The organism is Quadrisphaera sp. KR29, from assembly GCF_052644995.1.
Genome location: NZ_JBQXXG010000001.1, coordinates 230,687 through 346,029, shown reverse-complemented (window position 1 = coordinate 346,029; position 115,343 = coordinate 230,687). Strand labels below are relative to the sequence as shown.

The following is a 115,343-nucleotide window of genomic DNA, read 5'->3' as shown; positions in this document are numbered from 1 at the left end:
TCGAGGGCCAGCGGCTCCCCGTCGGCCTCCTGCCCGACCGGCGCCGCGACGTCCGCGGGTGCCGGTGCCGGGGCGCCGACGGGCTCGGCGGCGCCCCGCACGTGGTGGTTGGCGTGCCCGTTCTTGTGGACCTTCTTGCGGTCGCTGGCCCTTCTGAGCCGCTCCATGAGCTTCGTGGTCGCCATGTCGAGCGCCGCGTAGGAGTCGGAGGCGCACGCCTCCGCGCGCACCACGGGCCCGGGGCCGCGCAGCGTCAGCTCGATGCGCTCGCAGCGCTCCGACTGCCGCTTGTTGGCCTCGTGGCTCACGGCGACCTCGATGCGCTGCACCTTGGGCGCGAGCTGCTCGACCTTGGCGAGCTTCTCGTCCAGGTGGCGGCGGAACCGCCCGGGCACCTCGGTGTGCCGAGCGATGACCACGATCTCCACGATGTCTCTCCTCCGATGCTGCAGGGGGACGGGGTGCGGTCCGGACCGCGCGCAGGCCCAGCGGAGCCGCGACAGGCGGTGGGGACCGGTGGGGCGCGCCGTGCAGGCGTCACGAGCACCAGGGCTCAGCACGGCGCTCAGGACGACGGCGACCACCCCCTCGCGACGGCGGCGGGGGCGCCCAGCGCTCGGCTCCACGGCGGGGTGGACGGCGAGCGGGCTGCCATGGACAGACGGTAGTCGGAGCGGTCCGGCCGGGCCAGCCCCGGACGTCACCCACCACCCGCCTCGCCGGCGCCGCGCCGCTGGGCCGCCGCCACGACGGCCGCCGCGACCACCAGCGCACCGGCCTCGCGCAGGGCCCGCGCGGCCTCCGCGAGGGTGGCGCCCGTGGTCACGACGTCGTCGACGAGCACGACGGCCTCCCCCTCCAGGCAGCGCCGGGGCGCGCCGCCGCCCACCACCAGGGCGCGCTCGAGGTTGCCGGCGCGGCCGGAGGCGTCGAGCCCCGACTGGTCGCGCAGCCGGCGCGCCGGGCGCAGCACCGGCGCCACCACCACGGGCACCCCCCGGCGGCGCAGCCCCCGGGCGGCGCGCACCGCCAGGTCGGCGACGACGTCGCGACCGCGGCGCCCCACGGCGCGGCGCCGCGAGGGCACCGGCACCAGCAGGACGGCGCGGCCGGCGCCGGCTGGGGCGCCGGAGCGCTGCGGGAGCGCGCCCGAGAGGTGCTCGGTCTGCTCCAGCGCGGCGAGCACCGCGGCCGCCACCGCCGGGGCCAGCCAGCGGTCCAGGTCGCTGCGGTCGCGGTCCTTCCAGGCGACCACCGCGCGCCTGACGGGTCCCTCGTAGGCGCCGGCCGCCCACGTCGGCGGCGCGCCCCGCACCGTGGTTCCTGCCAGGGCGGGTGGCGCTCCGCTCCCGCGGACGGCCCCGGCGCACCGGCGGCACAGCGGCTCGTCGGCGGCGCCGCACCCCGCGCAGCTCGCGGGCCACACCAGCTCCGCGAGGGCGCGCACCGGCCCCGGCGGGCGCCGCTGCCGTCCACCGGCGCTGGTGGCCGCGGCGCCGGGCGCACCGGTGCTGCTCGAGGCCACGCGGTGAGCCTGCCGGACCGCGGGCCGGCCACGCCGGTGGGTCCACAGGCCTGTGGACGGCGCTGTGGACGGCGCCTCAGCCGGGGTAGACGGGGTCGGCCACCGGCGGCAGGTCCAGCCGGAGCCAGCGGGAGCCCTCGCGCGGCCAGATCGACCCGTCGGCGCCGCCCACGACGAGGGACTGGCGCCCCTCCCCGCCGGCGAGGGTGACCGCCTGGACCTCCGCCGGCGGCGGCCCGCCGAGGTGGGTGGCGCGACCGCCGTCGACCAGCCACACCGCGGGCGCGCCGAGGTCGAGCGCGTCCCCGCCGGACTGGCTGACCGACAGGGCCTGGGCGCTGCCGGGCGCGACCGTGCCCAGCACGGCCACGCTGGTGGCCCCCACCCACACCGCCCCGGCGGCGGTGGCCAGCCAGGGCGTCGGGGGGTCCTGCGGCGCGCTCAGCGCCACCGGGGCCCCACCGCCGGCGCGCTGGACCCCGGCGACGTCGACGCGGACGGCGTCCGGCTGACCCGCCTGCCCGGTGGAGGTGACCAGCAGCCGGGCCCCGTCAGCCGCGGCGCGCAGCCCGACCACGCGGCGCCCCGCCAGCCAGGGGGCGCTGACCTCCGCCACCGCGCCGTCCGCGGCGACGGCGTGGACCACGCCGGTGCACACCGCCGGCGTGGTCCAGGTCCACCCGGCGCCGTCCAGCGACGGCGGTGTCAGGTCCGCCCCCAGCGGCACCGCGGCGGGCAGCTGCGCGGAGGCCCCGTCCAGCTCGGCGGCGTCCAGCCGCTGCAGCGCCGTCCGGCCCTCCACGAGGACGACGACGGCGTCGCCGAGGGTGGCCGGGGCCGACGCGCCGGGCACGGCGGGCAGGCCCTCCAGGGGCACCAGCTGCGTGCCGACCAGCTGGCAGACCCGGTCGGCGGACAGGACCAGCGGCCCCCGCCCGTCCGAGGTGGGGACGGGCAGCGGCAGGGGCGCCACGGCGGCGAGCTCGCCGCCGTCGAGGCTGGTGACCACCTGGGAGATGCCCAGCGCGGAGGAGAGCAGCGTGGCGCTGAGCTGCTGCTGCAGCTGGCGCAGCAGCGCCGAGCGCTGCCGCTGCAGCCCCGCCGGCAGGTCCACGGTGGCCACGCCGCCGGCGACGGAGACGCTGTTGGGCGGCAGGGCGGTGCCGCTCGGGGCACCGCTGCTGGTGGCGGCGGCCAGCTCCGGCGGCGGCCCCGCCAGGACCTGCTCGACCAGCGTCGTGGCCGTCGCGGCCCGGTCCAGCAGCCAGCGCGGGTCGGGGACGAGCACGTCACCGCCGAGCCGCGCCACGAACATCACCGACCGCTCGGTGAACGTCTGCTGGAAGCGCGCCTCGTCGAGCAGCAGCAGGTCGGGCGCGTCGTCGATGCGCCACTCCTCCCGCTCGCGGACCAGGGTCACGAGGAACTCGCTGCGCTGCCCGGCCGCGACCGGCCGGTAGCGGCCCGCCGGGTCGACCTCGGCCAGCACCGGCGCTCCCACGGCCACCACCACGAGGTCGCCGCCGGCGGGGCTGGCCACCGCCTGCCCGGCCTGGTCCGGCGGCACCGGCTCGGCGACGTCCTGCTGGACCACCGACAGGGTGCCCACGGGGTGGACGACCGTGCGGGCGGTGGGCCGCCAGCTGGACCGGCGCGAGCTGCTGAGGAAGGCGCGCGCGGCCCCGAAGTCGTCGTCGACACCGACCCCCGCCAGCAGGAAGCCCCGGACCACCTCCTCCGGGGTCGCCCCCGGCACCGGGCCGACGGGGTCCACGCGGTAGCCGGGCTCGGGGTCGGCCCGCACGGCGCCGCCCTGGCGCACCGGCCCGGCCACCGGGATCCGCGCGCAGCCGGCCGCGGCGGCGCCCAGGGCGCCGGTCAGCGCCAGGAGCACCGCGCGCCGGCTGGCGCCGCGCCGGCCGGGCACCGGGTCAGCCACGGGGGGCCGCGGTGATCTGCAGCATCGGGCGCAGGGGCAGCGGGGAGCCGGAGCCGAGCTCGGCGTCGCGGCTGCGCGGCAGCGTCAGCAGGAACGTCGCGCCGTCCCCCGGCCGGCCGGCCACCTCCAGGCGCCCGCGGTGCAGCAGGGCGTCCTCCCGGGAGATCGCCAGCCCCAGCCCGGTGCCCCCGGTGGTGCGGGCGCGGGCGGGGTCGGCCCGCCAGAACCTGTCGAAGACGCGCGCGGCGTCCGCGGGCGCCAGGCCCACCCCGTGGTCGCGCACCCGCACCGCGACGGCCACCTCGTCGGCGGCGACGTCGACCTCCACGGGACGCCCCTCGCCGTGCTCGACGGCGTTGGTCACGAGGTTGCGCAGCACCCGCTCCACGCGGCGCCTGTCGACCTCGGCGAAGCAGCCCTCCTCCTCGCCGGGCGCGGGGCGGACCACCACCCGCAGCTGGCTGCCGGTGCGGTCGGCCAGGGGCAGCGCCGCCTCGGCGGCGCGGCGGGCGAGGGCTCCCACGTCGACGCGCTCGAGGTCCAGCGCCGCGGCCCCGGCGTCGTAGCGGCTGATCTCCAGCAGGTCGGCCAGCAGGTCCTCGAACCGGTCCAGCTGGGTGGCCAGCAGCTCCGCGGAGCGCCGCACGGCCGGGGGGAAGCCGTCGCGGGCGTCGTGCAGGACCTCCCCGGCCATCCGGATGGTGGTCAGCGGGGTGCGCAGCTCGTGGGAGACGTCGGAGACGAAGCGCTGCTGCAGCGTGCCCAGCTGCTCCAGCTCGGTGATCTGGTGCTGCAGGCTGTCGGCCATCGCGTTGAAGGACGCCGCCAGGCGCGCGAGGTCGTCCTCGCCCTTGACCCGCATCCGCTCGCCGAGGTGCCCGTCGCCCATCCGCGAGGCCACGGCCGCGGCGGTGCGCACGGGCTCCACCACGCCGCGGACGACGACGGCGGTGACCACGCCGACGAGCAGCACCAGCACCGACGCGCCGACCAGCAGCGTGCGCTGCACCGCGTCCAGCGTGGCCTGCTCGCGCGAGAGGTCGAAGAGGAAGTACAGCTCGTAGTCCCCGGCGATCGGCACCCTGACCACCGAGCCGACGGCCAGCCACGGCCGCTGCCGGCCGTCCGCGCCCTCGACGCCGACCGACTGGTACTGCTGCGTGCTGCCCCCGGCGCGCACCGCCGCCCGCAGCGCGGCCGGCACCGTGCGGGGGCCGTCGGCGGCGCTGTACAGCGTCGTCCCGATGGAGGAGGAGGGGTCAGCACCCGGCGGCTGCAGCAGCAGCACCCGGCGGTCCCGGTCCGGGCCCACGCCCTCCAGCTGCCCCAGCAGGGTCTGCGCCTGCAGCTGCACCTCGTACGGGGTGGCCCCGGTGAACTGGTCGAAGCGGGTCTGGGCGTCCTGCGCGCCGCGCACCGCCTCGGCCAGCGCCTGGTCGCGGCGGCTGTCGAAGAGCTGGTCGCTGATCCGCCCGGCCAGGTAGGCGCCCGCCAGCGCCACCGCCAGCAGCGTCAGCAGGGTGGTGGTGGTGACGACCCGCAGCTGCAGGGAGCGGCGCCAGCGCTGGCGGGGGCTCGGACCGGAGCCCCGCAGGACCCCGGCCAGGAACCGCAGCACCGACGAGGGCGCCGCGGACAGGCGGGACGCCAGCGCCTCCCGGCGACGGCGCCAGCGCTCACGGGCGCTCGCGGGGGGCTGCAGCACCTGCAGCCCGGTCAGGGCGGGCCGGCCTTGTAGCCGACGCCGCGCACCGTCAGCACCACCTCGGGGTGCTCCGGGTCGGTCTCGACCTTGGAGCGCAGCCGCTGGACGTGGACGTTGACCAGGCGGGTGTCGGCGGCGTGCCGGTAGCCCCACACCTGCTCCAGGAGCACCTCGCGGCTGAAGACCTGCCAGGGCCGGCGCGCGAGCGCCAGCAGCAGGTCGAACTCCAGCGGCGTGAGGTTGACCGGCTCCTCGCCGCGGTGCACGGCGTGGCCGGCGACGTCGATGGTCACCGGCCCGATCCGCAGCACCTCCTGCTCGGGGGCGTCGTTGCGCCGCAGCCGGGCGCGCACGCGCGCGACGAGCTCCTTGGGCTTGAAGGGCTTGGGCACGTAGTCGTCGGCGCCGGACTCCAGGCCCGCGACCACGTCGATGCTGTCGGTGCGGGCCGTGAGCATGACGATCGGCACGCCGGACTCGGCGCGGATGCGCCGGCAGACCTCGATGCCGTCGATGCCCGGCAGCATGAGGTCGAGCAGCACCAGGTCGGGGCGGGCCTCGCGGAACGCCGTGACGGCTCCGCTGCCGGTGGAGCAGAAGGAGACCTCCAGCCCCTCCGCGCCGAGCACGATGCCGATCATCTCGGCGAGCGCGGTGTCGTCATCCACGACGAGGACGCGTCCCTTCACCCCGACAGTCTGCCTGACCTCGCTGTGGGCACCGCAGCGATCCACGGCTGGCTGCACCCGGTCGGCGGCCGCGGGGTGCCACGATGGGCGCCATGAGCGAGCCGCCGAGCTGGACCGCGCCCGGTGCCGGGGGCCAGCAGCCCCCGCCGGTCCCGCCGCAGCAGCCGGCCGGAGGCTGGGGGCAGCCGGCGCAGGTGCCCGGCGGCGGGTCGTGGGCCGCTCCGGCGCCGCGCCCGGGGATCATCCCGCTGCGCCCGCTCTCCCTGGGCGAGCTGTGGGACGGCGCGTTCCGCGCAGTGAGGTCCAACCCCGGGCCGCTGCTGGGCAGCGCCGCGGTCGTCGTCGTCGTCATCACGGTGCTGCAGTCCGTCCTGCAGGCGGTGTTCACCGGGGACCTGCTCACCTCCCTGCAGGACCCGGCGGCACCGCCGGAGCAGGTGCTGGACTCCTTCAGCTCGGCGGTGCCGGGCGTCGTGGGGGGCCTGCTGCTCACCTCGGTGCTCACCCTGGTGGCCACCGCCCTGCTGACCGGCGTGGTCACCGTGTCGGTGAGCACGGCGGTGCTGGGGCGCCGCACGCCGGGGGCCGAGCTGTGGCGGCGGGTGCGCGAGCGGCTGTGGGCGCTGGTCGGGGTGTCCCTGCTGGTGTCGCTGCTGCCGGGCCTGGCGGTCACCGCCCTGGTGGTGCCCGGCCTGGTCCTCCTGGTCGGCGGGGCGACCGGCGGCAGCGACGGTGCGGTGCTCGGCGGCGTCCTGCTCGTGCTGGTCGGCCTGCTGGGCGCCCTCGCGCTGGGCCTGTGGCTGTCCACGCGCCTGCTGCTCGCGCCCGCGGCGCTGGTGCTCGAGGGGCAGGGCGTCGGCGGTGCGGTGCGGCGCGCCTGGGGGCTCTCGCGGCGCGGGTTCTGGCGCCTGCTGGGCATCTGGCTGCTCACCGCGGTGTGCGTGGCGGTGGTCGGCGGGGTGGTGTCCACCCCGTTCACGATCATCGGCACCATCGCCGGCAGCGTCGTCGGCCTCGACAGCCCGCTGTACCTGCCGGTGACCCTGGCGGTCACGGGCGTCGGGACGGCGCTGGTCTACACCGTGCTCTACCCGCTGCAGTCCGCGGTGACGGCGCTGCAGTACGTCGACCAGCGCATGCGCCAGGAGGGCCTGGACGTCGAGCTGGCCCGCTCCGCGGCGCAGTGACGGCGCTGTCGCCGCTGCTGCTGGCCGGGGCCCCCCTCGCGCCGGGCGCTGACGAGGCGCGCCGCGCCGCGGAGCGGGAGCTGTCGCGCCGGGTGTACCGCGAGGCCGAGCCGGGGCTGCTGCAGCGCGCGTGGGACGCCGTCCTGGACGCGCTGTCGCGCCTGGAGGGGCCCTCGGGCGGCGGCGCGCTGCAGGTGGTGGTGGTCGTGCTGCTCGTGCTCGCGGTCGCCGTGGTGGTGGCCCTGCTCGTGCGCCGCACCGGAGGGGCGGCCCGGCGCGCCGCGGCGGGCGACGAGGCCGGGCTCGTCGGCGCCGCCGACGCCGCCGCGCTGCGCCGCGAGGCCCGCCTGGCGGCGCGCGAGGAGCGCTGGGACGACGCCGTGGTGGTCGGCTTCCGCGCACTGGTGCGCGGCCTGCAGGAGCGCGACCTGGTCGGCGCGGCACCGGGCCTGACCGCCGCCGAGGCCGCCCGCGAGGCGGCCGGTGCGCTGCCCGGGCTGGCGCCGCGGCTGCGCGCGGTGGCCGAGCTCTTCGACGGCGTCCTGTACGGCGGCCGGCGCGCCCGCCGCGAGGACGCCGCGGCCGTCGCCGCCCTCGACGAGCAGGCCGCCGCCACCCGGCCCGACCGCACCGGCACCCCCACGACAGGCGCCCCCACGGCCGGCGCCCCCACGACCGGCACCGCCACGACGGGCACCGCCGCGGCAGGGGCCGGGCGGTGACGACGACGGACGCCGCCGCGCCCGCCAGCTCCGCACCACCGGCCGGCGCGGGCGCGCACGCGGCGGCACCCCGGAGGAGGGGGCCGGGCGGGCCGGCCCGGCGCCGGCTGCTCGTGGCCCTCCTCGTCGTCGTCCTCGTGGCGGTCCCGGCGCTGGCGGCGCTGCTGGGGACGCGCTCGGGCGGACGCGACCTCGACCCCGACAACCCCGCGCCGGGTGGCGGACGGGCGCTGGCGGCCCTGCTCGAGCAGGGCGGGGTGCCCGTGGAGCGCGTCGCCACGGCGGCGGCCGCCGCCGAGGCGCTCGGCGGCGACGGCGGCGGCGACGACGGCGGCGACGACGGCGGCGGCGGTGGCGCGACGCTGGTGGTCACCGACCCCCAGCTGCTCGACCCCGAGCGGTTGCGGGGGCTCGTGGACGGCGCAGCGGCCGTGCTGCTCCTGGGCGCGTCCGCGTCGGTCCTGGAGGCGACCGGCACCGGTCTGCAGCTGGCGGGCGACGAGCGGGAGCGCTCGGCGCAGACCGTCCGGCGGTCGGCCGCAGCGACCGCCGCGGTGGTCAGCGCGCAGGACGCCCCACCCGGCGACGACCCCGTCCCCGCCCGGTGCGAGGACCCCGACGCGTCGGCCGCGGGCAGCGTGGCCAGCGAGGCCGACGTCGCCGCCGCCGACGCCTTCGACCCGGTGGCCGAGCCGCTGTTCGCCGGCGGTGCTGACGGCGACGGCGGCGGCGCCGGGCAGGCGCCCGTGACCTGCTTCGACGGCCTGTACGGCGTCGGCACCGCCCCGGGCGGCGCGGTGGTGCGCGTGCTCGCCCAGCCCGCCCTGGTGTCCAACGAGCTGCTCGACGAGGCGGGTGGCGCCGCGCTCGGCCTGCGGGCGGCGGGCTCGCAGCCGCGGGTGGTGTGGCTGGTCTCCTCCTTCCTCGACGCCGACCCCGACGCCGCGCCCTCCCCCGCGCAGCTGCTGCCGCCCTGGCTCGCGCCCCTGGCCGTGCAGCTGGCGCTCGTGGCGGTGGCCGCGGTGGTGTGGCGGGCGCGCCGCTTCGGGGCGCTCGTGGTCGAGCCGCTGCCGGTGGTGGTGCGCTCGGTGGAGACGGCGCGCGGGCGCGCGGCGCTGTACCGGGCGTCCCGCGACCCCGGCGGCGCCGGCGGGGCGCTGCGCGCCGCCCTGCGGTGGCGGCTGCAGCAGCGCCTGGGCCTGCCCCCCGGCACACCCGCGGAGGTGCTGGCCGCGGGCACCGCCCACGCCGTGCGCACCGGCGGTGCCGGGGGCCGGCCGGCCTCCGCGGCGGACCGCTGGACCGCGGCGGCCGTGGAGCGCCTGCTCAGCGGGCCGCCGCCTGCCGACGACGCGGAGCTGGCCGCCCTGCTGCGCGACGTCGACGCCCTCCAGGCGGCCCTCGCCCCCGCCGGGCGCGCTGACCCGAGCAGCCGGAGCGGCCGGAGCGACCAGAGCGGCCAGAGCGGCCGTGCCGACCTGACCAGCCGGTCCCGCACGACGACGACCCCGACGACCCCGACGACTCCTGAGGACCCCTCGTGACCGACTCCCCCACCGCGCCGCCGGAGCGCACCCCCGGCACCCCGTCCGACGCCGACGCCCGCGCGGCGCTCGCCGCCGTCCGCACCGAGGTCGCCAAGGCCGTCGTGGGGCAGGAGGGCGTGGTCACCGGCGTCGTCGTCGCCCTGCTGTGCGGCGGCCACGTGCTCCTGGAGGGCGTGCCCGGCACCGCCAAGACGCTGCTGGTGCGGGCGCTGTCGGCGTCGCTGTCGATGAGCAGCGGGCGGGTGCAGTTCACCCCCGACCTCATGCCCGGTGACATCACCGGCTCCCTGGTCTACGAGTCGCACAGCGGCGGGTTCGCCTTCCGCCCCGGCCCGGTCTTCACCCAGCTGCTGCTGGCCGACGAGATCAACAGGACACCGCCCAAGACCCAGGCCTCGCTGCTCGAGGCGATGGAGGAGCGGCAGGTGACCGTCGACGGCACCGCCCACCGCCTGCCCGAGCCGTTCCTGGTGGCCGCCACGCAGAACCCCGTGGAGCAGGAGGGCACCTACCCGCTGCCCGAGGCCCAGCTGGACCGGTTCCTGCTCAAGCTCGTGGTGCCGCTGCCCCCGCGCGAGACCGAGGTCGAGGTCCTGGCGCGCCACGCCGCCGGCTTCGACCCGCGGAACCTCGCGGCCGCGGGCGTGAGGGCCGTCGCCGGCCCGCAGGACCTCGCAGCCGCCCGCGCGGCCGTCGCGCGGGTGCACGTGGCTCGCGAGGTGGTCGAGTACGTCGTCGACGTCGCCCGCGCCACGCGCACCGCGCCGTCGCTGCGCCTGGGCGCCTCCCCGCGCGGTGCGACGGCGCTGCTGGCGGCGGCCCGGGCGTGGGCGTGGCTGACCGGACGCGACTACGTGGTGCCCGACGACGTCAAGGCGTTCAGCCTGCCCGTCCTGCGCCACCGGGTGCAGCTGCGCCCGGAGGCGGAGCTGGACGGCGCCAGCGTCGACGCCGTCCTGGAGAGCGTGCTGGCCGGCGTGCCGGTGCCCCGGTGAGCCCACGGTGACCTCCCGATGGCTCTCCCGGTGACCCCTGTGCGGGCCGGTGCCCCGTGGTGCTGACCGGCCGCTGGGTGCTGCTGGTGGCGCTCGGCGCGGTGCCCGCCGCCCTCGTGCCGGCGCTGCTCGGCGGCGGCGACGGCGCGGGGGGCGGCTGGCTGCGCTGGGCGGGCGTGCTGGGCTGGGCCGCGCTCGTCGTGGTGCTCACCGCGCTCGACCTCGCGCTGGCGGCCTCCCCGCGGACGCTGTCGGTGCGGCGCGAGGAGGCGCGGGCGGTGCGCCTGGGCGAGCGCACCGCCGTGCCGCTGGTGGTGGAGGGCGGCGGCGGGCGCCGCCTGCGCGGGGCGCTGCGGGACGCCTGGGGGCCGTCAGCGGGGGTCGTCGTCCCCCCGGCGGGCCGGCACCGCCTGGACGTGCCGCCCGGGGAGCGGCGCCGGCTGGTCACCGAGCTGGAGCCGCGGCGGCGCGGGGACCGCGAGGTGGCCGCCGTCGTGGTGCGGTCGCTGGGCCCGCTCGGGCTGGCGGCGCGGCAGCGCACGCTGCCCGCACCGGGGCGGGTGCGGGTGCTGCCGCCGTTCACCTCGCGCCGCCACCTGCCGGCGGCCCTGGAGCGGCTGCGCACCCTCGACGGGTCGGCCAGCGTGCAGGTGCGCGGGCAGGGCACCGAGTTCGACAGCCTGCGCGAGTGGGTGGACGGCGACGACGCCCGCTCGGTCGACTGGCGCGCGACCGCCCGCCGCGGCGCGCTGGTGGTGCGCACCTGGAGGCCCGAGCGCGACCGGCGGGTGCTGGTGGTGCTGGACACCTCGCGCACGTCGGCGGCGCGGATCGGGGACGCGCCGCGGCTGGACGCCGCGATGGACGCCGCCCTGCTGCTCGCGGCGGTGGCCGCGGCCGCCGGTGACCGGGTGGACCTGCTCGCGGCGGACCGCGCGGTGCGCGCGGCGGTGACGGGGCAGCGCCCGCCGGCGCTCATGCCGGCGCTGGTGCAGGCCATGGCGCCGCTGGAGCCGGCGCTGGTCGAGGCCGACTGGGCCGCGCTGGTGGCGCAGGTGCGCCGCCGGATGCCGCACCGGGGCCTGCTGGTGCTGCTCACCCCGCTGGAGCCCGCGGCCGAGGCCGGGTTGCTGCCCGTGCTGGCCACGCTCACCGGCCTGCACACCGTGGTGGTGGCCTCGGTGGCCGACCCGGCGCTGGACGCCATGGCCGCCGAGCGCGGGGACGGCGCGCGCCGTCGCAGCGGCCCGGACGCCGCCGACGCGTACACGGCGGCGGCCGCCGAGCGCACCCGGCTGGAGCGGGCGGCGATGACGGCGCTGGTGCGGCGCACCGGCGCGGTGGTGGTCGACGCCGACCCCGAGCACCTGCCGCCCCGGCTCGCGGACGCCTACCTGTCCCTCAAGGCCGCCGGCCGCCTGTAGCGCCCCCTGCCCGGGCGCTCCGCCCGCCGCGCACCACGGGGACGGGGACGGGTCAGCCGGCGACGGGCTGGACTGCCTCGCGCTGCTCCTCGCGCACGTCCCCGGTCTCCCCGCGCCGGTGCGCCCGGCGCCCCAGCACCCCGCCGTAGACGAGGAAGGCCGCCAGGGCGAGGGCACCGATGGCGATGCGCGCCCACGTCGGCAGACCGCTGGGGGTCACGAAGCCCTCGACCACCCCGGACAGCGCGAGCACCACCACCAGCCCGAGCGCCACCGTCACCAGGGCGCGCCCCTCCTCGGCCAGCGCCTGCGCGCGGGGCCGCGGGCCCGGGTCGACCAGCGCCCAGAACAGCTTCAGCCCCGCGCCGGCAGCCACGAAGACGCTGGTCAGCTCCAGGAGGCCGTGCGGGAGGATCAGCCCGAAGAAGAGCGGGCCCTGCCCGTAGCTGATCATCAGCCCCGCCGCCTGGCCGATGCCGACGGCGTTCTGGAAGAGCACCCACGGCACCCAGACCCCGCTGACGCCGAAGATGACGCACTGCGCCGCGATCCAGGCGTTGTTGGTCCACACCCGCGCGGAGAACGCCGCGGCGGGGTCGGCGGAGTAGTAGCCGGCGAAGTCGGACTCGACGTACTGCCGCAGCTGCTCGTCCGTGCCCAGGGACGCCAGGACGGCGGGGTCGCGCACGATCCAGGCAGCCGTGGCGGCGCTGACCAGCAGCGTGAAGGCCGCTGCCGCCGCCGTCCACCAGCGCACGCGCCACAGGGCGGCGGGGAAGGAGGTGGTGGTGAAGCGGGCCAGGTCGCGCCAGGCGGGCTCGCGGGCCCCGGCGATCCGGGTGCGGGCGCGGGCCACCAACCGCGACAGGTGCGCGGCGACCGCCGGGTCGCCGCCGGAGGAGCGCACCTGCGACAGGTGCGTGGCGGCGCGCTGGTAGAGCAGCACCAGGCGGTCGGCCTGCTCCCCGCTCAGCTGCCGGCGGCGCAGGAGGCGCTCCAGCTCCTCCCACTCGTCGGAGTGCACGGCCGCGAGGGCCTCGGCGTCCACCCGCCCAGTGTGCCCTGCGGGCCACCCGTCAGACTGCCCGTGGGCGCGGGCAGCACCGGCACGCAGCTGCCGGAGGACGCCGCGCCGGGAGGGAGCAGCTGTGGCCGAGCAGGCCGACGACGCGCTCGCGCTGCCGCCGGCGCTGGTCACCGGCGAGGCCGTGGAGCTGGAGGTGCGCCCGGCGGGGCTGCTCTCGCGGGTGCTGGCGCTGGCCCTCGACGTCGTCGTCCAGCTGGTGCTGCTGGTGGGGGGCTTCGTCGTCGTGGCGGTGGCCACCGACGGGGCCGACGACGCCACGCTGGCCGCCACCGGGCTGTCGCTGTCCGTGCTGGTGCTCGTCGTGCTGCCGGTGGCGTGGGAGACCCTCACCCGCGGCCGCTCCCCCGGCAAGGCGGCCGCCGGGCTGCGGGTGGTGCGCGACGACGGCGGCCCGGTGCGGGCGCGGCAGGCCCTGGTCAGGGCGCTGGCCGGGGTCGGGGAGCTGTGGCTCACGGGCGGGTCGGTGGCCGCCATCGCCTCGCTGGTGTCCGCCCGCGGCAAGCGCGTGGGCGACCAGCTGGCCGGCACCGTGGTGGTGCGCGACCGGCTGCCCAGGCCCCGGCCGCAGGCGCTGCCGCAGGCGCCGGAGCTGGCGGCCTGGGCGCGCAGCGCTGACGTCGGCATGGTGCCGGGCCGGCTGGCGGTGGCTGCGCGCACCGCGCTGGGACGCGCCGACCGGCTGCACCCGGCGTCGCGGGCGCGGCTGCTGGGGTCCCTGGCGGCGGAGGTCTCCGCGCTGGTGGCCCCACCCCCGCCGCCGGGGACGCCGCCGGAGCGGCTGCTGGCCGCCGTCCTGGCCGAGCGCCGCGAGCGCGACACGGCCCGCGCCCAGCGCGAGCGGGCGCGCCGCGACGCGCTGCACGAGCAGGCGCGCCGCCTCACCGGCCTCTGACGCCCACCCACCGCAGCCGAGCGCCCGGTTGCGCTTCGCGACCCCCTCTTCACCGCAGCCGAGCGCCCGGTTGCGCTTCCCCGGCCCCCGGAAGCGCAGCCGGGCGCCCGGTTGCGGTTCCGGCACGTGCGACGGGACGACGACGGCGGGCCGCCCCCCGACGTGGGGGACGGCCCGCCGGGCGCGTCAGCGGCTCAGTACTTGTAGTGGTCGGGCTTGTACGGCCCTGCGACGTCGACCCCGAGGTACTCGGCCTGGGCCTTGGTCAGCTCGGTGAGCTGGGCGCCCAGCGCCTCCAGGTGCAGGCGGGCGACCTCCTCGTCCAGGTGCTTGGGCAGCAGGTGGACGGCGGTGGGGTACTCCTCGGGCTTGGTGAACAGCTCGACCTGCGCGATCACCTGGTCGGAGAAGGAGTTGGACATCACGAACGACGGGTGCCCGGTGGCGTTGCCGAGGTTCAGCAGCCGGCCCTCGGACAGGATGATCACCGAGTGGCCGTCGGGGAAGGTCCACTCGTGCACCTGCGGCTTGATCTCCGTGCGCTGCACGCCGGGGATGCGGGCCAGGCCCGCCATGTCGATCTCGTTGTCGAAGTGGCCGACGTTGCCGACCACGGCCTTGTCGCGCAGCCCCGCCAGGTGCTCGGCCGTCACCACGTCCTTGCACCCGGTCGCGGTGATGACGAAGTGCGCCTGGTCCAGGACGTCCTCCAGGCGGACCACCTGGTAGCCGTCCATGGCCGCCTGGAGCGCGCAGATGGGGTCGGTCTCGGTGACGAGCACGCGGGCGCCCTGCCCGCGCAGGGACTCCGCGGAGCCCTTGCCGACGTCGCCGTAGCCGCACACCACGGCGGTCTTGCCGCCGATGAGGACGTCGGTGGCCCGGTTGATGCCGTCGACCAGGGAGTGGCGCACGCCGTAGGTGTTGTCGAACTTGCTCTTGGTGACGGCGTCGTTGACGTTCATCGCCGGGAAGAGCAGCGTGCCGGCGCGCTGCATCTCGTACAGCCGGTGCACGCCCGTGGTCGTCTCCTCGGTGACGCCCTTGATGCCGGGCGCCATGCGCGTGAAGCGCTGGCCGTCCTCGGCCAGCGAGCGGCGCAGGGTCTCGAGGATGACGCCGTACTCCTCGGGGTCGTCCTCGGTGGCGGTGGGGACGGCGCCGGCGGCCTCGAACTCGACGCCCTTGTGGACGAGGAGCGTGGCGTCGCCGCCGTCGTCGAGGATCATGTTGGGGCCGTCGTGGCCCTCCCACCGGAAGATCGCGTCGGTGCACTCCCAGTACTCCTCGAGGGTCTCGCCCTTCCAGGCGAAGACCGGCACGCCCGCGGGGGCCTCGGGGGTGCCGTCGACCCCGACGACGACGGCGGCGGCCGCGGCGTCGTCGGTGGAGAAGATGTTGCAGCTGGCCCAGCGGACCTCGGCGCCCAGCGCCACGAGGGTCTCGATGAGCACGGCGGTCTGCACGGTCATGTGGATGGAGCCGGCGATGCGGGCCCCGGCCAGCGGCTGGGAGGCGGCGTAGCGCTCCCGCAGGGCCATGAGGCCGGGCATCTCGTGCTCGGCGAGGCGGATCTGGTGGCGGCCGGACGGGGCCAGGGACAGGTCGCGCACGCGGTGCTGCACAGTCACGGGGGTTCTCCAGAGGGTGGGCGAGCGACGGCGGCCGCGGCCCCGGGGGCGGCGGCTGGCGTCGATGACCTGCCGGCGCGGCCCCTCTGGGCCTCGGTCAGCACCGACGCCGGACCACCCCACTGTACGCGCCGGGGCGTCTCGGCGCCCCGGGCAGGCTCCGGGCCGGCCCCCGGCGCCCTCCACGGCGCGCCCGCCCCCCGAACCCACCTGCCGCGCGGGCTCAAGCACCCCCCGCGCGCTGCCGATGCCCGGAGCGGGTCCACCAGCAGGGCCCTGCTTCGTGCACCACACCACCGGAGGTCCCGTGCCGACCACTGCCCCCGCCCGCCGCCTGGCCGACGCCCCGCTCGGCATCAAGCTCGGCGCCTCCCTCGCCGTGCTGGGGCTCGTGAGCACCGGCCTGACCGTCCTGGCCGTGGACCGCCTCGGCGCCCTGGAGGAGGGCCAGCAGCGCCTGTACGCCGAGGCCGTCGTCCCGATGAGCCGCCTCAACGACCTGCAGCGCTCCTACCAGGGAGACCGCGCCCGCTACGCCGCCTACGGGCTGCTGGACGCCGACGCCCGCGCCGAGGTCAGCGCCGAGCTGGTCGAGCGCAAGGCCACGCTGGACTCCCAGCTCGCCGACTACCGCGAGGTGGCCAACGACCCCGACAGCGCGCAGGAGCTCGCGGACGCCCTCGCCGACTACTACGCCGTCGCCACCGGTGAGCTGGTGCCCGCCGTCGACGCCGGCAGGACCGAGGCCGTCAGCGACATCGTCACCGGCCCGCTGCAGGACGCCGTCGACGCCGTCATGGACGACATCCAGGTCGAGTCCGACGGCAACCGCGACCGCGCCGCCGCCGTCAACGCCGAGGGCGCGGCCACGGCCGCCCGCGCGGAGCTGCTGATGTGGCTGGCGCTCGCGCTCGGCGTGCTGGCGGCCGGGGCCGTCGCCACCGTCGTCGTCCGCCGGACCACGGCGACCGTCCGCGCGGTGCGCGCCTCCGTGGAGGCCCTCGCCGGCGGCGACCTCACCGCGGCGCCGCCCGTCAGCGGCCGCGACGAGCTGGGCGCCACCGCGGAGGCCCTCGGCCGGGCGCTGACCTCCCTGCGCCAGGTGATGGGCTCGGTGGTGCGCTCGGCGGACGCCGTCGCGGCGGCCTCCGAGGAGCTGTCGGCCACCACCGTGCAGATCAGCGCCTCCGCCGACGAGACCAGCGCCCAGTCCGGCGTGGTCAGCGGCGCCGCCACCGAGGTGGCGGGCAGCGTGCAGACCGTGGCGGCCGGGGCGGAGCAGATGGGCGCGGCCATCCGCGAGATCGCCAGGTCCACCACCGAGGCGACCCAGGTGGCCACCACCGCCGTCACCGCGGCGACCGCCGCCAACGACACGGTGCTGCGCCTCGGCGCCTCCAGCCGGGAGATCGGCGACGTCGTCAAGGTCATCACCTCGATCGCCGAGCAGACCAACCTGCTGGCCCTGAACGCCACCATCGAGGCCGCCCGCGCCGGCGAGGCCGGCAAGGGCTTCGCCGTGGTCGCCACCGAGGTGAAGGAGCTGGCGCAGGGCACCGCGCGCGCCACGGAGGACATCGTCCGTCGCGTCGAGGCGATCCAGCACGACTCCGCGGGCGCCGCCGACGCCATCGCCGGCATCGCCGAGGTCATCGAGCGGATCTCGGGCTACCAGACCGCCATCGCCTCGGCGGTGGAGGAGCAGACCGCCACCACGCAGGAGATGTCGCGGGCGGTCGCCGAGGCCGCCGGCGGCACCGACCAGATCGCCGCCAACACCGCCGGCGTCACGCGCGCCGCGTCGGCGACCAGCTCGGCGCTCGCGCAGACGGGCACCGCGGTGGAGGAGCTGGCCCGCATGGCCGCGGCGCTGCGCTCGGACGTGTCGGTCTTCCGCTTCTGACCCGGCCAGGACCGCCGGAGGCGCCGTCGCGCGGGTGACCCGCGCGGCGGCGCCCCGGCGTGCCGGGCGCCGGCCCGGTCAGCCCGGTCAGCCCGGCAGGGCGGTGCGCAGCGCGTCCAGCAGACCCGGCAGCGCCGCCTGCGCCTCGGGGCCTGAGGGTTCCATCCAGCCGAGCATGGTGACCCGCTCGGCGGGGAAGGCGTAGGCGCCCCCGGAGGACAGGTGGTGGCCCAGCCCCGCCGCGCGCCGCGTGCCGTCGGGGTCGGTCCAGCAGGGGCACAGCGGCCACACCGACAGGCCGGTGTTCAGGGTGCCGAGGTCGGTGGCCACGGCGAGCTCCTCGGCGGTGAGGACCACCTGCCGCCCGAGGAGGGCGTCCACCCACCGCGCGGCGTCGCCCGGCGTCGCGCTGACCCCGCCGGAGCCCTGCCCCACCCAGCCGGGCCCGTCGGGCACGTCGGCGCGCAGGCCCTCCAGGCCGAGCGGCTCGACCAGGCCCGCCACCTGCTCGGCGTAGGGCTCCCCGGTCACCTGCTCGAGCAGCAGCGTCAGCCACAGGTACCCGCTGTTGGTGTAGACGACCTCGGTGCCGGGCTCCGCCCACCGCTGCGCGGAGGTCGACAGCGAGACCAGCTCGGCGGCCGTGGCCTCGGCCTGGGGGTCGTACCCCTCCACGGTGAAGTACTGCGGGATGCCGGAGGTGTGCTGCAGCAGCTGGCGCAGCGTGACCGGCTCCCCCGCCGGCGGCACCACGCCCTCGACGGGCGGGACGGGCTCGTCCAGCGCCAGGGCGCCGGCGCTCACCTGGCGCAGCACGAGGGCGGCCGTGACGGTCTTGGTCAGGCTCAGCAGGGGCACCGGCTGCGCCGGGTCCGGGGCGGGCCCGTCGGTGCTCGCGCTGCCGGCCCACACGACGTCGCCGGAGGCCACGGCGGCGGTGACCTGGCCGAACTGCGGGTTCTGCTCGGCCCAGCCGTCGAGCGCGGCCTGCAGCGCCCGCTCGTCGAGGGCCGTCAGCGGCGCGTCGCGCCCGGCCAGGTCCACGGGCTCGCGCTGGGAGAAGGCGGCGTCGCCCAGGGCCGTGCGGTCCGAGGGCGGCGGCAGCGCCGTGACCACCGAGGCCGGGGCGGTGAGGGCGAGGGCGAGCACCACCGAGGTCGCGCCCGCCGTCAGCGCGGCGGGGCCCCCCAGGCGCAGGGGGACGCCGACGGGCCGAGGTCCCGCGGGCCGGGCGCCGGCGGAGGGCCCGGGCAGCGGCAGGAGGCGCACGGGGCGGCGCGCGGCGAGGTCCTCCAGCCAGCCCAGGAGCAGCACGGCCAGGGCGGTCAGCACGGCCGTCCCCGCGAGCACCACCACCGCACCGGCCGCTCCCGCGCCGGGGCGCAGGAGCCACACCGTGACGACGACGGCCGCCGGGTGCCACAGGTAGACGGTCATGGCGCGGGCGCTGACGGCCGCGGTGGCGCGCGCCACCGCGGGACGGTCGGCGACCGCGCGCAGCGGGCCCTCCACCCCCGCCAGCAGCGCCAGCCAGGCGACGCCGGTGAGCAGCAGCAGCACGTAGGAGTCGTTGACCACCGGGCCGGCGGTGGGCGAGGCCAGCGCGAACGCCGCGGCCAGGCCCAGCAGCGCGGCCCCCACCAGGACCGGGAGCGGCCGCACCGGCGTGCCGGCCCCCACCCGGGGACGCCGCGCCCAGGCCGCCCCGAGCACCACGAAGAGCCCGTAGCAGAGCAGGTCGCCCGTGCCGAGCCGCACGGCGGGCGACAGGCCCGGCGCCGGCAGCAGGCTGCTCGCCTCGAGCAGCCCCACGCCGGCCGCGGCCGCGGCGAGGGTCCGCAGCGGCCAGCGCGCCAGGGCCAGGAGCAGCGGCGCCAGCAGCAGGAACCACAGGTGCGCGGTGATGTACCACAGGTGCCCCGACAGCCAGCCGCCCTGCCACGCCGCCCCCTGGGGCGCCACCAGCGGGACCACCCACGGCAGCGCCCGGGCCAGCGCCGCGGGCGTGAGCGCCGGGAGGGTCCCGGCTCCCACCAGCGGTGCCGCGAGCACCGTCCCCGCGACGACGACGCCGTACGCCCACACCGGGAGCAGCAGGCGGCGCAGCCGCGCCGGCAGCACCCGGCGCCAGGGGCGCCGTCCCCGGCCCTGAGCCAGGAGCGCGCCGGTGGCGAAGAAGAGGACGGGCACGGCCGGCAGCGCCCACGTCACCCACGCCGCCGCCAGGGCGTGCCAGACGACCACCCGCAGCAGCGCCACCGACCGCAGCAGGTCCACACCGGTGTCCCGCCCGCGCCCGTCCGGCACGGGCCGCGGCGCCGGGTGGGCGGGCGCGGCTCCTGGCGGCCGGACGGTCACGGCACGATGATCCCCGACCCGGTGCCCCCGCACAGGTCGGGACGAACCGCCCACCCCGGCGGGGCGGGCGGGGCAGACTCGCCTCCGTGCTGCAGCGCAGGGCCCGGAGCCGCCGGGGCGCGCGGGCCGCCGCCGTCCTGGCCGCTGCGGTGCTCGCCGGGTCGCCCGCCGCGAGCCCCCGCACCGGGTCGGGCCCGCTCGCGCCCGCCGCCGCAGCACCCGCCCCCGCCGCCGCAGCGCCGGCTCCCGCCCGAGCAGCGCCGACGGGCCCCCGGGAGGAGGCCGCGGTGGCGCTCGTGGTGGGTGACTCCCAGGCCCACGGCGCGCTGGCGACCCCTGCCGAGGACACCTGGGTGGTGGCGGGCGTGCGCGCCCGGGGCTACGACGTCGAGCTGCGCGGCGGCTACGGCACGGGCTACGTGACGGCCGCCGCGGGGCGCCCCGGCTACCTGGCCGCGCTGCGCAGCGGCGCCTGGGCCCTGCCCGACCCCGAGCGCGTGCGCCTGGTGGTGGTCGAGGGCGGCGGCAACGACGTCGCCGCCCGTCCCGCGGCCCTGGCCGCCGCGGCGCAGGAGGTGGTGGGGCGGCTGCACGCGGCCTACCCGCGGGCCCAGCTGGTGGTCGTGGGGCCGATGGACCAGACGCCCGACCCCCGCCGGACGGCGGTCAGTGAGGTCCTGCGCGGCGCCGCCACCAGCACCGGTGCCGGCTTCGTCGACGCGACGCCCTGGTTCCCCGCGCTGCTGCCGGCCACCTCCGTGGGCGCCGACGGGGTGCACCTGAGCCCCGAGGGGCACCGGGCCGCCGAGCCGCTGCTGGCCCGCGCCCTGGCCGGGCTGGGCGCGGCGGGCGGGCCCGCGGGCCCCGCCCGCCGCGCGCTCTGAGGATCAGCGCAGGGCGTCGCGCAGGTCGGCCACGTGGGGGCTGGAGCCAGGGTCCGTGCCCGAGCCCAGCGCCAGGTAGGTGGCGGCGAAGTCGGTCCGCGCGATGAGCAGCCCCAGCCGCTGCAGCGGGGTCTCCCCCTCCACCGACACCTGCGAGACGCGCACCCCCGCCCGCTCGGCGATGGCGACGACGGCGGAGCTGGCGGGCGCCTCCATCTCCCGCAGCAGCATGAGGCGCAGCTTGGGGCCGCCGGGCCCGTCCAGGAACGGGTCGGCGAACACGTCGTCCGGGGTGGTCGCGAAGGGGCCGCCGAAGGTCGCGACCACGTCGCCGGCGTCGTCGGGCAGCGTGCCCGCCAGCGCCGGCACCCGCGCGGAGCGGGCCAGCACCGTGGCGGCGCGGCGGGCGGCCACCGCCGAGACCGGGCCGTCGCCGAGCACCACGGGCACCGACCCGTCCAGCTCCACGGCCAGCGCCTTGGCGGGGTTGACGAAGGTGTCCGAGGAGGGGCGGTCCTCGCGGGCCTCCTCGTCCAGGGCGTCGGCCAGCGCGGCGAGCTCGGTGGGGCCGGCGGTGAGCAGCCCGAGCCTGTCGAAGGCGAGCAGCACGGGGGTCAGCAGCGACCACAGCGCGGTGCGGGTGGTGGGGACGGCGACGGCGTCGCGCCCCGGTGAGGGGGTCTCCACGTGCAGGCCGCGCACCTGCTGGCTGACGCGGGCCAGGGCGGAGCCCTCGCGGGAGACGGTGAGCACGCGGGCGCCCCGCCGTCCCGCCTCGGCGACCACGGGGATCGCCGGGCTCTGCGAGCCCGACAGCGAGACCGAGACCACCATGTCCAGCGGTCCGACCCAGCCGGGCAGCACGTCGCCGGTGCGGGCGATCACCGGCACCGGGGAGGCGGCACCGGCGAGCGCGGTGACGGCGTCGGCCACCACCTCCGAGCCGCCGCGGGCCGCCACCAGCACCGCCCGGGGACGGTCGGAGGGGTCCAGCCGGGCGATGCCGGACTCCAGGGCGTGGTCGGTGGCGCGGCGCACCTGCGCGCCGGCGCCGGCCAGCGCGCGCAGCACGCCGAGCGGGTCGCCGGCCTCCAGGCCGGCGGGGTCGTCGAGGAGGGCTTCGTCGATCATCGCGCCATCACGCCCCCATCATCCGACGCGGCCCCACCCGGACGCGCGAGCATCGCGGCACCGCCGGTCACGGGGCGCGGTGGCGCTGCTCGACGGCGACGACGACGCTGGCCCCCGTGGACCAGGCCGACCTGCCGGAGGTGGAGGTCCTGGTCGCCCACCGGGCCCGCGCGACGCTGCGGGTCGGTGACGTCTTCCTCAAGGTCGACCCCGACCGCGCCGGCACGGACGCCGAGGTCGCGGCCATGGCCGCGGTGGCGGTGCCCACCCCGCGCGTCCTGTGGCGCCGCCACCCGGTGCTCGCCCTCGAGCGGGTGCCCGGCACCGCCCTGGGGACCTTCGGCCGCCCCTCCCCCGTCGGGGCCGCCGCCTGGACGGCCGCCGGCGCCGCGGTGCGCGCCCTCCACGGGACCCCCGTGCCCGACGGCTTCCCGGGGGCCCCGGCGTCCCCGGACGCCGCGACGGCGGCCCTCGCCGCGCGCCTGGACCGGGCGTGCGCGTGGTTCGCTGCCCACGGCGTCGTCGGCGCCGACGTGCTGGAGCGCAACCGCCGGCTGGCCCTCGGGGTGCTGCGCCCCAGCGCGCCCGCCTTCACCCACGGCGACCTGCAGCCCGACCACGTCTTCGTCGAGGGCGGGCGCGTCACCGGCGTCATCGACTGGTCCGCCGCGGGGCCGGGCGACCCGGCGCTCGACGTCGCGGTCCTGACGCTGGGGCACCCCGAGCACCTCGCCGACGTGCTCGCCGGCTACGGCGAGGCCGTCGACACCAACCTGGTCCGGGCGTGGTGGGCCTACCGCTGCCTCACGGCTGTCCCGTGGCTGGCCGAGCACGGCTTCGGCCCGCCCGGGTCCTACCCGGAGACGGCGGTGCTCCTGCGCGCTGGTCGCTGAGCCGGGACCGGCCGGGGATCAGCGCAGCGGGACGGCGTCGTCGGCCAGCAGGACCGGCACCCCGTCGACCACGGGGTAGGCCACCGGGTGCTCGGGGTCGGCCTGCGGCTGCGGCGCGAGCCCGGCGCGCCCGTCGGGCAGGACGACGTCGACCAGCTCAGCCCCCGTGACCGGGTCGCGCAGCAGCGAGCGCACCCACTCCTCGCGCCACGGCTCGCCCGCGGCGCCGGCCGCGCCGGGCCCGGCCATCAGGCGGCTCCGCCGCGGACCTGGGCCAGCACCTCGTCGCGCACGCGCTCCATGGTGCCAGCGTCCGCCCCCTCGGCGTTGAGGCGCAGCAGGGGCTCGGTGTTGGAGGGCCGCAGGTTGAACCACCACGCCGGGCTCTCGCCCTCGGGCGAGGACACGGTGAGCCCGTCCATGGTGTCCACCACGCCGCCGCGCGCCTCCCAGCGCTCGCGCACGGCCGCGGTGGTGCCCGCCACGTCGGTGACGGTCGAGTTGATCTCCCCGCTGGCGGTGTACGGGTCGTAGTCGGCCACCAGCGCCGACAGCACCCCGTCCTGCTCCCCGAGCGCGGCCAGCACGTGCATCGCGGCGAGCATGCCGGTGTCGGCGCCCCAGAAGTCCTTGAAGTAGAAGTGCGCGGAGTGCTCCCCGCCGAAGACCGCGCCGGTGCGGGCCATCTCGGCCTTGATGTAGGAGTGGCCCACGCGGGTGCGCACCGGCACGCCGCCGGCGGCCGCGATCTGCTCGGGCACGGCGCGCGAGCAGATGAGGTTGTGCAGCACCGTGGCGCCGGGGGTCTTCGCCAGCTCCCGCAGCGCCACCATCGCGGTGACGGCGGAGGGGCTCACGGGCTCGCCGCGCTCGTCGACGACGAAGACGCGGTCGGCGTCGCCGTCGAAGGCCAGGCCGATGTCGGCGCCGTGCTCCACGACGGCCTTCTGCAGGTCGACGAGGTTGGCCGGCTCCAGCGGGTTGGCCTCGTGGTTGGGGAAGGTGCCGTCCAGCTCGAAGTACATCGGGACGACGTCGAGGGGCAGCGCGGGCAGGCCGGCCTCCGCGCCGAGGACGGCGGGGGCGGTCAGGCCCGCCATGCCGTTGCCGGCGTCGACGACGACCTTCAGCGGGCGCGAGCCGGACAGGTCCACCAGGGAGCGCAGGTGCGCGGCGTACTCGGCGAGCATCCCCCGGTCGCTGCGGCTGCCGCGGGCCGCCGCGGGCGGCAGCTCCCCGGAGTCGAGGTACTGCTGGGCCAGGGTGCGCACGTCGTCCAGGCCGGTGCCGGTGCCGACGGGCTTGGCGCCGGCGAAGCACATCTTGATGCCGTTGTAGGCGGCAGGGTTGTGGCTGGCGGTGAACATCGCGCCGGGGGCGTCCAGGTGCCCGGAGGCGAAGTAGAGGCCGTCGGTGGAGCACAGGCCGATGACCAGGACGTCGCCGCCGCGGTCGTTCACGCCCCGGGCGAAGGCGTCGACCAGCAGCGGGCTGGTGGGGCGCATGTCGTGGCCGATGACGAGCGTCCCGCCGGCCTGGCCGGTGCGGCCGGCGACGCCGAGGACGTCGGCGGCAGCCGCCCCGAGGGCGTGGGCCGCCGTCTCGTCGAGCTGCTCGGGGGCGAGGCCCCTGACGTCGTACGCCTTGACGATGGTGGCGAGGTCGATCCGCTGGGTCGGCACGAGCGAGGAGCGTAGCCACGCGCACACGCACCGCGTCACGTCCGCCGGGCCGGAGAACCCCTCAGGGAGCAGTGCGCTGCGCCGATGGGATGACTGCCGCGGCGCGGGCACCAGCTCCGCCGCCCCGCTCGCCGCAGCGCCAGCTCCACCCCTGCACGCCGAGGAGGACCGTGGTCCCGTCGAAGAGCTCGTCCACGCCCCTGCCCGCCACCGCGCCCAGCCGGGTCGCCGGCCCGGTGCCGCGGCGGCGCCGCCGGCAGGGGGCCGCCGCCGAGCCGCTGGGCTCGCTGCTGCAGGCCACCGCGGCGCGGCCGGCCTGCCCCGCCTGCGGGGCGGAGCAGCTGACGGTGCTCTCGCTGGTGCTCACCGACGGCACGGCCGTGCGCTTCAGCTCCTGCCGGGGCTGCGAGCACCGCCAGTGGGACGCGCAGGACAGCACGCTGAGCATCGGCGAGGTCCTCGAGCGCAGCCGGGCCTGACCCGGGCCACGGCCTGGACCGGGCCACGGCTCGGACCACGGCTCGGACCACGGCCTGGCGCGCCGGGGCCGGGTGGGTCAGTCGCGCAGCACCCTCAGGTGCCCGCGGCGGCCCGGGCCGCTGCCCGTGGCCGGGCCCACCGACACCGGCTCGCGCGCGGCCACCGGCTCGGGGGCCGGGCGCGCCGCCTCGCGGACGGCGTCGGCCAGGGCCAGCAGGTCGTCGTGGCTCTGGCGGTGCTCGTAGGCCTCCGGCTGGAGCCTGACGACCTCCCAGCCGCGCGGGGCGGTCAGCCGCTCGGCGTGCGCGGAGCACAGGTCGTAGCAGTGGGGCTCCGCGGCCAGCGCCAGCGGGCCCAGCACGGCCGTGGAGTCGGCGTACACGTACGTCAGCGTGGCGATCGCGGGAGACCCGCACCCTGTCCTGCTGCACCGTCGCGACGCCATGACGTGACGGTACTCCTGCGCGTCGGCGCGCACGGGATGTTCGCCGCGACTCGCCGTGGCTCGCCGCGCGCCCGGCCCCGCGTCGCCGGGCGCGTCGCCGGGCCCCAGGCAGACCTGAGGCAGGCCCCAGGCACAGCTGGAACGGGCCTGCGGCGGGTGCGCGGCGGGCCTGCGGCGGGCGCGGTGGCGCGCCCGCGGCGTCTAGGGTCGGGACGTGCCCAGCGCCCGCGGTGTCCGACGCCGCCGCCGCGACCGCCACGGCCGCGGGCTGCGCGGCCCGCTGATGCCCCCGGAGCTGCCGGGGACCCGCACGCGCGCCGAGCGCTTCGACGACCTCGTGCTGGACGCCGTGGAGCGCCTGGAGCGCCGGTGGGCCGAGCCGATGGCCGAGATCGAGTTCGCCGTGGAGGACGTGCCCCCCGGGGACTCCGCGACCTGGGAGCGCCCCGAGGTGGCCCTCGGCCGGTTCTTCCCGGCCACCCGCACGCAGCGCGCGCGGATCGTGCTCTACCGGCGCCCGCTGGAGACCCGCGGCACCGACGAGGCCGACCTGGCCGCCCTCGTGCACGAGGTGGTGGTCGAGCAGGTCGCCGCGGCGATGGGGACCCCTCCGGAGGAGGTCGACCCCCGCTACCGGCCCGAGGACGACTGAGCGGGCGCGCCGGGGGCGGGCCGCTCAGGGACCGGCGAGCGCGACCGGCACCGCCGCCGGCGCGACCGCGGCAGCGGCCACGGGTGCCGCCGAGAGCAGGTCCCCTCCTCCGCCGGAGGCGCCCAGGCGCGCGGTGAGCGCCGCGACCACCTGGCCGGCGCCGTCCTCCCCGCCCGCCGCGGGCGGGACGGGGGTGAGCAGCAGCGCGACCGGGGGGCGCTGGGCGCCGGCGGCGCGGGCGAGGTCGTCGACGTCGGCGGCGGTGGTGGTGGAGGCGGGCAGCTCCACGCGGCGGGCGGCGCTGGTGCGGCCGTCGGCGCCGACGACGGCGACGTCGAGCTGCGAGGCGCCCCGCGAGGTCAGCACCAGGCGCACGTCCGGGGCGGCGCCGGCCCCGCCCCTGCCCGCCCTGGCCGCGGGCGGCAGGGCCACCAGCGCCGGGCCGGCCAGCGGCGGCGCGGCGGCGGTCCAGGCGAGGTCGCCGGGCTCGCTGCCGTCCTGCGACGGCGCGCTGTCGGTGCGCACCCCCGCCAGCACCGGCCCGTCGGCCTCCACGGCCACGGCCACACCGCCAGACGGCAGCCCCGGCAGCGGCACGTCGACCACCGACTGCGGCGGCACGGCCGTGGCCGGGGGCGTGCCCGGGGGCACGCTGGCACCCGAGGCGCCGACCACGGCGAACCTGGCGACCACGGGGTCGCTGCCGGGGTTGGCCAGGCGGAGCACCGCGGGCTGCTCCCCCGCGGTCGCGACGCCCGGCACCACCAGCGAGGTCGCCGGCGCCGCGGCGGGCCCGACCACCTCGGTGCCGCCGGGCACCAGCCCGTGCAGCACCGACTCCACCAGCCAGGCCGCCACGGGCCCCGCCGAGGAGCTCACCTGCACCGCCAGCGGCGCCCCGGCCCCGCTGATGTCCGCGCCGCCCCCAGCGCCACCGTCCGCGCCGGCGGCGACGCCGTCCAGGACGCCCTCGAGCAGCACCGAGCGCTGCTCGCCGGGGCCGAGGGAGAGGCCCTGCAGGGCGCTCGGCCGCTGCGCCCCGCCTGCGGTCAGCACGGTGACGTCGACGGTGGTGGGGGTCGCCGCCGCGTCGGCGAGCACCAGCCGGGTGGACCTGCCGACGCCGCTGCCGCCGCCGACCAGCCAGGACTGCTCCTGCGGCAGCACGCACGCCGGCGTGGACAGGCCGCGCAGGTCACCGGAGGCGACCGCGGAGGTGGCGGCGCCGGCGAGCAGCGGGGCGCGGCCGGCGACCGGCGCCGAGGTCAGCGCCGTGGCCGAGCCCGCCGCCGCCAGGGCCGCGTCAGGCTCGGCGCGCTGCAGGTCACCCAGGGGTCGCGCGGGCACGGGCGCGGGGGCGCTCGTGGCCGGCTGGTCGCCGTCGTCGCCGTCGTCGCCGTCGTCGCCGTCCTCGCTGTCGCCGCCGCTGTCGCCGGGGGCCTCGTCCGGGCCGGGGCGCTGCAGGAGCGCCTGCGCGGTGAGGACGGGGTCTCCTCCGGCCACCACGAGGCCCGCGGTGGCGCTGGCGCCCGCGGGTGCGCCGCCGCGCCCACCGCCCTGCCCGCCCGTGACGGGCACCGGGGCGCCCGGGCAGACGAGCTGCTGGTCGGAGGCCGGCACCGCGACGTCGACGGGGGCCGGCGCAGCGGCGAGCGGCGGCTCGCCGGGGGCGGCGACGGCGCCCAGCGCCAGCCCGCCCGCCACCAGGGCTGCGGCGCCGGCGGCGCTGAGCAGCCCGGTGAGGCGGGCCAGGGCCGTCACGACCGGCTCCGTCCGCGCACGGGCACCGGCACCGCGACCATGGCGGTGAGCAGCACGACGGCGCCCTGCACCCAGTCCCACACCGCCGCGGCGGGCGCAGCGCGGGTGATGACCAGGTGGCCGCCGCCGGCAGGCACCTCGACCCCGAGGGCCCAGCCGTCGACGGTCACCACCGGCAGCCGCTCGCCGTCCAGCCGCGCCGTCCACCCCGGCCCCGAGCGCTCGGCGACGACGGCGGTGCGCTGGGTCGCCGCGCCCGCCGCCGTCGGGTCGACGGCCGGGAGGCGGGCGTCGACGTCCTGGCCGTCGGAGGCCAGCGCGGCCAGGACGGTGCCGTCGGCGGCCACCAGCCGGGCGCGCGAGGGGCGGTCGGCGGCGGTGTCGCCGCCTCCGCTGGCCGGCAGCACCCGGTAGAGGACCCCGGCGGCGGTGCTCCCGGCGCGCGTCAGGCCCGCCACGGAGTCCAGGCGGGCGGTGGCGCGCTGGTCCTGCGGCGCGCTGGTCTCCAGGAGCACGTACCCGACGCCGAGCTCGGCCAGCGCCCGGCGCGGGTCGGCGGAGCCGGCCGCCAGCTGGGCGGCGGCCGCGCGCAGGGCGGCGTCGGCGGCGGCGGCCGAGGCGGTGGCGCTGGCGCCCGCCACCGGGCTGCCGCTGGCGGCCAGGCCCGCGACCACGGAGGTGCTCGCCAGGGTCAGCGGGCCGCGGCGCAGCAGCACCGTCACGGCGCCGTCGTCGGCCACGCGCAGGTGCAGGGTGCTCACGGCGTCGGGCGAGGAGGCGGCGTCGAGGGCCACCGCGGGCACCTGGTCGGCGGTCCCGCTGACCGCCAGGCCGGGCTGGCCGGACTGCTGCAGCGCCCAGGCGCCGAGCAGCAGCACCGGGCCCGCGGTCGCGAGCGCCGCGGCGAGGGCCGCCCAGCGCACACCGCGCCGCGCGGCGGCGGACCGCGCCCCGCGGGCGGGGTCCTCGTCGCGACCGGCGGGGTCCTCGGCACGACCGGCGAGGTCCTCGGGACGACCGGCGGCGGCGCCGTCGAGCTCGCCGTCGGGGTCGCCGTCCTGCAGCTCGCTGCCGGGCGGGTCGTCGAGGTCGTCGAGGCCGTCGAGGTCGTCGGCGGGGGCGCGCAGCACGCGCGGGGCGCGTGCCGCGGCGGCGGTGAGCAGGCCCGCGAGCACCAGGCTGGTGGCCGGGCCGGCCCAGCCGCCGGCCGCGACGGCCGCCGTGGCCGCGAGCAGGCCGGCGCCCGCGGCCCACCACCCGGCGCGCGCCACCCGCGCGCGGGGGCCGCGCGCGGCGGCCCCGGCGAGGGCGAGCACCAGCAGCACGGCGCCGGGCAGCACGGTGAGGGCTCCGGGCAGCAGCGCGGCGGTCGGGCCGGCGGCTCCGCCGGGGTCGGCGGAGGCCCCGGTGAGCGCTCCGAGCAGCGAGCCGGCGGTGCTGCCGAGGGCGGCGCCGGGGTCGGCCAGCAGCAGCTGCACCGCCGGGGCGGCGGTGGCGGGCACCGGCAGCCCCGGGCCGAGCAGCAGCGCGCGGGGGTCGGTCAGGGCGGGGGCCAGCAGCGGACCGGTGACCGCCAGCGGCGCGAGCACCGCCCACACCACCGCCCCCGCCCAGCGGCGGGCGCTGAGGGCGACCACCACGGCCAGCACCAGCAGCGGCACCAGCAGCAGCGGGGCACCGGCCACCGCGAGCGCACCGGCCAGGCCGGCGAGGGCGCCGGCGGCCACGGCGGGGCGCCGCGCCGCGGCGGTGGCGCACCGGGCCAGGCCGAGCACGACGAACGGGAGTGCCAGGTGGGCGACGAGCGCCCCCACCCGGCCGGTGGCCGCGGCCGCCAGGAGCGGCGCGGCACCCGCCCAGGTGAGCGCCGCCGCGGCGCGCAGCACCCGGGAGCGGGTGGCCGCCCCGGCGGCGGCCCAGCCCCCCAGCCCGGCCAGCGGCAGCGCGAGCAGGAGCAGCACCACCACGGCCACCCGCGGTGAGCCGCCCACCGGCAGGCTGAGCAGCGCGAGCGCGGACAGCCAGGGGTCGGCCGGGGCGGCGGTGCCCAGGCCCAGGGGCTGCCAGCCGGAGCGGGCGGCGGCCCACAGGTCGCCGAGCGCGGGCGCGGCGGCCAGCGCCCCCCCGGTCACCTGGCGGCCGGGGGCCAGGCCCGCCAGCAGCGGGTGCAGGGCGAGCAGCCCGACCGCTAGCAGGCCCGCGAGCAGGGGCAGCAGCAGCCCGAGCCCGCGGCGCGGCGGCTCGGGCGCTCCGCCCTCCCCCGTCGCGCCGGGCCCCGGGGCGCCGCGGGGGTGCGGTGCGTCGTCGGTGGACCGGCGCGGCAGCGGCACCTCGGGCAGCCGCACCACCGGCACGCCCGAGGGCGGGGTGGTCGCCGCGGCCAGCGCCCGGGCCGCCACCACGGGCAGCACGCCGGTGGCGGGGGCGATGCCCGTGCGCGCCCACCGGTCGCGGTGCCACCTGACCACCTCGCGCCGGGGCACCAGCAGCGGCCTCAGGGAGCTGCGCGGGCGGACGGCGGTGCGGGCGGCGGCCCGGCGGGCGCTGCTCACGCGGTCGGGGCGGGCCAGGGCGGCCAGCACGGCGGTGAGCTCCCCGCCGGCGCTGCTGGGCTGCTTGGCGGCCACCCGCACCAGCAGGCGGGCCAGGCCCCCCAGGAGCACGGCGAGCGCGACCAGCGGCAGCGCGGCGGGTGCGGCGGCCACCAGCCGCGCGTGCGCCTCGTGGCGGCGCTCGGTCCAGCGCACCGACCGGGCGGCGGGGGTGGCGCGCGCGCCCGAGCGCGTGGCGTCGACGTGGCGCACAACGGCGCTGGGGACGACGACGACGCGCGAGCCGGCCAGCCGCGCGCGCCGGCACAGGTCCAGGTCCTCGCCCAGCACGGGCAGGGCGGGGTCGCCCCCGAGGCGCTCGAGCAGGTCGCGGCGCACGAGCATGCCGGCCGAGGAGACGGCCAGGACGTCGTCGCGGTGGTCGCGCTGCCCCTGGTCGCGGTCCCCGTGCTCCACGCCGGTCAGCCGCCGCCCCATCGCGGAGGTGCTGAAGCCGACCTGGTGCAGCAGGCCCTCGTCGTGCCAGTCGACCACCTTGCAGCCGGCGATCCCGACCGAGGGCGCGACCTCCACCGCGGCGAGCAGCTGCTCGAGGGCGTCGGGGGCGGGCGCGCAGTCGTCGTGCAGCAGCCACACCCAGCGCAGCGGGAGGGGCACCGAGGTGTGCTGGCGCGGCGCCTCGCGGTCCACCGCCGAGCCGCCTGGTGCCTCCGAGCCGGCTGGGCCGGCGCCGCTGGCCCCCCGGGTGAGCAGGGCGCTGGCGTCGGTGGCGGCCAGCGCCGCCCGCGCGGCGTCCAGCAGGCCGGCGCGCCGGCGCAGCGCCAGCACGCCGAGCACGGGGGCACCGCCGAGCGCCGCCGAGCGGCGGGCGTGGGCGGCGAGCAGCGCGGCGCTGCGGTCGCCGGAGGCGGCGTCCAGCAGCACCACGCGGTCAGGAGCGCGCGTCTGCGCGTCCAGGGCCTCCAGGGCGCGCGGCAGCCAGCGCTCGCCGTCGCAGGCGAGCACGACAGCGTCGACGTGGGCGACCAGCGCGTCAGGGCCGCGATCGGGGGCGGGCCCGTGCGAGCGGGCGCGCCCGGGGGTGGCCGGACCGGGGTGCTCCCCGGCGCCGGCGGCGACCGGCTGACCGCCGGTGGTGGCGCCGCGCTCCACCGCGCTCCGGCGGGCGTGCCGGGGCTGCGGTGGCAGCGGGGCCGAGGAGGGGCTGGGGCTCAGACCGCGCGGCGCTTGACGCGGCGCCGCTCGCGCTCGGACAGGCCGCCCCAGATGCCGAAGCGCTCGTCGTTGGCCAGGGCGTACTCCAGGCACGGCACGCGCACCTCGCAGCTCATGCAGACCCGCTTGGCCTCGCGGGTGCTGCCGCCCTTCTCGGGGAAGAAGGACTCGGGGTCGGTCTGGGCGCACAGGGCGCGCTCCTGCCAGTCGACCACCGCGTCGGCGTCGCCCTCGCCGAGCACCAGCTCCAGCGCCGGGTCGCCGTCGCCGAGCTCCTCGTCCTCGTCGTCCTCGTCCAGCTGGTCGTCCAGCACGGCCTCGAGCTCGGTGTCGAGCTCCTCCAGCGAGGGGCCGGTGAGCGCCTCGAACGAGCTGCGCGGCGCGACGGCGCCGGCGCTCGCGGCAGCCACGACGGGCAGGGGACCCGTCTCGGTGGGGAGGGCCGTCCGCGGTCGCGGAAGGCCGAGGGAGACGGTGGTGCTCTCGCTCATCTCGACTCCTCAGATCAGTCTCAGCGAGCCCCGCGGAGGAGCTCCCGCCCTGCGAGGCGGTCACTGAATTACATACGTGCGACTACTCCGCGTGCAGGCGAAACGCAGGAAGCCGCGGCACGTGTTCGGCGGCGCTGGCGTGTCGCCCCCTGCGCGCCGCGGGGCAGACCGGACACGTCGGGACACTCCTGGCGCGCCGGCCGCGGGGACGTACCGGGCGGATCGGGCGCGGCGCCGGCGAGGTGGTGAGCGTCAGCCCGCTGACCTGCGGCGTCGTCCCACGAGTCACAGCAGTACCAGAGACCACGTCCGCCACAACGACGCCGCGGCACCGGATCGCGGCGAACCGCAGGAGCTGGTCACCCAGCGCGACGACCGGCGCTGGCGGCCGGCCCGACCGCCCCGCGCTCAGGCGCGCTCGCGCACCCTCAGCTCGACGGCCGCCGAGGCGTCCACGACGTCCGCGCCGTCCACCGACCGCACCGCGCCGGGGACCACGTCGGCCTCCAGCCGCTCGGCCCACAGCGCCGCGAGCAGCCTCTCGACCGCCGCGCCGACGTCGTACGCGGGCCCGGTGACGGCCAGCAGCGCGCCGTCGGCCGAGACGGCGGCACCACGCAGGCCCCGCCCGGCCGCAGCCACGCCCACCGCACGCGCCGCGCGCTCCCCGACCGGGCCGCCCGGCGCGATCGGCGGCGCAGCCACCTCGCGCTCGGCCAGCCCGAGAGCCGCGCGCACGGCCTCGACGTGCCCGTGCGCGAACCAGTCGGCCGGCCCCGTCCGCACCAGCGGGGCCGCCCCGGGGCCGTCGTCGTCCCTCACGTGCGCGCCCAGCCCGCGGACCACCGCCACCGGGGTGCCGGCGGCCTTGCCCTTGACGAGGTCGGCCAGGGAGGCCACCTCGTCGGCCACCCCGCGCACCGTCACCTCCATGACCCGCCCCGACCTGTCCGGCCGGCCGCGCGCGTCGTCGAGCACCTCCAGGCCCGCGGCGCCCAGCGCGAAGTCCGTGACGCCGTCGCGCCAGGGCCGCCCGCTGGTGTCGCTGACCACCACCGCCGGCGCGCCGCCGCCCAGCTGCGGCTCGAGCAGCGCGCGCAGGCGCGCCCGCAGCGCGCGGGCGGAGCCGTCGGGGTCGGCGGGCAGCAGCAGCACGGTGCCCTCGGCGACGTCGGAGGCGTCGATGCCCGCCGCCGCCATCACCGGCCCCGAGCGCGCCTGCACCACCCGCGTGGTGCGCCCGTCCGGCAGGGACCGCTCGGCCACCAGGCGCACCGACTCCGCGTCCAGGGCGCGCTCGCGGTCCTCCGCGGGGACGGCCCGGCCCTCCGCCTTGGCGACCACCTTGCTGGCGACGACGACGACGTCGTCGCGGCCCAGGGCGATCCCCGAGGCCGCGCAGGCGCGGGCTACCAGGCCGGCCAGGTCGTCCCCGGCGGTGACCTCCGGCAGCCCCGGCACGGACAGCGCGACCAGCTCCGCCGGTCGCGCGGAGGCGCCCTGGGACGGGTGCGGCGCGCTCACCGGTAGCCCCCGTCGCGCAGGCCGGCGGCGGCCTCGAAGCGGTTGCGGGTGGGGTCGCCGCCCGCGCGCAGCTCGGACAGCCCGTAGAGCACCGGCAGCAGCAGCCCCCAGCGCCGCCACTGCAGCACGTGCGCCGCCTCGTGGCGCAGCCGGTCGGACGCGCACGTGCGCGGGTCGGCGCCGGTGACGTAGGTGGTGCCGTACGTGGTGCCGCCGCGGGCGTAGGTGCGCCCGCGGGCGCCGGAGCAGACCCGCACCCGCACGACCTCGCCGTCACGGGCACCGGGCGCGCCCGGGACCTCGACCACGCGGCAGGTGGCGCCGTCGGCGCGCGCCAGCGCCGCGGCGACCAGCCCCACCGCCTCAGCCACCACGAGCCCGCCCACCCGGACCACCCCCACCACCGTGATCATGGGCGCCCGCCACCCCTTCGCCGCCCGGTGGCCAGGGCCGCGTCCAGCGCGGCGCCGGCCAGGTCGGCGGCGGCCTGCGGGGAGCCCATGAGCAGCGGCCGGGCCAGCACCCGCCCGCGCCCGGGCGCGGCGCCCGGGACCGAGGTGCCGTCGAGCGCGCCGTCGGCGTCCTCGTCGACCAGCCAGGCGTCCAGCAGGTCGGCGTAGAGCCCGGCGACGCCCAGCGCGGACGTCTCCACCCCGATCGCGCTCAGGCACGCGTCGGCCATCCCCCGCACGACCTTCCCACCCAGCACCGGGGAGACGCCGACGACGGGCGCTCCCCCGTCGCGCAGCGCCTCGCGGACCCCCGGGACGCCCAGCACCGTGCCGATGCTCACCACCGGGTTGGACGGCGGCAGGAGCACCGCGTCGGCCTCGCGGAGCGCGTCCAGCACCCCGGGGGCCGGCTCCGCGCCGTCGACCCCGACCTGCGTGAAGCCGGTGGCCGGCACCGAGGCCCGCAGCCGCACCCACCACTCCTGGAAGTGCACGGTGCGGCCGTCGGCGAGGTGTACGTGGGTCTCGACGTCGTCGTCGCTCATGGGCAGCAGCCGCACCACCGGCCCGCCGACCCGGCCGCCGGCGGGGACGCCGCCGGGCAGCCACCGCTCGCACAGCCGCTGAACCACCTGCGAGAGCGGCAGGCCCTCGCGGAGCAGCTGCGTGCGCAGGACGTGGGTGCCCAGGTCGCGGTCGCCCAGGGTGAACCAGTCCGGGCCCGCGCCGTAGGCGGCCAGCTCGGAGGAGACCACCCGGCTCTCCTCGCGCCGGCCCCAGCCCTGCTCCTCGTGGACGCCGCCACCCAGGGTGTACATGACCGTGTCGAGGTCGGGGGTGATGCGCAGGCCGTGCATGGTGGTGTCGTCGCCGGTGTTGACGACGGCGGTCACGCGGGCGGCGCGCCGGGCGGGGTCGGGCGAGTCCGCAAGGTGGGCGAGCAGCCCGCGCAGGAAGCGCGCACCGCCCACGCCGCCGGCGATGGCCGTGATGAGCACGCCCGCCATCCTCACACCGCCGCCCGCGCACCGGTCGGCGCGGCCCGGGCCGCCCCGGCTCGACCGGCCCCGGCTCGACCCGCGCGGCGCCCCTCGGCCAGCATGGCTGGGGTGCGCCTCCCCAAGCTCCCGCTCGGCGACCTGGCAGACCGCGTCTCCGACCAGCTGGCCAGCCGGCTCACCGGCCGCGACGAGGAGGCGGCCCTGCGCGCCCCCGCCCCGGCCCGCGCGCTGGCGGTCAGCCCCGCGCACGAGCCCCGCCGGGTGGTGCTGCTCGGCGGCACCTCCGACATCGGCCTGGCGCTCGTGCGCCGCCTGGGCCGCGAGCGCTCGCTGGACGTGGTGCTCGCCGGTCGCCCCGGGCCGCGCCTGACCGGGGCCGTCGAGGCGCTCACGGCCGAGGGGCACGTGGCGCGCGCGGTGCCGCTGGACGCGCGCGTCCCGGCCACGTGGTCGCCCGCGCTGGCGGAGGCGTTCGGCTCGCGCGGGGTGGCGGCGGGCGCGCCGGTCGGCGCGGTCGACGTCGTCGTCCTGGCGCTGGGGGTGCTGCCGGAGGGCAAGCGCTCCTGGCAGGACGGCGCGGCGGCCGCCGACCTCGTGCAGGTCAACACCGCGGCACCGGTGGCGCTGGCCGCCGAGGCGGCGCAGCGGCTGCGCGCGCAGCGCGGCGGCACCCTCGTCGTGCTCTCCAGCGCCGCGGCGGTGCGGGCCCGGTCCACCCACTTCGCCTACGGGGCCAGCAAGGCCGGCCTGGACGCCTTCGCCTCGGGGCTGCGCGAGGAGGTCCGCGGCGACGGCGTGCGCGTGGTGGTGGTGCGCCCCGGCTTCGTGCGCACCCGGATGACGGCGGGGCGCTCGTCCTGGCTGGCCACCACCAAGGAGGCCGTCGCCGACCTCACCGCGCAGGGCCTGGAGGCCGAGCGCGACGTGGTGTGGGCCCCGCCGGGCGCCCAGCTGGTCACCGAGGCGCTGCGGTGGCTGCCGCCGCGGCTGCTGCGGCGCCTGCGCGTCTGACGGGCGGGGGCGGCGGGGTCAGCTGCGCATGCCGGTGGCCACCGGCACGTGGCGCGGCAGCGACATCCTCGCGGCGCGGCGCGGCCGGGCGATGCCGTCCAGCTCCAGTAGCCGCTGCACCCGGTAGCGGTGCCCGCGGTAGCACTCGATGACCTCCGCGCAGCCGGCGTCGTCGAGCACCTCGCCGGTCAGGGCGTAGGAGACGTTCTTGGCCACGTGGTAGTCGGCGAAGGAGAAGGCGTCGGGGTCGCCGTGGGCGCGGTGGCGCACCTCGGCCGCCGTCCACACACCCACCCCGGGCAGGGTGCGCAGCGCCGGCTCCACCCGCTCGGGCGGCAGGTGCACGGTGCGCTCCAGCGCCGGCGCGCAGCGCGCGGCGTGCAGCACCACGCGGCGCCGGCGCTCCTCCACCCCGGCCCGCAGCCACTCCCAGCTGGGGATCGCGGCCCAGTCGCGGGCGCTGGGCGGCACCCTCATGCCCTCGGCGGGCCCGCCGGGCGCCGACGGGCCGCCGGGGCCGGCGTCGTGGGCGCCCCCGGGGGCTGGCTCGCCGAAGCGGCGCAGCAGGTCCCGCCAGGCGCGGTGGGCCTCCACCCCGGTGACGACCTGCTCGATCGCCGCACCGGCCAGGGCCTCGAAGACCGCGCGGGTGCGGGGCACGCGCACTCCCCGGTGCCGGCGCCACGCGGAGACCAGCACGGCGTGCTCGGGGCGCGGCACGAAGGCGCTGGCGTCCTGGTCCTCCCCGAGCAGCTCCTCCACGCCCTCCAGGGCGCACCCGGCGCCCTCGCCCCAGGCGGAGGCGCGCACCACGCCGTGGGAGCCGCCCCCGTGCACGCCGGGCGGCAGGTGTCGCAGGCGCACCAGCGCGGTGCCGCGGCCGGTGCGGGTGGCCCACCACCAGGCCGCCCACGGGCCGGTGCCCTCGCGGCGCACCGCGGGGTCGCCGGCGCCGCGGCGCAGCGGCCCGAGCGTCGCCGACAGGTCCAGCGGCTGGCGCAGCACGTACGTGCTCTGCGCCACTGGAGCACCACCCGCTGTCACGCGCTCATCCTGCGGCCTGCCGGCGGCGCTGCGGAAGCCCGGGTCGGTGGCCGCAGCGGTGCCGACGGCGGTGCCGACGGCGCCCGACGCCTACCGTCGTCGTCGTGAGCAGTGCCGAGCAGCGCGTCGACGTCCCCCGGCTCCTGGCCCGGCTGCGGGCGCAGGACTCCGGCCGGCCCCGCGTGACCTGGTACGGCGCCGACGGCGAGCGCGTGGAGCTGTCGGCGCGCGTGCTGGAGAACTGGGTGGCCAAGACCGCCAACCTGCTCGTGGAGGAGCTCGACGTCGAGGTCGGCGACGCCGTGCGCCTGGACCTGCCCGCCCACTGGCGCACCGTGGCCTGGCGGCTCGCGCTGGGCGCGGTCGGCGCCGAGCTGGCCGACGACGACGACGGCGACCCGCGCGTCGCGGTGGTCGCCGACGGCGCCCCCGTCCCGGCAGACGCCGAGCAGGTGGTGGTCCAGGCGCTGGGGGCGCTGGCGCTGCGCGCCGCCTCGGTGCCGGCGGGGGCGCTGGACGCGGCCGCCGTCGTCGCGGGCTTCGGCGACGCGCTGCCCCACGTCCCCGGCGCCCCGGGCCTGGTCGTCGGGGCCTCGGGCGAGCCCGGGGCGCGGGTGCTGGTCGACGTCCCCCCGGTCGGCGACGCCGCGGCCCTGGACGCCGTGCTCGCGGCGCTGGCCGGAGGGGGCAGCGCGGTGCTGCTCGGCCCCGGCGCGCCGGCCGCCGAGCGCGTGGCGGCGCAGGAAGGCACCACCGCCTGACCGCCGCCCGCCGGGCGGGTGGGGTGAGCTCCCTGCCGGGTACCGGTGCCGCGAGGTGTCGGAACTCGGGACCCGTTCCGGCAGGGCGCGCCAGGGTTCCGGCAGGGCGCGCCACCACGGGGCCGCGGCCTGTCGTGGTCGGTGCGGAGGTCCCGCGGAGCCTGCCCCGGCCGGGGCGGCGCACCGGACCGGCGGGAGCCGGTCAGTGGACCAGCTTCAGCCCCACCACGCCCCCGACGATCATGGCGAGGAAGACCACCTTGAGCGCCGACACCGGCTCCGCGCCGGTGACCATGGCCCAGGCGACGGTCAGCACGGCGCCGATGCCGACCCACACCGCGTAGGAGGTGCCGACGGGCAGCTCGCGCATGGCGTGGGCGAGGCCGGCCATGCTCGCCAGGAGGGCGACCGCGAACACCGCTGTGGGCACGGGGCGGGTGAACCCCTGCGAGCGGTCCAGCGCGGTGGCCCACACGGCCTCCAGCACCCCGGACAGGACGAGCACGAGCCAGGACACGGCGGCACCTCCACGGGCCGTCTTGTCGCTGACCGGGTACGGCACCACTCGTCCGGGGGCCCGGGAGGGGCCCGCACCAGCCTCGCACGGCCACGGGTGGCGCAGCGCCGAGGAGGACGTCGCGGGCCCGTCCCCTAGGGTCGCTGCATGACCAAGCGCGCGCTGATCACCGGAGTCACCGGCCAGGACGGGCTGTACCTGTCCGAGCTGCTCCTGTCCAAGGGCTACGAGGTGTACGGCCTGGTGCGCGGGCAGAACAATCCCAAGCTCCCGCTGCTGGCCCGCGAGGTGCCCGGCGTGAAGGTCCTCACCGGCGACCTCATGGACCTGTCCTCGCTGATCCGGGCGCTGAACATCGCCCAGCCCGACGAGTTCTACAACCTCGGCGCCATCTCCTTCGTGGCCTACTCCTGGGAGAACGCCGACCTGACCGCCGAGGTCACCGGCAAGGGCGTCCTCAACGCCCTGGAGGCCGTGCGCCTCTACTCCGGTGACGACCCCACCAGGGTCCGCTTCTACCAGGCCTCCTCCTCGGAGATGTTCGGCAAGGTGCAGGCCGTGCCCCAGCGCGAGGACACGCTGCTGTGGCCGCGCTCGCCCTACGGCGTGGCCAAGGTCTTCGGCCACTACATGACCATCAACTACCGCGAGTCCTACGGCATGCACGCCTCCTCGGGGATCCTGTTCAACCACGAGAGCCCGCGGCGCGGCCCGGAGTTCGTCACCCGCAAGGTCTCCCAGGCGGTGGCGCGCATCGCCCTGGGCCTGCAGGACGAGCTGGTGCTGGGCAACCTGGACGCCCGCCGCGACTGGGGCTTCGCCGGGGACTACGTCGAGGCGATGTGGCGGATGCTGCAGCAGGACGTCGCCGACGACTACGTGGTGGCCACCGGGGAGACCCACGCCATCAGCGAGCTGCTGGACGTCGCCTTCGCCCGGGTCGGCATCTCCGACTGGTCCGGCCACGTGCGCCAGGACCCGGCCTTCATGCGCCCCGCCGAGGTCGACCTGCTCATCGGTGACCCGACCAAGGCCAAGACCCAGCTGGGCTGGGAGCTGAAGGTCGGCTTCGAGGACCTCGTGCGGATGATGGTCGACGCCGACCTCGCCGAGCAGAAGGCGCTCGCCGGCAAGTGAGCTTTCCCACGGGCCGCACCGCGCTGGTCACCGGCGTCACCGGGCAGGACGGCGGCTACCTCGCCGAGCTGCTCGCCGCCGAGGGCACCCTCGTCCACGGCGTGCGCCGCGGCAGCGGGCCGCTGCCGGCGCACCTGGAGGCCCTCGGCGACCGGCTGGTGGTGCACACCGCCGACCTGCTCGACCCGGGCGCCGCGGCGGCGCTGGTGCGCGAGGTCCGCCCCGACGAGGTCTACAACCTCGCCGCGGAGAGCTCGGTGGCGCGCTCCTGGGAGGAGCCGGTCGAGACGGCGCTGCTCGACGCGGTGCTGCCGGCGGCGGTCCTGCACGCCGCCGCCTCGACCACCTCCTCCTCCGGGGGGCCGGTGCGGGTGCTGCAGGCCTCCAGCGCGGAGGTGTTCGCCGGCGCGGGCGTGACGCCGCAGGACGAGTCGACCCCCGTGGTGCCCACCAACCCGTACGGCGCGGCCAAGGCCTACGCCCACCACCTGGTGCAGGTCCACCGCGCCGGGGGCGCGTTCGCGGTCAACGCGGTCCTGTACCCGCACGAGTCGCCGCGCCGCCCGGCGCGCTTCGTCACCCGCAAGATCACCTCGACGGTGGCGGCCATCGCCCGCGGGCGCGCCGACGAGCTGGTCCTGGGCAACACCGCCGCCCGCCGCGACTGGGGCTGGGCGCCCGACACCGTGCGCGCCCTGGTCGCGGCGCTGCGGCACGACGAGCCGCTCGACGTGGTGGTGGCCACCGGCACCTCCCACTCCGTGGAGGACTTCGTGGCCGCCGCGTTCGCCCGCGCCGGGGTGACCGAGTGGCGCCACCTGGTCCGGACGGACCCGGCGTTCGTGAGGCCCAACGACGCCGCCGACCTCGTCGGTGACCCGACCCGCGCCCGCGAGGTGCTCGGGTGGGCGCCGACGCGCTCGTTCGCCGACGTCGTCGGCGCCATGGTCGACGCCGACCTGGCCCTGCTCGACGCCTGACGGGCCCCCTCCCCGCCCGCAGCCGGGCGCCTGGTTGCGGTTCCGGGGCCCGCCGGAGCGCAGCCGGACGCCTGGTTGCGGTTCCTGGGCCCGCCGGAGCGCAGCCGAGCGCCTGGTTGCGGTTCCTGGGCCCGCCGGAGCGCAGCCGAGCGCCCGGCTGCGGTCCGGACGGACGACGATGACCCGCCCCGCGGTGTGCGGGAGCGGGCCGTCGTCGTCCGCAGAGCGGTCAGCCGGTCGGGCTCAGGGCCAGGTGCGCCAGACGCCCACGCCGTCGCCGCGCCCCCGGCTGCTGCCGGTGGCGGCGTCGCCGACGCCGGGCTCCCCGCCGCTGCCCGCGTCCGGGCCCGACGAGCCGCCAGAGGCGAGCCCGCTGACGTCCCACCGGCCCACGACCGGCCGGTCGGTGGCGGCGCCGTAGCCGAACAGCGCGTCGGGCTGGCCGGGGGTGATGCTGTCGCGCAGCCACCAGACGCCGGTGGCGTAGACGCCGATGCTGTCCCGCCCGTCGCCGTCCCAGTCACCGGTCACGGGGGTGGCCTGCGGCCAGCCGTAGGAGAAGACCGCGCCGGCGCCGCCGGGGGTCGCGGTGCCGCGCAGCCACCAGCGGTAGCCGTCGTAGACGCCGATGCCGGAGCGGCCCACGCCGTCCCAGTCCCCGGCGACCGGCTTGACGCCCTTGAAGCCGTAGGCGAACTTGCGGTCCGGAGCCCCGGGCGAGGCGGTCTCGCGCAGCCACCAGGTGTACGTGCTCGGGTCGTAGACGCCGATCCCGTCCACGCCGTCGCCGTCCCAGTCCCCGCAGACCGGGAGCATGGTCGCCGAGCCGTAGCCGAAGACGAGGTCCGGGTCGTCGTTGCCGGGCCGCTGCTCGACCGCCCAGCGGCCGGCGGAGTACACGGCGAGGCCGTCGGTGCCGTCGCCGTCCCAGTCGCAGGAGAGCGCGGTGCCGCTCAGGTCGCCGAAGTAGGCCTTGCCGTCGGAGGCGCCGGGCGTGGCCGTGGTGCGCAGCTCCCACTCCTTCTCCGCCATGAGCTGGGCCACGCGGGTGCGCAGCGCCGGCAGCTGGGAGTAGAGGTTGGCGCCCGGGCAGGCGGTGGCCCCGACGTCGCGGTGGCCGGAGATGGCGTTGAGCACCACCTGCTCCCCGGCGGGGTGGCGCAGGTTGGTGCCGCCGATGCCGGCGCTGGTGAGCACGCCCTTGCCGCGGGGGTCGGTCTGCGACAGGGAGAGCTTCCAGGAGATCACGCGGGCGAGCGCCTCGGTGACGGCGGCCGGCGGCTTGGCCGTCTCGTAGTTGCCGAGCACGGAGACGCCGAAGCTGCCCGCGTTGAAGCCGCCCGCGTGGGCACCGAGCACGGCCTTGTCCATGCCGCCGAAGCGGCCCTCGAAGACCTGGCCGTACTTGTCGACCAGGAAGTTGTAGCCGATGTCGCACCAGCCCTGGACCACGGTGTGCTGGTAGTAGATGCCGCGCACGACAGCCGCCGACTCGGCCTTGGTGTACGTGTTCGAGCCCGCCGTGTGGTGCACGAAGGCGACCTTGGGCGTGGAGGTGTAGCTGGGCGCGCTGCACTTGGACAGCCGCAGCGACTCGTCGGCGCCCCACTGGGCGCGGGTGATGACGCCGGGCAGCGCGGAGGCGGCCTGCGCCGAGGCCGCCGGGGTGGCGCCGGCCGGCTGCGTGGTGACCGAGGCCTTCGGGTCGACCAGGCTGGTGCGGACGCCCTGCACGGCGGGCTCGCCGTCGGGGGTCGTGGCGTCGGCCGGCACCGCGACGCGCACGTCGACGGCGTCGGCGCCCCCGGAGACCCACAGCGGGGAGGTGCTGCCCGTCCCGGCGGCGCGCTCGGCCTCGGCGGTGCCGGGGTCGGGCGAGGAGTCCTCGACCTCCAGGGCCTGCCACGCCGACCAGCCGTCGTCGGTGCGCACGCGCACCTGCACGTCGACGTCGGCGCCGGGGTCGCCGTCCCACAGGACGGAGACCATGTTGAAGTCCTTCGTGCGCACCGGACCGGTGGCCATCTCCTCGACGGGCTCCTCACCCGGCGCCTGGCCGGACCCGGAGGGCACCGCCTCGCGGCCGGTGGCGGCGGTCGGCGACCCCGTCGGCGCGGCGGCCGACGGGGTGCCCGAGGGCGTCGCCGGCGTGGGGCTGGCGGACGGGGCCGAGGAGGACGAGGACGACGACGACGGCGAGCCCGTCGGCGCGCCGTCCTCGGCGACCACCGGCACCTCGATCACCTGGGCCGTCGGCGTGACGGGCTTCGGGGCCGCCCCGGCGCCGACCACGGGGACCACGCCGGCGCCGGAGGCGAGGACGGCCAGGGCGCCGCAGCGCAGCACCCAGCGGCCGCCCCACCACCGCTCGAGCCGTCCGGCCCGCCCCGCCTCCCGGGCGGGGGCCGAGGTGGTGGGCAGGGAGGTCTTCACAGGTGCGTCTCCTCGCGCTCGGCCGCACCCGCGGTGGGGCGGGGGCCGGGTCGTCTCGGTCGGCGGTGCTGGTCGGTGCGGTTCTCTGGGCGGTGCTCGGAGCGGGTCTCGGAGCGGGTCTCGGTGCGGGTCTCGGTGCGGGCGCTCACGCGGTCGGGCGGGTGATGCCGAGCCCGTCCGAGCCCGACGTCCAGCGCCCGGCCACGGGGGCGTCTCCGGGCACCCCGTAGTCGACGAGCCGGTGCGGGTCACCCGGTGACACCGTGTCACGCAGCCACCACCGACCGCCGGAGAACACGCCGATACCAGACGAGCCGTTGCCGGCCCAGTCACCGGTCACCGGCGTGGCGCCGAGCCAGCCGTACTGGACGGTCCTGTCGGGGCGGCCCGGCGTCGCGGTCATGCGGAGCATCCAGGTGCCCGCGTGGTAGACGCCGATCGCGTCCTTGCCGTCGCCGTCCCAGTCACCGACCACGGGCAGGGCGGCGCTCCAGCCGTACTGGAACTTCAGCTCGGGGTCGCCGCCGGTGAAGGAGTTCCGCAGGTACCAGGTGCCGGTGCGGGTGTCGTAGACGCCGACGCCGTCGCGGCCGTCGCCGTCCCAGTCACCGCACACGGGCAGCATCCAGGAGGCGCCGTAGGAGATCGTCGCCTCGGGCGGGGTGACGGCGTTCGGGTCTGGCGTGGAGGCGCTGTCGCGCTTCGTCCAGGCGCCGTCGCGGTAGGTGGTCAGGCCGTCGCGGCCGTCGCCGTCGAAGTCACAGGCCAGCGTGGTGTCCTTCGGACCCCCGTAGCGGGAGGTGACGGCGGGGGCGCCGCCGTCGGTGGTGCCGCGCAGCATCCAGGTCCGGGCGGAGGGGGTGACCACGGAGAACCAGTCCGAGCGCAGGCCGAGCCGGCTGCGCACGTCGCTGCCGGTGGTGGTGACCGAGCCGGCGCTGCCGGTGACGACCACCTTGGTGGCGCGGCCGCCGTCGGCGCCCAGGCCGTTGCGGGCGGTGACCTGCATGCTGGAGAACGCGCCGATCTGCGGCCAGGCGCGCGAGACGGCGGGGCCGTCCACCACGACCTTCCAGTCGTGGTGGGGCGAGCGGGTGTCCCCGAGGTCCTCCACGGCCGGGAACGCGCCGCCGGCGGTCCACCCGCCGGTGGAGGCGCTGAACTCGGTGCGCACCACGCCGCCCCTGGCGTCGCGGCGGACCACGCCGGCGGTGTTCCGGATGGCGGTGTCGGTGCGGCGGTCCTCGCGGGCTGCGCCCCCGTAGACCTGGCAGGCGGTGGTGTCGCAGGTCTGGGCGTAGGGGTAGCGCTTCTCCGCACGGGCGTAGGAGCGCGCCGCCACCGCCTGCGCCTCCAGCGCCGCCATGCCGGCGCCGCCGGCCGCGTCGCCCCAGGCGGCGGGGGACTCGGCGGGCACCACGCCGCGCAGGTACTGCTCCAGGCGCACGAAGTTCACCAGGTGGGTCCCACCGCTGGCGTCGACGACGGGCCGGAAGTTCCCGCGGTAGGTGGTGCCGGGCCCGCAGACCGTGAGCATCTTGGAGCGGTCGTCACCGGGGTCGGTCGGCAGCCACACCGCGGGGCTGGGGCCTACGTCGACGGGCGCGGGGGCGTCGGTGCCGCGGCAGCCGCCCGTGGTGGTGGTGAGCATCCAGATGCCGCCCTGGCGCGTGAAGCGGGCGGCGCTGCCGGCGGGGACGGTGGTGCCCTCCACGCTGAAGTCGGCACCGGAGGTGAGCGCGATGGTCTGCGCGCCGTCCACGGCCATGAGGCGCACGGAGATCTCCTCGTCGGAGACGCTGCCCGCGCTGGTGCCGCCGTAGTAGTGGTCCAGGATGCGCGCCGAGCTCCAGCCGCGGTCCACGGCGTAGCCGTAGGAGCCCCACTGGCTCAGGCCGCGTCCGTGGCCGTAGCCGTGGCCGGTCAGGGTGACCTGGCTGGTGGCGGCCTGCGCGGCCTCGCCCCCGCCCAGCTGGGCGGCACCCGCCGCGGCGGAGACCGCGGCCAGCAGCGCCGCGGGCTTGTGCCACCAGCGCCCGCGCCGGTGGCGCGCCCGCTCCTGCGGGGCCGCCGCGGCCTGCGGGCTCGCGCGGCGGGCGTGGCGGGCGGCGGGCGGGGTCTCGCGGCGGTGGTGCACGGGTATCACCTCGGCAGGTCCGGGGGCGGCCTTGACCGCCGCGTCGGGTCCGTCCGGGCGACCGGGGGCGCGCCGCGGGCGCGCCGCCACCGGCCGGTCGAGGGACCGGGCTCGTCTCACCGGGTACTGTCCCAGGACGTGACGTCCCGCGATGCGCTTTCGCTCAGACGCGCCGAGACCGCCGCGCTGGTGGCCCTGCAGCGCCGGACGGAGCAGCCGGGCGTGATCGCCGCCGCCGTGCAGCTCGGGCGCTTCGGCGACCACGCCGCGGGGTGGGTGGCCCTGGGTGCCGCCGGCTGGCTGCTCGACGCCGGCCGCCGCCCGCTGTGGGCGCGGGCGCTGGTCTCGGTGCTCGGCGCGCACGCGGCCACCGTCGTCCTCAAGCGGCTCGTGCGCCGCCTGCGGCCCGGCACCGACGAGGCCGGGACGGCGGTGCGGGTGCGCTCGACCTCCCCCAGCCGCCTGAGCTTCCCGTCCTCACACGCCGCCTCGACGACGGCGGCGGCGCTCGCCTACGGCCGGCTGCTGCGCCTGCCGCTGGCCCCCGTCGTCGTCCCCGCCCAGGGGGTCTCCCGGGTGCTGCTGGGCCTGCACTTCCCCACCGACGTGCTGGTCGGCACCCTCACGGGCGTCGTCGCCGACAGGCTGGTCGCTGCGAGGGGCGGTGCGCGGTGAGCTCCGGCGTCGACACCCCGGTGCGCCGCTCCCCCAGCAGCGCCGCCGGCGGCGTGCTGCGCACCATGCGCCCGCGGCAGTGGGTGAAGAACGTGCTGGTGGGGGCGGCTCCGCTGTCCGCGGGGCTGCTCTTCGACGTCGACGTCATCCGCACCACGGTGCTGGCCTTCGTGAGCTTCTGCCTGGCCGCCTCCGCGGTCTACCTGCTCAACGACACCCTCGACGTCGAGGCCGACAGGGCCCACCCCACCAAGCGCAACCGCCCGATCGCGGCGGGCGTGGTGCCGGTCCCGGCGGCCGGGGCGACGGCGGCGCTGCTGGCCGTGGCCTCGCTGGCGGTGGCGTGGGTGGCCTCCTGGCAGCTCGTGGTGCTCATGGCCGTCTACCTCGTGGTGCAGGTCGCCTACTGCGTGCGCCTCAAGCACGAGCCGGTGCTCGACATCGCCATCGTCGCCTCCGGCTTCCTGCTGCGCGCCATCGCCGGCGGCGTGGCCAGCGGCATCGCCCTGTCCCAGTGGTTCCTGCTGGTGACGGCGTTCGGCTCACTGTTCATGGTGGCCGGCAAGCGCTACAGCGAGATCCGGCTGGCCGAGGCCGCCGGCGGCACCACCCGCGCCTCGCTGCTGCGCTACACCCCCACCTACCTGCGCTTCGTGTGGGGCCTGGCGGCCAGCGTCATGGTCACCGCCTACGCGCTGTGGGCCTTCGAGATCCGCGAGGGCGACACCGCCGCCACGGTCTCGGCCGGCGGGTCGACGTGGTCGGCGGTCTCCATCGTGCCGTTCGTCCTGGCGGTGCTGCGCTACGCGGTCGACGTCGACGGCGGGCGCGCCGGCGCCCCGGAGGACATCGCGCTGCGCGACAGGGTGCTGCAGGTGGTGGCGCTGGCCTGGGTGGCCAGCTTCGCCCTCGGCGTCTACACCTGACGCCGAGGTGGCCGACCCCCCATGATCACGGTGATCATGGGGGGTCGGCCACCAGGTCAGCGGCGGGCGGCGTCCCGCGCGGCGTCGAAGACGCGCTCGTAGGCGTCGACGGTGAGCTCCACGCCGTAGTGCTCCCGGGCGCGCCGTGCCAGCGCCGGCCTGTCGATGCTGCGCGCCACGTGCTGGTCGCGCAGCTGCTCCAGCCCGCGCGTGATCGCCGGCGCGTCGCGCGGCGGCACGATGACGCCCTCCCCCACCCGCTGCACGGGCACCCGCACGCCCGGCAGGTCGCTGGCCAGCGCGGGGACGCCGAGCATCATCGCCTCGACCTGGACGATGCCGAACGCCTCGAAGGCGTTGACCGACGGCAGCGCGAAGGCGTCGATGGAGGCGTACAGGTCGGGCAGGGCCTCGTCGGGCACGAAGCCGAGCACGCGGATCCTGTCGTCGTCGCCGATGGCCTCGCGGACCCTCTCGATGACGCTGCCGCCCGCGATCTTGGCGAAGTCGCCGGCGATGATGAGGCGGGCGTCGGCGTCCTGCAGGGCCCGGAAGCCCTCGACGAGCCACGGCACGCCCTTCTCCTCCACGATCCGCCCGAGGAAGCCGACGTGGAAGCCGGACCCGTCGCGGAAGCGGGGGCTGCCGCCCGACCTGTCGTGGCAGGCGGCGGGGATGCCCTCCACCTTGCCGCGCATGGAGGCGAACAGCCGGCTGTGCTCGGCGTAGTCGATGGAGGTGGTGCACACGGTGGTGGCCAGCCGCATCGCGACCCGCGAGGAGGCGTCGACGACGACCTTCTGCACCTCCCCGGCCAGCCCCGGCGGCAGGTCGACGTCGCACTGGTAGGTCAGGACGACCGGGGCGCCCGCCCCGCGGGCCGCCGCCGCGAGCACACCGGCCTCCAGCAGCGGCAGGTGCAGGTTGACCACCCCGGCGCCCTTCGCGGCGGCCGCCAGCCACACCGGCAGGGCGGGGGCGATGGTGCCCTTGCCCAGGCGGGCCACCACGGGCGCGCGCAGCACGCGGACGCCGTTCAGGACCTCCTCGACGGGCAGCGCGTCGTCGTGGCGGGTGGTGACCACGGTGACGGAGCGGCCGCGGCGCACGAGGCCCTCGGCGACGTCGCGGGCGGCGTTGGTCAGCCCCGAGACGTACGGCGTGTAGTAGGTGAGGCCCATGACGACGTCCGGCGGGGCCGCCCCCGGCGGGGCGGGCGGCGGGAGCACGGGGAGTCGGGCCACCCGAGCACGCTAGCGGCTGGCGCGCGGCGCGCCCCACGGCACGTCGCCCACCGGGCGGCCTGCGGGGAGGCGGCTCAGGCGGTCGAGCGGGGGCGCCTCACCAGCACCAGCACGGACAGCACCCAGCCCGCTGCCGACCCCGCCGTGAAGCCGCCGGCCACCGCCCACGGGGCGCTGGCGCCGAGCAGCAGCTGCGCCGCGGCGATCCACGCGGCCGCCACCAGCAGGCCGGTCACCCAGCACACCAGCACCGCACGCTCCGCGCCCGTGGCCACGAGCGCCTGCGTGCCGACGACGAGCCCGGCGTGCACGAGGCAGCCCCCCACGAGCAGCGCCATGAACAGGGGGCTCACCGCGTAGGTGCTCTCGGTGAAGACGGCCATCGCCGGGCCGGAGACGAGCGCGCCGCCCGCGGCGCCGACCACCGCCAGGACCACGACGGCCGCCGAGGCCTGGGCCATGCGGACGCGCAGCTCGTGGTGGCGCCCCTCGGCGACCATCCGCACCATCGGCGGCACGAGCACCGCCTGGGCGGGGACGACGACGAACAGCGGGGCCCGGGCCAGCGTGAATGCGAGGCCGTAGGCGGCCACCACGTCGTCGGGGCCGGGCTCGAGGCCCACGAGCAGCGGCCCGGCGTTGAGGAGCAGCTGGCCGGCGACGTTGGCCCCCAGCAGGGTGAGGACGGCGCGCGTCATGGTGCGGGGAGGGGCGACGACGGCGGTCGAGCCCGTGCGCGGGTGCTCGTGGCCCACGCCGAGCTCACCGACGTCGTGCAGCTCGTGCGGCGGCGCCCCGGCGGCCACGGCCGGGCGCCCGCGGCGGACGGCCAGCAGGAGCCCGACGTGGGCGACCAGGGCGCTGCCGACCACGAAGGAGGCGAACAGCACCCCCGGCGGGCGGACCACGAGGACCGCGGCGGCGAGCGCCGCCAGCGCCCGCAGCCCCGCGTCCGCGGCGAGCGCCCCGGCATACGGACCGAGGCGCCCCCTTCCGAGGGCGAGGCCGCGGGCGGCGTACTGCAGCGCGCTCACCCCCGCCAGCGCCAGCAGTGCGGTGACCACCCAGGCGCGGGTGGCGGCGTCGTCGCCGAGCAGCGGGGAGGCGGCCAACACCCCCGCCACGGCGATGCCCAGGAGCACGAGCGCCGGGCGAACCACCGCGGCCCCGCGCAGCGGGCCCCGGGCGGCGGCCCGGGAGACCACCTGCTCGAGCGGGAGGAAGACGCCGAAGCTGACGATCAGCGCGCCGTACCAGAACAGCTGGAAGTCGGCGGCGACGGCCGGGTCCTCGCCGCGGGCGACGGAGGAGTTCAGCAGGAGGGTGAAGACGGCGGCGGCGGCGGTGGCCACCGCCACGCCGAGGAAGCCGCCGCGCACGACCGGCCACCCTACGGGCCGCGGGCCGCGCGCGGCCCCGCACGCGGCTGCTCGCCCTGCTGGGCCCGCGGGCACCGTCGCGCCTGGACCGCCCTCCCGGCCGGGCCCGTTACGGTGACGGGCGCAAGCACAGCACCTGCGCCCGCGCGGCGCCGGAGACCGGCAGGAGCGTGGCACAGGCAGTGGGGGGTCCGAAGCGTCCGGAGGAGCCGGCGACCCCTGACCAGCCCGGTGCGGGCTCCCCCGACCAGGACGGCGCCCGCGCGGCAGCACCGGCCGCGGCGTCTGCGGCGTCCGGGACGTCCGGGACGTCCGGGACGTCCGGGCGACCGTCGGCGTCGTCGGGGTCGCCGGGATCCGGTGCGCGCCCCGCACCCGGACGCCGGCGCGACCCGCTGCTGCCCCTGCTGGCGCTGCTCGGCCTGCTGGCCCTCGTCTGCGCCGCGGCGCTGCCGCTGGCGCCGGTGCGCCACGAGAGGCCCGTGGTGTCCTGGCCGCAGGACCCGGCCGCCCCGGTCAGCAGCAGCCTCGTGCTGGCCGCGCAGACCCCGGCCGCGATGCGGGTCAGCGCGAACTGCCCGGCCCTGCGCGCCGCCGGCGCCACGCCGGGCGGCGTGCTCTTCTCCACCCAGCGCCCCGACGTGGCGCGCGCCACGCAGCAGGCGGTGCTGTGGGAGGTCCGCGACGGCCGCGCGGTGCTGACGGCCCAGGGCGAGGAGGTGGCCGACCTCGCCGTCCCGGCCACCGGTGACTGCGAGGTGGTCGCGGACCTGCGCGACGGCCGGCTCGCGGTCACCCTCGACGGGCAGCCCGTCGGCGAGCGGCCAGGCACCGTCCCCCGCCTGGACTCCCTGGTCAGCGACCTGTCGCAGGCCACCGCCGGCACCGGGCAGCAGCTGCGGGTGCAGGTGGCCGTCGACGACGAGTTCGCCAGCTCCCCCACGCCGCTGAAGCTGGTGCTGGTCGGCCTGCTCGTGGCCAGCGGTCTGCTGCTGCTGGCCGGCGTGGCCCTGCTCGACCGCCGCGGGCACCCGGTGCGGGCCGGCCCGGCCGGCGCCACCGACGGCACGGCGGTGCTGCCCCTGCCGCGCCGGCGCGCCGCGCTGCGGCCGGTGTCCGCCCACGTCGTCGTCGTCCTGGGGCTGGTGGCCTGGACGGCCCTGGCGCCCATGACCGACGACGACGGCTACTACGCCGCGATGGCCCGCAACGCGCCCGACAGCGGCTACATCGGCCAGTACTACCAGCTGTACAACCAGTCCTTCGTCCCGCTGACCTGGCCCTGGTACGTCCTGTCGTGGTGGGAGCAGCTGGGCGGCGGCCCGCTGTTCCTGCGCATCCCGGCGCTGCTGCTCTGCGTGGCCACGTGGTTCGCGCTGCGCCGCGCGCTCGACCTCGTGCTGCCCCTGGTCCCGGCCTGGCGCCGCGGTCGCGACGGCGAGGACGGGCAGCCCTCCCGGGGCGGCGCCCGCCACGCGGCCGTGTGGCTGCTGGCCGTCTGCTACGCCGCCGCGTCGGCGCCCTTCGTCATGGGCGTGCGCCCCGAGGGCGTCGTCGCGGCGCTGTCGGCGTGGACCCTCGTCGGGGTGCTCACCGCGCTGCGCTCGCGGCGCCTGCTGCCGCTGGCCGTCGCCGTCGTGCTGGCGGCGCTCTCCTGCGCCTCCCACCCCACCGGCCTGGTCGCCGTGGCGCCGCTGGTGGCGTTCCTGCCGCGGCTGTGGGCCCTGGTCAGCCCCGGTGCGGCCGCGGGCGTGGGCCGGGTGGCGTGCTGGGTGCGCGCGCTGGCGGTCATCGCGCCGGGGGCGATGGCCAGCGCCGCGGGCTTCGCGGACGGCACGCTGTTCGACTACCGCGAGGGCCGGCGGGTCTTCACGGCCATCGAGGAGCCGCTGCGCTGGACCGACGAGTACGTGCGGTACGGCTTCCTGCTGAACCCGAACATCCCCATGGGCGCCTACGCCAAGCGCACCACGGTGCTCGTGGGGCTGCTGGCCGTGCTGTGCGCGCTGCTGCTGAGCGCCGCCGCGCAGCGCCGCGGGCCCGGGGGCGCCGCCGGCGGGCGCCCCGCGGGCCCCGCGGGGGCTGCGGGGGTGCTGCCGGCCGAGCTGGGCGCGCTGGGGGCCACCGGGCTGGTGGCCTACCTCGCCCTGTGGATCACCCCCAGCAAGTGGACCCACCACTTCGGCAGCCTCTCCGGTCTGCTGCCCCTGCTGGTGGTGGTGCTCGTGCTCGTCGGGCCGGGGGTCGCCGCCCGCCTGTGGCCGCGCACCGCGCTGGCGCCGCGCCTGGGCCTGGTCGCGGCCGTGGTGGCCGTGGCGGCGCTGTCCTTCCGCGGCCCCAACCTGTGGCCCTACAGCTGGCAGATCGGGCTGCCCTTCCAGGGGGACTCCCTGGTCGGCCGCGGACCGCTGGCCTCACCGGCGGTGTGGGTGCTCGTGGCCGTGGTGTGCGTGCTCCTGGCCCGCCTGGTGCTGCGCCGCGGGGCGCGGCGCGGGCGCGAGGAGCCGGCGGAGGCGGTGCAGCCGGCGGAGCCGGCGGCCGGTGCTGCCACCCGCGCCGACGCGCTGGTCGTGGGGGCCGCCGCGACGGCGGTGGTGGCGCTCGGGGTGACCACGGCGGTGCTGGGCGGCACCTTCGCGGCGTCGGTGTACGGCACCTGGGACACCTACTCCGCGCCGCAGTCGCGGGTGAAGGACCCCTTCAACGACCGCTGCGACGCCGCCGGGGCGATCCAGGTGGCCGACCCCGCGCGCTCCACGCCGCTGCCGGCGCTGGACGGCGGGCAGGGCGCCCAGGTGGAGGGCTTCGACGAGCAGGGCGGCTGGTGGAACGGCGACCCCCTGCCGGGCACGCCGGGCCAGGGCGCCTTCGGCCAGGTCTGGGGCAGCCTCACCCGCGAGGGCGACGACGGCACCGGCGACCTCACCACCGGCTGGTACGACCTGTCCGGCCGCCCCGACGACGAGTACGTGACGATCACGGTGGCCGGGCGGCTCGGCGACGGCAACTCCCTGGAGGTGCAGTACGGCCGCCAGGCCGCCGACGGGACCGTGGAGGTGCTGCGGAGCCGCCCCGTCGACGACGAGATCAGCTCACCGGAGTGGCGCTCGCTGGTGCTCCTGCGCCCCGGGCAGGACGCCCGCGGCGGCGCGGACGCCGTCCGGCTGGTCGCGCGCGACGCCTCAGGTGGCACCGGTGCCTGGCTGGCGGTCTCCGCGCCCGTGGCCCAGCCCGCCGTGCGCCTGGCCGACTGGATCCCCTCCGGGGCGGTGACCGTGACGTCGTGGCAGTTCACCTACCTGTTCAGCTGCCAGCAGCAGCCGACGGTCGCGCGCGGTGTGGTGGAGCGGCCCGAGTACGCGGTGCTGTGGGGCCCCGGCTCGCTGGAGGGCACCAACGACTCGATCTGGCAGTACGGCCGCGGGGGCCTGGCCGCGCCGCTGCCCGACGCCGCCACGCTCTTCCAGCCGGTGAGCGAGTTCACCCACGCCAACGCCCGGCAGGCGGTCGGGCAGTGGGGGCAGGTGGTGGAGCTGGCCTACCCGTACGCGCCCGCCGCCTACGACGTCGCGCTGGAGCCCGAGACGGCTCCGGGCTGGTCCGGCCCGAGCGTCCCCGCCCTCGGCTGACCCGCCGCCCCCTGCGCTCGTGCCGCAGCCGAGCGCTCGGCTGCGCTCTCAGGGCCCCGGAGACCGCAACGAGGCGCCCGGCTGCGGTTCCAGGAGGTACCGGAACCGCAGCCGGGCGCCCGGCTGCTGCGAGGGGGGCGGCTCAGAGGGAGCGCAGGTGCGCGACGGCGTCAGCGGCGCTGCCGTCGAAGACCTGGTGGCCGTGCTGCAGCACGATGCCGCGCGAGCACAGCTCGGAGACCATGCCGAGGTCGTGGGAGACGACGACGAGGGTGCGGCCCTCGTCCTTGAGCTCGCGGATGCGGTCCAGGCACTTGCGCTGGAACGGCTCGTCGCCCACGGAGAGGATCTCGTCGATGAGGAAGATCTCCGGGTCGGTGTGCACCGCCACGGAGAACGCCAGCCGCAGGAACATGCCCGAGGAGTAGTGCTTGACCTCGGTGTCGATGAACCTCTCGATCTCGCTGAACGCGACGATCTCGTCGAAGCGGGCGCGGATGGAGGCCTCGTCCATGCCGAGGATCGCGCCGTTGAGGTAGACGTTCTCCCGGCCGGTGAGGTCGGGGTGGAAGCCCGCGCCCACCTCGATGAGCCCGGCGATGCGCCCGCGCAGCCGCACCGACCCCGACGTCGGGTGCATGACTCCCGAGATGAGCTTGAGCAGCGTCGACTTGCCCGAGCCGTTGTGCCCGAGCAGCGCGACGGTCTCCCCGGAGTCGACCTGGAGCGAGACGCCGTCCAGCGCCATGAACGTGTTGCCGAGGTCCTTGCCGCGCACCGCCGCCATCGCCAGCTCCTTGAGGGAGCGGTTGTGGCGCAGCACGAACTGCATGCGGACGTCGTCGACGACGATGCGCGCGTTGGGGCGCGCGGCCGGCGGCGCGCTGCTGGTGGTGCTCATCGAGGTCATGATGTCGAGCCCCCGCTCACAGGTCGATGGCGAAGCGGCCCTCGACCCGCCGGAAGACGAGCTGCCCGGCCACGAGGACGACGGCGGAGACCACCACGGCCACCAGCGAGTTCACCAGCAGGTCCGGGGGCAGCGCCGTCGGCGGCGTGTCCACCGTCCCGGGCCACCAGAACGCGTAGTGGTAGAGCTCCACGGCCACCGTGACCGGGTTCAGCTGGTAGAGGGTCGCGAGCCACGCGGGGACCGCCGAGGCCACCTGGTCCCAGCGGTAGAGCACCGGCGAGAGCCAGACGACCACCATGTTGGCCAGGTCGACGAAGTTCTCCATGTCGCGGAAGACCACGTTGAGGGAGCCGAAGAGCAGGCCGAGGCCGGTGGCCAGCGCGGCGATGATGAGGGTGGCGAGCACGGCGCCCAGCAGCGGCAGCAGCTCGGGCCGCCAGCCGGAGATCAGCGCCCCGACGAGCAGCACGACCACCTGCGGCACGAAGTGGACCCCGGCCACCCACACGCTGGCGACGGGGAACAGCTCGCGCGGCAGGAAGATCTTCTTCACCAGCGGCGCGTTCCACACCACCGCCCGGGTGGCGTTGCCGAACGCCTCGGTGAAGAAGTTGACCACCACCAGCCCCGAGAAGAGGTACACCGGGTAGTCCTCGATGGACCCGCGCAGGTTGAGGAAGATGCCCAGCGCGAGGAAGTACACGACGTACTGGACGCCGGGCTTGACGTAGCTCCACGCCAGCCCGAGCACGGACCCGCGGTAGCGGACCCTCAGCTCCTTGCGGACCAGCAGCTTGAGCAGGTAGCGGCGCCGGACGACGTCCAGCAGCCCGGCGCCCCTGCCCGGTTCGGTCCAGGGCTGGTCGACGAGCGGGGTGGGCGCGCTCACCGCTTCGCGGGGTCGGTGACGGGGGTGCCGTGGAAGGTCTTCTCCCAGTTCTCCGGCGAGACCAGCTCCGGCAGCGCCGCGCGGTACTGGGCCGCGAGCTCCGGCCAGTCACGGGCGAGCCGCTCGTGCAGCGCGGTGCTGCGGCGCACGAGGTCGAGGAAGCGCCCCCGGTCGCGGCGGTACCAGGCGGTGCCGGTGCCGTCGGCGGCGGAGACCAGCGCGGAGTCGTACTGGCTGAGCATCCACCAGCGGGCGTCCTGGTGGGCGACGGCGGTCTGCGGGTTGGTCCGGGCCAGGGCGTCGACGTCGCGCGCCTGCTTGACGATGCCGACGGCCGCGGCCTTCAGCACCGCCAGGCGGCCCTTGGGCACCTCGGCCTCGCGGCCCTTGCGCGGCGGCTTCTTGCGCTTGCGGGCGGGGAAGTCGCTGGCGTCGGGCTTGTACACGGCGTCGGAGTAGCCCGAGCGCAGCGCACGGATCTCCGGCAGCTTGGTCGGCAGCTGGGCGTGCATGCCCTGCGGTCCCTCGAAGACGTCCTCGAGGGCCTGCAGGCGCAGCTCGGCCGCGGAGTACTGCATGGACAGCAGGTGCTTGAGCTGCGTGGTCAGCAGCTCGCGCACGACGTTGCCGCCGCGCGGGTACGGCGAGTGCAGCAGCGCAGCGACCACGCGGTTGCGCGCGTGGTAGTACGCCTGCCAGTCGATGCCGTCGTCCTTGTCGGTCCACGGGATGTGCCACACGGCCATGCCGGGGAAGGAGGCGGTGGGGATGCCGGCGTCCTGCGCGCGCAGGCCGTACTCGGCGTCGTCCCACTTGATGAAGATGGGCAGGGACAGCCCGAGCTGGCGGATCACGGAGGTGGGGATGAGGCACATCCACCAGCCGTTGTAGTCGACGTCGAAGCGGCGGTGCAGCCACGGCGTGGAGCGCAGGTTCTGCATGCCCAGGTCGTGGTTGGGCTCGGAGGCGCCGGAGGGGCCCCACCAGAACTTCCACCGCTGCACGCCCTCGGCCCAGGCGTTGAGCAGCGTGCGCTGGTACATCGAGAACATGTGCCCGCCCACGATGGTGGGGGTCTTGGCCAGGTCGGCGAAGGCGGCGCCGCGGGCGATGCCCTCCGGCTCGACCATGACGTCGTCGTCGAGCAGCAGCACGTAGTCGTGGCCGCGCTGCAGGCCCTCGTACATGCCGCGCGAGAAGCCGCCGGAGCCGCCGAGGTTGCCCTGGCGGATGACCGTCAGCCGGTCGCCGAGCAGGCGCTGCGCCTCGGGGAAGGCCTCGACGTCGTCGGAGACCAGCTGGGTGCCCTGGTCGGTGCAGACGACCTCGGCGACGATCCCGTCGAGCCCGCCGCCGGGCTGGACAGCCTCGCCGAGGGTGCGCAGGAGGCGCGAGCAGTAGTCGGGGCGGTTGAGCGTGGTGATCGTCACCACGACGCTGCCGCGCCGGGAGGCCTGCTCGGCGGTCAGCGGTGCGGTGGGCGAGGTGGTCCAGGCCGCCTCCTCCAGCACCAGCTCACCGGAGCCGGCGTGCAGGTCGAACCAGTACCAGCCGCCGTCGGTGAAGGGCTTGAGCGGCAGGTCGAACGTCGTGGTGGTCGGCCCCTCGGCGGCGTCCACGACCACCGCGGAGACGCGCTGGACGTTGCCCTTGGCGTTGGAGCGGTAGACCACCACGGTGCCCGAGCCGGTGGTGCGCACCGACAGCCGGACGGCGGAGACCACGCTGAAGCGCCGCCAGTAGCTGGCGGGGAAGGCGTTGAAGTACGTGGCGAAGGAGGCGCGCTCCCCCACCGGCACCGAGAACCGGGTCCGCCCCAGCACCTGGTCGGTGGTGGGCGCGGTGCCCGGCGCCGCCACGGTCGCCAGGACGGCGTTCGGGCCCGGCGCGGTGTCGGTGCGCGGCGCGGCCATGAGCTGGCCGTCGACGTAGAGCGGCAGCACGTCCTGGTCGCCGTCGACGGGGAGCACCACGCGCTGCAGCACGCGCTCGCCGGCGCCGCGGGCGGCGCTCGGGCTGCCCGCTCCGGCGGTCGCCTCCTGCGTCGCCGTCACGCGTCCACCCCGCCGGAGGCGAAGGCCTCGCCCCTGGTGAAGTGCGGGACGAGCTTGTTGTCGAAGGTGCTGAGCGCCGCACCGATCGCCATGTGCATGTCCAGGTACTTGTAGGTGCCCAGGCGGCCGCCGAAGATCGTGCCCGCCTCGCCCCGGGCGAGGTCGCGGTAGGCCAGCAGGCGCTGGCGGTCCTCGGCGGTGTTGACCGGGTAGTACGGCTCGTCGCCCTTGGCGGCGAAGCGCGAGTACTCCCGCATGATGACCGTCTTGTCCTTCGGGTGCTGCGCCTCGCGCTCGGGGTGGAAGTGCCGGAACTCGTGGATGCGGGTGTAGGGCACCTCGTCACCGGCGTAGTTCATGACCGGGCAGCCCTGGAAGTCGCCCGTGGGCAGCACCTCCTGCTCGAAGTCGAGCGTGCGCCAGGTGAGCTCGCCCTCGACGTTGTCGAAGTACTCGTCCACCGGGCCGGTGTAGATGACCGGCACCTGGCCCACGACGTCGCGCTTGTTGAGCGGCTGGGACAGGTCGAGGAAGTCGGTCTCGAGCTGGACCGTGATCTTCGGGTGGTCCGCGAGGTTCTCCAGCCAGGCCGTGTAGCCGCGGGTGGGCAGGCCCTCGTGGGTGTCGTTGAAGTAGCGGTTGTCGTAGGTGTAGCGCACGGGCAGGCGCGCGATGACCTCGGCGGGCAGGTCGCGCGGGTCGGTCTGCCACTGCTTGGCGGTGTAGTCCTTGATGAACGCCTCGTACAGCGGGCGCCCGATGAGCGAGATCGCCTTCTCCTCGAGGTTGGCGGCCTCGGCGGTCTCGATCTCGCTGGCCTGCTCCGCGACCAGGGCGCGGGCGGCGTCGGGCCCGTGGGCGGACCTGAAGAACTGGTTGATGGTGCCGAGGTTGATCGGCAGCGGGTACACCTCGCCCTTGAAGGTGGAGTACACCCGGTGCTGGTAGCTCGTGAAGCTCGTGAACCTGTTGACGTGCTCCCACACCCGCTCGTTGCTGGTGTGGAACAGGTGCGCGCCGTAGCGGTGCACCTCGATGCCGGTCTCGGGCTCGAACTCGCTGTAGGCGTTGCCGCCGATGTGCGAGCGCCGGTCGATGACCAGCACCTCGAGCCCGAGCTCCTCGGCGCACCGCTGGGCCACGGTCAGGCCGTAGAAGCCGGAGCCCACGACCACCAGATCTGCGTTCACGACACTCCTGCCTCGGTAGACCGGCTCACCCTAACGGCGCACTGGGGCCCGCTCGCCCCTTTGGCGAGGCTCGTCCCCCCTCGAGCCGTCCCGCAGCCGGGTCAGGACGACGACGGGGGCCGGCGCGTGAACACCGCGCGGTAGGCCAGCCGCCGCAGCCCCTGCGGCACCGCCCGGTACCCGCCGCGCACCAGCACGTTGCGGGCGAACTGCGCCGGGGTGGTGAAGCCCTCGGCGACGAGGTGGCGCTGCAGCTCCAGCTCGCTGCGCAGCAGCCGCAGGCCCCCGCGGCGCGCGTAGGCCCCCGCGCCGACCCGGTAGCGCACCAGCGGCTGCTGCACGTTGGCGGCCTTGGAGCCGGTGGCGATCATGCGGGTGAACAGCCAGTAGTCCTCCAGCAGCGGGAGGTCGCGGTAGCCGCCGGCCCGGGCGACCGCCGAGCGGCGGTACACCACCGTGGGGTGGTTGAAGGGGCTGTGGAAGCGGGCGCGCACGGCGATGGCGTCGTGCCCGGCCGGTGGGGTGCGCACCGCGAGCGCGACCTCCCCCGCGCCGCGCGGGGCGGCCCCGTCGCCGTCGTCGTGGTCGCGGTCGTCGTCGTCGCCGTCGTCGCCGGAGAACTCCTCCAGCGCCGAGCCGACGACGTCGCAGGTGTCGACCTCGCCGTCCAGCAGCGGCAGCTGCACCGCGAAGCGGTGCGGCAGGGACACGTCGTCGGCGTCCATGCGGGCCACCAGCTCGTGCGAGCAGCGGGCCAGGCCCTCCTCCAGGGCCACGGCCAGGCCCCGGTTGGCGGGCAGGTCCACCCGGACCACGGGCACCGGCGAGGTGGCGGCCAGCTCGTCCAGCGCGGCGGCGAGCTGCGGCGGGACCGGCCCGTCGCGCACGAGCACCACCTCGGCGGGCGGGCGGGTCTGCAGCTGCGTGGCCGAGCGGAAGGCCCGGCGCAGGAAGGCGGGGCTGTCGCGGCGGTAGACCGGCAGCAGCAGCGAGAACGGCTGCTGCCCGGGCACCGGGTGGTCGTCGCTCACCGGCGGGTCACCGCCAGGTGCCGGCCTCCAGGCCGGCGGCCTGCTCGCTCACCGGCCCCAGCCCCGAGAGGACCTGGGCGGTGGTCCGCGGCGGGCGCAGGGCCTCGCGGACACCGGCGCGCGCCGCCGCCCACAGGACCTCGGGGGCCTGCGAGCGGCGGAACGTGCGCACCCACCGGCGGGCGCTGGAGCCGCCGTAGACGACCTTCTCCCACCACGCGAGGCTGCCGGAGCGGGTGAACATCCACAGCTTGTTGCGCACCTCCCAGCGGAACCGCTCCCCGGGGTCGGCGTCGGTGGCGCCGAAGGTCCGCGTGCGGTGCTCGACCACGGAGGTGGGCACGTACAGGCCCACCCCGTGCCGCAGCAGGCGGGTGGAGTACTCGAAGTCGTCGTTCCACAGGAAGTAGTCGGCCACCGGCAGGCCGTGGCGGCGCACCGCGGAGGCGTCCACGAGCATCGACACGAACGACGCCGAGCGCACCGGGACGGCCCCGGCCCGCGCGGCGAGGCGCTGGTCAGCGCGGCGTGCGAGCGGCCTCGGGCGCGGGGTGTTCATGGGGTGGTCGCGCCCGTCGGTCCACACCACGCGGCTGGCCGTGACGGCGGGGCGGGCCCCGCCGAGCCACTGGTAGCGCTCGTCGACGGCGAGCAGCTCCCCCAGCGCCGTGGGGCGCGGCACGGTGTCGTCGTCCATGAGCCACACGCGGTCCGCGGCGTGCCCGGCCACCGCACGGGCCAGGCCCGCGGCGAAGCCGCCGGCGCCGCCGGTGTTGCGCACCAGGCGGATGACGTCGACCGGCAGCTCCAGCTCGTGCGCCAGGGCGACGGCGGCGTCGGCGGACCCGTCGTGGGAGGCGTTGTCGACCACGACCACGAGGTCGACGGGGCGCTTGCTGGCGGCCAGCGCCCGCAGGCAGGCCAGGAGCAGCTCCCGCCGCTCGTGCGCGACGACGACGGCGACGACGCGGAGCTGTGCGGACACGGCCCCACCGTAGACGGACGGCCGCCTGGAGGCACGGGGCACTGGATCTCCGGCACCGCCTCGCCAGGACCGTCGCGATGAGCCGTGCGGGCGCGGTGGCCCGCGGCCGCCCAGCCGTCAGCGGCCGAGGGCGGCGACGGCGGCGTCGAGCACCGCGTCGGGCAGCGCCCCGGACCTGCCGACGCCGACCAGGGTGCGCACGCCGGTGCCCGGCAGCACCGAGCGCGTCGCCTCGGCGAGGGCGTCCGGTCCGGTGACGAGCAGGGGGCGGCGCGCGAGCCCGGCCAGCGGGCCGCAGGCCAGGGCGTCCGGGAACCTCACACCGTTGGCGAGGTGACCGGTGGTCGCGGCCTCGAAGCCGATCCCGAACCCGCCCACGGCGCCCTCTGCCGCGGAGCCGTCCAGCGGCGGGGCGCAGGCCAGGGCCAGCAGCAGCGCGGAGGTGTCGAACCTGTCGGCGCCGCGCACGGGCAGCACCACCAGGCCCATCGCGTCCAGGGCGTCGAGCACCGCCGTCGAGATCGCCGCCGAGCCGCCCAGGGTGACGACCTGGCGGACGCCGAGCTCGCGCAGCGCGGCGCGCGTGGGATCGGGCAGCGCCTCGCGCCGGGTGAGGAGCAGCGGCACGCCCGCGGCGCACGCCAGCGGCCCGGCGGACAGGGCGTCGGCGGGGTTCGTGCCGCTGGCCAGCAGCGCCGTGCGCTGCGCTCCCCCGCCGGTGCCCCCGACCAGCGCCCAGGTCCTGGCCGAGGCGGCACCCAGGCGCGCGGCGGCCGCCGCCGTGGCGTACCGGTCGTCGCCCGCCACGCGCACCACGCGAGCCCCGAGCGCCTCGACGGCGCGCTGGACGTCGGGCGTGACCACCGCGGTGCCGCCCATGACGTGCACCACCGGCCCCCCGCCGCCGGAGGGCAGCGAGGGCAGCAGGTCGCGCAGGGCCGCCGCGGTCGGCGCCGGCAGCGCGCTGCGGGCGGTGAGCAGCAGCGGGGCCTGCAGGTGCCCGGCCAGGAAGGAGGCGGCCAGGGCGTCGATGCCCCCCGAGGCGTCCTCGCCGCTGGCCAGCAGCACCCCGCCGGGCGCCCTGCCGTCCTCGCGCAGCACGGAGACCACCTCGGCGGCGAGCAGGGCGGCGGTGCCGTAGCGGTCGTCGCCTCCGGTGCGCATCGCCACGGCCGTCTCCCTCACGTGCTGGCGCCGGGGGGGCCGGACGGACGACGCGCCGCACGGATGACCCGAATGTCCACCGATCGTCACACATCCTCACCTAGCGTCGTCAGCAGACACGCTCGGCGACCGACCGGGAGACGACCAGCAGGAGGCGCGGTGGCGCTCAGCCCGCAGCTCACCGCGCTGCACGCCCGCATCACCCGCTACTCGCCCGGCGCCTCCCTGCCGCTGCCGCTCGACGCGGCCGGCGTGCGCCACCTCGTGCGCCGCCTGACCTGGGGCGAGACCCCAGGGCTGCTCGAGGAGGTCCGGCGCGACCCGCAGGCCTGGTTCGAGGAGCAGCTCGACCCGGCGCGCATCGACGACTCGGCCTGCGACGGCTACGCCGCCCGCTTCACCAAGGTGCGGCGGTCCATCACCGAGGTCCGCACGACCGGCAGCTTCGGCAACTGGGACACGATGTTCGAGCTGGGCATGGTCACCACCGCCCGCTACGCGTGGAGCCGGCGCCAGCTGCTCGAGGTGGTCTGCGACTTCTGGTCCAACCACCTCAACGCCACCTGCCCCAGCTCCGACGTGTGGGACAACCGCCACGACTACGACGCGACCGTCATCCGCCGCCACGCGCTCGGCTCCTTCGAGGAGATGCTCGTGGCCTCGGCCAAGCACCCGGCGATGCTGCGCTACCTCGACAACGCCTCCTCCACCAGGAGGGCGCCCAACGAGAACTACGCCCGCGAGGTCATGGAGCTGCACACCGTCGGGGTCGGCGCCGGGTACGGCGAGGAGGGCGTGCGCGCCGCCGCCCGCGTCTTCACGGGCCTCACCGTGGACGACAAGAGCGGCACCTACCGCTACGACCCGAACCGCCACGACACCTCGGCCGCCTCCCTGCTCGGCTGGTCGACCCCGGCCCACGCCGCCGCCGACGGCGAGGCGGTGGCCACCTCGCTGCTGCGCCACCTGGCGCGCCACCCCGCGACGGCGACGGCGCTCGCGCGCAAGCTGGCCGTGCGCTTCGTGGCCGACGACCCGCCGGCGTCGCTGGTCAGCCGCCTGGCCGACGTCTACACCCGTGGCGGCACGCAGGTCGTGCCGGTGCTGCGGGCGCTGTTCACCTCCGAGGAGTTCTGGGCCTCCGCGCAGGAGAAGACCCGCCGCCCCCTGGAGGGCTTCGTCGCCGCGGTGCGGCTGACCGGCTCCACCCCGGGCCCGGACGGCTGGGGCGGCATCGACGACCTGTACTGGCAGACCCGCGAGGTGGGCCACTGGCCGCTGGCGTGGGCCCCGCCCAACGGCTACCCCGACGTCGCCGCCGCCTGGCGCTCGGCGGGGGCCACGATGAGCCGCTGGAACGAGAGCACCAAGGTCGTGCACGGGTGGTGGCCCAACAAGCTCGTGCGCCGGCCTGACAGGAGCGTGCTGCCCGACCCGCTGCCGACCACGTTCGGCGCCCTGGTCGACGCCCTGGTGCAGCGCCTGCTCGGCCGCCCGGCCACCGCCACCGAGCGCTCCGCGCTGCTGGCCTTCACCGAGCACGGCGCCGGCGACGCCCTCAGGGCTGACGACCAGTGGGTCGGCTGGCGCCTCAACACCCTGGTCAGCACGGTCGTCAACTCACCGGGACACATGGAGCGCTGATGGACCCCGCCCTGCCCCGCCCCCGCACCGCGGCGCCGCCGTCTGCGTCGTCGGCGTCGTCCTCCACGTCCGTGCACGGCTGCGGCTGCCCGGACGGCCCCGGCGGCCGCGGCGCCGGGAGCTTCTCGCGCCGCTCGCTGCTCAAGGCCCTCGGCGTGGGCGCCATGACGCTGGTGGCCACCGAGCACGTGCACACGCAGGTGGCGTTCGCGGCTCCCGGCTACACCGGTGACGTGCTGGTCGTGCTCAGCCTGCGCGGCGGCATGGACGGGCTGTCCGCCGTCGTCCCCGGCGGCGACCCCGACTACTACCGGCTGCGGCCGACGATCGCCGTCCCGCAGTCGTCGCTGCTCGGGCTGGACGGCACCTTCGGGCTGCACCCGGCGCTCGCGCCGCTGCTGCCGCTGTGGAAGGCCGGGCGGCTCGGTGCGGTGCACGGCGTGGGACTGCCCGGCGCCAGCCGCAGCCACTTCGCCGCCATGGAGGACATGGAGAAGGCCGCGCCCGGCACGTCCCTGCGCACCGGCTGGCTCGACAGGACCCTGGGCACCAGGGCCGCCGCGGGCACCTTCCAGGCGGTGTCGCTGACCGGCTCGCAGACGCCGACCTCGCTGGCCGGCCCCTCCCCGGAGCTGACCCTCAAGCGGCTCGAGGGCTTCGCGCTGGCGGGCCCGTCCGAGGGCGTCGAGCGCGCCCGGTGGATGAAGGCCTACGCCGCGCTGCACGCCGAGGGACCGCCCACCGTCGCCGAGACAGGGAGGGCTGCGCTGGCCGCGGCCGCCACCATCTCGGGCACGCTCGCGGCCACCCCCGCGGGCGGCGGGTACCCCAAAACCGACCTGGGCAGGTCGCTGCGCGACCTCGCACGGATGGTCAAGGCGGGCGTGGGCGTGCAGGTGGCCGCCGTCGACTACGGCGACTGGGACATGCACTCCGGCCTCGGCGCCGCCGGCGGCGGGTGGATGAAGGACAAGCTCACCGAGCTGGCGACGGCGCTGGCCGCGTTCGACGCCGACCTGGGCCCGCTCATGTCGGGCGTGACGGTGCTGACCCTCAGCGAGTTCGGGCGCCGCGCCGACGAGAACGGCTCCGGCGGGCTCGACCACGGGCACGGCAACCTCATGCTCGCGCTCGGCGGCGGCGTGGTCGGCGGGAGGGTGCACGGCAAGTACCCGGGGCTGGGCGCCTCGGCGCTCGACGACGGCGCCGTGGCCAGCGTGACGGACTACCGCGACGTCATCGGCGAGGTGCTGCAGAAGCGCTGCGGCGCCGGCTCGCTGTCCGAGGTCTTCCCCGGGTTCTCCTCCGCCGGCGCGCTCGGCCTCGCCCGCTCCCGCTGATCCGCCCCATCCCCGCAGCCGAGCGCCCGGTTGCGGTACCCGAACCCTCCCGTCCCGCAGCCGAGCGCCCGGTTGCGGTACCCGGCCCCTCGTTTCCCGCAGCCGAGCGCCCGGCTGCGCTGCGGGCGGCGGTCAGGACGACGACGGCGCCGCGCCCGGCGTGACCGGGCCGCACGCGTCGATGCGGTACAGCGCCGCCACCGGCCCCTTCGCCGGGTCGGGGCCGTCCTCGTGGTCGACCTGCGTGAACCCCGGCGCGGTCGCCAGGTCGAGCAGGCCCGGGTACCTGCGGTCCCGGCCGGCCGCGGGGTCGTCACCGCCCCACAGGTAGTAGGTGCCCAGGTCCAGCGCGTACCCGAGGTGCATCCGCTGCACCGCCTGGCACACCGCCGGGTCGGTCGCGGCGTCGCGCAGGTGCTCGGCCACCAGGGCCCGGTCCACGTCGAACGTCGAGGTCATGTGCGGGAACGGCGTCGCCCGGTCGGCGAGGGCGTACACGAAGCCCGAGCCGTTCCACGGGTTGCCCGCGACCGCGACCCCCTCGGGCACGTGCGCGGCCACCCGGTCCAGCAGCGCCCGCTCCGGGGCGTCCAGGACGTCGGAGTACACCTCGTCGTCGCTGGCCACGGAGTTGGCGTGCAGCGAGCCGTACGTCACCGCGTAGCCCGGCCCGCGCGCCCCGGCCAGCACCACGAGCACCGCCAGCGCGGAGCTGGTCGTCACCAGGGCCGCCCACCGCTCGGAGGGCACCAGGCGCACCGCGGGCTCCGCCCGCCGCCGCGCCCGCCGCCCTGCGCCGCCAGCCGCAGCACCCCCGGCACCCGCGGCACCCGCGGCTCCCGCGGCACCCGGCACCTCGAGCCGCGCACGGCGTGGTGTGGATCGCGGCGGCGCCCCCAGCACGAGCAGCCGCGCGCGGCGCAGCCCCCGGCGGGCCGCCGCGGGCCCCAGCGAGAGCGCGGCGCTGGCCAGCACCACGCCGGTGATGACGGTGAGCGGGGCGATCCGGTAGGCGTCGTTGAACCAGAACCCGGTCAGCCGCTGCGACAGCGGGGAGTCGACGGCCCAGGCGAGCACGTACAGCGCCGAGGCCACCACGTGCGCCCCCGCCACCCACCGCAGCTGCCGGCGCCGGACCGCCAGCGCCAGGCCGAGCAGCACCAGCGCGGCCACCAGCCACAGCGGCGGCCGCGTGACCTCCCAGCGCACCGGCTCGGGGATGCTGAGGTGGCTGTACAGCACGGCCTGCTCGACCGCCTGCCGCAGCGAGGCCTTGGCCGCCCAGTCGGTGCCGCGGGCGCTGACCACGGAGGCCGAGGTGTCGACCAGGCGCCACGCGAGCGCCGCGACCGCCGCCGCGAGCACCGGCAGCGCCGCCGCGGCGACCCGCTGCCCCGAGCGCCACCACGCGCGCACCGTCGAGACCATCACCGCCAGGCCCAGCGGCAGCGCGAGCGCGACCAGGGCGAAGCCGCCGCTGGGCTGGGCCAGCGCCAGCCCGGGCAGCGTGCCGGCGGCGGCGAGCAGCGCCCCCAGTCGGCGGCGCACGCCGCGGGAGCGGTCAGCGGCCAGCACCAGCAGCGCCAGCGGCGCGGGCAGCAGGCTCGTGGTGAGCAGGGTCGGGTACAGCACCCCCCACTCCAGGGGCGCGACGGGCAGGGCCGTGAAGGCCGCCGTCAGCGCGCCCGCGGCGGCCAGCGCCACGGGGCGCCGGCCGAGCACCGCGCGGACCAGGGCGACCACGCCCAGCGGCCAGGCCACCAGCGCGACGGCCAGCGCGGTGGCGTTGGTGGAGACGTCCACGCCGGCGCCGGTGGTCGTGGCCGCCAGCGCGACGACGTCGTGCCACGCGGCGGGGTAGAAGGCGGTGGCGGCTGCGGGATCGGTCAGCCGCCCCAGGTGCAGGGAGGAGCCGTCGCCGGTGTCCAGCACCCACCTCACGGCGTTGAGGTGGAAGACCGCGTCGTAGCTCTGCGAGACCGCGGTGGGGTCCCACAGCGCCGAGGTCAGGCGCCGCCCCGACAGCAGCGCCCCTCCGGCCAGCCCTCCGGCGGCGCTCAGCGCCACGGCGAGGTCGCGCTCGCCCAGCCCCAGCGGCCCGTGGCCGCGCGGGCGGGCGCCCAGGGTGCCGGCCAGCAGCCCCACCGGCAGGGCGACGACGACGGCGAGCGCCGTGGCCAGCGCCAGCGGCAGCAGTCCCCAGCGCAGCCCGGCGAGGGAGGCGCCGACGGCGGCCAGGGCCACCACCCCGGTGGACAGGGCGGGCGCCACCCCGGTCCAGACCAGCCCGCGCAGGCCCGCGGCGCGGCCCACCAGCAGCCCGGGCACCACGAGGACGGCGGCGGCGACGGCGGCGGGCGCGACAGCGTCCGACCAGCCCACCACACGGCGACCGTAGCCACCCCTGCGCCCGGGTGGGCGCGAACGCGCAGGTCCGCGGGCCTCCGGTCAGCCGCAGGCCAGCGCCACCTGGCGAGCCAGCCACTGCGGGGTGCCCGCCACCGGGGTGGTGGCGTTGAAGCCCTGCCCCAGGGAGACCGTGGTGCCGTTGCCGTCGACCGCCTGCAGGTCGAGGCGGCTGAGGGCGCCGTCCTCGACCACCGGGCAGCGCGGGTCGACCCGCAGGTCGAGCACCACCGTCTCCCCCGGGCCCAGGTCGCGCGGCAGCGGGGGCTCCGACGTGGGCTCCAGGCCGGCGGTGCTGTCCAGCTCCAGCCGCACCGGGGCGGCGCCGGCAGGAGCCGTGATGCTCACCCGCAGCGACCCGTCGTCCTTCCACAGCCACCCGGTCTCCAGCCGGGAGGGGGAGGGCGCGCCGCAGGCCCACCCGAGCTGCTGGTCGATCGAGGTGGCGATGGACTCCACCACGGGGAGCTGCACGTCCACCGGCGATCCGCCGCCGGGCGTGCGCACCGAGGCGAACACCACCGTGGGCACCGCCACCGGCGCCGCCGCCGCAGCTCCGACGGCGCTGCCGGTGCCCGGGTCGAGGTCGACGGCCCCGGCACCGCGCCAGGAGGCCGCCTGCATCCGGGCGTCACCGCGCACGGCCTCGCAGTCGACCCGCACCGCGACGGGGGCGGCGGCCACCGACCCCGGACCGACCTGCACCTCCTGCGGCTCCGGAGGGGCGACGGCTCCCTGGTGCGGGGTCGACAGCCCCTGCAGCCGCACGTCGACGGCGGACTCGGTGTGGTTGACCAGCGCCACGTGCACCTGCGCGGCCAGCGCACCGCCGCGCCGGTCGGGCGCGGCCACGAAGGCGTACCCGACGGTGAGGGCCCGCTGCAGCGCCACCCGCTGGTCGCGGGCGTCGCGGTGGCTGCTGCCGGCAGCCGCTCCCCCGACCGCGGCGGCCAGCACGAGGACGACGACGGCTGCGGGCCCCCGCGCCCACCCCGGCACCGCCTCCGGCCAGCGCGTCCACCGCGAGCCGCCGGACCCGCTGCCGCCCGGCCCGCTGCCAGACGCTCCGCCACGGGGCCCGTCCGCGGTGGGCTCCCCGTCGAGGTCGGCGTCGAGAGCGGGGTCGGCGTCGAGGTCGAGCGCGTCGGCGTCGTCGCCGCGCTGTCCGGAGGACATGCCGCACTCTAGGCCGGGTGCAGCGGGCGGTGCGCCGCCGGCCGTCCCCGCTCCGCCCCGGGCTCAGCCGGGCGCGCAGGGCGTGCCGGGGACCAGCACCCGGTACGCCGCCGCGCTCCCCGCGCTGGCGACCGGCTCGAGCAGGCCCGCGGCGCCCAGGCCGGTGAAGCCCGGCGCCAGCTCCATGGAGGCGTAGACCGGGCGCCCTCCCGTGTAGACGTAGCAGACGCGCAGGTCGCGCAGGGCCTGCTGGACGCGGGCGTCGGTGTCCACGTCGTCGAGCCGGGCCAGCAGCAGCTGCGCGTCCGGCGTGAGCCGGCCCGGGGCGTAGTGGCGGAAGAGCACCGGCACGTCGTGCAGGGAGTACAGCCAGGCGGAGCCGTCGACGGGGTCGTTGGCCACGGCGGCCCCCGCCGGCAGCGGCTGCTCGCGCAGCGCCTGCGCGAGCAGGTCCATCACGGCGCGCTGGTCCGCGCCGGTGACCCGCGGGGCGTAGCCGGCCGCCAGGCGAGGGGCGGCGACGTCGAGGGTGCTGGCGAGCGCCGCCGCGGCCGTCGCCAGCGCCACGGCCGCCGCCGCCACGCGGGCGTGCCGGGGAGCGGCGCGGGTGTCGAGCAGGTGCGCGGCGCGGGCCGCGCCGACGCCGACGGCCACCGCGCCGACGACCGCCACCACGGCCATGAGCCGGAAGGGGGCGTTGTAGAAGAACAGCGTCACCGAGCGCAGCGCGTCGGCGGCTGCGCCGCCGGCGGGGCCGACCACCTGCGCCAGCACGGGGCCCACCGGGACGACGGTGCCGACGGCGGCGGCCACGGCCAGGCCCCAGACGACGGCCAGCCACACCGTCGCGCGGTCGGTGGCCAGGAGCGCCACGGCCACGAGCACCGCGCCGGTGAACGCCCACTGACCGCCCTGGGCCGGCAGGTCGAAGCCGTACCCGTCGCTGAGGCGGCGCACCCCGCCGAGCACCGACACGAGCGCCTGGCCGAGGCCGGTCCACGTGGCGGGACGGGTGGCGTAGTCGTAGGAGGCCAGGCTGCCCAGCGCGGGCGACCACCGCGCCAGCGCCAGCACGAGGGGCGGCAGCAGCAGCGTGCCGACGGCGGCAGCCGCCAGGGCGCCCCACCCCCGCGCGCCGCCCCCCGAGCCGCCCCCCGAGCCGCCCGGGAGCACGGTCAGCGCCAGGCGGGAGAGCGCCCACCCCAGCACCAGCACGCCCGCCAGCACCACGCCGGCGGGCTGCAGCCCCGCCACCCCCACCACCCCCAGCAGCACCGCCGCCGCGGCCGGGACGGGCCGCCCCGGCACCAGGCGGCCCTCCGCGGCGCGGACCGCGAGCGCCGCGACGAGCACGGCGGTCGCCACGGCGGCGCCGTAGCTCCACACCCCGCGCCACCACTGGTCCCAGGGGGCCGCGACGGGCAGGACGACGACGACGGCGGCCGCTGCGGCGGCCGTCCCGCGCCGCGCCGGCGCCAGCGCTGCGGCGAGCGCGCCGGCCGCCACCGGCAGCAGCGCCCCGGCCACGAGGGCCGACAGCACGTCGAGCACCGCGCCCGAGCCCGCCCCGGTGAGCCGCACGACCAGCGCCGCGGCGGCGTGGAGGGCGTCGGGGTAGTAGGTCGCCACGTCGCGCCAGCCCGCGCTGGCCAGCGCGCTGGGCGCGGAGACGGGGTCGCTGTCGCCGGTGTCGGCGATGAGGGTGGTGAGGTTGGCGTGGTAGGCGGCGTCCCACGTCTGCGCCACCGCACCGAGCCGGTGCCCCGCCCGCCACGCCACGGCCACCACCAGGGCCGCTGCCACGGCGACGCCCAGCACCGGCGCCACCAGCGATCCCCGCGCAGTGCCAGGCCGCGCGTCAGCGTCAGGTCCCCGAGGCCGGATCCGGCCTCCAGGACCTGGCACTGCGCCTGGACCTGACAGTGCGCCTGGACCTGACTCTGCGCCGGGGGCCGGTGCCCGGCGCGGGAGGAGCCGCAGCGCCAGCGCGGCCAGCAGCGCGACGGCGAGCACACCGGCCGCCGTCGTCGTCGTCCACCGCAGGCCCGCCCGCGGCACCGCCACGGCCCCCAGCGCCACCAGCCCCCAGGTCAGGGCGGGAGCGGCGGCCAGCGCCCAGCGCCGGCGCAGGCCGAGCGCGCGCCCGAGCAGCGCACCGGGGACCCACAGGAGCGCGGCGGCGGCCAGCAGCACCACCGGGGCGCCCCACGCACCGGTCAGGGCAGCAGCCCCGCCCGCGCCTTGGCCTGAAGCGCCACCAGGGCCGCGCCGTCCACGGCGGCGGCGAAGGCCGGGTCGGCCTGGGCCCGGGCCACCAGCGCTTCGAGCATGGTCGGCGCCAGCTCGGGGTCGACGGTGAGCACCAGCGTGCCGCCGGCCTCGACGAAGCGCGTGGCGCGGTCGGCCGGGGAGACCGCGGAGACCGCCTTCGCGCGCCCGAGGTCGTCGGAGATGACCACGCCGTCCACGCCGAGCTGCCCGCGCAGCAGGTCGCGGACGACCGCCGGGGAGAAGGCGGCCGGCGCGGCGGGGTCGATCTGCTCGTAGACCGCCGAGGACGTCATGACGAAGGGGCGCTGCGGCAGCGCGGCCAGCTCTCCGAACAGCGCGACGCCCGGGTCGGAGGCGGAGGTCGCGGTGTCGCGGACGTCGGCGGCGCTGTCGGTGTTGCCGGTGACCCGGCCGAGCCCTGGGAAGTGCTTGACGGTGGCCACGACGCCCGCCTCGCCGAGCCCGGTGACCGCCGCGGCGGCGTCCGGCGCGACCTCCTCGGCGGTGGCGCCGTACTCGCGGCCGTACCTGCCGATCGGCGCGTTGGACGGCGCGGTGCCGTCGGGGACGACGTCGGCGACCGGCGCCAGGTCCAGCGTGACCCCCGCGGTGCGCAGCGACTCGCCGACGCCGCGCGCGGCGGCCTGCACGGCGGAGGGGTCGCCCCGCCCCTGCTGGCGGGCGCTGGGGAGGTCCTCGAAACCGGGGCCGGAGAAGGTCTGGACCGCGCCGCCCTCCTGGTCGGCCGCCACCCACGGCACGGGGCGGCCCGCCGCGCGGGCGCGCTCGGCCCACGGCACGGTCACGGCGCCGACGTCCTCGGCGGCGGCCTGCGAGCGCCCGGCGATGAACAGGCCGCCGTAGGGGGCCTGCTCCAGCAGGGCGTCCCCGCGGGCGAGGTCGTCGGCGGGCACGCCCACCACGAGCAGCTGGGCGGCTCGCGCCCGCAGGTCCAGGCCCGCCAGCGCCCGCTCCGCGGCGGCCAGGTCGGGGTCGACAGGCGACGGCGACGGCGACGGGCTCCCCTCCCCCGCCGTGGTCCCTCCGGAGGGCGCCGGGTCCTGGGTGCCCCCGGCACCGGCCCGGGCGCCGCCCTGCTCCGCCGTCCCGGCGCCCGTGCAGCCGACCAGGACGAGCAGCACGGCCAGGGGGAGCGCGAGGGGGATCAGCAGCGCTCGCGCGGCTCGGGTGAGGGGGGCGTGCTGCGCTCGTGCCATCGGCCTCGACGCTACCCGCCGCCGCGCGCCCGCCACGCCGAGGAGATCAGCGGCGGGTGTGTGAGACGTCGATCACGGGGTAGCGGTGCGGTGGCACGCAGAAGCGCGTGCCGTCCGACGATCGCGAGGAGCGGCCATGATCACCGACGCTGAGGTGGAGCGGATCCCCGGAGCTGCCGTCTACGGGTCCGACGGGGAGAAGATCGGCAAGGCGGGGGCCGTCTACCGCGACGACCAGACCGGCCGCCCCGAGTGGGTCACCGTGCAGACCGGGCTCTTCGGCACGTCCGAGTCGTTCGTGCCGCTGGCGCAGGCCCAGTTCGACGGTGACGACCTGCGCGTGCCGTACGACAAGTCCAAGGTCAAGGACGCCCCGCGCGTCGACGACGAGGGCCACCTGGACATCTCCGAGGAGGACCGCCTCTTCGAGTACTACGGCGTGGGCACCACCGGGCAGTCCGGCTCCGCGGAGCACCACGACGCTGGTGCGCGCGACCTGCGCCACGACGACCGCCGCGACGGCCACGGCCTGGGCGCAGCGGCAGCCGGGGCGGGCGCGGGCGGGGTGGCCGGCGCCGCAGCCGCCCACCGCGGCGACGACCGCTACGACGACCGGCGTGACGGCTACCGCGACGACGACCGCCGCGACGGCTACCGCGACGACCGGCCTGCTGGCTACGCCGACGACCGCCGCGACGACCGGTACGACCGCCGGGACGACCGACGCGACGACGACCGCGGCGTCATGGACAAGATCAAGGACAAGCTGGACGGCGACGACCGGCGTGACGACCGGCGTGATGAGCGCCGTGACGGCTTCCGCGACGACGTCCGCGACGGCTACCGGAGCGACGACCGCCGCGACGACGACCGCGGCCGGGGCACGGGTGCCGCGGCCGCCGGCGGCGCTGGTCTGGGCGGTCTCGCCGCGGCGGCAGCCGCCCACCGCGACGACCGGCGCGACGACCGCGGCGGCTACGACCGCGACGACCGGGGCGGCTACGACCGCGACGGCCGGGACGGCCGCGTCTCGCGCGTCACGGGCACCGACACCAGCACGGCCCGCGACGACCGCTTCGCCGACGGCGAGGACATCGGCCGCCGTGGTGACCGCTCCGACTCCGGCCTGGGCTCCGCGCCGCTGGCCGCCGGCGCCGGCGCGGCGGGCGGGTACGCCGCGGGCTCGGCGGGCGGCCAGCGCAAGCCCCGCCTGAGCCAGTGGGTGCTGGTCAAGAAGGAGGACGTCATCGAGGTGCCGGCCGACGAGGCCGAGCGCCTCGCCCGCCAGCAGGACGGCGGCAGCCTCCGCTGACGCCACCGCCGGTCCTCGGGTGACCGGCTGACAGCGTCCCCCGCCCGGGCCGCCGCCCCCTCTGCGGCGGCCCGGGCGGCGCGGCGCCAGGCGTGCAGGACCCCGCCGGAGGGCCCCAGGGGCAGCTAGGGCGGGGTCCTCGCGCGCGGGAGCTCGCCTGGTGGTGGTCGCCGTCCTCGGCGCGTCAGCCGCGGCGCAGCCGCCTCCACACGACGCTCCACAGGGCCAGCGCCAGCACGCCGTCGCAGACGAGGCTGGCCGCCACAGCACCCGTCAGCCCGAAGGCGGGGATGAGCCACAGGTTCAGCAGGCCGTTGCCCACCGCCACACCCAGCTGCCACGCGCTGCGCACGCGCTGGTGGCCCGCGCCGGTGAGGGCGTCCGCGGCCAGGTAGTGGGCCACCTTCAGCAGCGGCAGGAGCGCCAGCGCCCGCAGCGCTCCGACGGCAGGCTCGTACTGCGGGCCCAGCACTACCGGCACCAGGCCCGCGCCGGCCAGCAGCGACACCGACGCCAGTGCGCACCAGCCGACCGTGGTCGGCGCGATGCTGCGCGCCAGCCCCACCGCGGAGCGCAGCCCGGCCGCCCCTCCGGCCGCCCCGGCGGCGAAGAAGCGGGGGTAGGCGGCCGCCAGCACGGCCCGCAGCGGCACCAGCGCGACGTCGACCAGCCGGTAGGCCGCGGTGTACGCGCCGTTGGCGGCCACCGACCCGAGCCGGGCGAGCATGAGCTTGTCGAGGTCGTTGTAGAGGGCCTGCGCGCCCAGGCCCACCGAGAAGTGGAGCCCGTCGCGCCACTGCGCCAGCACGGAGCGCACCTCGCCGGCCAGCGCTGCGCGGCCGCCCGCCCCGGCCCCCACCTCCCGACGGACCAGGACGACGGCCACTCCCGCGCCCACCAGCGAGGTGAGCAGGTACGCCGACGCCCAGCCGCCCGTGGTGAGCCCGGCGGGCGTGAGCACCAGCGCCACCGCGGCGGCGAACCTCAGCCCGTGGAAGAGCACCTGCCCGTGCGCAGCGGCCAGCGCCCGCCCGCGCGCCACCTGCACGCCGGCGGCCAGCTCGAGCAGGGCGGAGCCCACCAGGTCCGCCACGAGCAGCGAGACGACCACCCCCAGCGGCAGGGACGGCACCACGGCGGCGCACACCAGCGCCGCCAGCGACGTCGCCAGCAGCCCGCCCCCGGCGGTGACCACGACCGAGCCGGCGAAGGCGCCGGGCAGGCGCGCAGGCGCGCGGACGGCGGAGCGCACCAGCAGGTGCACCGCGCCGAGCGAGGCGAAGGGGAGCACGAGCGCGGCGGCGGCCATGACGGCGCTGACGGCGCCGAAGCCGGCGGCGCCCAGCTCGCGCGCCACGAGCAGGAAGGTCAGCCCGGCGAGCACCGCCCGGCCGCCGTGGCCCAGCAGCATGCTGGCGCTGCTGCGCCGCAGCCCCGAGGTGCTGCCGTCCACCACCGCGCCGCCGGCGGGCGCGTCGACGTCAGCTCCGGCCACGCCCGTGCACGCTACGGCGCGCGGCGCTCCCCCGAGCCCGGTTCGCGCGGATCGAGGCCCGCAGCCGGCACCGGACCGGGCACCGGCGCCAGCACCGCCCGCCAGCCCGCCACCAGCGCCTCGCGGCCGTAGGCCCGCGCCCGCGCGGCGTCGGCCGCCGCGAACGCGGCGTCCGGCGGTGGCGCGGCGAGCACCTCGCGCAGCGCGGCGGCCACCGCGGCGGGCTCGGCCGCCGTCGTCGTCCCCGGCACCAGGGAGGGCACCAGGTGGCGGGCCTGCTCGGTGGCCACGGCCACCACCGGCCGGTGCGCCGCGGCGGCCTCCAGCAGCGCGTACCCGAAGGTCTCCGAGCGGGAGGTGTGCAGCACGGCGTCGCAGGCGTCGAGCAGCTCGGGGACCCGGTCGGTGTGTCCGTGCCAGGTGGTGCGCCCGTCCACGCCGAGCTGCGCGGCCAGCCGGCGCAGCGCCGGCAGCCGCGACCCGCCGCCGGCCACGTCGAGGTGGGTACCGGGCAGCAGCGCCAGCGCCCGCAGCGCCAGCTCGGGGTTCTTCAGCGGCTCCAGGCCCCCGATGCACAGCAGCCGCCCCCCGGTGCGCCGCGGCGCCGGCTCCCGCCGGCCGCTGACCGCCACTCGTCCCTCGCGCACCGGGTTGGGGACGACGACGACGCGCTCGGCCGGCCCCGGTCCCAGCCCCGGCTGCTCGGCGAGGGCCGCTGCCACGGCCGCGCTGACGGCCACCACGCGGTGGGCGCGGCGGGCGTACAGGGGCAGCACCAGGCGGGCGACGACGTCGAAGGAGCGCAGCGCAGCACGCCGCTCCCTGGTGAGGGAGTGCTCCCACGCGACCACCGCGCGGTCGCGGCGGCGGCGGAAGGGCAGCACCCGCAGACCCACCCAGATCCCGACGAGCACCAGCGGCGGCCCGGGCTGGCGCACGAGCCGGCGGGCCGCGGCGAAGGAGGCCGCGAGGTCGACCAGCCGTCCTGCGCGCCCGGCGCGCGGGCTGGCGACGAGGGCGTGCAGCACGACGTCGAGGCCGTCGGCCCGCAGCGCGGCGACGGTGTCGGCGGCGGCGCGCTCCATGCCGCGCAGCGGGGTGGCCTGGGAGAGCACGAAGACCGCGGCGGGTGGCCGGGTCGGGGGCACCTCCCGCTCGCGGCGGACCGTGTTCACGACGAAGGGGCGTGGACGGGCCGGGTGCCCGCGGCGGCCTCCACGGCGGCGGCCGCGCGGCGCGCCACCGCGCGCAGCGAGTGGTGCTCGCGGGTCCACGCCACCAGCCGGGCCCGCTCGGCGGCGCTCGGCGCCGGCCGCTCGAGGGCCTCGCGCAGGGCGGCGGCCACGGCCTCGACGTCCCAGGGGACGGCCCACCCGAGGCGGTGCTCGCCCACCAGCCGCGCGAAGGGCCCCGCGCCGGCGTAGACGACCGGCGCACCGCACGCGGTGGCGGCCAGCGGCTTGACCAGGAAGGCGAAGGCGTAGGCGGTGTCGGGCCGCTGGCTGGCCAGCCCGGCCCGCGCCGCGGCGGTGGCGCGGGCGATCACCGAGGGCGCCACGAGCCCGGGGAAGGTGATGAGCCCCGGCGCCAGCCGCTGGGCGCGCTCGGCCAGCTCAGCGGCCTGCACGCCGCCGCCGTAGAAGACGGCGCGGGCGCCGGGGTGCTCGGGCAGCACGCGGGCCAGGGCGTCGACCAGCACGCCGGCGCCCTGCACCTCCGACATCGTGCCCGCGTAGACGAACGCCGGCGGCTCGCCGGCGCCCGCGTCGTCGGGGTCCGAGGGATCTGGCGGGCGCAGCTGGTCGGTGTCCACACCGGTGCCGACCACCGCCACCCGCCCGGCGGGCACCCCCAGCGCGCGCACGCGCTCGGCGTAGCCCTCGTCCACCGTCATCACCCGGGCGGCGCCGCGCAGCACCCACGCCTCCAGGGCGGTGAGCAGCCGCAGCGCCGGCCTCGGCAGCCCCGCCTCCGCGGCGGCCAGGCTGAGCAGGTCGGCCGCGTAGTAGGCGTAGGGCACCCGCCGCAGGCCGCACACCAGCCGCACCACCAGGCCCGTGGTGGGCGGGGGCTCGACGACGACGACGTCGGGGCGCCCGGCGCGAGGTCCCAGGACCCGCGCCGCCAGCCGCAGCCCGGCCGGCAGGTCGAAGCTGGCGTACTGCACGTAGCCGCGCACGTTGCCGCTGGCGTCGCGCAGCACGGGCCAGCGGCGCACGCGCGGTGCGCCCCGCTCGTCGGGTGTCCGGGAGACTGGCTCCTCCTCCACGCCCGCGGGCGGGCGGGAGGTGAGGACCTCCACGGCGTGGCCGGCGCCGGCCAGGGCGCGGGCGAGCGCCGCCTGCCGCCAGGCGGCCGCGGCGGGCTCGGGGGCGTAGGCCCTGGTGACCACGACCGTGCGCACGCAGGGCACGGTACGCACCCGCCGGTCGGGGCATGCCCGGCACGGACGGTCACGCACCGGCGACCCTCCGCGGGTCCGCCGCCGCCACGCGGGCCGCCACTTGCCGAGGTGCGTCGTCCTCGACTATCAAGTGCTCAACCGTCCAGACGAGAGGGCTCCCATGCGCCGCGCTCTTCGCGCAGTCGTGACGCTCGCCGCCGCGGGGGTCCTGGGCGTCACCAGCGCTGGCGCTGCCCAGGCCTCGGCGTACGGAGCGTCCCCCATCGCGCCGTTCAGCTACACCGACGCCACCTCCGGGCTGACCCGCTCGGTGCCCTACGGCTGCGTCCTGATCCACAAGATCTCCGGCACCGGCACCAGCATCACCGCCCAGACCGCCACGGTCGACTGCGCCGGGGTGGCCGCCATGCGCAACGGGCTGTTCTGCGACGTCAGGGTCGACTTCACCTACACCGACCTCACGGGGCGCTCCGAGACCCACCACAAGGCCTCGCTGCCCGGGTGCCGCACCCTGGGCATCCGCCTCACCAACACCGACATGCCGGACGAGGTCGACGCGGGCCGCGCCTGCGCGACGCTCTACGTCGCCCGCGAGCGGCGAGCGTCGTCCTGCCACGTCATCAGCGGCTGAGGCCCGCGAAGACGTCGGTCCTCAAGGGTTGACCCCGTGCCCCGTCCGGCCGATGGACGGGGCATGAGCACCACCCCCGCCTCCTGCGCCCGGTCGGCCACCCTGTCGGCCCTCAGCGACCTGCTCGGCACCGACGCCGATCAGCTGGTCGTCCGGCTCCGGGCCGGTGAGGACCTCCTGGCGCTGCTCAGCGAGGGGGGTGTGGAGCTCGAGGCGCTGACCGCGGAGCTCGAGCAGCGCCTCGCGCCGGCCCTGGGGGCCTGACCCCGGCGGGCGGGCCACCCGCCGCGCCAGGGCGCGCTGCGCTCGGCGGCGAGCGCGGCCCGCTCCGCGTGTTCTCCCCCGATCGTCACGCGCCGCTACCTACGGTGAGGGCTCGCCCCTCCCGGAGGTCTCGATGCGCCGCCCCCTGCCCGCTCTGGCCGCTGCGGCCACCGCTGGGCTGCTCGTGGCCGGCGCGTCCGCCCTGCCCGCCTCCGCCGTGCCCGCCACCGGCGACGACGTGCCCGCCAGCGCCGTCGTCGACACCGACGAGCCGACGGCGCTGCTGACCGGCACGCTGCGCGTGCTCGCCGACGTGGACCACACCGAGGCCGGGACGCTGGCCGCCGCGCGCGCCGCGGCGGCCGCCGAGCTGGCCGGCCACGACGACCACGACGACCACGACGACCACGACGACCACGACGACGAGCCGGGGGCGATGGCCTCCTACCTGCAGGTCGGCGGCGTGTGGGTGCCGCTGCAGCACGGCGCCGTCGAGGCCGTGAGGCCCGGCAGCGCGGTGACCGTCCGCGTGCAGGTGCCCGAGCCGGTCGTCCGCGCCGTGAAGGGCGGGAAGCCGGTCGACACCGTCCCCGACTCCAGCTCGCGCGCCACCACCACCATCACCGAGCCGGCCCTGGAGGCGGCCGCTGACAGCTCCGCGCCTTCCGGCTCCCCGCTGGCCCGGGCGAGCGCCGTGGCGGCAGCGGCGGTCGCCGAGCCGGTGGCCGCGCAGGTGGTCAGCGCCACGGCCCCCGCGGCGACCACGGTGACGTCGTCGCAGTCGGTGACGGTGGTGGCCATCTCGATGCTGGGCGGGTCGGACGGCTCCTACAGCGACGCCACCGTCGACTCCCTGCTCTCCAGCGCCAGCGACTACTGGGGCGAGCAGACCGGCGGGGCCGTCGGCTTCCGCCGCGAGGGCCCGGTCACCCGCTACTCGAGCGCGCTGAGCTGCTCGGACCCCAACGCGCTGTGGGGCGAGGCCGCCCAGCGCGCGGGGTTCTCCCAGGGCGCCGGCCGGCACCTGCTGCTCCTGCTGCCGCCGCAGGCGTACGCCGCGGGCTGCTCCTACGGCCTGGGCTCGGTCGGCTCCTCCCCCGGCGCCGGCGGGGTCACGTACGTCAGCGACGCCAGCTGGCCGGCGATCGCCCACGAGCTCGGCCACAACATGTCGCTGCTGCACGCCGACCGCCTGCAGTGCGGGTCGGCGGTGGACGAGGCCGTCGGCAGGAGCGCCAGCTACCGCTCGTGCACCGTGCAGGACTACGGCGACCGCACCGACGTCATGTCCAGCGCCGCGGCCCGCGCCGACGGCACCCCGGTGCAGGCCACCGGCAGCGCCTCGGCGCTCGCGCTGGCCCGCCTGGGCCTGCTCCCTGCCGGCGGCCGCGCCACGGTCACCACCTCCGGCACCAGCACCTGGACCATCCATCCGCTGTCGGGGCTCAGCGGCCTGCGCTCGGTGCTCGTCACCGACCCGCGCAGCGGCGACACCTACGACCTGGAGGTGCGCGCGGCCACCGGGCGCGACACCTTCGGCTGGGGCGGCTCCAGCCGCGTCACCTACGGCCTGCGGGTGCTCAAGGCCGGCGCCGACGGCGGCAGCCTGCTGCTCGACCCCACGCCCACCACCGGCACCGACACCAACGTCGTCGTGGCGCCCGGCACCACCTTCACCAGCGCCGCGGGCGGGGTCTCCGTGCGCACCACCGCGAACGCCGACGGGTCCGTCACCGCGCAGGTGTCCGTGGCCGCCGCCGGCCAGGAGCACTGGACGGCCTCCACCACCGCCGCGGGTCCCCGCCTGCAGGGCGACGACCGCTACGGGACCGCCGCCGCCGTCTCCGGCGCCCTGGTCAAGACCCCGTCCAGCGGCCAGCGCGTCTTCGTGGCCTCCGGCTCCGCCTTCCCCGACGCGCTCGCCGCGGGCGCCGCGGCCGGGCGCGCCGGGGCGCCGACCCCCGTCGTCCTCGTCCCCGCCAGCGGCGCCCTGCCCGGCGCGGTGACCAGCGAGCTGCGCCGCCTGTCCCCGGCCCGCATCACCGTGGTCGGCGGGGCCAGGGCCGTCGAGGACGGCGTCGTCGACCAGCTGCGGGCCTACGCGGGCGCGGTCGACCGCGTCCAGGGGGACGACAGGTACGGCACGTCGGCGGCGGTGGCCACCGCCGTGGCCGCCGAGACCGGCACCGGCGGGCCGGTGTTCCTGGCCACCGGCCTCGACTTCCCCGACGCCCTGTCGGGGGCGGCCGCGGCGTCGCAGCTGGGCGGCACCCTGCTGCTCACCGAGCCCACCAACCTCTCGGGACCGGCGCTCACCGCGCTGGACCGGCTGCGCCCGACCCGCGTGTACGTCCTGGGCGGCCAGGTGTCGTCGACCGTGGTGGGCCAGGTGGCCGCCGCGGTCCCGGGAGCCTCGGTGCAGCGGCTGTTCGGCAAGGACCGCTACGAGACGGCCGCGCAGGTGGCTGGCACCGCCTTCCCGCAGGGCGCGGGCGGCGTCGTGCTCGCCACCGGCGCCGACTTCCCCGACGCCCTCACCGGCGGCCCGCTGGCCGCCTCGCTGGGGGCGCCGCTGCTGCTCGTGCAGCCCGGCTGCGCCCCCGGGACGGTCGTCGACCGCGTGCGGGCCCTGGGGGCGACGACGACGACGGTGCTGGGCGGCCCCCGGTCCGTCTCCGACGCCGCCGCAGCGCTCACCCGCTGCTGACCTGCCGCCCTGGGGCCTGCCGCCCGCTGGCGGCCTGAGGAAACCGACCGCCCGGTAGGGTCGGGGCGTGGTCAGGCCCGTCACCCCGTGAGCGTCGACCTCTCGGTCCTGACCCCCCTCGACTGGGCGGTGCTCGCCGTCGGCGGGCTGGTCATCGGCTTCTCCAAGACCGCGTTCTCGGGCCTGGGCACCCTCGTCGCGGTGATCTTCGCGCTGGTGCTGCCGACCAGGGCCTCCACCGGCGCGATCGTCCCGCTGCTCATCGTCGGTGACGTCATCGCCGTCTCGTTGTACCGCCGCCACGCCGACTGGAAGCTGCTGGTGCGGCTGCTGCCGTACCTCCTGGGCGGCCTGCTGCTCGGCGTCGTCTTCCTCGACACCGTCGACGACGTCGCCCTGCGCCGCTTCCTCGGGGTGCTCCTGCTGGTGCTCGCCGCGATGCAGCTGCGCTCGCTGCTGCGGCCGCCCGTGCCGCAGGACGAGACGGCCGGCCCGGCCGGCCCCGACTCCTGGGGCCCGGTGCGGCGGCGGGTCACCGCGGCGCTGGCCGGCGGCGGCGCCGGGTTCGCGACCATGGTCGCCAACGCCGCCGGGCCGATCTCCTCGATGTACCTGCTGGTGATGCGGGTCAGCAAGATGGCCTTCGTCGGCACCGCGGCCTGGCTCTACGCCATCGTCAACGTCGCCAAGGTGCCCTTCAGCGTGCAGCTGGGGCTCATCGACAGGGAGTCCCTGGTGCTCGACCTGCTCCTCGTGCCGGCGCTGCTGCTGGGGGCCGTCGTCGGCGTGAAGGTGCTGCGCCGGGTGCCGCAGCAGCTGTTCACCAACCTCACGCTGGCGCTGACGGCCGTCTCCGCCGTCGCCCTGCTGCTCCTGTGAGCGCCGCCCCGGCGCAGCCACGGGCCCGGCGCGCTCACGGGCTCGCCACGCGCACGGTCCACGGCGCTCAGCAGGGGGCGGCGGCCCGCCCCTCGGGCAGGAGGATCGCCGCGCCGGCGCGCCACACCGCGTGCGGCTGCTCCGAGGGGCTCCACTCCGCGTAGAGCAGCTCGGCGCCGTCGGCGTCCAGCGCCCACAGGTAGCCCGCCCCGCGGTCCTCCACGGTGAGCACGAGCTCGGTGCTGCCCACGCTCCAGCGGGCCTGCAGGTCACCGTCGGCGTCGACGCCCACGCGGGGCTCGGGGGCGCCGTCGCGCTGGATCGAGGCGACGGCGCGGTACAGGTGCTCGGCTCCGGTGGGCGCGGGCGCCGCGGCGTGCTGCCCGGGCACCGCGACCAGGGCGAGGAGCTGCCGCTGCACGCCCGCCAGCGCTTCGCTGCGGTGGGTCACACCGCAGGTGTCGGCACGGGGCGCCCCGGGGTTGAGCCCTGCAGGTCCAGGCCACCGGCGCCACCGCGCGGGCCCGCCGTCCCGCCGGCCCGCCGTCCCGACCACCGGCGGGTGCGGGCGTGTCGCAGCGCCGCGCCGCGAACCGGCTGGTCCGGTCGGGCGGAAGTCCCGCGCGGCCCGTGCCGGCGGCCCTAGCGTCGTGGTCGTCATCGACCCGCTCGACGAGGAGCCCCCCGTGTCCCGGTCCGCCACCACCGCCACCACCACCCGCAACCCCCTGGCCGTCGCCGTGCAGGTGATCTCGGTGCTGGGCAGCCTCGTCCGGCTGGCGGTGCGCACCCGCTGAGGGGCCGTCCGGCCCCGCCGCCTCAGGAGGACGGCGACGCCGCCAGCAGCGGCGCGGCCGCCCGGGCGGCGGCGTGGGCGCGGAACACCTCGGTCACGGCGTCGGGCTCCAGGGCGGGGGCGAACAGCCAGCCCTGCAGGTGGCCGATGCCCGCGCGCAGGCACGCGGCCCGCTGCCGGGGGGTCTCCACGCCCTCGGCGGTCACCTCGGCACCGGCCGCCTGGGCCAGGGCCGTCACGGCAGCGAGCAGCCGCTCGGGGTCGGGGGCGGTCCGAGCAGTCGGCGTGCCGGCACCGGGCAGCAGCGCGCGGTCGAGCTTGACCAGGCCGGCGGGCAGCCGGGCGAGCAGGCCCAGACCGGCGTAGCCGCTGCCGAAGTCGTCCACGGCCAGGGTGACCCCGGCGTCGACCAGCGCCTGGAGCCTGTCGAGCACGGCAGCGTCCAGGCGCAGGCGCTCGTGCTCGAGGACCTCCAGGACGAGCCGGTCGGGCCCGGCGCCCGAGCACGCGCAGGCCCGCGCCACGACGTCGAGCAGGTCCTCGCGCTCGGTGCTGGTGCGGCCCAGGTTCACGCCCACGCGGTGCACGCGGACGCCCGCGGCGTCCCAGCGCCGCACCTGGTGCAGCGCCTCGTGCAGCACCCGCTCGTCCAGGGCGCCGCCGAGCCCGTGGGCCTCGGCGACCCCGACGAAGCTGTCGGGCGGGACCAGCGACCCGTCGGGGCGGCGCCAGCGCACCAGCGCCTCCACTGCCAGCGGCTCGGCGTCCAGCGCGGCCACCACGGGCTGGTAGCGCACCAGCAGCTCCCCGGCCGCCCGGCCGCCCGCCAGCAGCTCGCGCAGGTCGGCGAGCCCCCAGGCCCCGGCGTGGTGCTCGGACGGGAGCGCAGCGGCGGGCTCGGGCACGGCGGTGTCCTCCCTCGCGGGCTGCGTGGAGCGCCCCCCTGTCGGAACGGCTCACCCCGTCCTTCGGCCGGGAGACGGGCCGTCTTGACCGCCGCTGCGGCAGCAGCGGGCGGATGTCACTCGCGCGGCTCCCCGGACGCGCCCGGGGAGCCGCACGGGAGCGGCCTCAGCGCAGCCGCGCCGCCTGCGGGGCGCCGGCGGACACGGAGGCAGCGCCGTCGGGGCGCTCCAGGGAGGCGCCCTCGACGTCGACGTCGGGCAGCACCCGGTCCAGCCAGCGGGGCAGCCACCACGCGCTGCGCCCGAGCAGGTGCATCACCGCGGGGATGACCAGCAGGCGGACGACGAAGGCGTCGGCGAGCACGCCGAACGCCAGCCCGAAGCCGAACGAGCGGATGATCACCGAGTCCGAGCCGATGAAGCCGGCGAAGACGGAGACCATGATGATCGCCGCGGCGACGACGACGCGCCGCCCGGCCCGCACCCCCGCGGTGACGGCCGTGCGGGCGTCCACCCCGTGGGCGTGCGCCTCGCGCATCCCGGAGACCAGGAACAGCTGGTAGTCCATCGCCAGCCCGAACATGATCCCGATGACGATGGTGGGCAGGAAGCTCAGCACCGGTCCCGGCGTGGTGACGCCGAACAGCGACCCCAGCCAGCCCCACTGGTAGACCGCGGTGATCGCCCCGAGGGTCGCGAACAGGGACAGCACGAAGCCGAGGGTGGCCGTCAGCGGCACGAGGACCGAGCGGAAGACGACGACGAGGATGAGCAGCGACAGCCCGACCACGAGCGCGAGGTAGCCCGGCAGCGCGCCGGCGAGCTTCTCGGAGACGTCGATGTTGCCGCTGGCGACCCCGGCGACGCCGTAGCCCTCCGGCAGGTCGCGGATGTCCTGGACCAGGGCCTCGGTCGACTCCGCCGTCGGGCCGCCCTCGGGCACCACCTGGAAGGCCAGCAGCCGCTGGTCCGCCGAGGCGCCGATCGGGGCGACGGCGGCGACGTCGGCCTGGCCGGCCAGCTGCTCGGCGATGCGCACCTGCTCGGCCAGCTGGTCGGTGCCGGTCAGCGGCTGCGGGAGGTCCGCCACGACGAGCAGCGGCCCGTTGGCGCCGGCGCCGAAAGCGCGCTCGGTGAGCTCGAAGGCCTGGTACTGGGTGGAGTCGGCGGACTCCGAGGAGCCGTCGGGCAGGCCCAGGCGCAGCGAGGCGGCGGGCACGGCCAGCAGCCCCAGCACGGCCACGCCGAGCACCACCGTGGCCACGGCGCGGCCGGTGCGCATGGGCCGCAGGGCGGCCTGGGCGGCCGCCTCGGCCTCGTCGTCGTCGTGGCGCTGCTGCTCCGCGGCGGCGTCGTGCCGGTCGTAGAAGGCGCGCTCGCGCCGGCGCAGCACGCGAGCCCCGAGCAGGGACAGCACAGCGGGGGTGAAGGTCACGGCCATCGCGACCGCGACCAGCACGCAGAAGGCGCCGACGGTGCCCATGAGCCCGAGGAAGCCGATGCCGGTGACGTTGAGCGCCGCCAGCGCGATGACCACCGTGAGGCCGGCGAAGACGACGGCGTTGCCGGCGGTCCCCGTGGCCAGCGCGATCGAGGCCCGCAGCTGCATCCCGTGCAGCAGCTGGCGGCGGTGGCGGTTGATGAGGAACAGCGAGTAGTCGATGCCGACCGCCAGGCCGAGCATGACGCCGAGGACGGGCGTCACCGAGATCATGTCGACGACGCCGGACAGCGACAGCGCGGCGGTGACCCCGACGCCGACGCCGACCACGGCGGAGACGATCGGCACGACCGCCGCGACCGCCGTGCCCAGGACGACGAGCAGGGTCACCGCGGCGACGACCAGGCCCGCGGCCTCCCCCGGGCCGAGGATCTCGGGGACCTCCTGCACCAGCTCCTGGCTGAGGGCCACCTGCACGCCGGGCAGGTCGGCGCCCTCGAGCTCGGAGACCACGGCCTCCTTGGTCTCGGGCGTCACCTCCTCCTGGGGCTCGGTGAACTGCACGACGCCGAGGGCGGTGCTGCCGTCGGTGGAGACCTGGCGCACGCCCTCGGCCACGGCCAGCAGGCGGCTGCCGAGGTCGACCTGGCGCGCCTGCTCCTCCAGCTGCCCCCGGCCGGCGTCGAGCTGGGCCTGCTGCTGCTCGAGGGCGGCCAGCTGTGCCTGCACCTGCGGGCTGCGCTGCGCCGCGGCCGGCAGCGCCTCCAGCTGCGCCCGGCCGGCGTCCAGCTGCGCCTGCCCCTGGTCGAGCTGGGTGCGGGCGGCGTCGACCTGCTGCTGCCCCCCGGCCAGCTGGTCGGCCTGCTGCTGGCGCTGCTCGGTGGTGGTGAACGGGTCCACCACGCCCGCGACTCCCGGCGCACCGGCCACGCGCTGCAGCAGGGCGGAGACCTCCGCCCGCTGCTCGTCGGTGAGGGCGGAGCCGTCCTCGGCGTGGAAGACCACCGTGCCGCTGCCGCCGCTGGCGTCGGGGAACTCCCGCTGCAGCTGCTCGGCGACCCTCGCCGTCGGCGTCCCCGGCAGGCTCACCTGGGAGGACAGCGTGCCGCCGAGGGTGAGGTAGCCCAGGACGCCGAGCGCGAGGAGCACCAGCCAGGTGGTCAGGGTGGTTCGGGGGCGGCGCGCGGCCAGGGAGCCGAGCGCGGAGAGCCAGCGGGCCACGTCAGGCACCTTCCGTCGGGGGGTCTGCGGGAGCGGTCGGCGGGCGGTGACCGGTGAAGCCGTGGCGGGCGGTGGCGAAGAGGACGTCGAGCAGCTCGCCCCAGCGGCGCAGGCCGGCCTCGTCGAGGGCGCCGGAGGTCTCCTCCAGCCAGGCGGTGGTCACCACCGCCATCCCGTTCATGATCGTGCTCGTGAGCAGCTCGATCTCCAGCGGGGTGGTCGCGGGGTAGCGCTCGCGCAGGCGCAGCGCGGCCCCGGCGCCGAAGCGGTGCATGGCCTGCTGGCGCACCCGCTCGGCGGCGGCCTCCCGCCCGGGGGCGGACAGGGTGCGGCACAGCCAGCTCAGCGCCGGTGCCACCGCGGGCGCGGTGAGGGTGGCCTCGAGGTCGTCCAGCGGGCCGGTGCGCACGGCGGAGGCGGCCAGGTCGGCCTCGACGGCGGAGATGGCCGTCTCCAGCTCGGCCTCCACGCAGGCGACCACCACGTCCTCCAGGGAGGAGAAGTGGTTGAAGACGGTGCGGCGGGAGACGTCGGCGCGGGCGGCGAGGTCGTCGGTGGTGAAGCCGGCCGCGCCGCGCTCGTCCACGAGGGCGCGGGCGGCGGCCACGATGGCCTCGCGGTGGCGGGCCTTCAGGGCGGCGCGGCCCTGGGGCGCCACGAGCATCACGGGACCATCATGCACTCAGTGCAACGACGTGCCCTGCCCGGTCGGTGTGACGCCGGGCACGCGCGGTCAGGCCCTCGGCGCTGCGGGGGCGGCCGCGGTGGGCACGGGTCCCCCGGGCAGCCCGGCGGGGCCGCGCTCGCGCCGGCGGCGCGCCTTGTCGGCGTACATGGCCGCGTCAGCGGCGTCCAGGAGCGCGTCGGCGCCGGCCGGCGCGCTGGCCACGGCCACCCCGACGCTCGTCCCCACGCGCAGGAGCGCACCAGCCACCGGCACCGGGGTGTCGAGCGCGTCGCGCACCCGCTGCGCCGCCTCGTGAGCGTGCTCCGCCCGCGCGAGGCGGGGCAGCACCACCACGAACTCGTCGCCTCCCACGCGCCCCACCGCACCCGCGTCGCCCACGGCCGCGGTCAGCCGCGCGGCGACCTGCACGAGCAGCGCGTCACCGGCGGCGTGGCCGTGCCCGTCGTTGACGGCCTTGAAGCCGTCGAGGTCGCAGAAGAGCACGCCGGCGGCGCTGCCGGGCGCCGCGTCGGCGGCGACCCGCTCGAGCAGCGCGGTGACCGCCGAGCGGGAGAGCAGCCCGGTCAGCGCGTATTGGTCGGCGGCGCGGCGCAGGAGGTCCTCGCGCAGCTGCTGGGCGGCGGCCAGGCGGCGGTGGGCCTCGTCCTGCTGGGCCGCGAGCAGGGCCAGGTTGCCGGCGGTGGCCACGCCCAGGCCCATCAGCGCCACGGACAGCCACAGGCCCTGGGCGCCGGTGAGCCAGGGCGCCTGGCCCAGGTGGTCCCCGAGGGCGCCGACGGGCACGGACAGGCAGATCCACGCCAGCCCCGCGGGCAGCGACCACCGCGCCGACCACTGCAGGTGCACGGCGGTGACCAGGGTGCACAGCACGGGAGCCGCCTCCGGCACCCCGGCGCTGCACGCCCCCAGCACGCCGAGCAGGCAGCCCAGGGCCGTGCGGAGCACCGCGCGGCGCTCCAGCGAGCCTCCCCCCAGCACCCGCTGGACCCCGTCGTCACGGCTGGCGAAGAAGGCCACCCACAGCACGAGCTGCAGCGGCCAGGGCCAGCCCCGGGCCGCACCCTGCAGCTGCAGGACCACCAGGGCCCCCACCGCCAGCAGCACCCCCGCGGGCGCCACTGCGAAGGCGCCGACGCGGCGCATCACGGCTCGTCCTCGCCGCGCCCGGCGCTGCCGGCGCGCGGCACGGACCCGGCGCTCCCCATGCGCAGCGCATCGGCAGGCGGGTGCGCTCCCTTGACCCGGTGGGGCCGGCGGTCAGCCGTCAGGGGGTGTGGTCCACCGCCAGCTGCGGCGGGGGCCGCCGGAAGCCGCGCGTGAGCCACGCCAGGTAGGCCACCCCGACCAGGGCCCACAGGCCCCCGACGAGGAACGTCTCGCCGGTGAGGTTGGTCCACAGCCACAGCGTCAGCACGAAGCCGATGGCGGGGACGGCGCCGTAGAGCAGCAGGTCGCGCGGGGAGCGCCGGCCGCCGTCCCACACGTACCCCTTGATGACCGTGAGGTTGACCAGCGAGAACGCCGCCAGGGCGCCGAAGCTGATCACCGAGGCCAGGGTGGCCAGGTCGATCACCAGGGCCAGCAGCGAGACGGCGGCCACCACCAGCGTCGCGCCCACGGGGGTGCGGAAGCGCGCCGAGAGCAGCGCGAAGACCCCGCGGGGCAGCACGCCGTCGCGGCCCATGGCGAACAGGATGCGGGCCACGGAGACCTGGCTGGCCGTCGCCGAGGCGAAGCAGCCGGCGATGTAGGCGGCCAGGAAGAAGTTGGCCAGGACCTGCCCGCCGGCCTCGGCCATCACCTGCAGGCCCGCGGAGTCGGGGTCGCTGATCGACTGCCAGTCGGGCAGCGCGGTCTGGGACGCCCAGGACAGGACCACGAAGATGACCCCGCCCAGCGCCGTGGTGATGACGATCGCGCGCGGCACCGACGTGCGCGGCTCGCGGGCCTCCTCCGACAGCGTGGAGATCGCGTCGAAGCCCAGGAAGGACAGCGCCAGCACCGCGGCGCCCGCGAAGACCGCCGGCCAGGCGAGGTCGGAGGAGACGAACGGCTCCAGCAGCCCCGGCCGCTGCGAGGCGCCCGCGAACTGCGCGACCACCAGCGCCACGAAGACCACCGCGAACACCAGCTGCGCGCCGACGAGCACGAGGTTGGCCTTGTCGACCACGGTGATGCCGACGACGGTGGTCACCGTCACCAGGGCGATCGCCACGACGACGACGAGCCAGGCGGGCACGGCGGGGAACTGCGCGTTGATGTAGATGCCGATGAGCAGGTAGTTGATCATCGGCAGGAGCAGGTAGTCGAGCATGAGCACCCAGCCGGTCAGGAAGCCGGCGTGCCCGCCGAAGGCGCGCTGCACGTAGGTGTACGCCGAGCCCGCCGAGGGGTGGGCGCGGACGTTGAGCGCGTAGCTGACCGCGGTGAAGGCCATGACCACGGTGGTCACGACGTACGCGGTGGCGAGGTGGCCGCTGGTCTGCTGGGTGATGAGGCCGTAGGTGGTGAAGACCGTCAGCGGCACGAGGTAGGCCAGGCCGAAGAGCACCAGCGAGGGCGTCCCCAGGACCCGGCGGAGCCTGCCGTCGACGACGACGCCGCGCGCCGCCTGCTGCTCGGCGGGAGCCCCGCCGCGGTCCACCGTGCTCATCGGGCCACCTCCTGGAGGGCTGGTGCGTGGTCGGTCAGCCCGGCGGCCCGCGCCGCGGCGCGCACCGCCTCGGCCTGGTGCGGGCGCAGGGCCTGGTCGGGCAGGTCCTCGTACTCCTCGGCGAGGAAGTCGGTCACGTCGGTCCTCTCCCCTGACATCTCCTCGAGCACGGCGACGCCGCACAGCGGCACGTAGACGGGGCTGTAGCCGCCCTCGTGGGTCATGACCACCCGCCCGTCGCACAGGCCGGCGGCGGCGTCGAGCACGGCGCGGGCCATCCGCCGGAAGCCCGTCGTCGTCACCACCATGCCGCCCAGGGGGTCCAGGGCGGCGGGGTCGAAGCCGGAGGCGACCACCACGAGGTCGGGGCGGTGGCGCTCCAGCGCGGGCAGCACGACCTCCTGCACGGCGTGCAGGTAGCCGTCGTTGCCGGTGCCCGCGGGCAGCGGCACGTTGATGGCCGAGCCCTCCCCCGCGCCGCGGCCGCGGTCGGCCAGCCGCCCGGTGCCCTTGGGGTAGAGCTGGTCCTGGTGGACCGAGACCGTCAGCACGTCGGGGTCCTCGGCGAAGACCTCCTCGGTGCCGTTGCCGTGGTGGACGTCCCAGTCGACCACCGCGACGCGCTGCACCCCGTGGTGGCGGCGCACGTGCTGGATGGCGATGGCGGCGTTGGCGAAGACGCAGAAGCCCATGCCCGTCTCCGGGCGGGCGTGGTGGCCGGGAGGCCGCACGAGGGCGTAGGCGTTCTGCACGCGCCCGGTGACGACGGCCGCGGCCGCCTGGACGGCGCCCCCGGCAGCCAGCAGGGCGATCTCCAGGCCGCCCGGCCCGAACGGGGAGGTGCCGTCACCGGCGTCCCCGCCGCGCTCGGCGGCGCTGCCGGCGCGGATGCGCTCCAGGTGCTCGCGGGTGTGGACGGCGAGAACGTCGTCCTCGGTGGCGGGCACCGCGCGGATCCGGTCCAGCTTGGCGCCCAGGCCGCTGACCTCCACGAGCGCCGCGAAGCGCGTCTTGGACTCGGCGGACTCCACGTGGTGGTGGGGCTGGACCAGCCCGCCGGGCCGCACGAAGCCGGCGTGGCTGCCGGTGTCGTGCCAGCCGTACAGCTCTTCCCACACGTAGCCGGTGCGCATGCGCCCTCCCGTCGTCCCGGGCGGCGTGCACGGACCGCGCCGCCGGGGTGCCCCGGACCCTAGGGGCGGCGTGACGCCGCGACAAGGGTCCCGGCGCGGATCCGCGTGGCGCGCCGGACGCTCGCTGCGGATCGCGCGGCGGGAGACGTGGTGCCCGACGGGATCAGCAGGGGGTCAGCGCCGCGGCAGCCGGGCCGACCACCGAGGGGCCGCCGAGCACGACCACGCGCTCGACCCGCAGCCGCCGCACCTCCGCCAGCGTCGCCGCGGGCACGCAGTCCTTCCCGGTGAGCAGCAGCGGCACCCCGCTGGGGCCGGACACGGCGGCGCCGGCCAGGCCGTCGGGGAAGCTCGTCCCGCTGGCCAGCATCACCGCCGAGACGGTGCCGGAGCCGTCGGCGGCGCGCGCCGAGGGACTGCCGTCGGGGTGCACCTGCGCGCTGGTCCGCGCGGCGGTCTCGTAGCGGTCGGCGCCGTACGTGCGCGTCACGGGGGTGCCGGGCAGCAGGGCCGTGAGCTGGGCGACCACGGCGTCGGAGACCGTGCCGGGGCCGCCGAGCACCACCACGCGGCTGGGCGCCAGCGTGGTGATGTCCGCGGCCAGCGACGAGGGCAGCCGCGCCGGGTCGGTGAGCACCAGCGCCCCGCCGACGGCGCCCGCCGCGGCGCCGCCCCCCAGGGCGTCGGCGAAGCCGGTCCCGGAGGCGACGTACAGCGGCGCGCCCGGGTCGGCCAGCACGCTGGCGGCGTACCCGGCGGTGTCGTACCTGTCGTTGCCGTCGAAGCGCTGGACCACGGCCAGGTCGCCCAGCTGCGCGATGGTCCTGTCGCTCACCGACCTGTCACCGCCCAGCACGTACACCTGCTCCACGCGCAGGCGGTGCAGCTCGGCGCGCACCACCGCCGGCAGCTGCCCGTCGGCGGGCACCAGCAGCAGCGGCGCCCGGTACTGGGCCGCCAGGGCGCTGGCGGCCAGCGCGTCGGGCCAGCTGGCGGCCGAGGCGATGAAGGCCGCGTAGGCGCCGTCCTCCTCGGAGAAGACCGCCCGGCTGACCTCGACGGCGGTGCCGATGCGGTCCTCGCCGGCGAGCCGCTGGACCTCCGGCGCGCCCACCGCCCCGTCCGCTGGCGCGGGCTCGGCCGCTGGCGCGGGCTCGACCGCTGGCGCGGGCTCGGCGGCGGCCGCACCGGCGGTGCCCAGCGCGCTCGCGGCGACCAGCGCAGCGGTCATCGCCGCTGCCCTCCAGCCGGTGGTGCGCACAGCCCGTCCTCCAGACGTCATCGGTGTCCCGTCGACCGTGGCACGCCGCGGGCGCGGATCCGCGGCGCCACGCCGCAGCGGGGCGCCGCGGCGCCACCTGCGGGCCGGGGCGGTTGCGCCGATCGCCCCTGGCGGGCGCACCCGCGGCGCTACGTTGCGGTGTGACGTGGGTGACCAGCGCGGGACGCATCGCCGTCGTCGTCCCCTGCGTCGACGAGGCGGCCGCGGTCGGCGCCGTCGTGGACGACCTGCGCGCCGCCCTGCCCGAGGCCACCGTGTGGGTCTACGACAACGCCAGCACCGACGGCACGGCGGCGGTGGCGGCCGCGCACGGCGCCGAGGTGCGGCGCGAGCCGGTGCCCGGCAAGGGCGCGGTGGTCCGCCGGGCGTTCGCCGACGTCGACGCCGACGTGTACGTGCTCGTCGACGGGGACGGCACCTACGACGCCTCCGCCGCGGCCGACCTCGTCGAGGTGCTCCTCTCGGGTCCCTACGACGTCGTGGTGGGCGCCCGCCGCCCCAGCAGCCCCGCCGCCTACCGGCCCGGCCACGCCGCCGGCAACCGGGGCCTGAACCGCCTGGTGGCGCTCGTGTTCGGCACCGGCACCACCGACATGCTCAGCGGCTACCGGGTGATGTCGCGCCGGTTCGTCAAGACCTTCCCCGCCCGCAGCCGCGGCTTCGAGGTGGAGACCGAGCTCACCGTGCACGCCGCCGCGCTGCGCGTGCCCCAGGTGGAGGTCCCCGTCGCCTTCTGCGACCGCCCCGCGGGCAGCGCGAGCAAGCTGCGCACCGTGCGCGACGGTGCGCGCATCCTCGGCTGGGTGGCGCGCCTGGCCCACGCCGAGCGCCCGCTGGCCGTGCACGCCCTGCTCGCCGCCCTGCTCGCGGCGGCGGCGCTGCTGGCGGGCTCACCGCTGGCGGCGGCCGTGCTGGCGGCAGCGGCGCTGGCCACGGGTGCCGTGCTCGGCGGTCTGCGCCGCAGCCGCCACGAGGCGCTGCGCCTGGCGTACCTGCAGCACCGCGCCCCCGGCGGTGGGCTGACCTCGGGCCGCGCCCGCGCGTCCTCGGGCGCGAGGACGGCGCCGCCGGGCCCCCGGACGCCCGTGCCGCACACGCCCTCCTCGCAGACGCCCGCCCCGCCACCGCCCGGCCCGCAGCCCGCGCTCGCCCGGTCCTCCTCCGAGCAGTCCCCGGCCGCCCGCTCCCCCGCCGCCCAGCCACCCGTGACCGCGGGCACCTGATGCCCGCGCCGCCCCCGGCGCAGCCCCTCCCCGCGGGCAGCCCGCGGCGGGCGCTGCGGCACGGCCGCGTGCGGCCCGCCGGCCCGCGGTCGGGCAGCACGAGGTCAGGCGTCCTGAGGTCGGGTGCCCGCTCCGCCCTGGCGTGGGCCGCCGCGCTGGTGCTGCTGCAGCTGGTCCTGCTGGCGGGGCTGGTCGGGGCGCAGGCGGTGCCCAACGGCCCGGTGATCGAGCACCTCGCCGAGGCCCTGGCCGACGGCGACTACGGGCCCTCCTACGTCCCGGACGGCCTGGGCGGGCGCGCGGACCGCTTCACCGAGTGCGTCGTGCTCGGCTACGGCGTCAGCTCCGCCGACGACCCCCGCTCCTTGTGGGTGCGCGCCATCGGCGGCCCGCGCCTGGAGGCGTGCGGCGCGGGCGCCAGCCAGATCCGGGCGCTGGCGGCGGGGGCCACGGTGCTGCCGCCGGCCGCGTACTACCGCTACTGGAACGGCTACGCCGTCATCACCCGTCCCGTCCTGGCGACCCTGGGCGTTCCCGGCGTGCGCGTGGTCTCCGGGGCGCTGCTCGCGGCCGCCGGCCTGGCGGCGTGGGGCGCGCTGCGGCGCCGGGCAGGGGCCTCCACCGCCTGCGCGCTGGTGCTGCCGGTGGCCCTCGCCACCAACGCCCTGACCACCCCCGCCCTCGCCTCCAGCCACGCCCTCGCGCTGGCGGCCATCGCCGCCGGCGTGGCGCTGACGGCGGTCGCCACCGGGTCGGAGCGCCTGGAGGGCTGGCGCGGCGCCGCCGTGGGCGCCGGTGGCGCGGGAGCGCTGCTGGCCTACACGGACCTGCTCACCACACCGGCGGCGTCCTGGAGCCTGTGCGCCGCCGCCGCCGGCGCCGTCGCCCTGGGCGGCGCTGCCGGCCGCAGCGGGCCCCGCGCGCCCGGCGCGCCCAGGGAGCAGCTGCCCGCCGCGGCGTCCGCCGTGGCCGCGGCGGTCGCCGCCTGGCCGGTCGCCTACGGGGTGACGTGGGCCTCCCGCTGGGTGATCGCCGCCGCCGTGCAGGGCCCCGGAGTCTTCACCGCGGTGCGGGAGAAGTCCGCCGAGCGCCTCGACGGGGCCCGCGCCTCCGTCGACCCCTCGTTCGGCACGCCGACCGCCGCCAACACCGCGTGGTGGCTCGACACGGTCCCCACGGCCCGGGCGCTGCTGGCGGTGGCCGCCGTCGTCGTCGTCCTGGCCCTCGCGGTGGCGGTGCGGCGCCGCGGCGCCGGCGCGCTGCTGCTCGCGGCGGTGCTGGCCGCCCCGGCGCTGGTGGTGCCCGCCTGGTACGAGGTGCTGAGCAACCACTCTCAGGTGCACGCCTTCTTCACCTACCGCAGCGTCCCCGCGGCCGTCGGGGTGGTGGTGTCCGCGTGCCTGCTGGCCGCGACCGGCCCCGGGGCCCCAGCCCGCTGGCGGCAGGTGCCTGTGTGAACAGTGCGTGACGTCTCACCGCGTCGGGAACAACCTCGGCGGCGGCTGGGCTCTGGCTGGGTGGCAGCAGCGGGGGCGACCCCGCGCGCCACCGCTCGTCCCGCCCCTGGAGGACCACGATGACGCTGCGCGAGGAACGCTCCGCGCCCGCCCCCGCGCCCGGCGCACCCGTCCCGGCCTCCGGCAGGACGACGACGGCGGGCGCCGCCCCCGCCCCCGTGCAGCGCAGCCTGCTCGGCACGGTGCTCGTGCTCGGCGCGTTCGTGGCGATCGGCCCGCTGACCATCGACATGTACCTGCCGGCGCTGCCGACGATCACCTCCGAGCTGCAGACCACCGAGGCCGCGGTGCAGCTGACGCTCACCGGCACGCTGGTGGGCCTGGCGCTGGGGCAGCTGGTGCTGGGTCCGCTGTCCGACGCCCTCGGCCGCAAGGGCCCGCTGCTGGCCGGGACCGCGCTGCACGTGGTCAGTTCCGTGCTCATCCTCTTCGCCCCCGACATCACCACCCTGGGCGTGCTGCGCGTCCTGCAGGGCGTGGGCACCTCCGCGGGCGCCGTCATCGCGCTGGCCGTGGTGCGCGACAGCCTGTCGGGGCGGGCCGCGGCCACCATGCTGTCGCGGCTGTTCCTCGTCATCGGCGCGGCCCCGGTGCTCGCGCCCACCATCGGCGGGCTGGTGCTGGGCGTCACCTCCTGGCGCGGGGTCTTCGCGGTGCTGGCCGTCTACGGCGTGGCGCTGCTGGTGCTCGGGAGCCTGGCGCTGCGCGAGACGCTGCCCGCCGAGCGCCGCCAGCCCCTGGCGGTGCGCGCCACGCTGCGCACCTTCGGCGCGCTCCTGCGCGACAGGGCCTACCTCGGCCTGGTCGGCGTGGCAGGGCTGACGATGGCGAGCCTGTTCAGCTACGTCTCGGGCGCCTCCTTCGTCTACCAGGAGCAGTTCGGGCTGGACCAGCAGCAGTTCGCGTTCCTCTTCGGCGCCGGCGCGGTCTGGCTGATCGGCGCCACCCAGCTCAACCCGGTGTTCCTGCGGCGCTTCGAGCCGGCCCAGGTGCTGCTCGGCGGCAACCTCGCCGCCGTGGCCGCCGCCGTCGTCCTGGTGGTCCTCGCCACCACCGGCACCGGCGGGATCTGGGGCGTCGCACTGCCGCTGTGGGCGGTGCTGTTCGCCGGCGGCCTGGCCCTGCCCAACGCCCCCGCGCTGGCGCTGTCGCGCCACGGCGAGGCGGCCGGGTCGGCCGCGGCGCTGCTGGGCGCGGTGCAGTTCGGCGTCGGCGCGCTGGTCTCGCCGCTGGTCGGGGTGCTCGGCAACGACGCGACGGCGATGGCCTCGGTGATCCTCGGCGCGGCCCTGGCGGCCAGCGCAGTGTTGCTCGGTGTCGTGCGGCCCTGGCGGCTCGGCCCGGTCGACGTCGAGCCCGGCGCCGGCGCCCACTGACGCGCCGCCCCCCGGGGCCCGGCCGCCTCAACCTCCCCGACCGCAGCCGAGCGCTCGGCTGCGGTCCCACACCCCCGCGGAACCGCAAAGGGAGCGCCCGGCTGCGGTCCCACACCCCCGCGGAACCGCAAGGGAGCGCTCGGCTGCGGGGGACGGGTGCCGGGGCCTACAGGTAGCCGGCGGGCTCGGGGCCCTCGGCAAGCGCCGTCGGCACCACGTGGCGGCCGCTGACGCCGTGGACGATGAGGCGCAGCCAGTGGTCGCGCTGACCTGGGGCCCACGGCTCCACGCCGCTCTCGCGGGTGCGGCGCTGCACGTCCTCGGTGTGGTCCTCGCCCACCTCCTCGGCCAGCGCCCGCACCAGCACGCTCCAGCCACCGTGGTCGCGCTCGTCGAGCTGGTCGACCTCGAAGGTGACGTTGGCGTGCTGAGCGGCGTCGTGGACGGCGCCCGCGCCGGTCCGCACCACGAGCACCTCGTGCTCCACGGCGTAGTTCAGCGGCACCACCAGCGGGTAGCCGCCGACCATCACGCCGATGCGCCCCACGCGGTGCGCCCGCAGCAGGGCCCAGCACTCCTCGGTGCTGAGCTCGCGGGGCCCCTCGCGGTCCTCGCCACCGCGCTCGTCGCCGCGCCCGTCACCGCGCCCGTCCTCGCCACCCGTGCCAGCGTGCTGCGTGCTCACGGCCGCCATCCTCCCCGCACCGCGCGCTCCCGGCAGGTCGACGGCGCGGGACCCCCCGGCGCCCGGCTCAGCCCGCGCCCGGCTCATCCCGCGCCGGGAGCGGCGGCGTCGGCGGGCCGCTCGTGCGCGGCGCGGGCGCGCGAGGCCAGCGTGGTGCCCAGCGTGGTGCCCGCGGCCAGGCCGACCCCGATCATCGCCGCCTGCAGCAGCTGCCCGCCGCCGGTGCCGGTCGGGGCGCCGCTGACCACGGAGAAGAGGCCCTGGTAGATCGCCAGGCCCGGCAGGAGCGGCACGATCGCGCAGGTGACGGTGATCGCGGCCGGCACCCGCGTGCGCCGGGCCAGGGCCTCCGCGCCGTAGCCGACCACCAGCGCCGCCAGCGCCGCGCCCACCGCCACGGCGGCGCCGGCCGTGGTGAGCGCCGCCGAGACGAGGTAGCCCAGCGCGCCCCAGCCCGCCGCCTGCGCGGCGGCCCGCGGCCCGGCGAAGGAGGCCACCGCCCACGCCCCGGAGGCCACCGCGGCGCCCAGCGCGCGCACGGGCAGCGGCCACGGGACCACGGAGGCGGAGTACAGCACGAGGTCCACCCCGAGCCGGGAGGCCAGGTCGAGCACCCCGCCGATGCCCACCACGATGCCCAGCGTCAGCAGCAGCACCTCCAGCAGCCGTCCGCTGGCGGTGACGAGGAAGCCGTTGATGGCGTCGTCGGCGGCGCCCACCAGGGACAGGCCGGCGAGCAGCGCGATGATGCCGGAGGCCACCACCAGCGACGGCGGCAGCGCCGAGAGCTCCACCGGCAGCCCCGGCACCGCCAGCAGCGTCACGGCCACCGCGGTGGCCAGCGCGGCCCCGGCGGCCTGCAGGAAGAAGGAGGGCAGGCCCCACCCGCCCAGGCGCCGCAGGCACAGGTCGATGAGCGCCGTGGTCGCAGCCGAGATCAGCACCACCACCGGCCCGCCGCCCAGCAGCACCACGACGCCGGCGGCCATCAGCGCCAGCGCCGCGGTGACCACCACCGGGCGGTAGCGGTGCGGCGCCTCGAGCACCTCGTCGAGGCGGGCGTGCACCTGCTCGAGGGGAGGACGCTGCTGCTGCACCTCGTGCGCCAGGGTCACCAGCCGGCTGAGCCGGTGGTAGTCGGCGGCGCGGCCCTGCACCACCCGCAGCACGCTGGTGGAGCCGGTCTCCGCGGCGTCGTGGGCGACGAGGATGGAGGTGAAGGTGATGTCCACCTGCGCCGGCAGGCCGTACGCCGCGCAGGTGCGCCGGATCGCCTCCACCGAGGCGGCAGCGGTGGCGCCCAGGGAGAGCATCGCCTCCCCGAACCTGACGGCCACCTCCAGCACCTCGCGCACCTGCGGCTCGGCCAGCCCGGCCCGCTGCGCGCGCCGTCCGACGGGAGAGGCCGGCCGGCGCCCGGCGATGCGCCGGTCCAGCCGGGTGATGAGCTGGCGTCGCGGCGGGTGCGGGTCAGCCACGGGCGCGACCCTACGGGCCGCCCAGGGGCAGCGATCAGGGGCAGCGCTAAGGGGCAGCGCTCAGGGCAGTGATCAGGAGTAGCGCAGCGCCCTCGCCTCGACGTCGAGCAGCACCTGGTCGGCGACGGCGGGGCTGACCTCCCCGCGGCGCCGGGCGCGGAGCACCGCCTCCCGCTCGGCCTCGCTGGCCATCGCGAGCACCTCGCGCAGCTGCCCGTGCTCGCCGTCGGCCCCCTCGTCGACCAGCTCCTGCACCGCCGCGCGGTAGTCCAGCCGGGAGCGGTACTGCTCCTGGACGGCGTGCCGCACCCGCTCGGGCACCTCACCGCCCAGGGCGTCCAGGCGGGCGAGCGCCGCCTCGGTGGTGGCCCGGTGCAGCCGCCGGGCGTCGGCAGCGGGGTCGGCGTCGCTGGCCACCCCCAGCCGCCGGACCACCGGCGCCAGCGTCAGGCCCTGCAGCACCAGCGTCACGAGGACGACGACGAGGGCGACCACCACCACCTCCTCGCGGAAGGGGAAGGCGCCGCCGTCGTCCACCACCTGCGGCAGCGCCAGCGCCGTCGCGACGGTCACCACGCCCCGCATCCCGGCCCACGAGGTCACCGCTGACTCCCGCCAACCCGCGGGCGTGGCGGAGTCCTCCCGCCGGGCGCGCCGGCCGGCGAGCCCGGAGGCGGTGAAGACCACCACGGCGCGGGTCACCACCAGCACCCCGACCACCGCGGCGGCCAGGCGCCACGTCGGGCCGTCGCCCAGCAGCGAGGCGCCGAGCAGCACCCGGGTCAGCTCCACCCCGAGGAAGCCGAACAGCAGCCCGCTGACCGCGAAGTCCACGTAGCGCCACACCGCCCGGCCCAGCAGCCAGCCCGCTGAGGTCGACTCGGCGAAGGCGGTGCTGCGCAGGTACAGGCCGGCCGCCAGCACGGCCAGCACGCCGGAGGCCTCCACCTGCTCGGCCAGCAGGTACAGCCCGAACGGCACGGCCACGGTCACGGTGGTCTCCGCCGCGGGGTCGTCCAGGCGCCCCAGCGCCCAGCGGGCCAGCAGGCCCCCGGCGAGCCCGAGCGCCAGGCCGCCGACCACGGCCACCAGCAGGCCGACGCCGACCTGCGCCACCCCCACGCCGCCGGCGACCACCGCCATGACCGCCAGCTGGTAGACGACCAGCGCGGTGGCGTCGTTGAACTGCCCCTCCCCCTCCAGCACCGTGACCAGGCGCGGCGGCAGGTGCAGCCGGCTGGCCACCGCGCTGGCGGCCACCGGGTCCGGCGGGGCCACCACGCCGCCCAGCACCACGGCCACCGCCCAGGGCAGCCCGAGGGCGTGCGCGACCACGGCCACGAGGGCGGCCGTCAGCAGCGTCAGCCCCACCGCGAGCCCGAGGACGGGACGGGCGGCCTCGCGCAGCTCGCGCACCGAGGTGACCTGCGTGGCGGCGAACAGCAGCGGTGGCAGCACCAGCGGCAGGATGAGGTCCGGCGGCAGCTGCGGGGAGGGCACGGCGGGCACCAGGCCGAGCACCAGCCCGTACACGGTGAGCAGCACCGGCTGGGGCACGCCGATCCTGTCGGCGGTGGGGGTGAGCACCACCAGGCCCAGCACGAGCAGCCCCAGCAGGGCGACGGCGTCCACGCACCCGATCCTGGGCGCCACCCCGGCCCGCGGCGAGGCGATCAGCCGCCGCGCGGCGGCGAGGTCACGGGGGCGCGCGGCCCGGTGACCCAGGCGCGCACGGCGCGGCGCGGCGCGGCCCGAGGGACCAGCGAGGACCAGCCGGGCGCCCGGGACCAGGATGTGCCCATGCCGGTGCACCACCCGGGCGCGAGCCCGGGAGCCCCCCTCTGCCTCCCGCGGGTCGCCCGGGCCTGCCGCAGGTGACGCTCCTCCCGGGCCGCGGCGGCGCGGCGGCACCCGGCCGGGCGATCGCCGGGGCCTTCGCGGGCGCGGTGCTCGTGGGCACGCTGCTGCTCGCGCTGCCCGTCTCCACCGCCTCCGGCCAGCGGGCCTCCCTGGAGGACGCCCTGTTCACCGCCACCTCGGCGGTGTGCGTGACGGGCCTGGCCACGGTCGACACCGGCACGTACTGGTCCCTGACGGGCCAGCTGGTGGTCCTCGCGCTCATCCAGGTGGGCGGGCTGGGCATCATGACGGCGGCCACCGTCGTGGCGCTGCTGCTCTCGCGCCGCCTCGGCGTGCGGGCGCGGCTGGTGGTCAGGGCGGAGACCCGGGCGCTCGGCCGTGACGACGTGCGGCGGGTGGTGCGTCGCGTCGTCGCCTTCAGCCTCGCGTGCGAGGCCGTCGTCGCGGCGCTGCTGGCGCTCCGGCTCATCACCGGTTACGGCACCCCTGTGGGGCGCGCGGTCTACGAGGGCGTCTTCCACGCCGTCTCCGCCTTCAACAACGCGGGCTTCGCGCTGTACAGCGACAACCTGGTGCGCTTCGCCGCCGACCCGTGGGTGTGCGGGGTGGTGGCCGCGGCGGTGGTGGTCGGCGGGCTCGGGTTCCCGGTGGTCTTCGAGCTGGTCGAGGGGTGGCGGCGCCCGTCCACGTGGTCGGTGACGACGCGCATCACCGTGACCACCACCGCCGTCCTGCTCGTGGGCGGGTGGGCCGCGGTGCTGCTCACCGAGCGCGACAACGCGGCGACCCTGGGCAGCGCGGGTCTGCCCGGCCAGCTGCTGGCGGCGTTCTTCCACTCGGCCATGGCCCGCACCGCGGGCTTCAACAGCCTCGACGTCGGGGCCATGACACCGGCGACGCTGCTGGTCACCGACGCGCTGATGTTCATCGGCGGCGGCAGCGCCGGGACGGCCGGCGGCATCAAGGTCACCACGGCTGGGGTGCTCGCCTTCGCGGTGTGGGCCGAGGTGCGCGGGCACCCCGACGTCGCTGCGGGCCACCGGCGCCTGCCGGCGGCCACGGTCCGCCAGGCGCTGACGGTGGTGCTGCTCGGCGTGGCGCTGGTGGTGGGCTCCACGCTGGCGCTGCTGGAGCTCAGCGACCACAGCTTCGAGGCGGTGCTCTTCGAGGCGGTCTCGGCCTTCGCCACGGTCGGCCTGTCCACCGGCATCACCGCGGACCTGCCACCGGCCGCGCACCTGGTGCTGGTGGCGCTGATGTTCCTGGGCCGCACCGGTCCCCTCACCGTCGCCTCGGCGCTGGCCCTGCGCCAGCGCACGCACCACTACCGGCTGCCGGAGGAGCGCACGATCGTCGGCTGAGCACCCCGCCACGCACCGGCCCGCTCAGCGCGGGCGGCGCGGCTCAGCCCTCGTCGGACGACGACGGCGCGGCAGGACCCGCGGACGGCGCGGCGGCCCGCGGAGCTGCGCCTCCGCCGCTGGTGCTGGTGCCCCGCAGCGGGTGGCGGTGGCGGCGCCGCCACGGCGCCACCCCCAGGCCGCCCTCGTTGGGGGCCTCGACCTCCAGGCCGTAGTGGTCGCCGACCTGCGCGAGCAGCTGGCGGCGCTGCGCCCTGTCGTACACGCGCCGCTCGCGGCGGAAGGCGATGACGGTGGCCCAGCACAGCAGCAGCATGACCACGCTGAAGGGCAGCGCCACCATGATCGCGGCGCTCTGCAGCGCCGTCAGCCCGTCGGAGCCGCCCGCCAGCAGCAGCGCGCTGGCCAGCGCCGCGGTGGCCAGGGTGAAGAAGACCCGCACCCAGCGCGAGGGCTCGGCCGACCCGCCCGTGGCGATCATCCCCATGACCAGGGCGCCGGAGTCCGCGGAGGTGACGAAGAAGACGACGATGAGCAGGATCGCCCCGCCCACCAGCACCGGGGCGCCGGGCAGCGCCTCGAAGAGCTGGAACAGCGCGCCCTGCAGGTCCACGGTGCCGTCGGCGGCGAGCATCGACCCGGGCTCGCGCAGCTCGCGGATGACCGCCGAGCCGCCGATCACCGAGAACCAGGCGATGGTCAGCAGGGTGGGCACGAGCAGCACCCCGAGCACGAACTCGCGCACGGTGCGCCCGCGGCTGACGCGGGCGATGAAGACGCCGACGAACGGCGCCCACGACATCCACCAGCCCCAGTAGAAGGAGGTCCAGGCGCCCTGCCACGCCTCCCCCTCCGGGCCCTGCAGCGCGCTGACGCTGAACGCGAGCCCCACGAAGCCCTGCACGTAGGCGCCCAGGGACTGCACCATCTCGCGCAGCACGGAGACCGTGGGACCGGCGAGGAGCACGAACACCAGCAGCGCCGCGGCGAGCAGCAGGTTGGAGGTGGAGAGCCACTTCATGCCCTTGGCCACCCCGGAGAGCACCGAGAGCAGCACGAAGACGGTGATGACGGCGATGATCCCGACGTTGGCCCAGGCGCCGAGCTCCGGCAGCCCGACCACCTCCAGGCCCGCGCCGATCTGCAGCACGCCGAGCCCGAGGGAGGTGGCCACCCCGAACACCGTCCCGATGAGGGCCAGGGCGTCGATGGCGTTGCCCCAGCCCCCGTGCACGCGCCGGCCCAGCAGCGGCTCCAGCGCCCAGCGGATGGAGATGGGGCGGCCGCGGCGGTGGATGGCGTAGGCCAGGGCCAGCCCGACGACCACGTAGATCGACCAGGCGTGCAGGCCCCAGTGCAGGTAGGTCTGCGACAGCGCCCCGAGCGCGAGCTGCGGCGGGGTCCCCTCCCGCCCCGGCGGCGGGGTCACGAAGTGGCTCAGCGGCTCGCTGGCTCCGTAGAACACCAGCCCGATGCCCATCCCCGCGGCGAAGAGCAGTCCGAACCACGCCAGTGCGGAGAACTCCGGCTCCTCCTCGTCGCGGCCGAGCTTGATGTCGCCGAAGCGGCTGAAGCCCATGGTCAGGGAGAAGGCCACGAAGAAGGCGGCGATGAGCACGTAGTACCAGCTGAAGCCGGCGACGACGGCGGACTGCGCCGCCCCGAAGAAGGTGCTCGCGCTGCCGGGAGAGGTCATCGCGAAGACGCTCAGCCCGACGACGACGACGGCGGCCGGCCAGAACACCCACGGCACGACGCGCCCCCCGGCCGGCGCGGTGGCCGGGGAGGCCGGTGGCGCGGACGCGGGCGTCCCTTCTGTCCTGGTCTGGGTGCTCACGCCGTGCGAGGCTAGCTGCGTCGGTGATCACGTGCAGGGCCCGCGAGGGCCCCTGGGAGCCCCGCAGCGCTCCGACCAGCGGCTGGAGCCCCCAGGACCGTGACCCGACTGAGACGTGCGTCGGCGGCCGGACCCGTGGGCGCCGGGACCGGGGCGCCGGGACCGGGCGCGGCCGGGCGCCCAGGACCGGCCCGGTTCCCCCGAGCTGCCCTGACGGCCCGGCGCGGTCAGCCGCTGCCGCGCAGGTCCTCGGGCGCGTCGGCGCCGGCCGAGGACGGCGCCGGGCCGGCGTCGTCGCGCAGCACGGCCAGCAGGGCCGCGCGCCGCTGCGGCGACCAGTGCTCCAGCGCGGCGACCACGGCGTCGGAGCGCCGCTCGACCCACTCCCGCGCCAGGGCGCTGCCGCGCCGGGTCAGCCGGAGGAGCACCTCGCGGCGGTCGTCGCCCTGCACGCGCTCGAGCAGCCCGAGGCCGGAGAGCCTGTCGGCGGTGCGCGAGGCGGTGGAGACCGCTGAGCGTGTGGCCGCCGCGACGGCCGAGACGCTGCTCGGCCCCTGCTCGTGCAGCACGACCACCACGCGCAGCTGGGGCGGGGAGAGGCCGGCGTCGAGCTCGGCCGCCGCGGCGGTGATGACGTCGATGACGCGCGCCGCCGCCGCACCGAGGACCCGCCGGTCGTCGTCGTCCACAGCCGGCCACTGTGCCACCGGGGCCCTCCGGGCCTCGCCGGATGACGCTCCGGTGACGCGAGAAGGCCTTCGGCTTGCACGGACCTTTGCACATCGCAAAGGTTGCCCTGAACCACCGACCGGCTCCAGGGACGCGGGCCGCACGACCACAGAGGGGCCGAGACCGTGCTCACCTCCGCCGAGTTCACCGCCACCACCACCTACACCGCCGCCCAGTACCACCTGGTGCTCTACGGCTTCGTCGTCGCACTGTTCGCCCTCTTCGCCACCGGCCTGTACGGCGTCTCGACGAAGGGCGAGGTGGCGCGCCAGTACCGCGGCGCGGCCATCGCGAGCACCGCCATCTGCTGGGTCGCCGCGCTGGCCTACCTCGCGCTGGTCCTCGAGTGGGTCTTCGGCTTCACGGCGTCCGCCGACGGGTCCGCCTACACCCCCGACCCAGGCACCGTCGTCACCGAGCTGCGCTACATGGACTGGTCGGTCACCGTGCCGCTGCTCGTGTGCGAGCTGCTGGCCGTCGCCGTCCTGTCCCGCTCGGCGGCGCTGCGCTGGCGCGCGGTCGGGGTGGGCTCCGCCTTCCTCATGATCGCCACCGGCTACCTCGGCGTCGTCTACGGCACCGGTGGTGGCACGACCACCGCGGCCCTGTGGGTCTGGGGCGCCGTCAGCACCGTCTTCTTCGTCGTGCTGTACGTGCTCGCGGTGCAGGCCTACCGGGCCACCGCCCCAGCCGTCGGCGCGGAGACCCGCACCAGCTACCGCAACGCCCTGGTGCTGCTGTTCAGCGTCTTCGGCGCCTACCCGCTGGCCTACCTGGTCCCGGTGTGGGCCGGCTCGAACCCGGGCGCCTGGGGCACCACCGAGCAGCTCGTCTTCACCTTCGCCGACATCACCGCCAAGGCGGGCTTCGGCGTCCTCATCCACAAGGTCGCCAAGCTGCGCACCGCCGAGGACGCCCGACGCGCCGGCGGCGGCGCCGACGAGGCCCTCGCGGCCAGCACGCCGGACACCGTGCCGAGCACCGTGTGGATCTCCGGTGACCTGGTGGCCACTCCCCCGGCGCTCGTCGCCACTGTGCCGGCGGGGGGTGACGGAGTCCGCGCCGCCGCAGCCCCGGCGGCCACCGCCGCCGCGAACGGCGCCCGCGTCCGCCAGCCCCGCCGCTGACCCGGCGGCGGTGGTCCCCCTGGAGGCGGTGACGCACCCGTGAGCGCCTCGAGGGGCCACCCCGGTGGCCTGACGGCGAGCACATCGGCGAGCACGGCGGCGAGCACGGCGGCGCCGCGTCCCACCCCACCGACCGCCGACATCGGACCGGACGAGCAGCAGCTGCCGCCGATGTCCCCCCAGTGGCGCGCCGCCGTCCTGGGGCTGCCGTGGGTGGCCGCGACGGGCTGCGTCCTGGCAGCGGCCGCGGCCACCTCCGCGGCCGGCGGTGGGGCGGCCGGCCTCGCAGACGCCGCCAGGGGCGCGGGCCTGTCCGCCGGGCCCCTGGCAGCACCCGTGCTCGGGATGAGCCTGCTCGTGGGCCTGCCCCACGGGGCCGTGGACCTCCTGCGCCCCGAGACGGGCGCCACGGGGTCGCGCGCCCGCCGCGCCGCTGCGGGAGGGCTGTACGCCCTCGCCGCAGCGGCGTCCTTCGGGGCGTGGATGCTGGTCCCGCTGCCGGTCCTGCTGGTGCTGCTCGTGCTGGCGGTGGTGCACTTCGGCACCGCCGACGACGTCACGGCCCGGTGGTCCGGGGACGCCGCCGGACCGGCGCGCAGGCTCCTGCGCGTCGTGGGACTGGGCGGTCCGCCGGTGGTGCTCACCCTCGGCCTGCACGGCAGCGCGGTGGCCACCGTCCTGGACGGCCTGTCCGGCGGTGCGGGCGCCACCGTCTCCGGCGCGGCGCGCGCCGCGGTCCCCCTCGTGCTCGCCGCAGCGGCGGCGCTGGCGGTGGACGGCGCGCTGCGCCGCCGCTGGGGGGCCGTCGTCGAGCCGGTCGCGCTCGTGGCGCTGTGCGCCCTGGTCACACCCCTGCTCGCCTTCGCCGTCTACTTCGGTCTGTGGCACTCCTGGCGGCAGGTGGCCCGGATGGTGGCCGCCGACGCCGTCCGCGGACGCGCCGGGGTGCCCGCCGCCCTGCGCGGCTTCGCGGCGCAGGCGGTCCTGCCCACGGCCGTCTCGCTCGCGGTGCTCGGGGCGCTGGTGGTCCTGGGCGGTGCGCACGTGCTCGTCACCGCCCTCGCAGCGGTCCTGTGCGTGACCGTCCCGCACGCCGTCGCGGTGGCCCGCGTCGACGCGAGCACCCGTGTGCTCCCCCAGTGCGCCACCGGCTGACAGGTCGGCCACCCGAAGGCCACCGGCGACGGCGGACGAGAGCGCGCCAGGGCGCGCGAGGGCGCACGAGTGCTCAGAAGGGACACGGCGCGTCGGTCGGGCTGGCGCCCGTCCACCGCTCGGCCGCTCCGACCACGGCACCTCCCGCGCCGCGACGAGCCGGGGCGGACCTCGGCGGCGGCACCGGCCCGCCGGGCGGACCGGGAGGTTCCGTCGGGTCGAAGGGGTGGGGTGGTCCCCACGCAGCTGACCCCAGCACCCCGTCCAGCCGCGATCCCCCGCGAGCGGGAGGTGCCCCCCGCCGCCCGCGCCCCCGAGCCGTCTCCCGCACCGACCGGCGGGGGTTCACCAGCCAGCGACGCAGCGGGTCGACGGTCGCCGGGGGCCGCACCTGCGGGACACCGCCGACCACCCGCACCTCCCACACGCCCATCCCCACCTGCAGGTGGTGGCGCGGGCACAGGAGGACGCCGTTGCCGACGTCCGTCGGCCCGCCCGCCACCCACTCGAGGACGTGGTGGGCCTCCAGCCACGCCAGCGGGGCGTCGCAGCCGGGCACCACGCAGCCGCCGTCGCGGGCGAAGAGGGCCCGCCGCTGCGGCGGGGTGAAGCAGCGCACCGCTCGCCCGAGCGCCAGCACCGTCGCGTCGGCGCCCTCGGCGGACAGCAGCACGGTCTGCAGCACCCCGCGGGCCGCCAGCGTCCGCAGCACGGCGGTGGGCAGCGGCCCCGTCTGCTCGCACACCGCCCGGCCGGCACCCTCCAGCTCGCGCAGCTGCTCGAGCGTGGCGGTGACCACGATGCGCGGGGGCTCCCCGCCGCGCGTGGTGCCGGTGTCGGCGGCGCTGAGGGCGATGAGGCCGAGGGCGTCCGCACGGCGCTGAGGAGCGGTGCGCTCGTCCCGCACGGTCTTCGTGAGCCGCTGGGCGCCGTCGCCGTCGGGCCCGTCGTCGTCGGGCCGGGCACCGTCGTCGTCGGCGACCTCCGCCTCGACGCTGGGGGTGGGCCTGCTGAAGTGGTCGATGGCGGCGAGGTACTGGGCGCCGGTGACGGGGTCGAGGTTGCCGCGCACCGAGACCCAGCCGTCCTCGTGCACGGTGTGGTCCAGGCGGCGCTCCTCCAGCGCGTCGGGGTCGAAGGAGCCGTCGGCCCGCTTCGGGTCGAGCACGTCCCGCAGCTCCTCGCAGAGCGCTACGGCCTCGGCGTGGCTGAGCCCGGGCAGGTCGTCCGCGAGGTCCCTGTCCAGCTCGGCGCCCGACTCCCGGCGCACCGCCCGCGGCAGCGAGCGCAGCAGGCGCGCGGCGAGGTCGAACACGTCGGTCGAGATGCGCCCGGCGGCGTGCAGCGCGGTCACCGCCGGCATCGGGGGCTGGTGGACGTGCCCCGCGCCGGTGGCGCGCGAGAGCAGCTCGAGCCTCTTGGCCGCGGCGGGGTCGTACCCGGCGGAGCCGCTCAGCAGGCCGACGTGGTCGGCGGCCCCCACCGCGTCGAGGTCGGAGCGGGTGAAGGAGCCCATGAGCTGCAGCACCGCGGAGTCGACCAGGCGCCCGAGCACCACGACCTCCTGCAGGGCCCCTGCCCGGTCCACCGGCTCCAGCGAGCCGAGCCACCCGCACGCCTCGACGACCTCGCGCAGGGCGGCCTGCGCATCCTCGAGCGCTGCGCCGAGGCGCCCGCCCGAGGTGGTCGTCGAGGTCATGCCGCAGACGCTACGAGGGGCCACCGACAGTCGAACGGGCGTCCAGACGCCCTGCACAGGACCCAGTTGGGCGCGACCTGAGGTCCACCCGTTCGGAGCAGTGCCCGCCACCCCGGTCGCGCCGGGCGGTCACCCTCCCGGCGCGAGCGCCAGCACCAGGGCGAGCAGCCCCGCGCAGCAGCAGGCGACGGCGAGCGCGAGGTGCAGCCACGCTCCCCCGCTGCGCGCCAGGTCGCCGTCCCGCAGCAGCAACGCGGTGACCCGTCGGGACCGCCGGGCGCTGGCCACCCACACCCCCACCGCCGCGGCCACCCCGACCGCCCCCACCGCTAGCGCGACCCAGCCCCACGCGTCGGCGAGCAGGCGCGCCCCCACCACGGCCCCCACCAGCAGCGCCAGCGCCGTCCGCCGCCACGCCAGCGCCGTGCGCTCGGGCTGCAGCCCGGCGTCGAAGACGCGCCGCTGGCCGGTCACCGCAGGACGACGGCGAGGGCCACCAGCACACCGGCGACGACGACGCCGACCGCCAGCGGCAGCGCGAGCAGCGGGGCTGCGAGCGGCTCGCCTCGCCGCATGGCCCGCTCGTCGCGCGCCCACCCGGCCCAGGCCTGCAGCGGCACGAGGATCCCCAGCGCGATGAGCACCAGCGAGGCGGCCAGCCGCAGCTGCGGCTGCAGCGGCAGGGTGAACGCCTCCAGCGCCACCCCGGCCGCCAGCAGCGCCAGCGAGGTGCGCAGCCACGCCAGGAACGTGCGCTCGTTGGCCAGCGTGAAGCGGGGGTCGGGCTCGCTGCCCTGCCCGAAGACGCTGCGGGGGAAGCGGGCGCGGGCCACGGTCCTCCTCACCGGCGCGCACGTCGCGCGGCCGTCGCTGCTGCCGGTCGGCGGCTGCTGCCGTCAGCGGGAGGGTCGCACAGCCCCGTCGACGTCCCCGGGCCCGTCGTCCACCGACCCCGCGTCCACCGGCCCGTCGCCCGCAGCCCCCGCCGCGCGCGCCACCGGCACCTGCTCCCGGTCCAGCTCCACCAGCAGCCGACGCAGGTGCTCCCCGCGCTCGCCCAGCCGCTCTTCGGCCTGCGCGAGCAGGCGCCCGGCCTCCCGGACCATGGCGCGACCCCGCGCCGACAGCCGCACGAGGCGGCCACGGGGCCGGGCGGGGTCATCCACGACCTCCAGCAGGCCCGCGCGCACCAGGCCGGCCACGAGGTCCTGCTGGGCCTGCCGCGTGGTGCCGAGGGCGCGGGCCAGGTCCGAGGGCGCCGTGCCGCTCTCGGCGAGGTGGGCGAAGACGAGCGACTGCGCCCCCGACAGGCGCGGCCAGCCGCGCTCGGCGAGCCCCTCGCGCAGCTCCGCGTCCAGGCGCCGCCCGGCCTGCAGCAGCAGGTGCGCCAACGGCATCCGTCCGTGCTGCACGTTGACAGGTTACCTGACACACTGGCTGACAGGTCACCTGACACCGGGTGGTGGAGCGGGTGGCCGGGCGGTCGGTGGAGAGACAGGCGCAGCGGAGGGCAGAGGCGTGGACGTGGTGGTCTTCGGAGCGGCGGGCGCGGTGGGCGGGCACGCGGTGCGCCTGCTCCTCGGGCGGGGGCACGGCGTGGTCGCCGTGGCGCGGCGCACGATCGAGGTCCCGCCGGGCAGCACGGGTGGCACCGGCGGCACGGACGGCACCACCGGCACCGGGCGGGTGCGCCAGGTCACCGGCGACGTCCGCGACGCCGCCGTGGTGGAGCAGGCCCTCGACGGCGCGGACGCCGTCCTGTGGTGCGTCGGGGTCACGAAGACCTCGGGCGGCGACGTCGGCAGGTCCTCCCTGCCCGCCGTCGTCACCGCCGCGGCCCGCACCGGTGCGCGGCGCCTGGTCGCCGTCTCCGGCGCGGGCGCCGACCTGCCGGGTGACCGCAAGGGCGCCGGCGCCCGCCTGGTCTCCACGCTGATGCACCGCGTGGCCCGCGACGTCGTGGAGGACCGCGAGGCCGAGCACGCGCTCCTCGCCGGCTCGGACCTGGACTGGACGCAGGTGCGCCCGCCCCGCCTGGTCGAGCGGCCCGGCGCCGGTCGCTACCTGCTCACCACCGAGGCGCCCGGCCTGCGCTCGCCCGCGCTGGCCAAGGCCGACGTCGCGCTGGCGATGGTCGACCTCGTCGAGGGGCGCGAGTGGCTCGGCGCCGCCCCCTTCCTCGTGGCGGCACGCCCGTGACCGTCCTGGTCACGGGGGCCACGGGCACGGTGGGCAGCCGCGTCGTCGAGGTGCTCGCGGCGCGCGGTGTCGACGTCGTCGCCGGCTCCCGCCACCCCCAGCCGCCCCCTCGGTCCGGGCAGGACGACGACGCCGCCCGCGTCCGCCCGGTCCGCCTCGACCTGCTCGACGGCACCACCTACGGCCAGGCCCTCGACGACGTCGACGCGCTCTTCCTCGTCCGCCCGCCGCAGGTCGCCCGCGCGGCCCTCCTGCAGCCCTTCCTCGACGCCGCGGTCGCCGCCGGCGTGCGCCGCGTGGTGGTGCTGTCGGTGCCGGCCGCCGCGCACGTGCGGCTCGTGCCGCACCGGCAGCTGGAGGAGCGGGTGGAGGCCACCGGCGTGGAGTGGACCCACCTGCGGGCGGCGAACTTCTACCAGAACCTGCTCACCGTCCACCGCGAGGAGATCAGGGACCACGGCCGGCTGTCCGTGCCCGCCGGCGGGGGCCGCACCGCCCACGTCGACGTCCGCGACCTCGCCGAGGTCGCCGCAGCGGCCCTCACCGAGCCGGGGCACGCGCGGCGCAGCTACGTGCTCACGGCGCGCGAGGCGCCGACGTTCGCGGAGATCGCTGCCGTGCTGTCCGCGGAGCTGGGCCGCCCGGTGGTCTACGACAGGCCCGGAGCCCTGGCCTTCGTGCGGCGCGGGCTCGCGGCGGGCACGCCGCCCGGCCTGGTCGCGGTGATGACTGCCCTGTTCACCGCGACCCGGCTCGGCCTGGCGGCGCGCACCTCCGGCGACCTGGCGCGGTTGCTCGGCCGGGAGCCGACCGCGCTGGCGCAGTTCGTCCACGACCACCGCGACGCCTGGGCGCCGCGCGCCTGAACCGCCTGAACCGCCTGAGCCGGCCGAGCCGGCGCGGCGCCCGCGCACCGCAGGTCCGCCGTCCGCCGTCCGCCGTCCGCCGTCCGCCGTCCGTCATCCGGCCGCGTCACGCCGCGTGACGGCTCAGGTCGGGCTCCCGGCACACCGGTGCCTGAGCCGTGGACCTGCCCCGCCGAGCCCGCGCGGTCACCGCCTGGCGCAGGGCGGCCGGGGCCGATCACCACCCGGTCGGGTGATGCAGGACGGCCCCCGGGCCGTCGATGCCACCGGAGCCGCGTGCGCAGGGGCCGAGCCACTGAGCCCCGCCGCCGCGGCACTGCAGGACGGGACACGTCGATGGGTGCACACCCCACCTCCTTGTGCGCCGCGGCCGCGACGCGGGCGTGGCGCGCCGTGCGCCGCCCCAGCGGGCTCGTGGAGCGCACGCGGTGGCTGTTCTGGCTGGCCGCGCTGCTGTCCCTGGTCATCACCGTCCCCGGCGCGCTCGGACGCCAGGACGGCCCGGCCGTCGGGCTCGTCCTGGTCGCCTCGCTGGTCTGCGCCCTGGTGTGGTGCCGGCGCTACGCCCTGGGCCGCGCCCCGCTGGCCGGCGACCTGGCCGAGGCCGGCGCGGTGCTGCTGCTCGCCGCCGCCGCCCCCGCGCCCGCGATCGCCTTCGGCATCACGTTCTCGGCCACGTGGCAGCGCGCGGTGTACGGCCGCGCCCCCCGGGGCGCCCTCTACATCGCCCTGGTGGTCAGCGGCCTGGCCGCCTCGCTGCTGGTGTGGCCGCACGTCCCCGGCCACGACGGCCCCGTCGCGGCGGCGCCGCTGCTGGGCGCGCTGCCCACGTCGGTGCTCGTCTTCGTCATCGCCCGCCACCTGGGCGGCAGCATCTTCGCCCGCGAGCGCGCCAGCCGGCGCCAGGAGGCCCTGACCGCGCTCGGCCTGGGCCTCATGGGCGTGCGCGACAGGGAGCAGGCCTACGCCCTGGCGTGGCGCGCCACCGAGGCGCTGTGCGCCGCCACGCCCGGTCTGCGGGCCCTGACCGCCCAGCAGGGAGGCCGCTCCCTGACGGTCATGGGCAGCGCCGGGGCGTTCAGGGCGCTGCCCCACCACCTCCTGCTGCCCGAGGGCACCGCCGTGACCGCGCCCTTCCCGCCCTCCGAGGACGGCGACGGAGGGGCGGGCGGCGGCGGCGCGGCCGGCGCCGCCCCCGTCACCGCAGGGCTGGCGGAGCAGCTCGACGCGGCCGTCGGCGCGCGGCTGCAGTGGTCCGCGCACCCGCTCCCGGAGATGCCGGACGGGTGGATGGTGCTGGGGGCCCCGGGCCGCGTGCCCGAGGACGCGCACGCGGCGGTGTGGAGCGTCAACCACCAGGTCGCGCTCGCGGCGCGCAACGTCGACGCCCGCGCCGAGCTGGTCCGCGCCGCTCAGACCGACCCCCTCACGGGCCTGCCCAACCGGGCGGCCTTCGCCCAGGCGCTCGCGGGCGCCGCGGGCAGCGGGGAGGGCTTCGCCGTCCTGTTCTGCGACCTCGACGGCTTCAAGGTGGTCAACGACGGCCTGGGCCACGACGCCGGCGACGCCGTGCTGCGGGAGGTCGCCGCGCGGCTGCGGGCCGCGACGCGCGAGGGCGACACCTGCGCCCGCCTCGGCGGTGACGAGTTCGCCGCCCTGCTGCGCTCGCTCCCCATCGACGGCGACGGCGAGGACGACGACGACGACGACGGCCACGACGGGGCGCCCGACGCCCTCGTGCCGGCGGCCCTGGCCGTGGCGCGGCGCGTGCAGCACGACCTCAGCCAGCCCGTCCTCACCGGCGAGCGGTGGGCCGGGGTCGCGGTGAGCGTCGGGGTGGCCACGGGCCGGGGCCCGGACAGCGCCGCCTCGGTGGTGCAGCAGGCCGACGTCGCCATGTACGCCGCCAAGCGCGGCGCCCTGCGGGTGCAGGTCTTCACCGAGGAGCTGCACGGCGACCTCGACGACGCGGGCCTGGCGGCCGAGCTCCGCACCGCGGCGCTGGACGGTCAGCTGCGCGTGCACTACCAGCCCGTGGTCTCCCTCGCACCGGGCGGGCGCGAGGACCGCTGCGAGGCGGTCGAGGCGCTCGTGCGCTGGCAGCACCCCGGGCGCGGGCTGCTCGGCCCGGACCGCTTCATCACCCTGGCCGAGCGCTGCGGGGCGATCGACGACGTCGGCGCGTGGGTGCTCGGCCAGGCCTGCCGCGACGCCGCGCGCTGGCAGCGCCCCGGCGCCCCGGTGGAGGTCCACGTCAACGTCTCCCCGCTCCAGCTGCGCCACCCCGGCTTCACCGGCACCGTCGCCCATGCGCTGGCGTGCTCGGGCCTGGAGCCGCAGCGGCTGGTGCTGGAGGTCACCGAGAGCGCCGTCGCCGACGGCGCCGCCCAGCGCGAGGTGCTCGCCGAGCTGCACCGCCTGGGCGTGCAGGTGGCGCTGGACGACTTCGGCACCGGGTACTCCTCGCTGGCCACCCTGCGCCACCTGCCCGTGGACGTCCTCAAGATCGACCGCAGCTTCGTCACCGACTGCGACCAGGCGCCCAACGCCGCGGTGCTGCGGGCCGTGGTCGGCCTCGCCGAGGGCCTGGGCCTGCGCACGGTCGCCGAGGGCGTGGAGACCCCCGCCGTGCTCGAGCGCCTGCGCGAGCTGGGCGTGCACGCGGTGCAGGGGTACCTGCTGCAGCGCCCCGCGCCGCTGGAGGAGCTGGGTGCGTGGCTGCCCCTCGGGCCGCACGCCGGCGACGGCGACGGCGCCGACTCCCCGGTGGACGCGATCCCCGAGCCGCGCCGCTCGACCGCGGAGGCCCCCACCCTTCTCCCGTGATCATGGGCGATCGGCCACCCCACCGACCGTCACCACGGGCGTTGAGCGGACTCCCCGTCGCCGGGCCTCAGCTGCGGTGGCGCTCCGGTGAGGCGAGCCACTCCTCGAAGCTCGTGCTGCCCACCCGCAGCCGTGCCTGCCCGCCGCGCAGCGCCCCCGAGGCGAGGCCTGCGGCGTACGCGCCGAGCAGGCGCAGCTCGACCACGCGGCGCCGCACGCCGTCGTGGGCGTGCAGGCGCCGGACCATCGAGGCGAGGTCCTCCTCCGCCGGCCCGACCAGGTCATCGGTGCGCCCGACCGGGCCCGCCTCGGCCACCGCGACGAGGTGCTCGCCCACCTCGCGGGCCGCCACCGGGCGCAGCAGCGCGCGCGGCACCGCGGTGAGGGGCCCGACGCTCGCCTGCGCGGACACCTGCCCAGCGAACTCGTGGAACTGGGCGGTCCGCGCCACGGTGTGCGGCACCTGGGAGGCGGCCACCAGGCGTTCCTGAGCGAGCTTCCCGGCGTAGTAGGAGGCGTCGATGCCGTCGATGCCCACCACCGACAGCGCCACGTGGTGGCCGACGCCGGCCCGGGCCGCGGCGGCCAGCAGAGCCGTGGTGGTGGTGCTGAAGAACGCCACCGCCCGGCGCGCGGACAGCGTCGTGGTGCCCAGCACGTCGACCACCGCGTCGGCCCCCGCGAGCGCCGCGGCGGTGCTGCCCTGGTCGAGCACGTCGAGGCCGGCGCGCCGCGAGAGCACCACCACCTCGTGCCCGCGGTGCTGCGCGGCACGGACCACGTGGCGCCCGACGGTGCCGGTGCCCCCAGCGACGGCGATCCTCATCGCTCCTCCTCTGCGGCGGAAGGGCGCCTCAGCGGCCCTTCGCCTGCCGCACCCGCTCGGACAGCTCCGCGAGCGCGTCGGCGGTGGCCCAGCGGTGGTGGCCCTTCACCAGCCCCACCACGGTGTGCTGGGTGCCGGTGCGGGCCCTCAGCTCACCGTCGAGCGCCTGCACCAGGGCGTCGTCGTGGGCGGCGCGGCCCACGACGACGTAGCGCACCTCGCGCTTGTCGAACCGCAGCCGGCTGGACTGGTAGTAGCCGGGGTGCGTCGCGCCGCCGGGGCCCTCACCGGCCAGCAGCACCGGGGCGTCCAGGGCTTCGGCCAGCGGCGCAGCCGCCAGGGAGTCGGCCAGGTAGCGGTCACCGCCGCTGGCCACCACCGCGTACTCCACGTCCGGGTCGAGCCTGACGCGGCCGGTGTCCCCGTCGTAGAAGGAGCCGCTGACCACGTGCAGCACGAGGAAGAAGTCGTCCTCGGGGCGCTGGGAGGTGCTGGCGGTGGCGGTGGAGGCGGAGGTCACCGCGAGCAGCGCGGCGCACAGCACGCCGCCCACCGCAGCGGACCGGGAACGGCGGGGGAAGGGCACCGGTGGAGGGTGGCAGGAGCGCGTCAGCCGTGTCAGCGGAACGGGCCAGGCCGCCCGGCCTCACATCGAGCAGGGCTCGGCGCGGCGCGGCGGCTGCTTCCCGACTGCGCCCTTCTGGTCGGAGCACGGCAGCGCGACGTCCGGCTCCCCGGCGGTGAGGGCCGTTCGCAGCACCGCGCTGTCGTCAGGGGGACCGGCTCTGCGACCGAGGACGACGATGAGGGCCATCTCCGGAAGCACCCGGCGCTCCCGGGCGCGACGAGCAGGACTCCCTAGGCCCCCGCGGGAGCTGGCGCCACGCGCAGCCCCTCGGCCACGCCCTCGCTGAGCTCGCTGAACTCGGCGCGGTCGCGTCCGCCGCCCTTGGCGCGGTACAGCGCCCGGTCGGCGGCGCCCACCAGCTCCAGGGACGAGGTCAGCGGCACGGGCAGCGCGCTGGTCGCCCCGCCGACGCTGAGCGACACGCCCGCCCCGGGCCTGCCCGGGTGCGGCAGCGCTGCGGCGCGCACGCGGGCCAGCACGCGCTCGGCCACCTCCCGGGCGGCGACGGAGTCCGTGCCCGGGAGCAGGACGGCGAACTCCTCGCCCCCGTACCGCGCGACGACGTCGCCGCCGCGGACGGCGCCGGCGATGCAGGCGGCCACCGCGCGCAGGCAGGTGTCCCCGGCGAGGTGACCGGCGCTGTCGTTGTAGGCCTTGAAGTGGTCGACGTCGCACATGAGCACGGTCAGCGGCTCGCCGGTCACCGCGTGGTGGGACCACGACCGCTGCAGCGCCTCGTCGAAGGCGACGCGGTTGGCCACCCCCGTCAGCCCGTCGGCCAGCAGGGCGGCCTGCAGTCGCCGGTTGGCCTCCTGCAGCTCGGCCGTGCGGTCGGCCACCAGGCGCTCCAGCCCGGCGGCGTGCTCGGTGAGCTGGCGGGTGCGGGCGATGGCCGCCAGGGCGCTGGAGAGCCCCTGCTGCAGCGCCTGGCCGGTCCAGCGGTCGATGACCGCCTGCTCGTAGAGCAGCACCCCGGCCTCCTCCTCGCCGTGCACCAGCAGGTGCACCACGAGCGTGCCGTGGTCCAGCTCGGAGCGGTGCCGCGCAGGCAGCAGCTCCTCGGGGCGGTAGGGGGCGTCGACGAGGGCCCCGCGACCGGCGGACCCGCTGGCGTGCACGAGGTCGGCCAGCCCCAGCGCGGTGCGCGCCACGAAGATCCGGTCGATGGTCGTGCGCGGGAGCAGCGCGGCCAGCTCGTCGTCGAGCTCCGCGCCGCTGGC

Annotated in this window: 93 protein-coding genes and 1 riboswitch (2 of these 94 running past the window's edge); of the genes, 34 read left to right on the top strand and 59 right to left on the bottom strand. The window is 77.7% G+C overall.

Annotated elements, in window-relative coordinates:
- The 5 genes from hpf to mtrA all read right to left on the bottom strand — a co-directional run.
- On the bottom strand, positions 1–428 hold the 5' portion of the coding sequence (hpf, locus tag ACUN9U_RS01400) for a ribosome hibernation-promoting factor, HPF/YfiA family (RefSeq protein ID WP_445483131.1). 355 nt of this gene lie to the left of the window's left edge; the window shows 428 of its 783 coding nt (coding positions 1–428); its start codon is at positions 426–428; the stop codon falls past the left edge of the window.
- Between the two features lie 272 nt (positions 429–700).
- Positions 701–1,525 carry a phosphoribosyltransferase family protein gene (locus ACUN9U_RS01395; protein ID WP_445483130.1) on the bottom strand — a complete coding sequence of 275 codons (825 nt, stop codon included), beginning with the start codon at positions 1,523–1,525 and terminating at the stop codon, positions 701–703.
- Positions 1,526–1,601: 76 nt separating this feature from the next.
- Entirely contained in the window at positions 1,602–3,464 is a 1,863-nt protein-coding gene (locus ACUN9U_RS01390; protein ID WP_445483129.1) for an LpqB family beta-propeller domain-containing protein, read from the bottom strand.
- Positions 3,457–5,169 (bottom strand): MtrAB system histidine kinase MtrB, encoded by a 1,713-nt coding sequence (gene mtrB, locus ACUN9U_RS01385; protein ID WP_445483127.1) that lies wholly within the window; start codon positions 5,167–5,169, stop codon positions 3,457–3,459. Before mtrB ends, ACUN9U_RS01390 begins: the two co-directional genes overlap by 8 nt.
- An 11-nt stretch (positions 5,170–5,180) precedes the next feature.
- Positions 5,181–5,858, bottom strand: a complete 678-nt coding sequence (gene mtrA / locus ACUN9U_RS01380) for an MtrAB system response regulator MtrA (RefSeq protein WP_445483125.1) — start codon at positions 5,856–5,858, stop codon at positions 5,181–5,183.
- Between the two features lie 92 nt (positions 5,859–5,950).
- On the opposite strand from mtrA, the gene ACUN9U_RS01375 reads away from it, so the two are divergent.
- From ACUN9U_RS01375 to ACUN9U_RS01355, 5 genes are read left to right on the top strand one after another with little or no spacing between them, the layout of a single operon-like run.
- Positions 5,951–7,045, top strand: coding sequence for a hypothetical protein (locus ACUN9U_RS01375; protein ID WP_445483124.1), 1,095 nt, complete (start codon positions 5,951–5,953; stop codon positions 7,043–7,045).
- Positions 7,042–7,767 (top strand): DUF4129 domain-containing protein, encoded by a 726-nt coding sequence (locus tag ACUN9U_RS01370; RefSeq protein ID WP_445483123.1) that lies wholly within the window; start codon positions 7,042–7,044, stop codon positions 7,765–7,767. The genes ACUN9U_RS01375 and ACUN9U_RS01370 overlap by 4 nt, the downstream gene beginning before the upstream one ends.
- On the top strand, positions 7,764–9,311 hold the full coding sequence (locus ACUN9U_RS01365) for a DUF4350 domain-containing protein (protein WP_445483122.1): 1,548 nt from the start codon (positions 7,764–7,766) through the stop codon (positions 9,309–9,311). The genes ACUN9U_RS01370 and ACUN9U_RS01365 overlap by 4 nt, the downstream gene beginning before the upstream one ends.
- A complete protein-coding gene (locus ACUN9U_RS01360) occupies positions 9,308–10,309 on the top strand; it encodes an AAA family ATPase (protein WP_445483121.1) in 1,002 nt (333 codons plus the stop codon). The genes ACUN9U_RS01365 and ACUN9U_RS01360 overlap by 4 nt, the downstream gene beginning before the upstream one ends.
- Positions 10,310–10,365: 56 nt before the next feature.
- Positions 10,366–11,733 carry a DUF58 domain-containing protein gene (locus tag ACUN9U_RS01355; RefSeq protein WP_445483120.1) on the top strand — a complete coding sequence of 456 codons (1,368 nt, stop codon included), beginning with the start codon at positions 10,366–10,368 and terminating at the stop codon, positions 11,731–11,733.
- A gap of 52 nt (positions 11,734–11,785) precedes the next feature.
- Here the strand turns inward: ACUN9U_RS01355 and ACUN9U_RS01350 are convergent, their stop codons facing one another.
- A complete protein-coding gene (locus ACUN9U_RS01350; RefSeq protein WP_445483119.1) occupies positions 11,786–12,781 on the bottom strand; it encodes a stage II sporulation protein M in 996 nt (331 codons plus the stop codon).
- 100 nt (positions 12,782–12,881) lie between these two features.
- On the opposite strand from ACUN9U_RS01350, the gene ACUN9U_RS01345 reads away from it, so the two are divergent.
- The gene (locus tag ACUN9U_RS01345; protein WP_445483118.1) at positions 12,882–13,712 is read left to right on the top strand and encodes an RDD family protein; all 831 of its coding nucleotides are present in this window, start codon (positions 12,882–12,884) and stop codon (positions 13,710–13,712) included.
- Between the two features lie 194 nt (positions 13,713–13,906).
- On the opposite strand, the gene ahcY is transcribed toward ACUN9U_RS01345, so the two are convergent.
- Entirely contained in the window at positions 13,907–15,343 is a 1,437-nt protein-coding gene (ahcY, locus tag ACUN9U_RS01340) for an adenosylhomocysteinase (protein WP_445483117.1), read from the bottom strand.
- Between the two features lie 307 nt (positions 15,344–15,650).
- Here ahcY and ACUN9U_RS01335 point away from each other — a divergent pair, with 307 nt between their 5' ends.
- Complete coding sequence (locus tag ACUN9U_RS01335; RefSeq protein WP_445483116.1) at positions 15,651–17,246, top strand: methyl-accepting chemotaxis protein; 1,596 nt, start codon at positions 15,651–15,653, stop codon at positions 17,244–17,246.
- A gap of 87 nt (positions 17,247–17,333) precedes the next feature.
- Here ACUN9U_RS01335 and ACUN9U_RS01330 read toward each other — a convergent pair whose 3' ends face one another.
- Positions 17,334–19,604, bottom strand: a complete 2,271-nt coding sequence (locus ACUN9U_RS01330) for a serine hydrolase (RefSeq protein ID WP_445483115.1) — start codon at positions 19,602–19,604, stop codon at positions 17,334–17,336.
- 86 nt (positions 19,605–19,690) lie between these two features.
- On the opposite strand from ACUN9U_RS01330, the gene ACUN9U_RS01325 reads away from it, so the two are divergent.
- Positions 19,691–20,488 carry an SGNH/GDSL hydrolase family protein gene (locus tag ACUN9U_RS01325; protein WP_445483114.1) on the top strand — a complete coding sequence of 266 codons (798 nt, stop codon included), beginning with the start codon at positions 19,691–19,693 and terminating at the stop codon, positions 20,486–20,488.
- A gap of 3 nt (positions 20,489–20,491) precedes the next feature.
- Here the strand turns inward: ACUN9U_RS01325 and ACUN9U_RS01320 are convergent, their stop codons facing one another.
- A complete protein-coding gene (locus tag ACUN9U_RS01320; protein WP_445483113.1) occupies positions 20,492–21,619 on the bottom strand; it encodes an SIS domain-containing protein in 1,128 nt (375 codons plus the stop codon).
- Positions 21,620–21,750: 131 nt separating this feature from the next.
- Between ACUN9U_RS01320 and ACUN9U_RS01315 the strand changes: the two genes are divergently transcribed.
- Complete coding sequence (locus tag ACUN9U_RS01315) at positions 21,751–22,512, top strand: aminoglycoside phosphotransferase family protein (protein ID WP_445483207.1); 762 nt, start codon at positions 21,751–21,753, stop codon at positions 22,510–22,512.
- Between the two features lie 18 nt (positions 22,513–22,530).
- Here the strand turns inward: ACUN9U_RS01315 and ACUN9U_RS01310 are convergent, their stop codons facing one another.
- Together ACUN9U_RS01310 and ACUN9U_RS01305 are read right to left on the bottom strand one after the other, a co-directional pair.
- Positions 22,531–22,761, bottom strand: coding sequence for a Trm112 family protein (locus ACUN9U_RS01310; RefSeq protein ID WP_445483112.1), 231 nt, complete (start codon positions 22,759–22,761; stop codon positions 22,531–22,533).
- Complete coding sequence (locus ACUN9U_RS01305) at positions 22,761–24,194, bottom strand: phosphomannomutase/phosphoglucomutase (protein ID WP_445483111.1); 1,434 nt, start codon at positions 24,192–24,194, stop codon at positions 22,761–22,763. Before ACUN9U_RS01305 ends, ACUN9U_RS01310 begins: the two co-directional genes overlap by 1 nt.
- A 170-nt stretch (positions 24,195–24,364) precedes the next feature.
- Between ACUN9U_RS01305 and ACUN9U_RS01300 the strand changes: the two genes are divergently transcribed.
- On the top strand, positions 24,365–24,673 hold the full coding sequence (locus ACUN9U_RS01300; RefSeq protein ID WP_445483110.1) for a hypothetical protein: 309 nt from the start codon (positions 24,365–24,367) through the stop codon (positions 24,671–24,673).
- A gap of 77 nt (positions 24,674–24,750) precedes the next feature.
- Here ACUN9U_RS01300 and ACUN9U_RS01295 read toward each other — a convergent pair whose 3' ends face one another.
- Entirely contained in the window at positions 24,751–25,119 is a 369-nt protein-coding gene (locus tag ACUN9U_RS01295; RefSeq protein WP_445483109.1) for a DUF3499 domain-containing protein, read from the bottom strand.
- 214 nt (positions 25,120–25,333) lie between these two features.
- Between ACUN9U_RS01295 and ACUN9U_RS01290 the strand changes: the two genes are divergently transcribed.
- Positions 25,334–25,771, top strand: a complete 438-nt coding sequence (locus tag ACUN9U_RS01290; RefSeq protein WP_445483108.1) for a metallopeptidase family protein — start codon at positions 25,334–25,336, stop codon at positions 25,769–25,771.
- A 24-nt stretch (positions 25,772–25,795) separates the two neighbouring features.
- Here ACUN9U_RS01290 and ACUN9U_RS01285 read toward each other — a convergent pair whose 3' ends face one another.
- The 6 genes from ACUN9U_RS01285 to cofD all read right to left on the bottom strand — a co-directional run bounded on the left by ACUN9U_RS01285 (position 25,796) and on the right by cofD (position 34,764).
- Positions 25,796–27,532 carry a DUF5719 family protein gene (locus ACUN9U_RS01285; RefSeq protein WP_445483107.1) on the bottom strand — a complete coding sequence of 579 codons (1,737 nt, stop codon included), beginning with the start codon at positions 27,530–27,532 and terminating at the stop codon, positions 25,796–25,798.
- The gene (locus ACUN9U_RS01280; protein ID WP_445483106.1) at positions 27,529–31,236 is read right to left on the bottom strand and encodes a glycosyltransferase; all 3,708 of its coding nucleotides are present in this window, start codon (positions 31,234–31,236) and stop codon (positions 27,529–27,531) included. Before ACUN9U_RS01280 ends, ACUN9U_RS01285 begins: the two co-directional genes overlap by 4 nt.
- A 59-nt stretch (positions 31,237–31,295) precedes the next feature.
- The gene (locus tag ACUN9U_RS01275; RefSeq protein ID WP_445483105.1) at positions 31,296–31,790 is read right to left on the bottom strand and encodes a WhiB family transcriptional regulator; all 495 of its coding nucleotides are present in this window, start codon (positions 31,788–31,790) and stop codon (positions 31,296–31,298) included.
- 408 nt (positions 31,791–32,198) lie between these two features.
- Entirely contained in the window at positions 32,199–33,314 is a 1,116-nt protein-coding gene (gene cofE / locus ACUN9U_RS01270; RefSeq protein WP_445483104.1) for a coenzyme F420-0:L-glutamate ligase, read from the bottom strand.
- Positions 33,311–33,727, bottom strand: a complete 417-nt coding sequence (locus tag ACUN9U_RS01265; RefSeq protein WP_445483103.1) for a Fe-S oxidoreductase — start codon at positions 33,725–33,727, stop codon at positions 33,311–33,313. The genes cofE and ACUN9U_RS01265 overlap by 4 nt, the downstream gene beginning before the upstream one ends.
- Positions 33,724–34,764, bottom strand: coding sequence for a 2-phospho-L-lactate transferase (gene cofD / locus ACUN9U_RS01260; RefSeq protein ID WP_445483102.1), 1,041 nt, complete (start codon positions 34,762–34,764; stop codon positions 33,724–33,726). Before cofD ends, ACUN9U_RS01265 begins: the two co-directional genes overlap by 4 nt.
- 111 nt (positions 34,765–34,875) lie before the next feature.
- On the opposite strand from cofD, the gene ACUN9U_RS01255 reads away from it, so the two are divergent.
- A complete protein-coding gene (locus tag ACUN9U_RS01255) occupies positions 34,876–35,778 on the top strand; it encodes an SDR family NAD(P)-dependent oxidoreductase (RefSeq protein ID WP_445483101.1) in 903 nt (300 codons plus the stop codon).
- Between the two features lie 18 nt (positions 35,779–35,796).
- Here ACUN9U_RS01255 and ACUN9U_RS01250 read toward each other — a convergent pair whose 3' ends face one another.
- Complete coding sequence (locus ACUN9U_RS01250; RefSeq protein ID WP_445483100.1) at positions 35,797–36,822, bottom strand: DNA-3-methyladenine glycosylase family protein; 1,026 nt, start codon at positions 36,820–36,822, stop codon at positions 35,797–35,799.
- A gap of 104 nt (positions 36,823–36,926) precedes the next feature.
- On the opposite strand from ACUN9U_RS01250, the gene ACUN9U_RS01245 reads away from it, so the two are divergent.
- Positions 36,927–37,583: a TIGR03089 family protein gene (locus ACUN9U_RS01245; protein WP_445483099.1), complete on the top strand. Its 657-nt coding sequence runs from the start codon at positions 36,927–36,929 to the stop codon at positions 37,581–37,583.
- A gap of 202 nt (positions 37,584–37,785) precedes the next feature.
- Here ACUN9U_RS01245 and ACUN9U_RS01240 read toward each other — a convergent pair whose 3' ends face one another.
- Positions 37,786–38,100: a DMT family transporter gene (locus tag ACUN9U_RS01240; RefSeq protein ID WP_445483098.1), complete on the bottom strand. Its 315-nt coding sequence runs from the start codon at positions 38,098–38,100 to the stop codon at positions 37,786–37,788.
- An 11-nt stretch (positions 38,101–38,111) separates the two neighbouring features.
- Positions 38,112–38,177: riboswitch (guanidine-III (ykkC-III) riboswitch) on the bottom strand.
- 70 nt (positions 38,178–38,247) lie between these two features.
- Between ACUN9U_RS01240 and ACUN9U_RS01235 the strand changes: the two genes are divergently transcribed.
- Both ACUN9U_RS01235 and ACUN9U_RS01230 read left to right on the top strand, forming a co-directional pair.
- Positions 38,248–39,237 (top strand): GDP-mannose 4,6-dehydratase, encoded by a 990-nt coding sequence (locus tag ACUN9U_RS01235; RefSeq protein ID WP_445483097.1) that lies wholly within the window; start codon positions 38,248–38,250, stop codon positions 39,235–39,237.
- Positions 39,234–40,217, top strand: coding sequence for a GDP-mannose 4,6-dehydratase (locus ACUN9U_RS01230; protein ID WP_445483096.1), 984 nt, complete (start codon positions 39,234–39,236; stop codon positions 40,215–40,217). Before ACUN9U_RS01235 ends, ACUN9U_RS01230 begins: the two co-directional genes overlap by 4 nt.
- 243 nt (positions 40,218–40,460) lie before the next feature.
- Here the strand turns inward: ACUN9U_RS01230 and ACUN9U_RS01225 are convergent, their stop codons facing one another.
- From ACUN9U_RS01225 to ACUN9U_RS01215, 3 genes are read right to left on the bottom strand one after another with little or no spacing between them, the layout of a single operon-like run.
- Positions 40,461–42,650 carry a peptidoglycan recognition protein family protein gene (locus ACUN9U_RS01225; RefSeq protein ID WP_445483095.1) on the bottom strand — a complete coding sequence of 730 codons (2,190 nt, stop codon included), beginning with the start codon at positions 42,648–42,650 and terminating at the stop codon, positions 40,461–40,463.
- Positions 42,647–42,799, bottom strand: coding sequence for a hypothetical protein (locus ACUN9U_RS01220; protein WP_445483094.1), 153 nt, complete (start codon positions 42,797–42,799; stop codon positions 42,647–42,649). The genes ACUN9U_RS01225 and ACUN9U_RS01220 overlap by 4 nt, the downstream gene beginning before the upstream one ends.
- Positions 42,796–44,787 carry a SpoIID/LytB domain-containing protein gene (locus ACUN9U_RS01215; RefSeq protein ID WP_445483093.1) on the bottom strand — a complete coding sequence of 664 codons (1,992 nt, stop codon included), beginning with the start codon at positions 44,785–44,787 and terminating at the stop codon, positions 42,796–42,798. The genes ACUN9U_RS01220 and ACUN9U_RS01215 overlap by 4 nt, the downstream gene beginning before the upstream one ends.
- A gap of 222 nt (positions 44,788–45,009) precedes the next feature.
- Between ACUN9U_RS01215 and ACUN9U_RS01210 the strand changes: the two genes are divergently transcribed.
- Complete coding sequence (locus tag ACUN9U_RS01210; protein WP_445483092.1) at positions 45,010–45,462, top strand: phosphatase PAP2 family protein; 453 nt, start codon at positions 45,010–45,012, stop codon at positions 45,460–45,462.
- Complete coding sequence (locus ACUN9U_RS01205) at positions 45,459–46,388, top strand: decaprenyl-phosphate phosphoribosyltransferase (protein ID WP_445483091.1); 930 nt, start codon at positions 45,459–45,461, stop codon at positions 46,386–46,388. Before ACUN9U_RS01210 ends, ACUN9U_RS01205 begins: the two co-directional genes overlap by 4 nt.
- A 56-nt stretch (positions 46,389–46,444) precedes the next feature.
- On the opposite strand, the gene ACUN9U_RS01200 is transcribed toward ACUN9U_RS01205, so the two are convergent.
- Both ACUN9U_RS01200 and ACUN9U_RS01195 read right to left on the bottom strand, forming a co-directional pair.
- On the bottom strand, positions 46,445–47,632 hold the full coding sequence (locus ACUN9U_RS01200; RefSeq protein WP_445483090.1) for a glycosyltransferase family 4 protein: 1,188 nt from the start codon (positions 47,630–47,632) through the stop codon (positions 46,445–46,447).
- A gap of 74 nt (positions 47,633–47,706) precedes the next feature.
- Positions 47,707–49,011, bottom strand: a complete 1,305-nt coding sequence (locus ACUN9U_RS01195) for a hypothetical protein (RefSeq protein ID WP_445483089.1) — start codon at positions 49,009–49,011, stop codon at positions 47,707–47,709.
- Positions 49,012–49,193: 182 nt separating this feature from the next.
- Here ACUN9U_RS01195 and ACUN9U_RS01190 point away from each other — a divergent pair, with 182 nt between their 5' ends.
- The gene (locus ACUN9U_RS01190; protein WP_445483088.1) at positions 49,194–52,640 is read left to right on the top strand and encodes an arabinosyltransferase domain-containing protein; all 3,447 of its coding nucleotides are present in this window, start codon (positions 49,194–49,196) and stop codon (positions 52,638–52,640) included.
- 142 nt (positions 52,641–52,782) lie between these two features.
- Here ACUN9U_RS01190 and ACUN9U_RS01185 read toward each other — a convergent pair whose 3' ends face one another.
- The 7 genes from ACUN9U_RS01185 to ACUN9U_RS01155 all read right to left on the bottom strand — a co-directional run bounded on the left by ACUN9U_RS01185 (position 52,783) and on the right by ACUN9U_RS01155 (position 60,866).
- Positions 52,783–53,541: an ABC transporter ATP-binding protein gene (locus tag ACUN9U_RS01185; RefSeq protein WP_445483087.1), complete on the bottom strand. Its 759-nt coding sequence runs from the start codon at positions 53,539–53,541 to the stop codon at positions 52,783–52,785.
- 25 nt (positions 53,542–53,566) lie between these two features.
- A complete protein-coding gene (locus tag ACUN9U_RS01180) occupies positions 53,567–54,442 on the bottom strand; it encodes an ABC transporter permease (protein WP_445483086.1) in 876 nt (291 codons plus the stop codon).
- On the bottom strand, positions 54,439–56,496 hold the full coding sequence (locus tag ACUN9U_RS01175; RefSeq protein ID WP_445483085.1) for a glycosyltransferase: 2,058 nt from the start codon (positions 56,494–56,496) through the stop codon (positions 54,439–54,441). The genes ACUN9U_RS01180 and ACUN9U_RS01175 overlap by 4 nt, the downstream gene beginning before the upstream one ends.
- A complete protein-coding gene (gene glf, locus ACUN9U_RS01170; RefSeq protein WP_445483084.1) occupies positions 56,493–57,686 on the bottom strand; it encodes a UDP-galactopyranose mutase in 1,194 nt (397 codons plus the stop codon). Before glf ends, ACUN9U_RS01175 begins: the two co-directional genes overlap by 4 nt.
- 101 nt (positions 57,687–57,787) lie before the next feature.
- Positions 57,788–58,717 carry a glycosyltransferase gene (locus tag ACUN9U_RS01165; protein ID WP_445483083.1) on the bottom strand — a complete coding sequence of 310 codons (930 nt, stop codon included), beginning with the start codon at positions 58,715–58,717 and terminating at the stop codon, positions 57,788–57,790.
- Between the two features lie 7 nt (positions 58,718–58,724).
- Complete coding sequence (locus ACUN9U_RS01160; RefSeq protein WP_445483082.1) at positions 58,725–59,702, bottom strand: glycosyltransferase; 978 nt, start codon at positions 59,700–59,702, stop codon at positions 58,725–58,727.
- Positions 59,703–59,819: 117 nt separating this feature from the next.
- Positions 59,820–60,866 (bottom strand): cell wall-binding repeat-containing protein, encoded by a 1,047-nt coding sequence (locus ACUN9U_RS01155; RefSeq protein WP_445483206.1) that lies wholly within the window; start codon positions 60,864–60,866, stop codon positions 59,820–59,822.
- 159 nt (positions 60,867–61,025) lie between these two features.
- Here ACUN9U_RS01155 and ACUN9U_RS01150 point away from each other — a divergent pair, with 159 nt between their 5' ends.
- Positions 61,026–62,510 carry a DUF1800 domain-containing protein gene (locus ACUN9U_RS01150; protein ID WP_445483081.1) on the top strand — a complete coding sequence of 495 codons (1,485 nt, stop codon included), beginning with the start codon at positions 61,026–61,028 and terminating at the stop codon, positions 62,508–62,510.
- Positions 62,510–63,850 (top strand): DUF1501 domain-containing protein, encoded by a 1,341-nt coding sequence (locus tag ACUN9U_RS01145; protein ID WP_445483080.1) that lies wholly within the window; start codon positions 62,510–62,512, stop codon positions 63,848–63,850. The genes ACUN9U_RS01150 and ACUN9U_RS01145 overlap by 1 nt, the downstream gene beginning before the upstream one ends.
- 132 nt (positions 63,851–63,982) lie before the next feature.
- On the opposite strand, the gene ACUN9U_RS01140 is transcribed toward ACUN9U_RS01145, so the two are convergent.
- The 4 genes from ACUN9U_RS01140 to ACUN9U_RS01125 all read right to left on the bottom strand — a co-directional run bounded on the left by ACUN9U_RS01140 (position 63,983) and on the right by ACUN9U_RS01125 (position 70,920).
- The gene (locus ACUN9U_RS01140; RefSeq protein WP_445483079.1) at positions 63,983–66,235 is read right to left on the bottom strand and encodes a DUF6541 family protein; all 2,253 of its coding nucleotides are present in this window, start codon (positions 66,233–66,235) and stop codon (positions 63,983–63,985) included.
- 63 nt (positions 66,236–66,298) lie between these two features.
- A complete protein-coding gene (locus ACUN9U_RS01135) occupies positions 66,299–67,432 on the bottom strand; it encodes a hypothetical protein (RefSeq protein WP_445483078.1) in 1,134 nt (377 codons plus the stop codon).
- A gap of 63 nt (positions 67,433–67,495) precedes the next feature.
- Positions 67,496–69,628 (bottom strand): DUF6541 family protein, encoded by a 2,133-nt coding sequence (locus tag ACUN9U_RS01130; protein WP_445483077.1) that lies wholly within the window; start codon positions 69,626–69,628, stop codon positions 67,496–67,498.
- A gap of 20 nt (positions 69,629–69,648) precedes the next feature.
- Entirely contained in the window at positions 69,649–70,920 is a 1,272-nt protein-coding gene (locus tag ACUN9U_RS01125) for a glycoside hydrolase family 3 N-terminal domain-containing protein (protein WP_445483076.1), read from the bottom strand.
- 136 nt (positions 70,921–71,056) lie between these two features.
- Between ACUN9U_RS01125 and ACUN9U_RS01120 the strand changes: the two genes are divergently transcribed.
- On the top strand, positions 71,057–72,232 hold the full coding sequence (locus ACUN9U_RS01120; protein ID WP_445483075.1) for a PRC-barrel domain-containing protein: 1,176 nt from the start codon (positions 71,057–71,059) through the stop codon (positions 72,230–72,232).
- 184 nt (positions 72,233–72,416) lie between these two features.
- Here the strand turns inward: ACUN9U_RS01120 and ACUN9U_RS01115 are convergent, their stop codons facing one another.
- The 3 genes from ACUN9U_RS01115 to ACUN9U_RS01105 are packed head-to-tail and all read right to left on the bottom strand — an operon-like array spanning position 72,417 to position 76,131.
- Positions 72,417–73,727 (bottom strand): lipopolysaccharide biosynthesis protein, encoded by a 1,311-nt coding sequence (locus tag ACUN9U_RS01115; protein WP_445483074.1) that lies wholly within the window; start codon positions 73,725–73,727, stop codon positions 72,417–72,419.
- Positions 73,728–73,738: 11 nt separating this feature from the next.
- Complete coding sequence (locus ACUN9U_RS01110; RefSeq protein WP_445483073.1) at positions 73,739–74,902, bottom strand: glycosyltransferase; 1,164 nt, start codon at positions 74,900–74,902, stop codon at positions 73,739–73,741.
- On the bottom strand, positions 74,899–76,131 hold the full coding sequence (locus ACUN9U_RS01105; protein WP_445483072.1) for a glycosyltransferase: 1,233 nt from the start codon (positions 76,129–76,131) through the stop codon (positions 74,899–74,901). The genes ACUN9U_RS01110 and ACUN9U_RS01105 overlap by 4 nt, the downstream gene beginning before the upstream one ends.
- Before the next feature lie 184 nt (positions 76,132–76,315).
- On the opposite strand from ACUN9U_RS01105, the gene ACUN9U_RS01100 reads away from it, so the two are divergent.
- The 4 genes from ACUN9U_RS01100 (at position 76,316) to ACUN9U_RS01085 (ending at position 80,612) form a co-directional block, all read left to right on the top strand.
- The gene (locus tag ACUN9U_RS01100; RefSeq protein ID WP_445483071.1) at positions 76,316–76,762 is read left to right on the top strand and encodes a hypothetical protein; all 447 of its coding nucleotides are present in this window, start codon (positions 76,316–76,318) and stop codon (positions 76,760–76,762) included.
- A gap of 63 nt (positions 76,763–76,825) precedes the next feature.
- Positions 76,826–77,026, top strand: a complete 201-nt coding sequence (locus ACUN9U_RS01095) for a hypothetical protein (RefSeq protein WP_445483070.1) — start codon at positions 76,826–76,828, stop codon at positions 77,024–77,026.
- Between the two features lie 133 nt (positions 77,027–77,159).
- Complete coding sequence (locus ACUN9U_RS01090; RefSeq protein ID WP_445483069.1) at positions 77,160–79,733, top strand: cell wall-binding repeat-containing protein; 2,574 nt, start codon at positions 77,160–77,162, stop codon at positions 79,731–79,733.
- An 87-nt stretch (positions 79,734–79,820) separates the two neighbouring features.
- Positions 79,821–80,612, top strand: coding sequence for a TSUP family transporter (locus ACUN9U_RS01085; RefSeq protein WP_445483068.1), 792 nt, complete (start codon positions 79,821–79,823; stop codon positions 80,610–80,612).
- Positions 80,613–80,679: 67 nt separating this feature from the next.
- Here ACUN9U_RS01085 and ACUN9U_RS01080 read toward each other — a convergent pair whose 3' ends face one another.
- From ACUN9U_RS01080 to ACUN9U_RS01045, 8 genes are all read right to left on the bottom strand, one after another.
- Positions 80,680–81,063, bottom strand: coding sequence for a hypothetical protein (locus ACUN9U_RS01080; protein WP_445483067.1), 384 nt, complete (start codon positions 81,061–81,063; stop codon positions 80,680–80,682).
- Between the two features lie 368 nt (positions 81,064–81,431).
- The gene (locus ACUN9U_RS01075) at positions 81,432–82,313 is read right to left on the bottom strand and encodes an EAL domain-containing protein (RefSeq protein WP_445483066.1); all 882 of its coding nucleotides are present in this window, start codon (positions 82,311–82,313) and stop codon (positions 81,432–81,434) included.
- Positions 82,314–82,479: 166 nt separating this feature from the next.
- Entirely contained in the window at positions 82,480–84,975 is a 2,496-nt protein-coding gene (locus ACUN9U_RS01070; RefSeq protein ID WP_445483065.1) for an MMPL family transporter, read from the bottom strand.
- A 1-nt stretch (position 84,976) separates the two neighbouring features.
- Positions 84,977–85,639: a TetR/AcrR family transcriptional regulator gene (locus ACUN9U_RS01065; protein WP_445483205.1), complete on the bottom strand. Its 663-nt coding sequence runs from the start codon at positions 85,637–85,639 to the stop codon at positions 84,977–84,979.
- A 69-nt stretch (positions 85,640–85,708) separates the two neighbouring features.
- Positions 85,709–86,806: a diguanylate cyclase domain-containing protein gene (locus tag ACUN9U_RS01060; RefSeq protein WP_445483204.1), complete on the bottom strand. Its 1,098-nt coding sequence runs from the start codon at positions 86,804–86,806 to the stop codon at positions 85,709–85,711.
- A gap of 121 nt (positions 86,807–86,927) precedes the next feature.
- Positions 86,928–88,316, bottom strand: coding sequence for an APC family permease (locus ACUN9U_RS01055; protein ID WP_445483064.1), 1,389 nt, complete (start codon positions 88,314–88,316; stop codon positions 86,928–86,930).
- A complete protein-coding gene (locus ACUN9U_RS01050) occupies positions 88,313–89,449 on the bottom strand; it encodes a class II histone deacetylase (protein WP_445483063.1) in 1,137 nt (378 codons plus the stop codon). Before ACUN9U_RS01050 ends, ACUN9U_RS01055 begins: the two co-directional genes overlap by 4 nt.
- 163 nt (positions 89,450–89,612) lie before the next feature.
- Positions 89,613–90,710 carry a cell wall-binding repeat-containing protein gene (locus tag ACUN9U_RS01045; RefSeq protein WP_445483062.1) on the bottom strand — a complete coding sequence of 366 codons (1,098 nt, stop codon included), beginning with the start codon at positions 90,708–90,710 and terminating at the stop codon, positions 89,613–89,615.
- A 161-nt stretch (positions 90,711–90,871) separates the two neighbouring features.
- On the opposite strand from ACUN9U_RS01045, the gene ACUN9U_RS01040 reads away from it, so the two are divergent.
- The 3 genes from ACUN9U_RS01040 (at position 90,872) to ACUN9U_RS01030 (ending at position 94,847) form a co-directional block, all read left to right on the top strand.
- Positions 90,872–91,954, top strand: a complete 1,083-nt coding sequence (locus tag ACUN9U_RS01040) for a glycosyltransferase (protein WP_445483061.1) — start codon at positions 90,872–90,874, stop codon at positions 91,952–91,954.
- 158 nt (positions 91,955–92,112) lie between these two features.
- A complete protein-coding gene (locus ACUN9U_RS01035; protein ID WP_445483060.1) occupies positions 92,113–93,411 on the top strand; it encodes a hypothetical protein in 1,299 nt (432 codons plus the stop codon).
- Positions 93,412–93,530: 119 nt separating this feature from the next.
- Positions 93,531–94,847: a multidrug effflux MFS transporter gene (locus tag ACUN9U_RS01030; protein ID WP_445483059.1), complete on the top strand. Its 1,317-nt coding sequence runs from the start codon at positions 93,531–93,533 to the stop codon at positions 94,845–94,847.
- A gap of 166 nt (positions 94,848–95,013) precedes the next feature.
- On the opposite strand, the gene ACUN9U_RS01025 is transcribed toward ACUN9U_RS01030, so the two are convergent.
- The 3 genes from ACUN9U_RS01025 to ACUN9U_RS01015 all read right to left on the bottom strand — a co-directional run bounded on the left by ACUN9U_RS01025 (position 95,014) and on the right by ACUN9U_RS01015 (position 98,642).
- Positions 95,014–95,532, bottom strand: coding sequence for a pyridoxamine 5'-phosphate oxidase family protein (locus ACUN9U_RS01025; protein WP_445483058.1), 519 nt, complete (start codon positions 95,530–95,532; stop codon positions 95,014–95,016).
- 83 nt (positions 95,533–95,615) lie between these two features.
- The gene (locus ACUN9U_RS01020; RefSeq protein ID WP_445483057.1) at positions 95,616–97,010 is read right to left on the bottom strand and encodes a threonine/serine exporter family protein; all 1,395 of its coding nucleotides are present in this window, start codon (positions 97,008–97,010) and stop codon (positions 95,616–95,618) included.
- A gap of 72 nt (positions 97,011–97,082) precedes the next feature.
- Entirely contained in the window at positions 97,083–98,642 is a 1,560-nt protein-coding gene (locus ACUN9U_RS01015) for a Na+/H+ antiporter (protein WP_445483056.1), read from the bottom strand.
- A gap of 242 nt (positions 98,643–98,884) precedes the next feature.
- Between ACUN9U_RS01015 and ACUN9U_RS01010 the strand changes: the two genes are divergently transcribed.
- Entirely contained in the window at positions 98,885–100,231 is a 1,347-nt protein-coding gene (locus ACUN9U_RS01010; RefSeq protein ID WP_445483055.1) for a TrkH family potassium uptake protein, read from the top strand.
- A gap of 43 nt (positions 100,232–100,274) precedes the next feature.
- On the opposite strand, the gene ACUN9U_RS01005 is transcribed toward ACUN9U_RS01010, so the two are convergent.
- Positions 100,275–102,068 (bottom strand): BCCT family transporter, encoded by a 1,794-nt coding sequence (locus ACUN9U_RS01005; protein ID WP_445483054.1) that lies wholly within the window; start codon positions 102,066–102,068, stop codon positions 100,275–100,277.
- A gap of 227 nt (positions 102,069–102,295) precedes the next feature.
- The gene (locus ACUN9U_RS01000) at positions 102,296–102,757 is read right to left on the bottom strand and encodes a MarR family winged helix-turn-helix transcriptional regulator (protein ID WP_445483053.1); all 462 of its coding nucleotides are present in this window, start codon (positions 102,755–102,757) and stop codon (positions 102,296–102,298) included.
- A 165-nt stretch (positions 102,758–102,922) separates the two neighbouring features.
- Here ACUN9U_RS01000 and ACUN9U_RS00995 point away from each other — a divergent pair, with 165 nt between their 5' ends.
- Both ACUN9U_RS00995 and ACUN9U_RS00990 read left to right on the top strand, forming a co-directional pair.
- Complete coding sequence (locus tag ACUN9U_RS00995; RefSeq protein ID WP_445483052.1) at positions 102,923–103,924, top strand: bacteriorhodopsin; 1,002 nt, start codon at positions 102,923–102,925, stop codon at positions 103,922–103,924.
- A gap of 39 nt (positions 103,925–103,963) precedes the next feature.
- Positions 103,964–105,079 (top strand): Brp/Blh family beta-carotene 15,15'-dioxygenase, encoded by a 1,116-nt coding sequence (locus tag ACUN9U_RS00990; RefSeq protein WP_445483051.1) that lies wholly within the window; start codon positions 103,964–103,966, stop codon positions 105,077–105,079.
- Positions 105,080–105,152: 73 nt separating this feature from the next.
- Here the strand turns inward: ACUN9U_RS00990 and ACUN9U_RS00985 are convergent, their stop codons facing one another.
- From ACUN9U_RS00985 to ACUN9U_RS00970, 4 genes are all read right to left on the bottom strand, one after another.
- Complete coding sequence (locus tag ACUN9U_RS00985; protein WP_445483050.1) at positions 105,153–106,778, bottom strand: DUF222 domain-containing protein; 1,626 nt, start codon at positions 106,776–106,778, stop codon at positions 105,153–105,155.
- A gap of 129 nt (positions 106,779–106,907) precedes the next feature.
- A complete protein-coding gene (locus tag ACUN9U_RS00980; protein ID WP_445483049.1) occupies positions 106,908–107,252 on the bottom strand; it encodes a DUF202 domain-containing protein in 345 nt (114 codons plus the stop codon).
- Positions 107,249–107,623 (bottom strand): YidH family protein, encoded by a 375-nt coding sequence (locus tag ACUN9U_RS00975; RefSeq protein WP_445483048.1) that lies wholly within the window; start codon positions 107,621–107,623, stop codon positions 107,249–107,251. Before ACUN9U_RS00975 ends, ACUN9U_RS00980 begins: the two co-directional genes overlap by 4 nt.
- Before the next feature lie 51 nt (positions 107,624–107,674).
- Positions 107,675–108,190 carry a MarR family winged helix-turn-helix transcriptional regulator gene (locus ACUN9U_RS00970; RefSeq protein ID WP_445483047.1) on the bottom strand — a complete coding sequence of 172 codons (516 nt, stop codon included), beginning with the start codon at positions 108,188–108,190 and terminating at the stop codon, positions 107,675–107,677.
- A gap of 106 nt (positions 108,191–108,296) precedes the next feature.
- On the opposite strand from ACUN9U_RS00970, the gene ACUN9U_RS00965 reads away from it, so the two are divergent.
- The 3 genes from ACUN9U_RS00965 (at position 108,297) to ACUN9U_RS00955 (ending at position 112,669) form a co-directional block, all read left to right on the top strand.
- Entirely contained in the window at positions 108,297–108,977 is a 681-nt protein-coding gene (locus tag ACUN9U_RS00965; RefSeq protein ID WP_445483046.1) for an NAD(P)-dependent oxidoreductase, read from the top strand.
- Positions 108,974–109,843 carry an NmrA family NAD(P)-binding protein gene (locus ACUN9U_RS00960; protein WP_445483045.1) on the top strand — a complete coding sequence of 290 codons (870 nt, stop codon included), beginning with the start codon at positions 108,974–108,976 and terminating at the stop codon, positions 109,841–109,843. The genes ACUN9U_RS00965 and ACUN9U_RS00960 overlap by 4 nt, the downstream gene beginning before the upstream one ends.
- A gap of 336 nt (positions 109,844–110,179) precedes the next feature.
- Positions 110,180–112,669 (top strand): putative bifunctional diguanylate cyclase/phosphodiesterase, encoded by a 2,490-nt coding sequence (locus ACUN9U_RS00955; protein WP_445483044.1) that lies wholly within the window; start codon positions 110,180–110,182, stop codon positions 112,667–112,669.
- A gap of 67 nt (positions 112,670–112,736) precedes the next feature.
- On the opposite strand, the gene ACUN9U_RS00950 is transcribed toward ACUN9U_RS00955, so the two are convergent.
- The 3 genes from ACUN9U_RS00950 to ACUN9U_RS00940 all read right to left on the bottom strand — a co-directional run.
- Complete coding sequence (locus ACUN9U_RS00950; RefSeq protein WP_445483043.1) at positions 112,737–113,495, bottom strand: SDR family oxidoreductase; 759 nt, start codon at positions 113,493–113,495, stop codon at positions 112,737–112,739.
- 28 nt (positions 113,496–113,523) lie between these two features.
- Positions 113,524–114,081 carry a cell wall-binding repeat-containing protein gene (locus ACUN9U_RS00945; RefSeq protein WP_445483042.1) on the bottom strand — a complete coding sequence of 186 codons (558 nt, stop codon included), beginning with the start codon at positions 114,079–114,081 and terminating at the stop codon, positions 113,524–113,526.
- Between the two features lie 272 nt (positions 114,082–114,353).
- Positions 114,354–115,343 carry the 3' portion of a diguanylate cyclase gene (locus tag ACUN9U_RS00940; RefSeq protein ID WP_445483041.1) on the bottom strand. 966 nt of this gene lie beyond the right edge of the window, so only the last 990 of its 1,956 coding nucleotides appear in the window; its start codon lies off the right edge, out of view; it ends in the stop codon at positions 114,354–114,356.

Excerpts from the sequence above, each read along its gene's own strand:
- ACUN9U_RS01375 (WP_445483124.1), top strand. The coding sequence starts at position 5,951 with ATGAGCGAGCCGCCGAGCTGGACCGCGCCCGGTGCCGGGGGCCAGCAG.
- ACUN9U_RS01320 (WP_445483113.1), bottom strand. The coding sequence starts at position 21,619 with ATGATCGACGAAGCCCTCCTCGACGACCCCGCCGGCCTGGAGGCCGGC.
- ACUN9U_RS01310 (WP_445483112.1), bottom strand. The coding sequence starts at position 22,761 with ATGGCCGGGCCCGGCGCGGCCGGCGCCGCGGGCGAGCCGTGGCGCGAG.
- ACUN9U_RS01295 (WP_445483109.1), bottom strand. The coding sequence starts at position 25,119 with ATGGCGTCGCGACGGTGCAGCAGGACAGGGTGCGGGTCTCCCGCGATC.
- ACUN9U_RS01275 (WP_445483105.1), bottom strand. The coding sequence starts at position 31,790 with ATGAGCGAGAGCACCACCGTCTCCCTCGGCCTTCCGCGACCGCGGACG.
- ACUN9U_RS01265 (WP_445483103.1), bottom strand. The coding sequence starts at position 33,727 with ATGATCACGGTGGTGGGGGTGGTCCGGGTGGGCGGGCTCGTGGTGGCT.
- ACUN9U_RS01235 (WP_445483097.1), top strand. The coding sequence starts at position 38,248 with ATGACCAAGCGCGCGCTGATCACCGGAGTCACCGGCCAGGACGGGCTG.
- ACUN9U_RS01185 (WP_445483087.1), bottom strand. The coding sequence starts at position 53,541 with ATGAGCACCACCAGCAGCGCGCCGCCGGCCGCGCGCCCCAACGCGCGC.
- ACUN9U_RS01155 (WP_445483206.1), bottom strand. The coding sequence starts at position 60,866 with ATGCGCACCGGAGGCGACGACCGCTACGGCACCGCCGCCCTGCTCGCC.
- ACUN9U_RS01145 (WP_445483080.1), top strand. The coding sequence starts at position 62,510 with ATGGACCCCGCCCTGCCCCGCCCCCGCACCGCGGCGCCGCCGTCTGCG.
- ACUN9U_RS01135 (WP_445483078.1), bottom strand. The coding sequence starts at position 67,432 with ATGTCCTCCGGACAGCGCGGCGACGACGCCGACGCGCTCGACCTCGAC.
- ACUN9U_RS01125 (WP_445483076.1), bottom strand. The coding sequence starts at position 70,920 with ATGGCACGAGCGCAGCACGCCCCCCTCACCCGAGCCGCGCGAGCGCTG.
- ACUN9U_RS01120 (WP_445483075.1), top strand. The coding sequence starts at position 71,057 with ATGATCACCGACGCTGAGGTGGAGCGGATCCCCGGAGCTGCCGTCTAC.
- ACUN9U_RS01095 (WP_445483070.1), top strand. The coding sequence starts at position 76,826 with ATGAGCACCACCCCCGCCTCCTGCGCCCGGTCGGCCACCCTGTCGGCC.
- ACUN9U_RS01090 (WP_445483069.1), top strand. The coding sequence starts at position 77,160 with ATGCGCCGCCCCCTGCCCGCTCTGGCCGCTGCGGCCACCGCTGGGCTG.
- ACUN9U_RS01065 (WP_445483205.1), bottom strand. The coding sequence starts at position 85,639 with ATGCTCGTGGCGCCCCAGGGCCGCGCCGCCCTGAAGGCCCGCCACCGC.
- ACUN9U_RS01060 (WP_445483204.1), bottom strand. The coding sequence starts at position 86,806 with ATGCGCCGCGTCGGCGCCTTCGCAGTGGCGCCCGCGGGGGTGCTGCTG.
- ACUN9U_RS01055 (WP_445483064.1), bottom strand. The coding sequence starts at position 88,316 with ATGAGCACGGTGGACCGCGGCGGGGCTCCCGCCGAGCAGCAGGCGGCG.
- ACUN9U_RS01050 (WP_445483063.1), bottom strand. The coding sequence starts at position 89,449 with ATGCGCACCGGCTACGTGTGGGAAGAGCTGTACGGCTGGCACGACACC.
- ACUN9U_RS01030 (WP_445483059.1), top strand. The coding sequence starts at position 93,531 with ATGACGCTGCGCGAGGAACGCTCCGCGCCCGCCCCCGCGCCCGGCGCA.
- ACUN9U_RS00985 (WP_445483050.1), bottom strand. The coding sequence starts at position 106,778 with ATGACCTCGACGACCACCTCGGGCGGGCGCCTCGGCGCAGCGCTCGAG.
- ACUN9U_RS00955 (WP_445483044.1), top strand. The coding sequence starts at position 110,180 with ATGGGTGCACACCCCACCTCCTTGTGCGCCGCGGCCGCGACGCGGGCG.
- ACUN9U_RS00950 (WP_445483043.1), bottom strand. The coding sequence starts at position 113,495 with ATGAGGATCGCCGTCGCTGGGGGCACCGGCACCGTCGGGCGCCACGTG.